Here is a 113814-nt window from a genome sequence, read left to right on the forward strand (position 1 = left end):
GCTGCGGAATCGCTAATGCGGGCGCTACGGTGAGCTATGCCAGATCGCAACGTGCTAGGCGGGGATCTCGAAGAATGCGGCACGGACCCTCTCACCGGTTTCTACCGGGACGGTTGTTGTACCTCAGGTGACGAGGACCTAGGCAGCCACACTATTTGTGCCGTCGTCACAGCTGATTTTCTGGAACATCAGCGTTCAATTGGGAACAACCTGATCACTCCTATGCCGGCGTACCGATTCCCGGGCCTGAAGCCGGGCGACAGGTGGTGCGTGACGGCCCGAAACTGGCTGCGCGCCTACCAAGATGGCGCGGCAGCCCCTGTCGTGCTCGGTTCGACGAACCAGCGGGCGCTGGAGATCGTTCCGCTCGAATTGCTCCGCGAACACGCGGTTGATGTGCCGCCCGATCTGAGCGGCCTCAAGGAGTAGGACCTCAGCGATAATTCACCTGTGACAACTGGACCTCCACCACAGGCGCGCTGGGTGCTGCATCTGGACATGGATGCATTCTTCGCGTCTGTTGAGCAACTCACCCGGCCCACACTGCGGGGCCGTCCTGTCCTCGTCGGCGGTACAGGCTCGCGAGGTGTAGTCGCGGGAGCGAGTTACGAGGCTCGTCCGTTCGGAGCGCGCTCGGCGATGCCTATGCACATGGCCCGGAGGCTGATTGGCGTCACCGCAGTGGTGGTGCCGCCCCGAGGCGTGGTCTACCGCGCGGCGAGCAAACGTGTGTTCGGGGTCGTCAGGGACATGATCCCGGTTATCGAGCAACTGTCCCTCGATGAAGCTTTCGGCGAGCCCGCTCAGTTGGCGGGAGCGCCTGGTGCGGTTGTCGAGGAGTTCTGCGCCGAGCTGCGTGCCCGCGTTCTTGACGTCACAGGTCTCGACGCGTCCGTCGGCGCCGGTTCAGGTAAACAAGTCGCGAAGATCGCGTCAGGCCTGGCGAAACCGCGCGGACAGCGCATTGTGAGCCGCAACGATCAGGAAGCGCTGCTGGCGCCGCTGCCGGTGCGCAAACTGTGGGGGATCGGACCAGTCGCGGAGCAGCGTCTTCGCAGTATGGGGGTTGAGACGATCGGCGACCTGGCCCGACTTTCCGCTTCGGAGGCGAATGCACTCCTCGGCAGTATGGGTTCTGCGCTTCGGGCTCTGGCTCAGGGTATCGACGATCGGCCAGTCAAAGAAGGCGCCGCAGCGAAGCAGGTAAGCGCGGAAACCACATTTCCGCGAGACCTTATGACCAAACCGGAAGTTCGCTCAGCGGTCCAGACGGTCGGGGAATCCGCGCACCGGCGGCTCGCGAGTGATGGCCGCGGTGCCCGGACAGTGACAGTGAAACTCCGCAAAGCTGATATGTCGATCCTGACGCGTTCTGCCACACTGCCGTTCGCCACAATGAACCGTGACGCGCTGATCGGTGCGGCACAGAAGCTGGCGATGGACCCAGTCGAGATTGGCCCGATCCGACTGGTCGGGGTGAGCTTTTCAGGGTTGTCCGCTGCTCAGCAGGAGGTTCTCTTCCCGGAAATCGGAAGTACAGGCAACGAATTGGACGAGGTCACCGAGGCACCGCCCGCACCCGCTGAGACACCGTCCGCCGAGGGCAACGAGTTCCTGCCGGGGGCCGACGTGCATCATCCGGAGTACGGGCACGGCTGGGTGCAGGGCAGCGGGCATGGTGTCGTGACGGTTCGTTTTGAAACCCGCACTTCAGGGCCTGGACCAGTCAAGACCTTCCCCATGCCAGCGGAAGATCTGACACATGCTGATCCGCTGGTGAGTCTTGACTGGCCAGACGTTTGAGGTGTTACTCGTCCGAGGTTGTCGCTTCGTCGACCGTTTCTTCCTCGTCGGGAACGTCGATCTCGGAGCGGTCAGGGCAGACCTTCCACGCTTCCTCGTCGAGAACGAGTTGCACTGTTTCAGTGGTCGGCTCGCGTTCGTCGAGCTGGGTGGTCACCGTTGCGGTCGCGTTATCGCCTTCAACGACGATGTCAGTGATATCGAGTATCTCGATTTGAGGCGCATCCTCGCCGCGTACTTCCTGTGCCCGGTCCCAGACGGCCTCGAGGTCGGCGCCGTTCATCAGCTTCCCGATGAGTTCGTTCATGAACTCAACCTCAGGCTCGCAGGTAGCAGCGACGAAGCCTTCGTAGTCGAAGGAGTTGGCGGCGTCGAGGTAGCTGCTGAGCGCTTCCGTAATTTCCTGATTGGTGGCGTCTTCCTCGGTGGTATCGGCAGCAGCTAGACCGCTGCCAGCAAGGCCGATTGATCCAGCGATCAGAGCAGAGGCCGCAACACCCGCCCCGATCTTGCGTGCGGGGGCGGAGAAACGTGAGCGCATGGTCATGCTGCCCTTCCTGTTGGCTGTCGTGACGCTCGGAGCATATGGCGGGCAGCCTGTTTCACATAAGGGAGGTAATCGAGTTGTTAGACGAGCGATACCCGATCTCAGTGCAGGTAACGGGCCTAGTGGTGTTTACTTGTCGTCCCAATTGGTGCGGCAACTGGAGCGTGTCCACAGAGGTTGTCGCTCAGAGGCGGGCGAACAGGGCAAACACCTAGCGGCATACGACAATCGGCTGGGGCTCGTAGACGACAGTGCGGGTCTGGCGGGATATCTCAGCTCCTGTCGCCGCATTGCGGATCACACGCGTATCACTCGTTGTGAATCCCGGCGCGCCACTGGAGGGCGCGCAGTTCGGGCCAGCGGGAAGCGTGAGGCGCTGCGGTTCGGTCTGGTTCCAGCGTCCGCCGTTGATGGATTCGACGTCGACAGTCTTCGTTCCCCACAGTCGCACCGTGACATTGGCTCCGTCTCCGAACGATTCGATGAGAACGCCTGTGGGGTACGGGTTGCGGAACTTGACGTCAATGGCGCCTTCCCACACAGTGGCCTCGCGACCCGCTGGATATCGCGAAATGTAGTAGCTGTGCTCCTGGTGCTCGACGTCTTCCATCCCGGCGAAATAGCCAGCGTTGTACAAGGTAGTTGCGAACTGGCTCACGCCGCCGCCAATCGCTTCGTCAGGACGGCCCTCGTAGATCACGCCAGAACGGATGTACCCCTGCGCGAGGCCACGTGGACCGGTGTGCCCATTGAGCGAGAACGTCTCGCCCGGCTTGACGACCGCACCATTTACTTGCTGTGCGGCCCGGCGAATATTGTGCCCAGAGTTGGCAGTGAAGCCACCAGTCGTGAACTCCGCAACCACTTCGTCGATGCCGAGACCGTCGGCGTCGGCGGTTGTGAACTCGGCCGGGATCTCCTCATACACTGCATCACGTGTGCGGCCCGCAGTCTCGAGCATGAGATCTGCGAAGCCATCGAGGGTTTCGTCCCAATCAATTTCGCGGCCTGCCTCGTCACGGACGACGTAAGGTCCGAGGTTCCCGAGGACGACCGTCGCATCGCGTGGACCGCGTTCAGTTTCCGCAAGCTGCGGTACGAGGATCTCCCGCGCGGCTTCCTCATCGAATTCGTGGTCGAGGCCACCCTGGCCGTCAGGCTCGAAAGTGAGTACTTCGCCGACCTGATCGCGAGCCAGTCGCGCGGTTGCCCCGTCAGCACCCTCGATGACAAGCTCTTCGGCGACAGCGGGCAGCGCGATTTTGTCCATGGCGGCGTCGACGGCTGTGCGGGTCACACTGACCGGTGCGACCGTCACGGGCAGAGTTAGCGTCGCACCGGAATACCAGCCGCTGAGCAGACTCTGGCGGGCCTGGACAACGTTGAGTTCCTGCCCTTCTTCCGGATAGATCGGCTCCGGTTCCGGCCCACGGAACTCAATGCCACCCTCGCGGGGCGCACGGTTGACGTCCTCGGTGAGTTGCGTGACCGTCGCGTTGAAAGTGTCCTCGTCGACGGCCTGTTCGGGTGGAATGGGGCGTTCACGAACCCAGGTGAGCACGCGGGTGACAGGGTTAAGGCTTTGCGCCTGCGCAGTCGCCACCGTCGCCGGCCAATCAAAGTCGAGGCCCGCATCGACCGGAACAATATCGGTGGTGACATCGCCCGCCTCCACCGTCACAGGTGCACTCGCAAGGGCGCCGAGTTCATGAGCGAGCCGTGATTCGGCACGGGCAGGGTCGAGACCGCCAATATGTACGCCAAGCACCGTCACGTCCCGGGCGACTTTGCCTTGCGCGGCGAAGAGATCAACGCCGTACACGACCCCGGCAAGCACGAAGATCGCGGCGGCGACCAGCAAGGTTGTATGGCGGCGCCGCGGGGTGCCGTCGCTTTCCTGGGAGCCGTCCGAGTCGTCAGGGGCCGGTTCCTCAGGTGCTGGCTGATCAGGTTCGTCGACTGTCACGCGCTCTCCGCCTCGGGAAGTTCTCCCCGAGATCGTAGCGAAAAGGGCGGCCGCCTATCACACAGTCGTGCTGTGCTGCTGTGCGAGCAGCGCACTGAGCACACTGCGCGTGGTCAGTGCGTCGGTGACAAACGGGATGGCGGTGCCCCGCTCAACCCTGCGCACAATGGTCGTCCATGCGTGCAGGGCGGCGGCGACCTCTTGTGGTGATTGTTCTAACAAGGTCAACTCCATCGCTTAGGTGGCTGTGTTGTCAGAATCTCCCGGTGGCACCGCGCTGACCAGGCACCCGAGGGGTGGAGTAACTGCCACCTGACTGTCTGCATCTGAGGATTCGGCCGCTTCAGGTCCGCCGCGACCCGCGCGAGATGTGGCTAACGTGGGAGGTGTGTCGCACCTAGTGTCCGGAGAGGCCGTCGAACTGGAGCTTCGTCACGCGCAGTTCGCGAGCCGCTGCGTGGCACTCCTCATTGATGTCGCGCTGCAGCTGATCGCTCTTTCAGTGCTGCTTGGTGTGCTTTTCTCCGCGATGCCGAATCTGGACGATGCGATGTACGCGGCGATCAGTTTGCTGATCATCGTCCTAGTGATGATCGGTTACCCGGTCGCGTTCGAAACGCTGACGCGGGGGAGGACTCTCGGCAAGCTCGTCATGGGTCTGCGCGTCACCAGGGACGACGGTGGCCCAGTCCGGTTCAGGCATGCTCTGATCCGTGGACTGGCAGGGTTCTTCCTGGACTTCTGGCTTCTCGGACTGTTCGGTACGGTCGCGGTCGTTGTCTCTCTCACCTCAAAGCAGAGCAAGCGCGTGGGTGACTACCTGGCGGGCACCGTGGTCATCCGGGAACGGTTGCCCAGCACGGCCACTGGGGCGAACAGTCCGGGCGCGGAGCGCATGGCGTGGACAGCCACAATGGACCTCAGTGCGCTGCCTGCTGATCTGCTGATCTCGGTCCGCCAGTACCTGACACGATACGAGACGTTCAGCCCTGAGGCGCGCGCAGAACTTGGCCGGAGTCTGGCCGAGCGCGTCGCTGAGTGCGTGCACATGCCACCGCCCGACGGCATGCCTGACTGGCAGTACCTGGATGCGATTCTGGCTGAACGCCGCGCGCGCGAGGAGATATCCACGAATGGCGGAGATTTCCCCCGCCACGTGACCAAGCCGCCCGCCGCCGTGGACGCGAGGAATCCCGACGGCGTGACGCACGACAACCCGTTCACGCCGCCGCGGTGAGTATCACCAGTGACTGCCAGCGTGACCTCAGCGCGAACCTGGCAGACTGACGGCACTTGATCAACAAGGATGAGGGGAAGATGACGAATCAGGGGGACCAGTGGCAGCGCCCAAGCAATGGGGAAGACAGTGACACGCCGCCACCCGTCGGACGAGCGTATCCTTCGGGCCAATCGGGCTCCCGTCCCGAACCCGGCCGGTGGAATGCGCCCAGACCTGGCGTCATCCCGCTGCGTCCCATCGGATTGTCGGAGATCATCGACGGTGCGATCTCGACCATCAGGCGTTATCCGGCGCTGATGCTCGGTTTGACAGCCATCATCGTGACGATTAGTGAGGTTGTCTCGCTGATCGCAACGCTGCCAATGCTCTCCTGGGATCTGGATCCCTTCGCGACGGACCCGCAAGTCATCGATGATGCTGCGTTCGCGAGCGCCATGGGCGGGCAGGCTATCGCCGGTGTGCTGACGGGGCTTGCTGGCTTGTTGCTGACCGGTGTGCTGACCGCGGTGGTCGGTAAAGCGGTGATTGGGCAGGACACCTCATTCAGCGAGGTGTGGGCGGCGGTGAAACCGTCACTGCTGCGGCTGGTTGCCTTGGCGGTCTTGTTCCTGCTAGCGCTCGCGGTGATTGTTGTCGTCGTTGTCGGCATGTTCTTCATCCACCCCGCTGCAGGCGTGCTGTCGATGCTGGCGGCGCTGTTCGCGGTGGTATGGCTGGGGGTGAAGCTCTACCTTGCCGTTCCGGCGCTCGTTCTCGAACGCGCCACGATAATGCGGTCCCTGCAGCGGTCATACATGCTGGTCACGGGCTCGTGGTGGCGGGTATTCGGCATCCTCATCGTCATCGGACTCGTCGTGCTGGTTCTCACGATGATTCTGCAGATCCCGTTCTTCCTGCTGGCAACCTTTGCCGGAGCGGTGACGGAGTCTCTCTTGCTGGCAGCGGTGATCGGCTCGGTCGGCGCGATTCTCGCCAGCCTGCTCATATACCCGTTCGGAGCCGCGACGGTAGCGCTGCTGTACACGGATCTGCGGATGCGCAAGGAAGGCCTCGACATCGAACTTGCCCGCCGTGCGGGACCCGGGTCCGGCGGCGCACCCCCGGGTGCACACTAGGTGACCGTCATGTGGCGCGGAACCATCCCCGTCGAGATCGATCGTGACTCGGCGCGGGAGGCCGCGCGTGAGGAACTGTCCCGCAGCGTCTACACCGAGGCGCAGCCGTCACTGCCCGAACGCGTGATGCTGTGGCTCCTCGACCGCGTTCAGGATGCGATCGACGCGATATTTGATGGTGCGAACGCGCTCGCGCCGGGCGGTCCCGGCAGCCTCGTCATTTTGCTCGCGATCATGATCACTGCGGCGATCATCATCCGGCTCCGCATGGGGCGTGTGGCGCGCAGTGCACGGATGCGCCGGGCCATCTTCTCCGAAACGCGCCGCTCTGCCGCTGAACATCGGCGCCTCGCTGACGCCGCAGCAGCGGTGGGCGATCTTGACGAGGCGGTTCACGAGCGTTTCCGCGCGATCGTGCGCGCTCTCGAGGAACGCGGTGTCATCAACGACGCGGCTGGGCAGACAGCTACCGAGGTCGCACTGCGCGCCGGGGAAGAATTAGCCGGGTGCGCGGAGCCGTTGCGCTCCGCGGCGCGCACGTTTGACGACGTGTACTACGGTCACCGGTCCGCTGCGCGAGGGGCGTACGACGATTTGGTGCGCACCGACGCACTCGTCCAATCAGCGGCACTCATCGAGCCGGAAAAGCAGGGCGCGGTGTGAGTACGGGAAGCACGGCGGTGGGCTCTGACGCGGGTCGAATCTGGCGCGCGGCACGCGTACCCCTTGCTATCGCGTTCGTGGTCGTCATGGTCGGTGTGGTGACTGCGCTGGTGCGCGGCGGGGAAGATGCGGATGCCCTGGATCCGCAGTCACCCGCGCCGAACGGCACGCGCGCGCTGGCCCAGATTCTGGCCGTCGAGGGCGTCAGCTCGGAACTGCTGTACGGCTTCGATGACGCGCTCGCGGCCAGCCCGGATGCCACGGTCGTTGTGTCCGCGCCCGCAACAGTGGGCGCTGAGCGCATCGCCGACCTGGCGGCGAGTGCCCAGAGGCTTGTTCTCATCGCCCCCTCCGACGAAGTCCTGACCGCGCTCGACGCCGGGGTTGTCACGTCAGGGTACGACCGCGTCGCGCCCCGAGAGCCGGGATGTGAGAACCGTGACGCGGGTGCCGCGCAGCGGGCCGTCACCGGCGGCTATCTCTTCGAACCAGATGAGCCGGAGGGTCGCGTCGACGTGTGTTACGAGGGCAGCCTCGTCGTCGTAAACGGTGACGTCGTGCTCCTTGGCGCGGGTGATCTGCTTATGAACCGTAACCTCGGCGAGCAGGGCAACGCTGCGCTGGCAATGCGGTTGCTCGGTTCCAGCGAGAGCGTCGTGTGGTATTTGCCCACCGCGGGCGATCCCGCGCTGAGCGACGGTAACCAAAGCCTTTTCGCGCTGATTCCGAACGGCTGGAAGTTCGGTGCGATACAACTGGGGATCGCGGCGCTGTTCCTCGCCCTGTGGCGCGCGCGGCGGCTGGGCCCTGTTGTTGTCGAGCCGCTGCCGGTGGTCGTCCATGCGGCGGAAACCACGGAAGGACGGGCGCGCCTGTATCGCCGGACAAGCGATCGGGCACACGCGGCAGACGCGCTGCGGGCCGCGGCGCGGGCACGGATCGCCCGGGCGCTCGCCGCACCCGGCACAGACCCCGGGGTCAACGGCGACGCGCTCGTCGATTCTGTCGCCCAGCACGCAAGAGTCGGTTCCGGGGCGGTGCGCGCAACACTGTTCGGTCCGGCGCCACAGTCCGACGGTGAACTGGTACAGCTTGCTGAGGACCTGGACGATCTGGAGAAGCGCATTATGGAGCGCCATCAGGAAGGAATTACCACATGACCGACGCGGCAGCTGACCTGCAGGTGCGCGGCGAACAAGCACGGGAAGCGCTGGTGGCACTCCGCCAGGAACTCGGCAAGGCAATCGTTGGTCAGGACGCTGCGGTCAGCGGCCTCATCGTCGCGCTGCTATGCCGCGGGCATGTGCTCATCGAGGGTGTTCCCGGAGTCGCGAAAACACTGCTGGTCCGCAGCCTTGCGGCAGCTCTGCACCTCGACACTGCGCGCATACAGTTCACACCCGATCTGATGCCCGGCGATGTCACGGGCTCGCTGGTGTATGACAACCGCACTGCGGAGTTCTCGTTCCGCGAAGGACCGCTCTTCACCAACCTTCTGCTCGCGGACGAGATCAACCGGACACCGCCGAAAACCCAGTCGTCGCTACTCGAAGCGATGGAAGAACGACAGGTTTCCGTCGACGGGTCACCGCGCCCGTTGCCGGACCCGTTCGTGGTCATCGCGACACAGAACCCCGTGGAGTATGAGGGAACGTATCCGCTCCCCGAGGCGCAACTCGACCGTTTTCTGCTGAAACTGACGATGGCGCTGCCAAGCAGGGCCGACGAGGTCGCCATTCTGACTCGCCACATGTCGGGTTTCGACCCGCGTGACCTCGCGGCGGCCGGTATCAGCGCCGTCGCCGGCCCGGAGGATCTAGCGGCAGCCCGCGCTGCGACAGCGAAGGTAAACATCAGCGAGGAGATCATCAGCTACATCGTGGACATTTGCCGGGCAACCCGGGAATCGCCTGCGGTGCAGCTAGGCGTTTCGCCGCGCGGCGCGACCGCGCTGATGCATGCGACCCGGGCGTGGGCGTGGCTTTCGGGCCGGGACTATGTGACACCGGACGATGTGAAAGCAATCGCCCGCCCTGCCTTGCGTCATCGCATCGGGTTGCGCCCCGAAGCCGAACTCGAGGGATCAACGCCCGACGGCGTGCTCGAACACGTGCTCGCGACGGTCGCTGTACCGCGCTAGGGGACGGTAGGGGACTGCGATGGTGCTGACGGGCAGGGCGGGCTTCCTCGCCGCAGTGGGCGCACTGGTGGTGGGCGTGTTCATGCCGAGCGCGGCTGGGGTGGTGCTCGTGACTGGTCTTGTTGTGCTCCTGGTGGGTGCCGATGTTGTCTTCGCGGGCAGCGTCCGGGATCTGCGGATGGAGCGCGGTGGAGACGCCGCTGTCCGTCTCGGTGAGACGGCTACTGTTCGGCTTACTGTGACCAACCGGGGATCGAGGCGGATCCGGGGGGTTCTGCGCGATGCGTGGCCACCGAGCGCCGGCGCTGTCCCGGACCGTTTCGACGCGAATCTCGCACCTGGTGGCCGATCGACGTTCACGGTCGCGGTCACGCCCACCCGGCGTGGCGACCGCGCTGCGGTGAAAGTGACAGTCCGCGCGATTGGTCCGCTCGGTTGCGCTGGCAGGCAAGGGCACCACCGTGTCCCGTGGACCGTGCGCGCGTTGCCACCGTTCCGGAGCCGCAAGCACCTGCCGTCGCGGCTCGCCCGACTGCGGGAACTCGATGGTCGTCAGGCGGTGCTGGTTCGCGGCGAAGGGACCGAGTTCGATTCACTGCGCGAATACGTGATCGGTGACGATGTCCGGTCTATCGACTGGCGTGCCACAGCGCGTGCGTCCGACGTCATGGTGCGTACGTGGCGTCCGGAACGTGACCGCAGGATCATCATCGTCCTCGATACAGGGCGCACCTCGGCAGGCCGTGTCGGTGACGCGCCCAGGCTCGATGCCGCGATGGATGCGGCGCTTCTCCTCGCAGCCCTCGCGTCGCGTGCAGGTGATCGCGTCGATTTCGCTGCGTACGATCGTCGTCTGCGCGCATCGGTCACTGGGGTGAGCGGTGCAGGGCTGCTGGCGGCGATGGTTAACGCGATGGCGCCGCTCACCGCGGAACTTGTGGAGACCGACGCGGCCGGTCTGGTTTCCGAAGTGCTTCGCCGGGCGCGCCAGCGGGCGCTCGTGGTTGTGGTGTCGCCAATGGAGCCTGCGTCCGTGGAGGCTGGTTTTCTGCCCGCATTGCGTTCGTTGACGGCGCGGCACCGCGTGATCTTCGCGTCCGTTGCAGACCCGAGCGTTCAGGTGATGTCACGTGCGCGCGGGTCCAGTGACGATGTCTATACCGCTGCAGCCGCTGAACGTACTATCGCTGACCGTCGCCGGGTTGCGGGACTACTGACGAAACTCGGCGTCACTGTGATCGATGAGCCGCCCGAGGATCTGCCACCAGCGCTCGCTGACACATATATCGCACTCAAAGCAGCAGGAAAGCTGTAGCGGCGCCGCGGACCGAAGCTGTTTGCCCACCTCTGAGCGACATTGAGACCGGGAAGGACACCTAGTCGCTCAGAGGTGGGCAAACCGAAGTTGCCTGTCAGGCTGCAACCGGTGCTACGTCACCCGCACTGCGTGCGTCGATGTCGCCGGTCTCTCCCGCCAGCGCCGCACGGCGACCTAGAACGAACACGTACACGAGGAAGGCAAGTTCGGCGGCGACACCAATTCCCACGCGCGCGGCGGTACTCATGCCACTCGGTGTGACGAACGCTTCGATGACACCGGAGATGAGGAGCACCACAGCAAGGCCGAGAGCCATGCCAGCGACAGTGCGGCCTTCCTCAGCGAGCGCCCTGGCCCGTGGGCGCGGGCCAGGATCAATCAGCGTCCACCCCAGCCGCATACCGGCTCCCGCGGCAACGAACACGGCAGTGAGTTCGAGCAGGCCATGGGGGGTGATCAACCCGAAGAAAACGTCGAGCCGGCCAGCATCAGCCATCAGGCCGGCGGCTACTCCGACGTTCATTGCGTTGACGAACAGGATGAACACGACCGGCACGATCAGAAGCCCCACGACGAGTGACGCGGCGGCGATATACGCATTGTTGGTCCACACCTGCGCGGCGAATGACGCCGCTGGTTCCGACGAGTAATACGTTTCGAAGTCACCGCCAGGGCGCGTGAGTTCGGCGATCGAGTCCGGAGCCGCGATGGCGCTCTGCACTGCGGGGCTACTGGCGACCCACGCCGCGATGACGCCCGAAACCAGCAAAAACAGGGCAGCTGTGGGCACCCACCAGTGCCGCGCGCGGTATACCGCCGCGGGGAACCGCTGCGCGAAGAACATTCCAGCATCGCGCCACCCAGGCGCTGATGTTCCAGTGGTGGCGGCCCTGGCTTGTGACACGAGCATTGTCAGCCTGTCGACCAGGACCGGATCAGGCGCCGCGGAACGGACAATCGAGAGGTGGGTCGCCGCGCGCTGGTAGAGCGTGATGAGTTCGTCGGCTTCCGCGCCGCTGAGTCGGCCGCTGCGGCGCGTCAGGACGCGCAGGCGGTCCCACTCATCACGGTACTTCTCGACGAACAGGTCGACGTCCATGCTCACCTTCCTGGATCGTTCATGTCACACTCTGTAACGAAGAGGGGACCGGTCCACGATAGCCGGGTGAGACGCAACGGTGGTCTGAGTGGCACTAGGCCGTTGTACTCACAACTCCACGCGGCGTCAGCGCCCGCACCCTCCGGCTGCACCATGTTGAAACGGCCGGTTACGGTGTATCCCGATTGGGCGCTGCCGCCGCGAAAGACTTAGTGTGCCTCCGCGAGATCGACGACGAGCAGCGAATAATTGTCACGTGTGCGGTGCGCGATCGCGGTGTCGATGAGCTTCTCAGCCACGTCTTTGCCGTCGATATGATGGCACGCCGCCTCAATGTCGCTCGCGGTGAGGACACCGTGAATCCCATCGCTGCAGACGATGTAACGGCCCGCCGCCAGCGGGATTTCCGCGAGGTGCGGTTGTGGCGTCTCGCCGGATCCTCCGAGGCACTGGGTGATTATGTGGGTGGGCTGCCCATCCTCATCAGGAACGACATCATCGGTCGAGAGTTGGTCCACACCGTCAGCGGTCACCCGATACACGCGACTGTCCCCGACGTTGAACGAGAGTATCGACGTCGAACCGAATGCGAGGCCCGCGATCGTTGTCGCCATGCCTTGCTGGCCGATTCGCTCCGCGATGGATTCGATCTGAGTGCTGATCGCGGCGAGCCCGTCAGAGATAGCTTTCGTCGACGTCCAGCCCTTGTGCGCCGCCACGAGTTCAAGAAGAGCGATGCGACTCGCGACGTCACCGGCGGCGTTTCCGCCGACACCGTCAGCCACCGCCACCAGGGTCGGCCTTTCGAGTGGAAACGCGATGCACGTCAGGGTCCCCGTCTGAGTCTGGCTGAACCAGCCATCAACGACGATCGCGTCTTGGTTCGAAGCGCGGAAAAGACCGCGATCAGTAACCGCGTGGACACTGAGAGTGAACGCCACAATTACGAGCTTAGGCGCAGCGCGCCCGGATATCTTGGAGGCTGCGAAAATCACTGCGGTTTGCGGCGGCGGGCGGCTGCCTGAGCGGAGTCGGCGATCTCTCCAATGAGGCGTTCGACCACGTCTTCGAGCATCGCGGCGCCGAGCGCGTGTCCCTCATCATCCGTCACGATAGCGACATGCGATCCCCTCGTTTGCATTCCTTCGAGAGCGTCGTCGAGCAGCGTGTTCGAGGTGAAATGGGGGAGCGTACGAATCGGCATACCGGCGATCGCATCATCCGGGGAAACTGCCTCACCGAGTAAGTCCTTCACGTGTACATACCCAGTGAAATCGCCTCCGGCCGCGACGATGGGGAAGCGCGAGAAGCCCGTTCTGATGCACGCTGCGTGCGCCTGGGCGATCGTCGCGGTGTCATCCAGGCTGACGATGCGGTCACGCGGCACCATGATCGACTGCAGCGTCTCTCGGCTCATTGTCAGCGCGCCGGTGAGGAGACGGTGTTCCTCCTCGTCGAGCAGACCCTCAGCCTTCGACTGGCGCACAAACCCGGCGACCTCATCGGCGGTGAACGCGGTCGCCACCTTTTCCTTCGGTTCGACGCGCAGAATACGCAGCACCGTGTTGGCGAGCCAGTTCACCAGGAGCAGAAGCGGTTTCAGGATCTGAACCAGGAGGTAGAGGATCGGGCCGAGGACCAGCGCGGTCCGCTCGGGGCCCGCGATCGCCAGGTTCTTCGGAACCATTTCGCCGATCGTCATATGCAGGGAGAGCACGATCGTCAGCGCAATGGCAACAGCAATGGGATGGAGCATCACAGCCGGGACACCGAGCGCCTCGAGCGGCACCTCGAGCGCGTACGCGACAGCCGGTTCGGCTACCGCTCCGAGTCCGAGCGAGCAAAGGGTGATACCGAACTGAGCTCCCGCCATCATCAGGGACACATTGTCGAGAGCACGCAAGGTGACCCGGGCCGCACCGCTGCCCTGTTCGGCGCGGGGCTCGATCTTTGTCCGCCGGGTTGAGACGAGCGCGAACTCGGCGCCGACGAAGAACGCGTTGCCGAACAGCAAGAGTATTCCGACGATCATTCCGGTGACGTTGATCATCAGGTCGCGTCCTCCCGGCCATCTGCGGTGTCATCATCCTCGTGTGACGGTGGTTCGGCGAGGCTGAGCCGCAGGCGCGCGACGCGATGGCCGTCGACCTGAGTGACCGTGAGCGCGACGAAAGTATCTGTGGGTATCCCATCGGCGTCGAGATCAGTGAGATTCTTCGCCGGCAGAACGACGGTGTCACCGGGATTGGCGAGGCGCCCGAGCTGTTCGATCACGAGCCCACCGGAAGTGTCAGAATGTTCTCCCTCGGGGAGATCGATGCCTGTGAGGTCAGCGATCTCGTCGGGCCGCATAAGCCCGGGCAGCGTCCACGTACCGTTCGCGAGCAGCCGTGGCCGGCCAGCCGGACGGTCGTGCTCGTCATCGATTTCGCCGAGAATCTCCTCGACGAGGTCCTCCAGGGTGACGACGCCGGCGGTGCCCCCGTACTCATCGATGACGACCGCGAGCTGCAACCCGCTGCGCAGCTCTCGCAACACCCCGGCGAGCGGCATGGTAGACGGGATCGCACGGACCGGGCTCATGATGTCGGCAGCCAATCGCTCGGCGCGTTCATGTTCCGGGACCGCGAGCGCGGCTTTGAAGTGCACGACACCAACCACGTCGTCAATCGATGTTCCTTCGACCGGGAAACGGGCGTGCCCTGTGGAGGCGACGAGGCTCAAGATGTCCCGGACCGGAGTATCGCTGTTGACGAACGTCACTCGGGTGCGCGGCGTCATGACATCCGCCGCGGTCTGCTCACCGAATTCGACGGCCTGGGTGAGGCGGTCCGCGATGTCCTTTTCGAGGAGCCCCTCAGTCGCGGAGCGTGTGGCGATCGCACCGAGTTCCTGCGCGGACCGGGCCGAAGCGAGTTCTTCGCGCGGTTCAACGCCAAGCGCCCGAACCATGGCATTGGAGGCGCCGTTGAGCACAACGATCAACGGTCTGCTCGCCGCAGTGAATGCCCGCTGTGGCCCCGCGACTGCCCTCGAGACCCGCAAGGGCTCCGAGATTGCCCAGTTTTTGGGGACGAGTTCGCCGAAGATCATCTGCGTTACGGTCGCTATGAGAAGACCCGCGCCGAGTGCTACCGCCAGACTCGACGCCTCGGGGAGACCCGCGGACTCCAGCGGCCCGCGCAGGAGTGTCGCAACGGACGGCTCGGCGATGAAACCGATGATGAGACTGGTGACGGTGATGCCGAGCTGCGCACCGGAAAGCTGAGTGGAAAGCCGTTTCAATGCTTTCTGCACGGAGCGGGCGCGGCGATCACCCGCCTCAGCCGCTTCAGAAATGGTGGCTCTGTCCACGGTCACCAGGGCAAACTCAGCAGCCACGAACAACGCGTTCGCGCCGATGAGTGCGAGCGCCAGCCCGAGCAGCAGCCACGCCTCTGTCACGATTCGTCCACCTCATCCGCACCTGGTCCTGCGCTGAAATCTAGCGCAGCAAAGGCCATTCCACACGGGACTGTCACAGGCGAGGGTCGACCGGTTCGGTTTCGAGCGCGAGGACTCCGAAAACGCACTCATGGATACGCCAGAGTGGCTCGCCTTCTACGAGCCGGTCGATGGCCTCGAGGCCGAGTGCGTACTCGCGCAGCGCAAGTGATCTTTTATGGCCGAGGCTGCGCTGGCGCAACCGCTCGAGGTTGTCGGCGAGTGTGTAGTCCGGTCCATAGACAAGGCGCAGATACTCGCGTCCCCGGACTTTTATCGCGGGCTGGATGCGCTTGTTGTGCGGCGTGCGATTGACTGCGGGTTTGACGACCATCCCCTCGAAACCGGATTCCGTGAGCGTGGTCCACCACGACGTGGCGTGGTGCTCAGATTCCGGGTCACTGAGATTAACCGCCATCGTGCGGGTAGCGAGGAACAAGGCCGGGTCAGCGTCGCTCAGCTTCGCAGCAGTTTCGATATGCCAGGCGTGGGGCTGGCTAGCGAATGCCGCGCCTTCCGCCGCGAGCAGTTGAAAGGGCGCTAGCTTGATGTCGGACAGGTCTCTCGTCGGCCAGCAGAACGTGCGGTACATCGCGCGGTAGGAGTTGAGGTTGCTTGCCCGCTGCACACTGCGGGCGCGCAGGTCCGCGACGTCGAGGCCACGGCTTTCCGCCTTCGCCAGAAGGTCCACCGCAGCGGGAAGCACGGCCGCACCAGCGGCCCCGACCGCTCCGTACTGGTCGCGTATGAGTCCGTCAGCCTTCGCGTTCCACGGAAGAACCTCAGTGTCGAGCAGCAACCAGTCACTCGCGATGTCATTCCAGATCGCGGCATCGTCGAACGCGGTGCGGATGCGCGAAAGAAGCGCGTCCTCACGATCGTCGTGGAAGAACGAACGCCCGGTGCGCGTGAATACCGCGCCGCTTCCACGGATGCCGAATCGCCGGTCCGCAGTGTGTTCGTCGCGGCACACCAGGATCACCGCGCGCGACCCCATGTGTTTCTCCTGGCACACGACGTTGTCCACACCCGCTTTGCGGTACTCCGCGAATGCCTCCGCTGGATGTTCGAGGTAACCGTCCCGGGTGCTCGTCGCGCACGGTGCCATCGTCGGCGGCAGATACATGAGCCACCGCGGATCAATAGCGAAACGGCTCATCACCTCGAGCGCTGCCGATGCGTTCTCCGCTGGAATCGTGACCCGACCATAGTGGCGTGTCTCGATTGCGCGCTTGCCGAGTACATCGTCAAGCTGGAGCGAGTACCGGTCACGTTCCGCAGCCGTTTTCGGTGCCGTCGCGAGTGGGCGCGGTGACGCATGCCATTCCTGGTGCGCGGGCACGGAAACAAGTTCACGCTCGGGGTATCGGAGCGCGGTCAGGCGTCCACCGAAAACACAGCCTGTGTCGAGACACATTGTGCGGTTGATCCACTCGGGTTCACTGATGGGCGTGTGACCGTAAAGCACCGTCGCGGCTCCGCGGTAGTCAGTTGCCCACGGGTAACGGACTGGGAGACCGTAATCGTCAGTCTCCCCGGTGGTTTGCCCATAGAGGGCAAATGCACGCACCCTGCCCGAAGCACGGCCATGGAACTGCGCGGGGAGGCCCGCGTGCGCGACGACAAGCCGCCCATGGTCGAGGACATAGTGGGAGACGAGACCATCGAGGAACGCACGAGCGGTGTGTGTGAATTCGTCGCCTTCCGCGGCGAGCTGTTCGAGGGATTCTGCGATGCCGTGTTTGAGCTGAACCTTCTGCCCCCGCAACGCGCGGGCGAGCTTTTGTTCGTGGTTGCCGCTCACACACAGCGCTGCACCGCTGTTCGTCATGCCCATCACGAGGCGCAGCACCCCCGGTGTGTCCGGTCCGCGGTCGACGAGATCGCCAACGAAGACGGCGGTGCGACCGTCAGGGTGGCGCGCATCAATGGCGCGACCGGCGCTGTCGAACGTGACCTTCCAGCCGAGTTCGGCGAGAAGTTCTTCAAGTTCCGCCCGGCAGCCGTGCACGTCACCGATGACATCGAACGGGCCGGTGCGGGCGCGAAGGTCGTTGAGGAGTGGTTCGATCTCGAACTCTGCACCACTGATTTCCGCAGGGGTGCGCAGATGGTGGACGCGCCGGAAGCCCTCACGGTCGAGGTTCTTCAGGGAGCGGCGGAGTTCCCGGTGCTGGCGCCGGACAACGTGCGCACCGAACTGACGGTCCGGGCGCTGCTCATTGCGCTCTATGCACACTGATTCGGGCACGTCGAGCACGATGGCGACAGGCAGAACGTCATGCTCGCGGGCGAGGCGCACGAGCTGCGCCCGCGCTGGCCGCTGCACGTTCGTTGCGTCGATCACGGTGATCCGGCCCGCTGCGAGCCGCTGCCCGGCCACGTAATGCAGCGCGCCGAACGCCGCCGCCGTGGCGGACTGATCGTTGACGTCGTCGGCGACCATGCCCCGGAAGGCATCACTGGACAAGATCTGCGTGGCAGCAAAGTGGCGGTGCGCGAAGGTCGTTTTCCCCGAGCCTGAGGTACCGATCAGCACAACGAGGGACATATCGGGAATTGCGAGTCTCATGTTCCGCTCCTTGCCGTGAAGATCGCCATCTGGGTTGGTGCACCGCGATCAGGGTGCAGCGGCCCTACCGGCAGTAGCTCCGTCGAGTAGTCGTAGGTTGCGGCGGTGGCTTCAGCCCAGTGCTGGAATTCGGTGCGCGACCATTCGAATCGATGGTCGGCATGGCGGAATTCACCTGCCGACAGGCCCGGAAAGAGCGAGTTGTATTCGGCATTCGGGGTGGTGACGATGACGGTACGGGGACGCGCGGCCCCGAAGACGCTGTGGGTGGCTGCAGGCAGCCGGTCCGGGTTGATGTGTTCAATGACCTCCATAAGGACGGCGGCGTCGAAGCCGCGAAGAGCTGGGTCCGTGTACATCAGCGACGATTGCCGCAGCCGCACTGTTGAGCGGGCAGCATCGTCCCTGTCGAGGTGCAGTTTCCGTTCCGCTTGGCGCAACGCATAGGCCGATACGTCAGTTCCGATTATTTCGCGGAACTGGGTGTCGTGTCTCAGATCATCGAGGAGCGCACCTGGGCCGCATCCCAGATCGAGGATGCGTTGTGCATCCGCGCGGCGGAGTTGTTCGAGCACTGCGCGGCGCCGTAGCTCCGCGAGTGGAATGTTGTGCTGGGGAGATGCAGTGACCTCAGCTGGCGCGTCCGCCTCGATCGCAGCTGGTCCGTCGGCGATGCGGTGAAACATGTCGAGTTGCTCGTTCGCGCTCTCGACGAGGGGCCGGGACCTCGCGAGATAGACGCTGGTGATCAGGTCACGTTCGGGATGGGTGCTGAGCCAAGTTTCACCTGAACGGAGAAGTTTGCTGACTTCCGTTTCAGTGACCCAGAAGTGGTGCCCGCCGTCCAGGACAGGCAACAAAACATAGAGGTGACTCAGGGCGTCCGCGAGGCGGAAAGTTCCCTCCAGTCGAGTGTCCACATAGGGTGCCGCGCCCCAGTGCGGCACTGTGGCGTCGAACGGCTGCGTGGCAGCAGTGACTGTCCAGCCCAGTGGGCTGAACAGGCGCGAGATGAGGTCCACACCGTCTTGGCCACTCCGGCTTTCGCGGCCGGAACGGACTGAAAGCGAAGGAACATGGATGCTCAGGGGAATTGATGTCTGCGCCAATTGGGGATGAGACTCGCAACGACCACGAAGCGCGGTGGCGAACGCCGCGCGCAGCGCTACTGCCAATTGCGATCCCGCCGCGTACGGCCGGTCATTGATGTACTGAGCTAGCGGGCCGCTGTGCCGCTGGGAGCGGCCGCGAACAAGAGCGACAGGGTCCACCTCCACGAGCAGCGCCACGGTGCAACGGTCCCGTGTCGCTTCCGGGTAGAAAACGTGGGCCACGCCGTGGGAAACGGTGAGTTGCTGCGCACGGTCCGGGTGTTTGTGCAGTAGAAAACCAAGGTCAGTCGCAGGATGATGGGTTGTTGTGATCGTGAGCAGCACGCCGCGAAGTATGCCGCAGTCCTCTCTCGCGCGCAGTCCAATTACGCTGGGCACAGGAAATCACTGGTGGCGGTGATATGGCAGATTGGGCTTGACAGGGGATGGCAATGCGTATCGCGGTTTTGAGTGCCGCAGTCATTGCGCTCGCTGGCTTTCTCGCCGGGGCTGGGCACGTAGGCAATTCCTCTGTAGCCGCGGCTGCTGATGGCGTTTTCGGAAGCCCCACACTGGTTTCACCGCATTCTCCCGCTTTCGGTATCTGGGCGGTGATCTACCTGGGCCTTTTCGGGTATGCAGTGTGGCAGGCGCTGCCAGCACAAGCTGATTCATTACGGCTGAAGCACATCCGTCCCTTGACGGTCGCGGCGATCTTGCTGAACACCACCTGGCTGACGGTCGTTCTAATGGGGCAGGTTCTGCTGAGCGTGTTCGTGGTTGCTGCGCTCTTCGCCGTTCTTGTCGCACTGGTTGTGCGGCTGGCGGACCTGTGCCCGCGGACTCGTGCCGAACAGTTGCTCGTTGATGGCACCTTTGGTCTCTATCTGGGATGGGTCTGCCTGACGGTGTTTGCGAACATCGCCGTCTGGCTGTCCTCAATGGGGGTGAGTGCGGGTGCAACGGCATGGTCGGTGATCGTGCTTGCCGCAGCGGGCGCGGCGGGCGTGGCACTGATACTCCTGACTGGACGTCGTATTGCCGTCGCCTTCGGTCTCATTTGGGCGCTCAGCTGGATCGCGTACGGGCGTGTGGCAGGGGAGTTGCCAAACACTGCCAGCGCTATTGCCGCAGCTTGTGCCGCATTTGTTGTTATCGCCGCCGTTTTCCTGCAGGTGGTTCCGGGCCGCAGCGCCCCGCGGCTTAGAATGTGGTCAGCCAGGGCGAGGAGTACATGATGTCGCATCACAGCGCTGAGCACCACAAGGGTCCGGGCGGGAGCCACCGCGAGGAGATCGCGCGTGACCTTTTGCGTGAGCATCCCGAGTTCGATGAACCGCATCTGCTCGAGGAAGACGAGAACGTTCCGCCTCGCCCCGAAGAGGAAATCGCGGACGCGGAAAGCTAGAAAGGCTCGCAATCATCATGGATTTCTCGCAGGTTCGTGTCATTCCCGTTCCTGGACAGGGGCCTGAAGACATCCTGATCGATGACCAGGAGCGGATTTACACGGGTCTGCTCGACGGCCGGATTGTGCGCATCGATGAACACGCTGGTGGCGTCGAAACGATTGCCTCATTGCCGGGACGGCCGCTCGGTATCGAATTCTTCGGCGAAGACGAACTCGTGGTGTGTGCGTCCGACAAAGGCCTTCTGAGGGTCGAAATTGAGACGGGCAACTACACCGTGCTGACGGAATCGGTTGACGGCGTGAAAGTGCGCGCGTGCAACAACGCGGCAGTCGCGAGCGACGGCACGATCTACTTCAGCGATTCCTCCACAGATTTCGACATTCCCAGCTGGCGACGGGAAATGATCCTCAAACGCGGAAGTGGGCGTCTGATTCGCCGAGACCTCGACGGTTCTGCCCAGGTCATAGCGGACGGACTACAGTTCGCCAACGGCGTCGCGCTGAGCGCCGACGAGACGACGGTGTTCGTTGCTGAAACGACGACACGCTCGCTGCGGAAGGTGAGTCTCACGGGCACAGACGCGGGCGCTGTCACCGTCGTGTGTGACGACTTGCCAGGTTATCCGGACAACTGCTCCACTGGCTCGGACGGCTTGATCTGGATCGCTCTCCCTAACCCGGAGAAGCGAGTGCTCAGCTATCTGCATCAGGCCCCTGTCCTCGCGCGCACACTGGTTTCGCGGTTACCGGAGTCGTTGATGCCGGGCCCGTCGGACACCGTCGCTGTGGTCGCCGTGAATGACTCAGGGGAAATCGTCCGGCGGTACGCGGGAGCGATCCGTGACTTCCCGATGCTGACATCTGTGCGGGAGTATGACGGCCGGCTCTGGTTCGGCTCACTCGAGGCGTATGGGGTAGCGACAGCGCCGCGCTAGGACCTGCTCACTCGGGGAGATGGAAATCGCCTGCGTTGACGCGGAACTCCGCGAGTACGGCGATGAGCTGAGCGATGTGCTCCTCGGAGATGCCCGGATCAGCGAAAACGAGTTCGTTGAGGTCCTTTGTCGCACGTTCAGCGACGTCGCGACCAGCGTCGGTGATCCGGACGAGGGTGGTCCGTCGGTCATCGGGGTGCGGGATCCGCTCCACTAGTCCTGCCGCCTCGAGGCGGTCGACAGCGTTGGTGATGCTCGTCGGGTGTACTTGGAGCCGTGTGCTCGCCTTACTCATCGGCAGCTCGCCCTGCTGGGTGAACGTGAGGAGCGTCAGGACCTCGTACCGGGAAAAAGTGAGGCTGTGCGGGCGCAGGGCGCTTTCGACTCGGGCAAGCATCAGCTGGTGGGCTCGCATCACCGAGGTCACCGCGGCCATGCCGGACGCTGCTTCTGTCCAGCCGTGCTCCTCCCAATGGCGGCGCGCTTCGGCGATGGGATCGAATGGCAGTCCTTGCTGTTGGCTCACTCCACTATCCTCGCAGGCTCTTTTGTGAGACGTCTCTCCTGGGCAAAATTACTTCTGGGTACCGCGTGACAACAAACACTTGGACGTCCTACTATAGGAGTGTCAGGTACTTCCTTGGGTGCTGCCCAGGATTTCCGGTTCTGGAGAAAGTGATCAACCAGCATGGCTCTACGTGAACTCACGCATTTCATCGGTGGCAAGAACACCCCGTCAACGTCAGGGCGGTTTGGTGATGTGTTCGACCCCAACACCGGCGATGTGCAGGCGCGCGTGCCGCTCGCTGACGATGCCGAGGTGGAGGCTGCGGTCGCAGATTCCGTCCAGGCCCAGCGGGAATGGGCCGCCTGGAACCCGCAGCGGCGTGCCCGCGTGCTGCAAAAATTCCTCCAGCTCATCGACGACGAAAAAGAAGACCTTGCACGGCTGCTGTCATCGGAGCATGGCAAGACCGTCCCAGATGCGCTCGGCGACATCCAGCGTGGCGTCGAGGTTGTCGAATTTGCCTGCGGCATTCCGCATCTGCTGAAGGGCGAGTACACCACGGGTGCAGGAGCTGGTATCGATGTCTACTCGATGCGTCAGCCGCTCGGGGTCGTCGTCGGAATCACGCCGTTCAACTTCCCGGCCATGATCCCGCTTTGGAAGGCAGCACCCGCGATCGCTTGCGGAAACGCGTTCATCCTCAAGCCTTCTGAGCGCGACCCCTCCGTTCCGCTGCGCCTCGCGGAGCTCTTCCTAGAAGCGGGCCTGCCGCCCGGCGTTTTCAACGTCGTCAATGGTGACAAGCAGGCCGTCGATGCGCTGCTCAACCACCCCCAGGTCGAAGCCGTGGGCTTCGTCGGGTCGACCCCGATCGCGCAGTACATCTACTCAACTGCCACCGCGAACGGAAAACGCGCTCAGTGTTTCGGCGGCGCCAAGAACCACGCCATCATCATGCCCGACGCTGACCTCGATCAGGTCGCTGACGCACTCGTCGGCGCAGGCTACGGCTCTGCAGGTGAGCGCTGCATGGCGATCTCCGTCGCTGTGCCAGTCGGCAAGGAAACCGGCGACGCGCTCATCGAAAAACTCAAGGACCGCATCGGCAAACTCACCGTCGGGACCTCAGACAACAGCGCAGCCGATTTCGGCCCGCTCGTCTCGTCGGACGCGGTGGGACGCGTCAACGACTACATCCAGATCGGTATCGACGATGGTGCCGAACTCGTGGTCGACGGCCGGGGCTTCGCGCTCGAAGGGCACGAAGCCGGTTTCTTCACCGGACCCACGCTCCTCGACAACGTGCCGACGACGTCACGCGCCTATCTCGAAGAGATCTTCGGCCCTGTGCTCACAGTGGTGCGAGCAGACAACTACGAGGACGCTTTGCGGCTGCCAACTGAGCACGAGTACGGCAACGGCGTCGCGATCTTTACGCGTGACGGCGACACGGCGCGTGACTTCACTGCCCGCGTCAACACGGGAATGGTGGGAGTCAACGTCCCCATCCCGGTACCGATCGCCTACCACACGTTCGGTGGCTGGAAGCGGTCGATGTTCGGTGATCTGAACCAGCATGGTCCTGACTCGGTGCGCTTCTACACCAAGACCAAAACAGTGACGCAGCGGTGGCCATCCGGCATCAAGGACAACGAAGGCCACTTCGTCATACCAACGATGAAGTGAGAGAACGACAGTGACATTCACACTTACTGTCGAGGATCGAGCGATCCTTGACACGGTCTCCGAGTTTGCGGCTGAGGAGTTCGCGCCGCACGCTGTGGAGTGGGATCAGACGAAGCACTTCCCAGTCGACGTTCTGCGCAAGGCAGCAGCGATGGGAATGGGTGCTGTGTACGTGCGGGAAGACGTCGGTGGCAGCGGCCTGCGGCGTCTCGATGCAGTGCGCATCTTCGAACGCCTCGCGGCGGGGTGTCCCTCCATGGCGGCGTACCTGTCGATTCACAACATGGTCGCCTGGATGATTGACACTTACGGTGCCGACGAGCAGCGGCACCAGTGGCTTCCGAAACTCGCGACGATGGAACACCTTGGCAGCTACTGCCTCACCGAGCCAGGAGCAGGGTCGGACGCGGCGGCGCTCACTACTCGCGCCGTCCGGGATGGTGACGACCTCGTACTCACCGGGGTCAAACAATTCATCTCCGGCGCGGGCTCCAGCGACGTCTACGTGGTGATGGCGCGTACCGGCGGGCCTGGGCCGGCGGGCATTACCGCCGTGATTGTGCCCGGAGATGCGGAAGGCCTGTCCTTCGGGGCGAACGAACAGAAAATGGGCTGGAACGCGATGCCCACCCGTCAGGTGGTTCTCGACGGTGTGCGCGTACCGGTAGCGAATGTCATCGGCGGCTTCGGGAACGGCTTCCGCATCGCGATGAATGGACTGAACGGCGGCCGCCTCAACATCGCCGCGTGCTCGCTCGGCGGGGCCCAGACGGCTCTTGATAGGTCGCTGGAATATGTGGCCGAACGCTCGGCTTTCGGAGCGCCGCTCAGCGAACGGGAAACCGTGCAGCACACGGTGGCTGAGATGCGGATTCAGATCGAGGCGGCGCGGGCGTTCCTGTGGCGTGCGGCGGAGGCTCTCGACGAAGATGCTTCTGACAAGATCATGCTGTGCGCCGCGGCGAAGCGATTCGTCACTGAAACCGGCTACCAGGTTGTAGATACGGCGCTCCAGCTGCATGGCGGGTACGGGTATCTGACTGAGTACGGGATCGAGAAAATCCTCCGGGATCTCCGCGTTCACCGCATCCTGGAGGGAACGAACGAGATCATGCGGATGGTAGTTGCACGTTCGATGATCAAGTCGGCATGACATACCAGAGAGGGGTCCCTGCGGGATGAGTACACCAGTGGTTGGTTTCATCGGTCTTGGTCACATGGGCGGGCCGATGGCCGCGAATCTCGTCAAAGCGGGATACACAGTGATTGGGTTCGACGTTGTGCCGGCAGCGATAGAGGCGGCAACAGCGAGTGGCGTGCAAATGGCAGCGTCCGCGAGCGAGGCGGTGAAGGAAGCCCCCATCGTGATCACGATGCTTCCCAGTGGCCGTCACGTACATTCAGTGCTGGACGAAGTGCTCGGCGCAGCGGCACCGAGCACGCTTTTCCTGGAGTGTTCCACCATTGACGTTGACGATGCCAAGGCGGCCCACGCGAAAGCCAAAGCTGCTGGACACCGCTGCGTGGACGCACCTGTCTCGGGTGGTGTCGGCGGGGCGACCGCAGGGACACTCACGTTCATGGTCGGTGGACCGGCAGACGATGTTGCTGCGGCGCACCCATTGCTCGACGTCATGGGCAAGCGAATCGTCCATTGCGGTGACGCGGGTGCGGGGCAGGCAGCGAAAATCTGCAACAACATGATCCTGGGTATCTCCATGATTGGTATCAGCGAGGCCTTCGTACTAGGAGAGAAGCTCGGACTTACGAACGAGGCGCTCTTCGAGGTGGCAGCAAACGCGTCAGGGCAATGCTGGGCGCTGACGTCCTATTGCCCAGTGCCAGGGCCGGTGCCCGCGTCGCCAGCGAACAACAACTATGAGCCAGGGTTCGCGGTTGAATTGATGAGCAAAGACCTTGGCCTGGCAGCGAATGCCCTGCGGAACGCAGGAGTTGCGGGTGAACTTGGCCTCCACGCGTCGGAGATCTACGAGCGCTACCTTGAAGAAGGGGGAAAGGGCCGCGATTTCTCCGCGATCGTCACGGATATTCGGCGCCGTTCTTCAGAAGGGTGACACTGGCAATACCTCAGATTCAGTGAGAACCTCGCCAGTGATGTCGAGGGCCTGAACCCGCACGAATCTCGGTTCGCCGTCAATCGTGGTTTCCGTTTCGAACCCGTCGCGCGGAACCGCCTTGATGACATCGAGTGCGTCGGGTTCGGCCCCGGCGAGGACCCGCCAGCGTACGACCTCGGTGGCGCCGTTCCAGCTCATCGCGACACTGACGGTGCCCGACTGGCGAATAGTCGCGCTGACCGCTGGTGGGTACTCTGGTTCACCCACCCAGTCACCGAGCAGCGCCCGGTACGAAAACATGTTTGATGGGAAGACCATGTGCCGCTTCACTTTTCCATCAGGCCCGAATTCCGTGAGGCTTGGGCGTGACCCCCAGCCAACGAAGCTGTGTCCATTCGGAAGAACCTGGTGGTTGGCCTGAGTCGCACTCACAACGTTGTCCGGGTTTGCCATCTCGGCGACAAGTTCCGCATGCATCGTTTCCTCGTCGAGTTGAAGGATGAGGGCACGTGAGGCGCCTTCCTCCTCCGCTTCCGAGGACACGTTGTCCAGCAGACTGATACGGCCGTCAGGCAACCAGCGAGCGTCGTGCTGGTAGCGGAACTCGACTCCCGCGCCAAGGGTGAAATCGCTGTTTTTCCCGCCAAGAGTCCACATTATGCCGCCCGTCTCGCGGTCAATCTTGTAGAGGGCGTGGGTATGACGCGCCGAGATCAGCAAATTGCCGTCCGCATCCTCATCGACGGAGTTGATGTGGAAGTAGTCCCACGCGCGCTCCTCGTCCTCGGGTACCGGATAGTCTGACTCGTCAGTGTCGACATGATCGAGTGCATCCCAGGCGAATAACACCTCACCGGTCTCGATATCTACTTCCTGCAGGGCTGACGACCGGATGGGCGGATCCCCTTCAGTACGTGGGTAAGCCATCATCAGCGCGGTGTCACGCGGCGTGATGATGAGGTCGTGGAAGTCCGCGTTCAGCCCGTCACCCATGGAAACGCGCGCGACCTCTTCGTACCGGCCATTCAGAATGATGTATTCGCCTTCGCCCCATCCTGGTTCGAACGACTCACCTTGCCAGTAGGTGAGCACGGGCTCTCCGCGGAAAGTCTGCAGGGTGAGATCGTTCGCGTAGATATCCCCATCGAAGCGGCGTGTCCACACCGGTTCACCGTCGGCGTCAATGATGAGGAGTCCGCTGTGCGGATCGTCCTCCTCTCGATCGCCGCGCACGCGGGGCACCAACAGGATGTAGCCGTCAGTCGCGCTCTCCATGGAGAACACGGTCGACACTTCCGGTGGAACAAGGCCGGGTTCCGTGACGAAACTGTGGACTCCCGGTTCTACTCTGGGAAACTCGGGTTCAGTTTCTCCGCGCATACATCCGGCAGTAAGCGCCAGGACAAGCGCTGACAGGGCACACCGTTTGAGGGCAGGACACACAACCATGATCGTTGCACGCGGCGCGACCGTACGCCACAACCGGGCGGGCTAAGCCGGGCCCGGGGTGGTTACCTTTCGTGCGAGCGTGTACCAAACGTACATTTATCGCCCCGAAGCGTACGTTTTGCCCCTGCGTGGGAAAAAGAGTCCCCGGGGGGGAGCCGGAAGGTGCGGGACGGGGGTTACTTCTGGGAAAGTAGTGGGAAGGCAGCGAGGAGGCATAATGGCCAGCGACGACCGTCCGTCCACCGGTATTCCTCATACCGTTGCTGAGCGGCGCGCCCGAATGACGGATAACGTGCGCGAGTGGTGCCGAGCCTGCCAGATTCCCAACCAGAGTGACGATCTTTCCGACCAGGCGGCTCTTCTGATCGCGACGGGGTATGTCGATGAGGAAACGCGTGAGATTGTGCTGAACCGCCGCCGTGGAGGCCGCGATTTCCCCTCAGCAGGCGGATTTTCCAGCGTACGGCGCCTCGCTGATGACCACGCGAGGCTTGTCCGGAAACTCGATGAGTCCCGCTCGGGCCCAGCGCAGCTGATTGTTCGTTTCCGGATGGGCGAGGCCGAAAGGAAACTCAGCGACGCGCGGTCGGCATTCGTATTGTCGCGGACTCATTATGCGAGCGGCGTCCTCGCCATCCGCCGGGACCGGAAAGCCGGCCTGCACCTCGACCTCGAGCAGCGCAGTGCACTGTTCCGGGCCCTCCAGAGGACTCCCGTGCCGCTGGCTAGGCGCTCAACACCCGGCGATCAATTGCGCAGCGCGGCTCGGGACGCCGCCGCCGAAGGGATGCGCCGACTGTCAGACAAATCGCGTTTCGCAGAATTAGCGCGTGCCGCGAGTGAGCGGATCGCGCTGAGCCCGACTGAATATGCTGAATTCGACGATCAGTATGAAACGCTTCTCTATCTGGCGGGAACACTGTTTGACCGGATCCACGGGTCACTCTCCTGGCATTCCGCATATTTCATGGTGCAACGGGCCCAACTTGATCTCGCAAGTGAACTCGTCCAGATTGCCGTCGACACCGTTGCGCTGCGGGGCATTTCGCGAGAACTCGAAGACGCCCTCGTCTCGGCACGGGATGCTGCCTCGCGCCAGCAGATCCGCGCGCGTCAGGGGGCTCTGGAAAGCGTATGGAGCGAGCTCGTCAACCGCGTGGCAGCGCTGATGCGCATCGACGACGCATTGTCCGAGGTTGAGGAACGCCTGCGATCGTTCGCGGCCGTCCAGCGGGCCGAGAATCTGGATCATCGTATTGACGACCTGCTGTCCCGCTCGGGCACGCGGGAAATGTCAGCTGAGAACATTCACCATGTGTCCGAGCAGGTCGCGGGTGTCGATGAGGTGATTGCCGGCTACCAGGAACTTTTATACGGCGATATCGCGGAACTCACGGGCCGAGAGACCGATAGTCGATGATCAGTTCGTCATCAGGGTAAAAGCGCCTCGCGCGAGCGACATCATCTCAGTGATACGGGCCTCGGACTCTTCCATTTCAGGTACATCCGTGTCGGGAGCGTTAGTCAGCACTACGACCACGTACTTCTCGTCCGCATCGTTCTCTGCGAGATAGCCGAGTGCGGTCACGCCGGGCTCGGAGCCGCCCTTGTACCAGACTGAAGTCCACTCCGCGCCCAGGGCGACGCCACCGTCGTTGTCGGACATCGCGGCCGTGACATTTTCGTCGCCGATTTCGTGGAGAGACCCGAACGCTGCGCACATGTCGCTCGCCGAGCCGAACCAGCCTATCGAGTCGATGTGACGTGAGGATGTCCACGGCTCGGCTGCGGCCAGTTCGGGCAGCGGTGTGTCGGCAATCGTGGTGTTCAGCAGGTTCCGTCGTTCCGCTTCTCCACCGCCGGTGAACTGGTCCGCGAGCTGCGGATAGTCCACGATCTTGAGCTTGAACATCTCTTGCGTGGTCAGCATTGGGCGGTTGGCGTCCGCGTTCGCTGAAGTCTCCGCGACTACCTCTTCGACCGCTTCGCGGCCTACAGCCTCGAGCAACATGTCGCTTGCGGTGTTATCGCTGAACGAGATCATCAGACCCGCGGCTTCCGCCACCGTGACTTCGGTGCCTGGCTCTTCATCCTGGAGGAACCCGGTCGGCCAGCTGCGGTTGTCTTCGGTGACCGCGATGGTGCTCTCCCACGTCAGGTCACCGTCGTCGATTGCACGTTGCACGGCTTCGAGCACGTACACCTTGAACATGGATGCGATAGGCATGACATCGTCAGCCCGCACGTCGTGAGCAGCTTCGCACGCACCATCATCGCCGAGGCGGGCAGCGATGAAGCTGGCCTCGGGTGCCAGCGACTCGAGGCGTTCAGTGAGGCTTTCCCACGACTCTGGTGCGTCTGGGATATTCAGCGCCGGAGCGAGATTCAGCGTGTCAATCATTCCGTCATCGTTTACCCGGAGAGTTAGCGTCAGCTGCCCGTCAGCACTGTTGATGCCGACGACGATCGCGTCGTCAGTAGCGGACTGCACTTCGGTGGGCTCAAGCGGGCCAACTGCCGTGAGGACCTCGTTGATGACCTCGGGGGAGATCTCAGCCAGGAACTCGGGGGACATGCGTTCGGTGAATTGGTCCTCAGGGATCGGCGGCTGCGCTGAGGCATCGAGGAACCACGACGCTTGTTGCCCGGCAGGGGTATCAGGCAGGCTGATTCCAGCGGGACTGACTATTTCACCGCCACCGTCCGGCGCTTCTGTATCCGATCCGCACCCCGCAACCAGCGAGCCTGCGAGCAGTGATGCGATGACGGCGGTGAGTGCTCGCTGAGTGCCCGAGCGGCGGCGCTGCATACGTGCTTACCTGCTTTCCATCTCTTCGTGGGTGAGGAGCCACGTTTTGGTGTCGAGGCCCCATCGAAATCCGCCGAGAGCGCCTCCCGTGCGCACGACGCGGTGGCAGGGCACAAAGAGTGCTGCAGCATTACGGGCGCACGCCGACGCCGCAGCGCGGGCTGCGCGAGGATTTCCGCTGCGTCGCGCAAGATCACCGTACGTGACGGGAGCGCCGGGAGCGACGTCGCGGAGCATCTTCCACGTCTCTATGAGGAAATCTCCGGATTGTTGCTCAACCGGCACAGCGCTGACCGAGTCCAGTTCCCCGTCGTAATAGGCGGTGACAGCGTCCGCTATCGGCTGCACGGCGGAAGCGGGCACTTCCTCAACTGATGAGGGGCGCAACTGGGGGTGAATAAGCCCGGTGAGCGCCGACGGATAGCCCGTCCAGCCCGATGCGAGCACCGAATCGATCTCGGAGACCACAACCGTGAACGGGCCGTTCGGTGTACTGAGGGTCGCTGACCGCCCGCTGATGACTCCAGTCATGACGCTGCCGTCTCCTTTCGGGTCGCGGTATCGCGCACATAATGCCACCACAAGTGCATCGTTGCGTAGGAACGCCACGGTGCCCAATGTTGCGCATCGGCGGCAGTTAGCGAAAGGTCGCTCAGCGATTTCGCAACAACATGGTCTCCATGCAGGAAAATGTCCGGATGCCGGGTTACGCGCATGGCGACGTAGGATGCCGTCCACGGCCCGAAACCATCACACGTGAGCAGCGTGTCATGGAGTTCAGCCGGATCAGCGCCGGGGTGGACGCGCAGCGTCCCTGCGTCGAGTGCCTGGGCGGCGGCAATGATTGAACGGATGCGGCGAACCGGGCCGGAAAGCACCGTCCGGCCGTGCTCCGCGATCGCTGCCGCTGAAGGAAACACCTTGGGTGGCGTCTCACTTCGATCGATGGGAGGCGCTTCCTCGCCGAGCTGCGCCACCAGTCGGGAGGTGAGAGTGATAGCGGCACGCCGCGAAACCTGCTGGCCGAGCAGCGCCCGGATCACCGTCTCGGTGGGGTCCGCGCACCCCGGGACGCGAATGCCTGGACTCTCGCTGACCAGAGGACGCATTGAAGAGTGCCTGCTGAGCGCGCGGTCTACTGCAACGGGATCGGCATCGAGGTCGAGCAGGTGGCGAATACGCGCGACAGCGGGCATGAGGTCGCGCAGGTCGTTCAGCGCGAGGGTCGCCCCCACATGATCTTCGGCGAGGCGCAGGCGCACGGATGCGAGACCCCGAGGAAGTCGCAGACCGCGAGTAAATGATTCGTTGCGCGCGGTTTCCATGCCAGGCACCGCGTGCCCCGATAGGAACCATTGAACCCATGAGGCGTTGAGAGGGGCACGGAAGGGCAAATGCAAAGTCAGCGCGCCGCCAGCTGACTGGCCCGCAGCATCTTCCCGCCGCAGCTGCGACGGCGTGAGGCCGTAGATCCGGGCGATGGTGTCGTTGAACTGCCGCACGCTCGAGAACCCGGACGCGAACGCGGTGTCCGCGATAGGCATAGAGGTCGACTGCAGCAAAGCACGCGCTGTGCGGGCACGGAAGGACCGCGCTAACGCGAGCGGGCCCGCACCGAGCTCCGCGACGAGGATCCGGTTGACGTGGCGGGTGGAGTAGCCGAGTTTGGCCGCGAGGCCCGCGACGCCACTACGTTCGATGACCCCCTCAGCGATCAGCGTCAGGGCGCGTGTCGCCAGTTCGGAGGTGACGTTCCAGCCTGGTGTGCCGGGCGCGGCGTCAGGGCTGCAGCGCCGGCACGCGCGGAAACCGGCCTGCTGAGCGCCGGCCGGGGTGGGGTAGAAGTCAACATTCTCCGCGTGCGGTGTCTGAGCCGGACACGAGGGACGGCAATATATGCCCGTGGTGCGCACCGCGGTCACGAACTGGCCGTCGAAGCGCTGGTCACGTGCGGAGACAGCCCGATAACACAGCTCGCGATTCTGCACCAGTGCGGACACTGGCGGCAGAGACGAGTGATCGTTGGGCACTACTCGATCGTGACACTCTGAATGAAAGTGTGCTAGCGGGAATCGGACATTGCCCTGTTTCTTGGTGGTTTTATACGAGGCGTCGGCCGCGCCGTTGACGCAACCGCATGTCCCACAAACAGAGTCGGAGCGGTAAGGTCCGGATTCCTGCGGGCGTCGCACGATGAAGCACGCCGCCGACGCGCATGCTTGCTCTGAAGAGGGCTTCTCGGCGCGGACCCCAAGGCAGCTGCATCTGTCCACGAAAATGATCAGGCAGGAAGCCTGTTGTGAAGAAGCATCGGACACGCCCGAAGAGACGCGGCAACGGTGCTGGCAGAAAGGTGCCGTAGGCGATGCCGGTGAGGTAATCGCGAACTGTGTCGTCCACAGTGGCTTTATCACGCCTTGTCTTCGTCGGTACCAAGAATCGCGACCGCGAGATAAGTAATGGTGGTGCGAGCCCGCTTAAAGGGGTGCTTGTAGAGGTTGCCGCTATCGACCTGGCTCTCAACGACTCCGTAACCCATGCCGGGTCGGCTGAGCTGCATGATGACGTTCGATCCTGCGGCGAGAAAGCCGAGATGGCTGATACCGCGCACAAGTGGCTGCTTCGCCGTCATGGGTCTTGAGCACCATCCTCTGCGTCGAAATATATGTGATCAAATCATGCGGGATCACTGGAATAATGACAACCGCGTGGCAGTCAGGGTCAGTCGATAAGAAGCGCCGCCCGCATCAGACGGCCGAGGAAGGCCCGAACTCCCGGGGACTTCTCGAAGTTCACCAGCCGTCCGATATCCAGTGCCAGTGCGAGTGACGCGTGAACCAGAAAACGTAGTTCAATAAGCTGGCGGCCGGGCAGTACCTGCTCGAGGAGCGTTGCCCACTCTTCGATATAGAGCCGCTGCGCAGTATTGAGTTCGCGGCGCTGCGCTGCTGGCAGACTCCCAACTTCGGTGAAGTACACCGACATGAGGTCCTGCTGGCCGGACGACAGGCTGACGTAAAGATCGACGAGTCGGCGCAAGCCGTCGAGCGGCGAGGCGGACTCTGCCAGCACCGCTGTCGTGTCCGCGGTCAACCGTTCGCTGGCACGAGCGAAGGCGGCAGCAAGCAGGTCGCTCTTACTTTCGAAGTAGCGGTATACCCCGGACGCGTTGAGGTCTGCGGCAGCGCCGATCTCTTCGATGCTCACGTCGTGGTAGCCACGCTCGAAAAACAACTGGATGGCGGCTTTGAGGAGTTGTTCCCGCTTGGATTGTGGCGTGAGTCCGGCCTGGCGAGGCTGCGATGAGGGCTGCGGGACGATGTGTGCATCGACCCCTAAAACGGACTGGGCGGCTTCCAGGATGATGCGCTGAATCCGCCTCTCAGAAAGTGGTGTTCGATGGGCGGTGATGCTGCCGATGACACTGAGCGCAGCGCCGCTGAGTAGCGTGTACTCGCGGTCCGAAAGCCCGGGGCGCAATCGCTTCACCTGAATGCTGACGTTCCGGTTGACAGTCTTGATGCGGTCGCTCACCGCGCGCCGGTCAGCAGGATTGAGGTAGCGATGCTCCCATCGGTACAGCCCACCGGTCTTACGGTGTTCGATCGTGACTCTGATCAGTGACAGCAGTACTGCTTGGAGGTCGCCCTCCTCATTCGCGCTTTGTGAACCGTTGTTCTGCGGACTGCTCGCCTCGACAAGGACATCAGCGAGGGACAGTGCGACATGCCGGAAGAGTGCGTACTTGTTGGGAAAATGGCGGTACAAAGCGGGACCGGAGACGCCCACTTCGCGCGCGATGTCGTCAATTCCGACCTGGTTGTAACCCTGGGTGCTGAACATCTCGGCGGCGATCCGGGCGATTTGCGCTTTGCGATCTTTCGGGCGTCTGCGCGGGGCGGATGCAGGCGGTCGCGTGCCTGCGGCGATCGTGCCCCGATGGGCTCCCGCGGATTCCGGCACCGTAACTCCCTGTGATGTGCGTGTAAACGGCTGTTGGTGAACAGCCCGTCGAGTCGTATCGGCAATTGTTGCACAAACTTCGTGGTTGCGTCGCTTGACTTTCATCGAATCTCGCGCAAAAGTTAACGCAGATTCTGTGAAGAATGCGCCAGTGGTGGCTGCCTCCAGCGGTAGCTCCAACACTTACGAAACTGCGAAGGACACCGATGGGACACTCTGAAGCGCTCATCTATGACGCGATCCGTACACCGCGAGGGAAAGGTAAAGCCTCGGGGTCCCTGCATTCCGTGAAACCAATCGACCTCGTCACTGGACTGATCGACGCACTCATCGCGCGCAATCCCGCCGCGGACCCAACGACGATCGACGATGTCGTACTGGGCATTGTGTCGCCAGTTGGCGACCAAGGAGCCGTGCTGCCCCGAACAGCCGCATTGTTATCCGGCCTTTCGGACTCTGTGGCCGGTGTACAAACCAACAGGTTCTGCGCGTCGGGGCTTGAGGCCGTCAATCTCGCTGCCCAGAAGGTGCGCTCAGGCTGGGAAGACCTCGTACTCGCCGGAGGCGTGGAATCCATGTCGCGGGTGAAGATGGGGTCAGACGGTGGTGCGTGGCCGATGGACCCTCACAGCAATTACGTCACATCGTTCGTCCCCCAGGGGATTGGTGCGGACCTCATCGCGACGATGGAGGGGTTCAGCCGTACACAGGTGGATGAATTCGCTGTGCGCTCACAGGAACGTGCTGCGAAGGCCTGGTCCGACGGCAGGTTCGCGAACTCAGTCATCCCCGTCGCGGATATGCACGGTATGCCCGTACTCGATCGGGACGAGCACATGCGCCCAGATGCGACGGTGGAATCCCTCGCGGCGCTGCAGCCCTCTTTCACCGTGATCGGTGACCAGGGCGGGTTCGATGCCGTTGCACTCCAGAAGTATCACTGGGTGGAAAAGATCGAGCACGTCCACCACGCTGGCAATTCGTCGGGAATTGTCGATGGCGCCTCGCTGGTGCTGATCGGCAGCGAAGCCGCGGGCGTGCGGAATGGTCTCACCCCGCGCGGCCGCGTCGTGTCAACAGCGGTGGTTGGTACCGAACCCACAATCATGCTGACCGGACCGGCACCTGCCGCGCAGAAAGCTCTGGACAAGGCGGGGCTCACCTTTGATGACATTGACCTGTTTGAAGTCAATGAGGCGTTCGCGTCCGTCGTCCTGAAGTTCATCGCCGATACCGGAGTCGATATCGACAAGGTCAACGTGAATGGTGGCTCGATCGCGATGGGGCACCCCCTTGGCGCCACAGGGGCAATGATTCTCGGCACATTGCTCGACGAGCTGGAACGCCGCGGTGACCGCTACGGCCTCGCCACGCTGTGCGTGGGCGCAGGCATGGGGATCGCCACCGTCATCGAACGCGTATGAACCTACATTCTTTTCCAGGGAGACCACGACAATGAGCACAATCCGTTACGAGCGTGACGAAACTGGTGTCGTCACACTGATTCTCGACGATCCTTCGCAATCCGCCAACACCATGAACGAAGCGTTCATGACGTCGATCCGCGAGGTCACCGACCGCCTGCACGAGGAACGTGACGACATTCGCGGCGTGATCATCACCTCCGCGAAAAAGACGTTCTTCGCGGGAGGTGACCTGCGCGACATCCTTCGTACCGGCCCGGCTGACATTCCCGCGGTCAGTGAAAACGTACGCGGGCTCACAAGCGCGCTGCGCCGACTCGAAACTCTCGGCAAGCCAGTCGTCGCCGCAATCGGTGGAGCCGCGCTAGGCGGTGGACTCGAGATCGCCCTCGCGTGTCACCACCGAATCGCCGTCAACCACGCATCCGTCCAGATTGGGCTCCCTGAGGTCACGCTCGGCCTATTGCCCGGCGCCGGTGGCATCACACGAACAGTCCGCATGCTCGGCGTCGTCGGCGCCCTCACTCAAGTCCTGCTAAAAGGCCAGCGGTTCCGTCCCGCACAAGCATTAGAAGCTGGCCTCATCAGCGAACTCGTTGAAACAGCGGCACAGCTCGAGCCTGCCGCCCGTGCATGGATCGAAGCGAACCCGGAAGCACAGCAGCCATGGGATCGCAAGGGCTACCGCATGCCTGGCGGGACACCGGCAACGCCATCTCTTGCGCAGATCCTGCCGAGCGTCCCGGCAAACCTCAGAAAGCAACTCAAAGGTGCGCCCTACCCGGCACCGCTCGCAATCATGAGTGCCGCGGTTGAAGGTGCACAGGTCGATTTCGACACTGCACAGAAAATCGAAACTCGTTACTTCGCAGGCCTTTCTACTGGCCAGACTGCGAAGAACATGACCCGTGCATTTTTCTTCGACATGCAATCCGCCAACGGCCTCGCGCGTGAATACGGCAGCGATAATCGTGCACCAGTGCGCAAGGTTGTCGTTCTTGGCGCAGGCATGATGGGCGCCGCGATAACCTACGTTTGCGCCAACGCAGGAATGACGGTCGTGCTGAAGGACGTTTCCCCGGACGCGGCGGAGCGCGGAAAAGCTTATTCAGCAAAGCTTCTGGAGAAGGCGGTCGCGCGCGGCCGCAAATCGCAAGCAGCAGCAGATGAAATTCTCGCGCGAATCACCCCCACTGTGTCCGCTGAAGACGCCGCAGGTGCCGAAGCGGTGATCGAGGCGGTATTTGAGGACCCTGACGTGAAGGGGAAGGTATTCGGCGAGATCGAACCGTACCTCGCTCCCGGCGCGTTGCTGTGCTCAAACACCTCGACGCTGCCGATCACGCTGCTCGGCGAGAAAGTCGCACGGCCGGAAGACTTCATCGGCCTGCACTTCTTCTCGCCGGTCGACAAGATGCCGCTGGTCGAAATCATTAAGGGCGAGAAGACCAGCGAGGACACGGTGGGCCGTGCGCTCGCCATCGTTCAGCAGATCAAGAAAACCCCCATTCTGGTGAACGACTCTCGCGGGTTCTTCACCAGCAGAGTCATCGGCACCTTCACCACCGAAGGCATGGCGATGCTCGGAGAGGGCATACCTGCCGCCAGCATCGAACAGGCTTCCACCCAGGCGGGATACCCGGCGCCGGTTCTCGCGCTCATGGATGAGCTCACCCTGACCTTGCCGCGGAAGATTCGCGACGAAACCAAAGCAGGCGTCATCGCGGAGGGCAAGCAGTGGACGCCACACCCCGCAGACGCGGTGCTCGACCGCGTTATCGACGAGTTCGGCCGCAAAGGACGCTCGTCGGGTGCAGGCTTTACGACTATGTGGACGGCAAACGAGTCGGCCTCTGGCCGGGACTGAAGACCGCATTCGGTGGGGACACGGAAATCCCGTTCGTGGATATCAAGGAACGCATGCTGTTCATCGAGGCCATCGAGACGGTGCGCTGTATGGAGGAAGGCGTGCTCGACAGTGCCACCGACGCCAACGTCGGCTCGATCCTGGGTATCGGGTATCCGGCCTGGACTGGCGGCGTAATGCGCTTCATCGACCAGTATCAGGGCGGGGCAGCGGGATTCGTCGAACGAGCACTGGTGCTGGCAGACAAATACGGAGACCGGTTCTCACCACCACAACTGCTGCTTGATACAGCCGCATCGGGTGGCAGCTTCGAGGAGGTTAACTGACGTGTTATCGACGCGATTTACCCGCGCATTCGGCGTGGAACACCCGATCGTCCAGGGTGGCATGATGTGGGTCGGCCGGGCAGAACTTGTTGCTGCAGTGGCGAACTCCGGTGCGCTCGGCTTCATCACCGCGCTTACTCAGCCGACTCCTGAAGATCTGGTCAAGGAGGTACAGCGGTGTCGCTCGCTGACTGACAAGCCATTCGGGGTGAACCTGACGATTCTCCCGTCGATCAACCCGCCGCCCTATGCCGAGTATCGGCAGGCGATCGTCGAATCTGGAGTCAAGATCGTTGAAACGGCAGGATTCAATCCTGCCGACCACCTGCCCTTCTTCAAGGATGCCGGTATCCAGGTGATCCACAAGTGCACCAGCGTTCGGCACGCGATCAAGGCCGAGCGCATCGGTGTCGACGCGGTAAGTATCGACGGATTTGAATGCGCAGGTCATCCGGGTGAGGACGATGTTCCCGCGCTCATTCTCATCCCGGCCGCGGTCAATCACCTCACGATTCCTGTCGTTGCCTCGGGCGGGATCGCGGACGCGCGGGGGCTAGTCGCAGCCCTGGCGCTTGGGGCCGACGGCGTGAACATGGGCACCCGCTTCATGTGTACGGCGGAATCACCCGTCGCGCAGCAAGTGAAGGAACAAATCGTCGCGAACACTGAACGCGACACGGAACTCATCTTCCGGTCCCTTCGAAACACGGCGCGAGTTGCCCGCAACGAGGTCAGCCGCGAAGTGGTTGCGAAAGAAAAAGAAGGCTGCGACTTCACCGAAATCGCACACCTTGTCGCAGGGGCCCGCGGCCGCAAAGTATTCGAAGACGGTGACCTTGATGCAGGAATCTGGACCACTGGACAGTGCCAGGGCCTTATCAACGATATCCCGACCGTCGATGAACTCGTCTCCCGTATGGTCAGCGAGGCTGAGGCCCTCATTTCGCGGCGTCTCGCAGAGATGGTTGCGGAACCTGTTGGCGCAGGGGTGCCGCGATGACCGCATCGGGCAGAGACGCAATTAACGTCACGCTGACTGACGGAGTCCTGCGCGTCACCATCAACCGCCCGGCGCGGCGAAATGCGGTGGATTTCGCCACGCTCGACGCACTTGGTGAAGTCTTGGCTACCGAGGCACGCGCAGACGAGGTCCGCGTGGTCGTGCTGAGCGGCGCGGACGGTTCCTTCTGTTCAGGTGCGGATCTCGCGGCCGCAGCAGAAGGCCCGTTTCACACGCCGGAAGAAACCATGGACAAGGCAAATCGGGCCGTTCGCGCCGTCGTCACCCTCGACGTGCCCGTCATAGCGGAGGTGGCGGGCGCAGCCGTCGGGTACGGGGTCGCTCTCGCCCTTGCGTCTGACTTCGTGCTCGCGTCGGATGACGCGTATTTCTTGCTGGCGTTCACGAAGAATGGGCTCATGCCGGATGGGGGAGCGACGCTAATGGTCCCCGCGATTCTGGGTCGCGCCAAGGCGAACGCTTTGCTCCTGCTGGGTGAACGCCTGCCCGCCGCGGATGCGCTGCGTGAAGGACTGGTCACTGCCGTCCATCCGCGGAATTCGCTGCAACGTCACACGGAGGAACTGGCTGAGCGGCTCGCATCGGGACCCAGGCGCGCGCAGGCACTCACCAAAAGGGCGGTGACAGTTCCGCTGGTGGTCCAACTCGACGAGGCTCTTGCACGTGAGAAGGAGGGACAGTGCGAACTGCTGGCCGGCGCCGAGTTCGCCGAGGCGCTCACCGCGCGCTTCGAGAAGCGCGCGCCAGTGTTCGGATGAACCGTGATTAACTTTCTATGCCCGATTCGGCCCCGGCGGGCGCGGTGGAGCGATTTAATGGCGACCATCGGCGTGAAGTCAATGGGAAGGGACTGAGGACTGATGACCCCAGCAGACGAAAATCAAGGACGGCAACCCGGGAAGGTGCGGCGGCTCACCCACGTGGTGCTGAGTCTCGATGAGACGATGGATCAGGCGAACGGCCTGATGAAGCAGGCAGACACCCTGCTGCCGGAGCTGGTGTATCAGCTGCAGTATCTGAATGACACGCTCACCAACATCAACACCACGCTGGAGCGTGCCAACGGGCTTTTGGACAACGCCGACTGGATGCTGAGCCCCGCGCAGAGTATCCGGAAGCGTCTAACGCCCCGGCCGAACCGGAGCACGTCGAAAGGCAGCAAGAGGACCGCTTCTCAGCAGGACGACCTGCCTGAAGAGGCCGAGCCCGTGGCTGAAGAATAGTTGGTGAATCGCAGACGTCCCGTCCAGGCCCGCTCACACGACACTGTGCAGCGGATCCTGGACGCGGCGCATGACGTCCTAGCTGAACGCGGATATCACGATTGCTCGACGAATCGCATAGCCGATGCTGCTGGCATCAGTAAAGGGTCGTTGTACCAGTACTTTTCGGACAAGGATGACGTTCTCGTCCGTCTCGCCGACCGCATCGCGGAGGACATCACCGCACAGATCAGCCAGCAGATTGACAGGAATCTAGGGCCAGACTGGCAGGTGTTAGCCGCAGCGGTTCTGGACGCTGTTTTCGACGCGGTTGACCAGCACAGCCCGGTGCTGCGCACGATGCTGGCCGATGCTCCACAACTGCGTGTGCTCGAACGCATGGAGAGCATTACCGCGAGAGCGGTCGACGTCGGCAGGACATACATCGCGCTGAACAGGGCGCAGTTCCGTGCGGAACTCGACGTCGATGCGACGCTGGCCGTCCTCGTTGCTGGGCTGACGGCAATCATGAGTGACTACTTGCAGGGGACTTCGCCCATAGAGCAGTCCAGGCTGAAAAAGGCGCTGCGGCAATTGACCTTGAACGCCCTGGTGCCTGACGGCCGTTAGCAGAGATCTGAACTCGCGGCGCCCGCCCGCACCTTATGGTGAAAGGGTTAGCCACCCGCGTGACCGGGAAGTCCCACTAGGTGACCGCAGCAGATCTAATCATCCGTCCAGCCACGGTCGACGATGTCCGTGCGACGTCGTTCGCCCACAGCGAGATGCTGCCGATGGGGCTGTTCCCTGCCCTCGGGGTGCGTTTCTTGCGGCAGTGGCACAAGACGGTGCTTGCCGCCCCGCATGGCGTTCTCCTCGTAGCGGTCGATCGTGCTGACGGCGCATATGGCGGATTTCTGCTCGGTTCGACGGACCACCTCACGCACACGGACGCGCTTTTGCGTGCCTGGCGGAGCTTCTTCGCACTGGCCCTCACGGGTGCGGTAGCGCTGCTTAGGAATCCCTCGCTTGCTGCCGAATTCGCGCGGACACGTGCCGTGCGATGGACGCGCCGCATAGCGAGGGCGTTCGTCCGTTCCTCGCGCACCGCGCATGGTGGTAGTCCGCAAACTGCAGTCCTCGCGGGGGTCGCAGTCTTTCCCGGGTTCCGCGAGCGCGGTGTAGGGGCTGCACTCGTCAACGAATTCTTGAAGCAGTGCGCAACCGACGGTGCTGAGGTAGCGGAGCTGATCACTGACCTGCAGAACGAAAATGCCGCCAGGTTCTACGAGTTGCTTGACTGGGTTCCCGCGGGCGATTCTGTCACACGTGACGGAAATCCTATTCGTCTTTACCGATACTTCTTGAATGGCGGGGGGACACTTCCTTATCGTGATCGGCAATGACATTCACTCGCCGACAAGCTCTCGGTATCCTTGCCGCTCTGCCAGCGGGCATCGTGGTGGGATGCAGCACCGCCAGCGGGTCACGCGTGGGGGAGCCAACGGACCGGATATCAACGCCACTGTCGGCGACGCCAGAATACCGGCCCGCGCCTGAACCTGAGCCTGAACCAGCCCCTCCGCATGTGGAACCGCTCTCGCCGGAATCGAGCCACTGGCTGCCAGGCCCACGGGAGATCGCGCCAGAAATCAAGCGCACCGCCGCTGCGTTTCTGGAGACTGCGGGAACCTGGTTAGCGGGCACTGGCGCTGTCGGTAGCCTCAACGCTGCCGGTGCGCGCGAATCCGCCGCACAAACTGCAACCGTGCTGGACACACCTGACGCGATCGCCAGCACCCTGCGCATGGTTTATCCGCAGTATGGCGGTCTCGCGGGGCACCGCGCCGCCGTGATCGCTCTGTTCGACCAGGACACCGAACTGGTCACCGGTGATCGTTCAACTCGTCAGATTGCGCTTGATCTCCGGCTTTCGCGTTCGGCTGAGGGCGCATGGGGTGTCGATCGAATCAACCCGCTGACCTCGCTTAGCCCACCCGTGGCGCTGAGCTACACAGCACAGTCTGTCCTGGCGGAACCTCGGATCACGCTCTCGGGTCCGGCCGCGCTCGATGTGAGCACGGGCCGCATCAGTGATGCACTACTGCATGTCCTGCTCGGTCTCGCGCGTGAGTACACGCTTGCCGTACAGGTGATGCACACCGGCCATATTCAGACCGTTTTTCCGACGGAGCGCACGTCGAATCATGCAGTAGGCCGCGCGGTCGATATCCGGGAGATCAACGGGATCAATGTGGTCAGCCGTGAGATGCCCAGTGACGTGGTCGCGGACTTCATGCAACGCGCCGCGTGGCTAGGTGCGACCGAGGTGGGCGGGCCGTTCGACCTCAACGGAGACCGGCCGGGTTTCTTCTCTGACGACGTCCATCAGGACCATATCCATGTTGGCATCACCCCCGGACTTGCCCTGGCACACCTCAGGTGACGATTTTCGCTGCGGGTTCGATATGGACGCTGGTGGAATTGAGTCCGCCGTTGCCGGTGAATGTATCGCCGACCTCAGGATCGTGGAGCAGGTTGACGTTGGCGCCTGGGTGCTGGGCGGCGACTGACCACGTTGAACCTTCATGATGTCCCCAGCCATGGGGAATCGCGACTGTGCCGCGAACGATATCGGAACTGACCTCGACGGGCACCGTGATGGTGCCAACCGCTGACGTCACGTCGACGCGCTGGCCGGAGGTCAAGCTTCGGGTCGCCGCGTCTGCCGGGTGCATTAGCACGGTGCAGCGATCGCGCCCTTTGACCATGGTGGGAACGTTGTGCAGCCAGGAGTTGTTGCTGCGCAGGTGGCGGCGGCCTATGAGGCGGAGATCGAACTTCGTGGAGCGCTGCGCAGGTGCATTGACGATGTGTCGAGCCTCGGCAATCAGATCGGGTGGCGCTAGCTGCACGCGGCGATCCTTGGTCCGGATCAGTTTCGTAAGGCGCGGCTGAAGCGGGCCAAGATCGATTCCGCCGGGAGTGTTCTTGATCTTTTTGATCGTGATGCCGCGGGTTCCGCGCCGGAGGAGTCCGTGCGGGCCCAGGGCGACGCCTACCGCTGCGATCCGAAGGGGGCTCACACGAGAGAAGACTCCGTTCAGAAGATCACCGGTGAACTGCCGTAGCGGGAGGGGCGTCACTTCGGTCACGAGCCGTGCGAGGATCTCCCAGTCTTCCAGGCCTTCGTCGGGAGTGTCGAAAACACGCGCGTTGTACCGGGCGTTGTTACGGACACTGAAAATTGGGAACAAGACATCGAACTCTTCTCGTTCGAGCGGCGATACAGGCGGGAGGATGATGTCGGCGTGCCGGGTTGTTTCTGTGACATACATGTCTACTGCCACATAGAAATCGAGCGACGCGAGTGCGTCGGCCAGCTTGCCTCGCTGCGGGGTGGACAGGACTGGATTCCCGGCGTAGGTGATCATCGCGCGGATTCGGCCAGGTCCTTCATTGAGAATGTCTTGCGCTAGCCCGCTGACGGGCAGTTCGAAGCGGAAGGCCTTGCGTGTCCCGCTGCGGTCGGTCCAGTTTCCGTAGGGGATTGGCAACCACCGCAGCCAACGCATCGCATCGACGGGCGGAGTGGTGTACATCTGCCCGCCGGGATGGTCGAAATTGCCGGTCACAGCATTGATGGCGTTAACCAGCCAGTGGGTGATTGTGCCGGTGGTGTGCTGACAGACTCCGATGCGCGCGTACACCACTGCTGAAGACGCGGCGGCGTGTTCACGGGCGAGCCGCCGGATCACCTCAGCATCGACACCGCAGCGAGCGGCGGCGAACTCCGGGGTGACTTCACTGGTCAGTCGGCACAACTCGTCCCATCCGGAAAGGTTCCGCCCCACGACCTCTGAGTCGACGAGTTTCTCTTCGTTGAGCACGTGGAGCATTGCGAGGAGCAAATATGGGTCGCCACCAGGATCGATTGCGACATGTTCGTCGGCGATGCGTGCGGTTTCAGTGCGTCGTGGATCGATGACAACGACTTTCCCGCCGCGTCGCCGTACGTCGCGTATCCGCTTCTTGGCGTCCGGCATCGTCGTCACCGAACCATTCGATACGGCGGGGTTGGCGCCAAGAATAACGAGCCTTTGTGTGCGATCGATATCGGCCACCGGCATGAGGAAACTCGAGCCGAACATGCGCCACGCTGCGAACTCTTGCGGGAACTGATCAACCGACGAAGCGGAGTAGAAATTCCGCGTTAGCAAGGCTGCCCGCAGCAGCAGTCCGTACATCACCGACGGGCTGTGCGCCGCAGGATTTCCGAGATACATGGCGATCGAACTTCGGCCGTGCTGTTTGCGGATGGCCCGCAGGCGCTGCCCGATTTCTGCGAAGGCCGCGTCCCAGGTGATCGGTTCGAATGTGTCGCCGTTTCGGCGCATCGGCGTACGGAGCCGGTCTGGATCGTGGTGCAGGCCAGCGAGCGCGGTGGCTTTAGGGCAAATGTATCCCCGGGACATCACATCTGCGGGGTCGCCCTCGATGAATGTGACGCGCTGACCTTCCGTGGTCACCTGAATGCCGCAGTGCGCTTCGCAAAGGGTGCATTGGCGGTTGACCGTTCGCTGATTGGGCACTAGCTCTCCTCGTGGTCCCACATTCCGATTTCGTCCAGATGCTGGATAAGCCGATCCGCACCGTCGCTGAATTGCGCGTGAACCAGGTGCCGGACCGCGTCTAAATCCCTTCCACGCATCGCCGCAACGAGTTGCTCATGGCTGCTGACAGCCTGTTTGCCCCAGTCCGCGCTCGATGCGTAGAGCCGGTGTGGCGTATAGCGGAGCGCGTTCTGCAGGAACCACGCAAGCTTTGTGCCGCCCGAGATGTGGTTTATCGAGCGGTGGAATTCGAAGACGCTGGTTGTCACGGCGTCGCCGTTGCCGCTTTCGACCGCTTCAGCCATTTCGGTGAGCAGTCCTTCGAGCCGTTTGAGGGAGTCCTCGCTGATGCGTTGTGCGGCGCGGACGGCGAGTTCGACGGCTATCTGTCCTTGTAGCCAGAAGATGTCCGTGATGTCTGTGCGGGTCAATGGTGACACAGCATATCCACGGTGCGGTTCGAGGTGGACGAGTCCTTCACCGCGCAACGTGAGCAGTGCTTCCCGGACTGGCGTGATGCTGACGCCAAGTGCCGCAGCTGTTTCATCAAGTCTGATGAACTCACCGGGTTTCACCTGGCCTGACATGATTGAACCGCGTACATGGTCGGCCACGTCATCGGAGAGCTGAGATCGCCGCCGTAGTGGCGGTACCTTGCCTGCCGCAGTCGCGGGGCGCTTGCTAGCCGTCGGCATTCGTCGTATCCTCCTGTGGCGCTTCCGCCTCCGCTGCGGGATTGTCTCTCTGGACCCGGCGCTACTCTGTGTCTAATCTGATCAAATATAACTCTTAGCTGCGAGTGTACGGGTGAACGGCGCAGCTTGCGAGTGATCCCGTCGTCTCGCACTGGCCTTGGGTCGATGTTTCGCGTTATATTTGATCAAATATCAACACAATGAGAGGTCTCACATGTCTTCGTCTCTTGACCTCGGTTTTACCGCCGAGCAACGCGATTTCGCTCAGGCGGTCGCCGATTTCTGCCGTCGCGAATGTGGCACGCGCGAGCAGCGAGATGCGCTAACGCATCACGGGCAGCACAACCACAACCAGGCGCTTTACGAAAAGATGGCGGAGCTTGGCTGGATCGGCGTGATGGTTCCCGAAGAATACGGGGGTGCCGCGGGAAGCATGGTCGACACATGCATCCTGCTCGAGGAAGCCAGCAGAGGCATGGCGCCAATCGGCGGCATAGGCCCGACCTTCATAACGGGTGCCGCGTATGCGAAATTCGGTACCGAGGCACAAAAGCAAGAAGTACTCGGCGGCATTGTCCGCGGCGCCTCTGAGTCGATCTCGATGTCCGAACCGGAAGCAGGGTCCGATGTCGCCAACCTGAGTTGCCGTGCCGAGAAGACCTCGGACGGCTGGTTGATCAACGGGCAAAAGACGTGGTGCTCGAACGCGCATTTCGCGGAGAACATCTTGCTCGTCGCGCGGACATCACGTACTGGTGCCAAGCATGAGGGCCTGACCATGTTCCACGTCCCAGCGGGCGTCGACGGACTCAAGATCAGCGGCATCGACACAATGGGCGGCAAAGAAGTCAACGACCTCTACTTCACGGACTGCCTGCTGCCGGAAGACGCGGTGATCGGTGAGGTCGACAACGGCTGGATGCAACTGATGACGGGTCTGAACATCGAGCGACTCATCCTCGCTGCGATGATGCTCGGCGTCGCTGAGCGCGCTTTCGCTGACACGCTGAAATTCGTCACTGAGCGTAAACAGTTCGGTCGGCCGGTGGGGACTTTCCAGGCACTGCGCCATCGGCTTGCCGACCTCGCGACTGAAATCGAGTGCTCTAGGCTGCTCGTCTACAGCGTCGCACGGCTTGTTGACGAGAACCCAACGAAGCTCTTCCCCCGCGAAGCGTCGATGGCGAAGCTGAAGCTGACTGAGACGGCAAAGAAGGTAGCCCTCGAAGGCATGCAGATGATGGGCGGTTACGGCTACGCCACCGAGTTCGACATGGAACAACATGTCCGCACCACGCTGGTGTCGTCGATCTACGGCGGCACAAATGAAATTCAGCGCGACATCATCGGCAAGTCCTACGGCCTCTGATAACCGGATCGGCAAACAAAACAGGACCCCGCTAAGCGGGGTCCTGTTTTGTAGTTCTCGAGCGCGGCGGCTAGCGGTACAGCGCCTCGATTTCGCCGCTGTACTTCTTCGCGATGGGCTTGCGCTTCAGCTTCATCGTAGGGGTGAGTTCCTCGCTCCCGGGCTCCCAGAAGGTTGGCAAGATCGTGAACTTCTTGATCTGCTCCACACGGGAAAGCCTGGCATTCGCCGCGTCGATACCAGCCTGGACTGTGGCGACAAGATCGGGGTGAACGCTGAGTTCAGCCGGGTCCACGTTCGATATCCCGTGCGCTTCGGCGAACGCAGCCGCCGCGTCCGGATCGAGGGTGATGAGTGCGACGATGTATTTCTGATTATCGCCGACCGCGACCACCGAACCCGCCAGTGGGCATGCCACCTTCACCATCCCTTCGATGTTCGAGGGGGCCATATTCTTGCCGGCCGCGTTGATGATGATTTCTTTCTTGCGGTCGATGATCGTGAGGTAGCCGTCGCTATCTAGCTGTCCGAGATCCCCGGTGTGCAGCCAGCCGTCACTATCGATGGCCTCCGCCGTCTTCTCCGGATCTCCGCGGTAGCCGCGCATGATTTGAGGTCCCTTGACCAGGACTTCACCATCATCCGCGAGCGCCACCCGCATGCCGCGGATAGTGGTGCCCACCGTTCCGATACGTGGTGCACTGAGCGGGTTGTAGGTCACGATCAAGGCGGTTTCCGACATGCCCCAGACCTCGCTCACCGGAAGACCGAGTCCGAGTACGAAGGCCATCACATCCGGGGCGATGGGCGCTGCACCTGATAGGGCGACGCGCAGATTGTCCATTCCCAAACGCTCACGGAACTTGCTGAGCACGAGCTTGTCGGCAATCCGGTGCTGTACTGCGAGCAGCGGCGGTATCGATTTGCCGTCAGATTTGAGCGTCGCCACTTTGGTGCCGGTGGCCAGCGCCCACAACGCAAGGGACTTCTTAACCCCGGTTTCGGCCGCGAGTGCAGCGTCGAGCCGCGCTTTCAGCTTGTACCAGATAGCGGGGACAGCACCGAAGATGGTCGGCCGAAGTGCGATGAGTGCCTCGATGACCTTCTTCGGATCGTCAACCGTGATGACCTGAGTCCCGGTCGCCACGCTGCGGTAGTGCGCCGCGATCCGGTTCGCGGCATGCGCGTCGGGAAGGTAGGAGATGACCGTGTCGTCGTCCTCCGGAGTAATGAGTGTTTCGACCGCGGTGATTTGCGTCATCAGGTTGGCGTGCGTGAGTTCTACGCCCTTCGGTGGACCCGTCGTGCCAGAGGTGTAGATGATCGTCGCGAGGTCCGAAGGCTGCACCGCGCGCCATGCGGCACCGAAATCGAACGTGGGATCCCCGAGTTCGTCGAGCGCGGACAGACTCATAGTTCCAGCAGGGGCAGTGTCTTCACTGTCGACGCACACGATGTGCTCGACGGCCGTTCCTTCGCTCGCTTGCCGAACCGTATCGAGGAACTGCGGTTCACAAATTACGACACGGTTATCTGCGTTCCGGAAGATGTACTGGATTTGCTCGGCAGGGGAGGAGTTGTAAACCGAGAACGCGCCCGCACCCAGGTGAAGAATCGCCGTGTCTGCAACGTGGAACTCGGGACGGTTCGTCAGCATCATTCCGACTGTGTCGCCATGCTTGACACCCAGTGCTGCGAGGCCAGCGGCCATGCGCTGTACCCGCTTCCCGTAATCCCGCCACGTCAGGCTGACTGATCCGTCAGCCGTCCGAACTGCAGTTTTGCCCGGAATGCGAGCCACCTGCGCCTGGAACGCGGCGCATAGCGTCTCTGAATTGGTTGTGCCCATCTGTTAGGTTCCTTCGATCATGGTTGCGGTGGCCGCGGTGGTAACAGGAATGCTGTGTGTGAGAACTCACGTTAACTTATTGGAAGCCTAGAAGCTAGAGATCCCGTCAATTCGGACTGCTCCGGAGTGTTGTCACATAGGGCGATGCTCGAGCATGCCGACGAGCTTCGAGCGCTCCCGCGCTGCTTTGCGTGCTTGATAAGCGATGGGGAAGTAGCGAAGGCGCTCAGGCAGTGCACTTACCCCGTAGCTGACGGCGAAACCGAATGCCCTGAGTAGGCGCTCATCGCGGGTGGTCCACTTCAGGCCGAGTTTCTCACGCGCCTTCTCGGGCATCGTGCCGACCGTGACGAAGTACAGGAGTTCGCCAGGGAGGAGCGTGAGGACGCGCCATAGAGGGTGCAGTGCCGTTGGCAACTCGATGGAGGGGGCAATCGGCGCACCGTCTCCAGGAACTCGTAGGCCGTGGGGTGCGCCACCAGCACCTCATCGATGATCTCGTCGAAGACCTCGACGTATTCCGCATACGTCTTCGGAATCTCACGCTCTTGCACGTATAGATTGCGCATGAGCTGCACTACTTCGGCGTAGACCGCTTCCTGGTGTTCTTCGGTACTCGGTTCGGTTGAAAAGTACTTGTCAGCCGTGGCGAAACCGTGCGGGGCGGTCAGCATGATCCAGGCCCATGGTCCTGCCGAGAGCGCGTGATGCGTGTTTCCGTGTTCGTCGCGGGAATTGAGAGGCTTGTGCATTTGCCGGAGGCGGTCCGCCTCCGCTAGGGCCTCTTCGCCGCCGTACACCCACGTCATTACGGAGGCGATGCTGCGTTTGGCTCGGCCCAGCGCGTCGGTGCGGAATGTTGAGTGCTCACCCACGACGATCCCGACGGTGGGATGCATGGTTTGTAGGGCGAATGCCGAACTGTTTGTCAGCGCGAAGGTAATGAGTCCTGCGCCGTCCCACAGCTTGCTTCCCTCCGTGAAGGGGACGCGCGGGACGCGGGGCGTACGCTGCGGTGCGGTAGAACGAAGCGAGGTCGTCATTGATCCTCCAATGCAGGGAATTGCTAATGCGTAACGTCAGCAAAGCCCCCCATGAAGGACAGGTTCAAGTCGCGTTCTTACATATCTTTAATGTTCGTCAATAAGGCGCTTTGGCTAGGAAGAATGGCGGGCCGCGGGGGTTGTGTCCGGGTTGTAATCGACGAGTTTTTGCGAACTGGTCAGGTTTTGCGGCCAGGTTCAGCGGTGACGCCAAGTTTCCTGGCCGCGGCGGGGAGCGTTGGGCCCTGGATCAGGGTGAAGATGACGACGAGCACGAGAACGATGTCGAAGAGGTTCTCGGTGTCTGAAATCCCCTGTCCCTGGGGGATCGTTGCGAGAACGATGGGGACGGCGCCGCGCAGCCCGGCCCATGAAAGAAAAGCCTGCTCGCGCAGGGGTAGTTGCCACTGCAGCCTGCGTGTCTTGCTGGACGATGTCTGGTCGTCCGCTTCCGGACTCCGCACGCGGATCATCGCGGCTGAAGTAACCAGCACGGACGCGGGACGGGCGAGCAGCAGAAGTGCGCCGCCAATGATCAATGCCGGTGCGACCGCTGCTGGGAGATCGTGGGGGGTGGCGAGCAGTCCGAGCATGACGAATAGCGTGATCTGTGCGATCCATGCGACACCGTGTGCGAAGTTCAGGGTGTGACGCCGGTGGGGGAGTTGCGCGTTGCACAGGAGCAGGCCAGCGACATATGCCGCGAGAAAGCCGCTCGCGCCGATCGCTCCTGCTGCCCCGAATGCGAGCAACGGCAAACCGAACATGGCTGCCGGATAGAGACCTGGTTCGGGCACGGCGATACGCCGCAGCAGCCACCCGCCAAGCGTTGCTACCACCAGAGCGATGAGCGCGCCCACAATCAGCTGGTACCCAAACATTGCCGCTGACCCCACCAGTCCGGTATCGGCCCATGTGCCGGAGACAACGATGACAACGAGAATGACCACGGGTGGATCATTCAGGCCAGATTCCGCTTCGAGCGCGGACCGAACTCGTGCCTGCAGGGGGAGACGCCGCAGGATCGAGAACACGGCAGCGGCGTCGGTCGACGAAACGATTGCACCGATGAGGACTGCGATCTGCCAATCAACTCCGAGCGCGAATCGGATCACCACGGCGACGACCGCAACGCTGACGCCAACACCCACCGTAGAGAGGAGGAGTGCGAACGGTAGTGCTGGACGAATCTCTGACCATCTGGTGGAAAGACCGCCCTCGGCCAGGATCACGGCTAGCGCGAGAAAACCGAGGACTTGGGCGAGATTCTTGTCGTCAAACTCGATGCCCAGACCGTCTTCCCCGATGATGAGTCCGAGGCCGAGGAAAGCAAGGAGCGCTGGGAGCCCGATGCGTGTCGCAAACGTCACCGCTATCGCGCCGATCAGCAGAATCAGCATTGCGCCTAGGAGGGCGATGTTGAGCTGATCGGTTGTCACCGTTTCCGTTTCCTTCCTTCGTCGTCGCTCGCGACTCGCGTCAGGCTTCTGGTGGTCCCTCGTTCATCAGTTGATCGGCTGCGGCATCGAGTCGCCGGGGCAGATCCGACGACGGGATTCTGGTGGAGTGGGGGATCCGTGAACTTAATGCTGTCCCATAGCCCGCCATCCGGATCGCATCCTCGACGATGGCATCGGGCGTATCCGGCCAGGGAAAGTCGGGTTGCGCGATGAGTAGTGACACGCAGCCGTGCAGCGCTGCCCAAAGGGACAGCGCAAGACGTTCAGAATCGCCTTGCAGGATGCCGGATTCGACGCACTGCGTGACTGTGTCGGCGTGGAACTGGTAGCAAGCCTGAGCGGCCTCCGATACTCCGGGAGTCATCGAGGGGCGCATCATCAGCACCCGGTACTGGATCGGGTGCGCTAGGGCGAACTGCGCGAATGTACGCCCTTGCTCGGCGAGGGCCGAGAACGGGTTGCTGCGTGTCTTTCCGCGTTCTCGCACCTCGGCCCCGAGTTGTGACCAGACCCGTAGGCACACGGCTTCGAGAAGTGCTTCTTTGTCCGCGAAATGGAGGTAGACCGCGGGGGTGGTCACGCCAGTCTTCGCGGCGACCGCGCGCATGGTGAGCGCTTCCTCGGTTCCACTCTCCTCTAGGAGGGCTTCGGCTGCGTCCAGAATGTCGTCACGCAGCCGGGCGCCCTCTCCTGGCCGGGCCCGGTTGCGTGTACGTGTCATAGCCCCAATCCTCCCAGGGTTAAGTTGACACTGTCAACCTGACGACGTTAACTTGATGGTGCCAAGCAATAGCGGTGACCACCGCGATACCTAGATGGAGCCCGTCATGAGCGAGTTCGCGCGAGCAACCCTTCCCAAGCGGAACGATAGGGATCGCTATGGGGTCACCCTCGACGGCCAATGGTCGATTGGGGACAAGTTGCACGGCGGATATCTCCTCGCCGTCGTGGCCCGGGCTGCCGCGGCCCGGGCCGATGAGGCGAAGCCGGACGCGCACCCTGATGTGTCAGCTATCAGCGCGACGTACGTGCAGCCACCGGAGCCTGGCGCAGCTGAAGTCGTCACCGAACTGCTTCGCAGTGGACGCAGCGCGACGCAGGTCCAGGCGCGACTTGTGCAGGGCGGGGCGACGTGTGTGTCCGCACTCATGACTTTCGGCGCGCTCGGTGCTGACGATCCGTACTGGACCTCAAGTGCCCCAGTAGATCTCCCGCCCAGGGAGCGCTGTGTCCGCATTCCCGTCGAGTCGCCCGGTGTTGATACCCGGCTTTCGCTGATGGGGATGGTCGAACAGTACATCGACCCCGCCGCACTAGGATTCGCCATCGGTGAGCCATCGCGACGCGGCTTCGTTGGAACGTGGGTGAGTCTGGCTGACGGCACTGCCTGGGACCCCTTCAGCATGCTTATCGCGCTCGACCCGTCGCCGCCCGTGTCCCTCGAGATGGGTATACCAGGGTGGGCGCCTACTCTGCAGCTGACGGCATTCGTTCGGCGTCACCCGGCCCCGGGCCCGCTGCAAGTGCACACTAGTTCGGCGGAAATCAGCGACGACCGCATGGATGAGACGACGACCGTGTGGGACAGTGAGGGGCGCGTCGTGGGGCAGGCAGTCCAGCTTGCTGGTGTGCGCATTCCCGTGCCCGCCAAGCAGCGCCGCTAGGCCGCCAGGAGCGCTTCGCCGGTGTGACACTGGCGTGTTGCACTAGCGCGGGCACCGCGGATGTGTTCTACTTGAGTCCGGTCGTAGTTTTCGGTGTTCGTTTCGTACGTGCTCGAGATCGATGTTGCGGTCGCAGGGCGCTCGAACCCGGGACACCCTGGCAGGATTGTCAGGAACCCCCTCGTGTGCCCCCGACCACAACCGGCTGGATGGGCTGGAACGTCTACCCATCATCTACCGGTAAGAGAAAGAAGTATCATGGCGCAGGGCACAGTCAAGTGGTTCAACTCGGAAAAAGGCTTCGGCTTTATCGCTCCTGAGGATGGCTCCGCTGACGTTTTCGTCCACTACTCGGAAATCCAGTCAAGCGGTTTCCGCTCGCTCGAAGAGAACCAGCGAGTTGAGTTCGAGATCGGGCAGAGCCCGAAGGGCCAGCAGGCCATCGCGGTTCGCCCCATCTGAGGTAAACCGGTCTGAGGTTTTCCCTCGACTTTAGTTCTATGCCCCCGTATCGCTTGGCGATGCGGGGGCATAGGCGTTTCCTGGCGAGGTTCTATGCGCTAGCGTAAATCCATGCCATTTGGTCATGAAGATTTGAACTCATATGCACTAGTAATTGGTGAATCGCTCATCGATATCGTCAGCCGTCCCGGCCAGGATGTTTCCGCTGCGGAACACGTCGGAGGCAGCCCCTGCAACGTCGCCGTCGGACTCTCGCGGCTCGGGCGGCAGGTTGAATTTGCCACACAATTCGCCGCTGATCGCCACGGTGAGATGATCCGCAGCCACCTCGAAGCCTCAGGGGTGGGAACAACTTTCGTCTCACCGGCCGCCCGGACTTCAACTGCGAAGGCCCTTCTCGATGAGAACGGTGCCGCGCGCTACGAATTCGATATCCATTGGGATATCGCTGCGATAGCAACACCCCACGTGCCAGTGCTCATTCACACCGGCTCGATTGCCACGTTTCTGGAGCCGGGAGCAGAGGCAGTAGCCGCGACGCTCGCGGGGGCGAGTTCGGTCATCAGTTTCGACCCCAACGTCCGGCCCGGCCTGATCACCAACCCCGCACGCGCCCGCGAGCGCATCGACCTTTTCGTGTCATCGGCTGATGTCGTGAAGGCGAGCGACGAGGATCTCGAATGGTACGCACCCGGAGTGCCGCCAGAAGACGTAGTGCGTGACTGGCTTTCCCGCGGGCCCTCTGTCGTCGTGGTGACGAAAGGCAAGGAGGGCGCACTTGGTGCGTGCCGTGACGGAGAAGTCGAAATCGCCCCGCACAAGGTCGACGTCATCGACACGGTCGGCGCGGGTGATGCATTCATGACCGGCATACTCGACTCGCTCTGGTCACGCGACATGCTCGACGGGCGGCTCGCAGCGATCACATGCGATGAACTTGCCGGAGTGCTGAACGATGCGGCGGCGGTTTCTGCACTCACGGTAGCCAGGGCTGGCGCTGATCTCCCAACGCGCGCGGCCCGCGACGCCTACGTCGCCGCACGAGCCTAACCCGAATACCTGCAGCCTGATCTTGACCCACCGCACCGCGGAGTTACGATAAACATCTGAACATCTGTACAGATGAGAGGGTGACCCGTGATTGTGAGTACGCCCGTCCGTGCCGCAGGAGCCGCAACCTGCGCACTCACAGTCGTTCTCACTGGATGCGGGACACAAGCAGCTGAATCTGCCTCCCAGACAATTGTTCTCGCCGATGGCCACGCACTTGGCGGCTACAACCCAGTTGCGGGCTATGGGCCAGCAGGGGAAGCGAAGATGTACGACGGACTGCTGCGACTCAGTGGTGGGGAAGGGTTGCCGGGCTTCGAGCCTGCGCTCGCCGCAGAACTCCCCGAACCCAACAGCGACGCCACATCGTGGACTGTCACCCTTCGCGAGGGCGTGAGTTTCCACGACGGCTCAGCTTTCGGTGCCGAGGATGTCGTCGCAACCTACACCTCGATCCTCGATCCCGCCTCAGCCTCTGAAGTGCGCTCCTCGTTCGACATGATTGAGGCGGTCGAAGCGCTGGACGAAACGACCGTACGTTTTACGCTTGCGTATTCTTATGCCGCCTTCCCGACGAAACTGCTCATCGGGATTGTGCCGTCGGAGTCGGTCGCGGAACGGGGGCTCGCCGCTGAATCATCCCTCAACAGCGATCCGATTGGAACGGGTCCTTACCGGCTGACTGGGCTGTCTCCAGATCGAGCCGTGCTCGAGGCTAACGAGGACTACTGGGGCGGTACGCCGGAGGTGGAACGGATCACGCTCCTGTACGTCCCCGACGACAACACTCGTGCTCAGCGGATGGCCACCGGCGAGTTCGACGGAACGAGCCTGCCGCCCCAACTGGCCGCGACGTTTGCGGACCGCGAGGACATGTCCGTCCAAGCCAGCAAGTCTGCTGACTGGCGGGGTGTATCGATGCCGACGGGCGACCTCGTCACCGGCGACCCAGCCTTGCGCCAGGCTCTGAACCACGCAGTCAACCGAAACATGATGATCGACAACATTTTAGCTGGTCACGGTCGTGCTGCCTATACACCGTTCCCTGAGGTGTACGGGGACGCGCACAACCCTGCGGCCACGTTTTCCCATGACCCTGAGTTGGCGGGGAGATTGCTTGATGAGGCGGGCTGGGAGCGGGGACCGGACGGGATACGGGTGAAAGACGGTCAGCGGGCCGAGTTCACAGTGATGTACAACTCTGCTGACACAGTCAGGCGGGATCTGTCCCAGGCCTTCGCATCAGATGCCCTCGCGATCGGTGTGGAGGTCAGCCTCGAAGCCCTCTCCTGGGACCGGATCACGCCCCGGATCGACACTGATGCGATTCTCATCGGCGGCGGCGATGAACCCTTCGATCCCGATACGCAGGCCTACAAGACTCTTCATTCGGCGTACCTCGAGCCTGATGTAGGGAGTGTCTACGACAACGCGAGTCGTCACGCGAACGCGGTAGTCGACGAAGAACTCGACCGGGCTCGGCGCAGCACTGATCCTGTCGAACGCGCGACCGCGTACCGCGTTGTGCAGGAGGCCTATATCGATGACCCAAGCTACGTATTCCTTGCTTTCCTCGACCACGTGTACGTTTCCAGGGACTCGGACTGGGCGAAGCCACCTCCTGTTCTCGAACCGCACTCACATGGCGTGACGTGGGGACCGTGGTGGTCGGTAAATACCTGGACGCGATCGCGATGACCACCCTTGCCGTCCGTGCGCGTGCGCCGCGGCACCCCCGGAGACGGCGGTACCGCAACCGGGGCCTGCAGACGATGATCATGTACCGGCTGCTGTTGTTCGTTCCCGTGCTCGGCGGCGTCTCCGCAGGCCTATTCGCTGCTGCGGCCGCGTCTCCGTTCGATCCACTGGCTGGCTACCTGGGTAACCGGTACATGACGACCACCGAAGCGGACAAGGCACTGATCGCGGACCAGTTGGGCCTTCATACGCCGTGGTACGAACTCTATTTCTCGTGGCTGCACGCCGTAATGACTGGTGACCTGGGAATGTCGCGAAGCTTCAGTCAGCCAGTGGCGCAGGTGCTCACTGAACGGATCCCGTGGACGATTCTTCTGGTTTCCGTGGGGATGACAGCGTCTGTTCTTATCGCGCTGGCTGTCGGTGTGTGGGCAGGGATGCACCGCGGCGGTGTCATCGATCGGGCGATCGCAGCAGCCTGCATCGTCATTCAGGGACTGCCGCCGTTCGTCCTCGCGCTCGCAGCGATCGGTATTTTCGCAGTGGGGCTGGGGTGGCTGCCTCCAGCTGGCCTCACCGACGCCGGTGCGGACCCCACGTTCGGGCAGGTCGCACGACACCTAGTCTTGCCTGCCGCTGTCCTGGCGGTCTCGCAGCTTCCCTGGGCGCTTCTTGCGGTGCGCGAATCGGTATCGGTCAACCGCGGCGAGGACTACGTTGCAGGAGCGGTCGCGCGCGGGGTGGACATGCGGACAATCACTCGTCGCCACATCCTGCCGACTTCGCTGGCTCCGTTCGTGACCATTATCGGGGTGCGATTGCCTGAGGTCGTTGTCGGTGCGGTGCTTGTTGAGGAGATTTTTTCCTGGCCGGGTGCTGCGGGGGCGCTCGTCCAGTCCGCCCGGGATCTGGACATGCCGCTACTGGCGATCCTCACAGTGGGCACGACCTGCGCGGTCCTGGTTGGCTCGTTGCTTGCCGACATCGCCTACGTCCTCCTAGATCCGAGGGTGAAGGCCGATGGCTAAACGACGCCTCTACATCTGCCTTGCCATCCTTGGGATGGTCATCGCGTACGCCGTTCTCGTGCCGTGGGTTAGTGACGTGAACGATCGGGTGACGAACTTCGCGGCCGCGAGGCGAGCACCGTCGGCGGAGTTCTGGTTCGGCACGGATTCCGCGGGCCGGGATCTTTTCGTGCGCATCGCTTCCGCGATCCGTACGTCACTGCTGGTGGCGCTCGCGTCCGCACTGCTGGCCACCCTGATCGGCGTGCTCGTCGGGACTGTGTCCGCGCTGGCCGGCGGCTGGATCGATCGCATCGTCATGCGCTTGGCAGATGTAGCAAATGCGCTGCCGCACTTGCTACTCGGTATCGTGATTGTTGCGCTCTTCCGCGGGAACATCGTCGCGATCGTGCTGTCGATCGCGCTAACTCACTGGGTGCAGGTCGCCCGCATCGTGCGTTCTGAAGCGCTGAGTCTCCGTGAGCGCGAGTACATCAGCGCGGCAATCCTGGCGGGTGCATCGAAGCTGCACGTATTGCGGACGCACATTGTGCCAGCGGTCGCTCCGCAAGCGCTGATCGCGGTTGTTCTGCTGCTCCCGCACGCGGTCTGGCACGAGTCGACGCTGTCCTTCCTGGGGTTCGGATTGCCCCCGCACGAGCCGAGCCTGGGAACTCTTCTGGAGGAGGCACGCAGTTCGCTGCTGCTGGGTGGCTGGTGGACGCTCGTGTTCCCGGCTGGAGTTCTCGTCATCACTACTGTGTCGGTCGCAGTTGCGGGGTCGGCGCTGCGCACGCTCACTGTCCCACCGAAACCGTCGAAGGTGCCGCGATGACCCTCACAGATGTTGCAGTTCAGGTCGAGAGCGGTCTGGTTGTCCAGGATCTCACCGTCCGTATTCCGCTCTCGCAGAACACCACCGTTCATGCGACAACCGGCGTGAGTCTCGATGTCCCGAGCGGCAGCATCACAGTGCTGGCTGGCGAATCAGGCTGTGGCAAATCGATCGTGGCGAGCGCGGTGATGCGAATGCTGCCGCGCAACGCTGTCGTCACGGGGAAGGTGATGGTGCGTATCGGCGGCGAGGCTGTGAACGTGCTGACAGGAGCCAGCGCTCACCGCGGCCGCCACACCGCCTTGGTGCCGCAGTCGTCGTCGACACATTTCACCCCGGTCCGAACCATAAGGTCGCAGCTCGACGAGACGATAGCGGCGCTCCAATCGCCGCACTGCACAGAGGATCTTGCCCAGCGGGTGGGGCTTCCAACTGAATCGCTGGATTCGTACCCGCACGAACTTTCGGGTGGCCTGGTGCAGCGGGCGGCAATCGCCGCAGCGCTGGCGGGTGATCCCGCCGTGATCGTTGCCGACGAACCCACCGCGAGTCTCGACCGGCGCCGAACAGACCAGGTTCTCGATCTGCTGCGCGAGTGCGCAGATGCAGGTGCCGCAGTGTTGCTGATCACACATGATCTCGGTGCGCTGCTGCGAAAAGACGTGGCGGACACGCTGGCGATCATGTACGCCTCACGCATCGTCGAGACAGGGCCAGCGCGCGACGTCCTCGTCGACCCGTGGCACGAATACACCGGCGGGCTGCTTGCGGCGCTGCCCCAACGTGGACTGAAACCCCTTCCGCGAATGACGCCGGCACTCACGGACCTGCCTGACGTCTGTGCTTACGCTGGGGCACCAACAACACTCGTCACGCGCGGTAATCGCACGGTCAGGGAGCGGAGCATCTGATGCTCGCCGCAACGGCAGTAACAGCAGGCTACAAGCGGGCGGCACCCGTCCTCAACGATGTCGACTTCACGCTCGAACGAACAGAGGTGGTGGGCCTCGCGGGCGAGTCAGGCTCGGGTAAGACGACGCTCGCGCGGGTGCTGTCAGGGTTATTGCGGCCGGCCGCGGGCACAGTGACGCTCGACCGGAAACCGTTGGGCCGGCAGCGCGGGGGAGTCGCGATGGTTTTCCAGTCCCCTCGAGTAGCGACGAACCCGCGGTTCACGCTCGCACAGATCATCGCGGAACCAGCTGTGATCGCAAGACGGCGCGTGGATGTGGCCGAGCTTGCTTTCGGCGTAGGTCTCACCCGGGACTTGCTGAGCCGCAAGCCCCACGAGGTAAGTGATGGCCAGCTGCAGCGCGCGTGTGTCGGACGGGCGCTCGCGCAGCAGCCTGCCTACCTGCTGTGTGACGAAGCAACATCCATGCTCGATGCCGCGACGACCGCGCGTATTGTGCGAACACTGGTGAGCTACGCCGCGGACAGTGCGGCAGGCGTGCTCCTCATCAGTCACGACGAGGACCTTCTAGCGGTGTGCTGCACTCGGGTCGAACGTCTCGGCGATTCACACCACGCACAGTGGTGATGTCTTACTGTCCGATGCGCTGGAACGGCTCCGTCGAGAAAACGACCTCTACGGGCACACCGAAGAAAGCAGCGATCCGGAGAGCAAGGTGCAGGCTCGGACTGTATTCGCCTCTTTCGAGGTATCCAATGGTCTGATAGTGCACACCGAGGGCCTCGGAGAGTTCACGCCGGGAGATGCCGCGCTCCACACGGAGCACGGCAATCCGGTTGTAGATGGTGTCGCTCACGGCGGTAATCGTCGGCCCCTTACTGGTACATTTGCATCGCGCGCTGCTTGCCTGCCTCTACAGCTGAACCTGATTGTCTCCGAGCCACTCGGCGCAGTACTACCGGGGTCAACAGCAGCCCGATGACAGCCCAGAGACCGAGTACGCCGATCATTTCGATAGTGCGCCACGATTCGCCGATCTCGAGGGCGACAGCGTCACCGGGGAGGAGCGCAGAACGCATACCGAGACCGAGCCAGTACATCGGCAGGAACTGGGCGACAACCTGAACCCAGCCCCATAGTGCTTGGAGCGGAAAGAAAATGCCGGAGATACCGAACATGATGATCATGGGGAGCATGCCCCACGTGCCGATCTTGTTAGGGCTCTTGATCAATGAACCGACCACAATGCCAATTGGAAGCACCGCGAGCAGCCCAAGCACGATCAGTCCGAGAACAGCCAGCCAGGACCCCACACCCTGCGCGGCGAAGCCATCGAACAGGAACAGCCCCGGAATAATGAGGATCGCGAGCATTGGTATCGCACTGACGGACTGGAACAGCACCTGTCCGCTGACGTACCCGGTCATCCCGTGTGGCGTCGCTTTCGCGCGCAGCAGCGTTCCGTCTTCACGTTCGACCGCGAGAGCGTACATCGGACCGATGTAGGCTCCGAACGCGATAAGCGCACCCAGGATGCTCGGCAGCGCAACCGCAGGGTAGAGAAGGTCGGTGCCCTCGACCGCGGAGTTGCGGTTGAAGTACAGGTAGACGAGGACGCCCGCTCCGAAGAACAGGTAATACCCCAGGTCCTGGGGGCTTCGGAGGCTGTTGAGGAACTCTATCCATCCGCGGCCCAGTCCTGCGCGGACGGCATGAAGGTGCGGGTTCACAAAGCCTCCTCGGCTATCGGCATGAAGTCGGTTTTCGCGGTTGGTGCGCCGGATTCGTAGCGCTGCACCATGGTCAGGTAGGTGTCTTCGAGGTTCGTGCGCCGGATTTCAAGATCATCGATGTCGTCGCCCCATTGGGCAAAGAGCTCGCGTGCGAAACGTGTCGGTTCCGACGTTGCGTGCAGGAAATGCTCGCCCCCACGCGTCCACCGCACTTCCGCGTCACGAGCGACCGATCGAGCGAGTTGTTCGGGTGTCCCATCCGCCACGATCCGTCCTCCGGCGAGGATGAGCACTCTGTCCGCCAGCTTCTCAGCCTCAGCAAGATCGTGTGTTGTGAGCAGAATCGTGGTGTCTTCGAAGTCCGTGAGTCGGTGGATCAAGTCGTGGAACTCGCGCCGCGCCTGCGGGTCGAAACCGGCGGTTGGTTCGTCGAGGAAGAGGACTTCGGGGCGACCGACGATTCCGATCGCAACATCGAGGCGCCGACGCTGACCGCCGGAAAGGGTGCCGATCTTTTTGTTCGCGTGCTCGGTGAGTCCGACCATCTCGAGGAGTTCGTCTACCTGGTACGGACGTGCCTTTTCGGGGGTGGAGTACGGCTCGTAAAAGCGTCCGAGATTCTCCAGCAGCGCCCGGACTCGCCACCGTGCGTGGTCGCGCCATGATTGCAGCACGACACCCGTGCGGGCGCGCCAATCTTCATCACCTGAGGCGGGGTCGATACCCAAGACAGTGGCGTCGCCGGCTGACCGGATACGGAATCCTTCGAGGATCTCGATTGTGGTTGTCTTTCCTGCCCCGTTTGGGCCCAGAAGCGCAACAACTTCTCCCCGGTAAGCGGAGAAGGTCACACCGTCAAGAACATCAACTGTCCCGTACCGCATCCGCAGATCGCGGACCTCCAGGACTGGTGCAAGCTCGGGTACCCGGTTCGGCATGGAGCCTCTCTCATAGTTGAACTGCTCAAAATGATAGTAGACATACTATCTAAAGTAGCGAGACTCGTACAGTCGAAATTTCTGGATGCTTGAGGTGGAGGGAACCGAGGTATACCGGACTAAGCGCGTCAAACATCCGAGGAAGGAAACCGGCATGGCACCTACACCCACCGGGCGGCTCGTGAGGGCATCTGACCGCACGGAACTCGTCATCAAGCGGACATTTCCCGCACCGATCAGTGACGTCTGGTCGAGCATCACGGACAGCGATCGAACTGAGCGGTGGTACGGCCCGTGGAAGACCAGCGACGGTGACGAACCGCGAGCGGGAGCATCCATCAGCGTGCAGATGCTCTTCGAGGAGGGGCAACCCTGGTGTGACGCCCGGATTGTGCGGTGCGAGCCTCCCCACAGGCTGGATCTGGCACTTCTCATGGGTGAGGATGAATCTGCCGCGTGGCAAATCAGCCTCACGCTGGGGGAGGAGACCGGCTTCACGACTCTTGCCCTAGCCCACCACATCAAGCCAGGCATTGACGTGGGGGATGTCGGAGCAGGCTGGGAGTACTACCTCGACATGCTGGTTTCAGCCCGAGAGGGGACCCCCAGCCGAAGTTTGAGGACTACTATCCCGCGCAGCGTGAGCATTTCAGCAGTCAGGAGATTGCCGAGGACTGACTGTCCACGAATTGTCGCGGTGTGAGGCCAACGGTCGCGGCGAAATCGCGTGAGAAGTGTGCGTAGTCCGCGTAGCCGAGTTCCGCGGCCAGTTCGGTGAGGTCCTTGCCGGGCAATGAGTTCAGGAGGTGCGCTGCGTCTTGCAGGCGGCGCCGGTGAAGGAGCCACTTCGGGGTGACGCCTGTGACGCGAAGTACGAGTCGTTGCAGGGTGCGTTCACTAACGTTGACCGCCACCGATAGGTCGGCGACCCTTGTGGGACCAGACGATTGCTCGGCCAGGTCGACGATCCGGTTGACGAGTCGGTGTTCTTTCGTCAGGTTGCCGGCAAACGGTGCGATCCACTCCTCGAACGCAGCCACGGCTGCGCCGATGTCCTGGTGGTGTAACTTCTCCCGCACATCTGCAACAGCGTCGGTCCCGCCACCGGGCAACGGAATCACCGCTTCGCCGAAGTCCGCTGGCGATCGCCCGGTAAGCAGATGTCCGGCCGACGGTCGTAAGAGAACTCCGAAGGCCGACGAGTTGCCCCTCAGTGTGCGCACCGAGAGACCTTGTGACGGACCGTAGAGCCCCGCTTCTCCGGCTTCGATCACGATATTGCATGCGGGGTAGGTCAGAACCTGCTGGACGGCTTCCTCCCCAGGCGGCAGCGCCCAGTGGGCAATCCAGTAGTGACGCACCAGGTCTGCCACAGCTGCTGACGGGGCATGCCGCTCGATCTGGACGCGGCGGTCGAGCTTGACCGGCCCGCGGCTTTGGGGTGCGTTCATGGGAGAAATTTACCGTGCACTGCCGCGCGAGGTCACTCACTGTTTGCCCACCTGCGCGCGACAATCACATCGTGAGACAGCCTGCCGTGTCGCTGCAAGGCGGGCAAACAGCAATCCTCGTGACCGACATCCGGTCCCGCATCTGTCGCAAATATTCAAGCGTCACTACTAAGCGCGCCAATATCGTCGCTCATATGAGCGAGCAAACGAAAGCAGCAGACGGCCGGTACACAAAGAATGGTTTACCCCGCGGATTCACGAGTCTGACACCCTTCCTGGCAATCGAAGGAGCAGCCGACGCGATCGACTTCTACACCGCGGTGTTCGGCGCGAGGGTTCTCAGCCGGCTCAATGACGGGTCAGGGAAGACCGTGCATGCGGAACTGGACTTCGGCCGAGGGCGCCTGCAACTCGGCGAACCGTCACCTGACTACGGACTAGCCGCCCAATCGGGCGCCATGGCGACCCATTCAATCGGACTGTATTGCCCGGATGCGGACGAGGTGGTGGAACGCGCGGTCCAGCACGGCGCGACAGTGCGCGAGCCACTGGCGACCTTCGTCTCGGGTGACCGGTTCGCCTCGATCCTTGACCCGTTCGGGCAGCGCTGGACGGTGATGACGCGCGTCGAGGACCTCAGTGACGAGGAAAGCGCCCGCCGAGTGGAGGAATGGGCAGCGCAGCAAGCGTTGACTGTGTGACCGCTCAGCTAGGTCACTGGAACAGACTCGTGTTTCGGCGCGCCCACTCCGCAAATGTCATCGCTGGTCTGCCCGTGAGTTCTTCGACGAGCTGATTTGCCTGCTGGGGTGCGTCGATGAGTTCCGCGTGGATATCGACGTACCACTCAGCCTGGTCGCCCATTGCGGGGATGAGGTTCGCGATTGCTTCCTCGCGGGATACTTCGATGAACGGAATCTCCCGGCCGAGTGCCTCGCCGATCTGTCGCACCATCTCGCGTCTCGTGAGTGTTTCAGGCCCGGTCAGCTCGTAGGCCTTGCCGATGTGCCCGTCTTCGGTCAGTGTGCGGGCGGCCACGGCGGCGATGTCCTCCACGGCGATCGGTGCGTTCGCGGCGTCGGGGAACGCGTCGCGAACCGCGCCGGTGGTCTTGATCTGATCAGCCCAGATCTCGGTGTTCCACATGAATTCGCCCGGACCGAGGTGCGTCCATGGCACGCCCGAATTTTCCACTGCTTCCTCGACTGGACGCCACCAGCCGCCGCCAGCTAGGTCGACGATGTGTTCCACACCTGCCTCCCGCGCCATCGCCGTAACGGCACCGGCAGTCTCGACCACTGGCGCGAGATACATCCGTTCCACACCAGCTAGCGCCCGGGTGAGTGTTTCGGGGCGGCCCACGTAACCCTTCGCGATGTCGACGCCTTCGGGCAGTAGAGCTTTCGCTGGGTTCGCGGTCAGTGCGCGGATGTCAGTCGCGCCCAGTTCAAGGAGTTCATCGACGACGAGCCGCCCGATGTTCGCTGTGGCACCCGTAACCAGAATGGTCATAAAGGTTATCGCTTTCTCGTATGACGTACGGAAGACCTTTTATCGTATGGTATACGAAAATGGAGTGAAGGAGTACCGACCGTGACCATCTACAGCGGCTCAGCGGACCCCGATCGTGTGCTTCCACTGCTCTGGCGTCATGCGGCGGGGACCGATGCCGCTGCGCCGACGGCAGGGCGCAAGCCGGGTCTCACGATTGACGCGGTGGTAGCGGCGGGGATAGGTGTGGCCGACGCCCTTGGCCTCGAAGCGCTTTCGATGAGCCGTGTGGCTGGACAGCTCGGAGTCGGCACGATGACGCTGTACACGTATGTGCCGTCGAAGGGGGAACTTCTCGACTTGATGGTGGACAGCGTGCTCGCCACGGCGGAATGGCCATCGGCGGAAGGGCCATGGCGCTGTCAGGTGACGAGATACGCAGATGTGGTGCGTGGCATGTACCGGCGGCACGTGTGGCTTGGGCAGGTGTCCACGGTGCGCCCGCCGATCGGCCCGGGAATGCTCGGCGAGAGTGAATATGTCTTGTCGGCCCTCGCTGACTTGAGTCTCCCACCTCGGGAGCGGACTGCGGCTGCGCACGCCATCACGATGCTCGCGCATGCCATCGGGCGCGAGGAAGCTGAGGCTGCATATCTGGAACGAGTCACCGGGCAAAGCAATGATGCCTGGTGGGGTGACCGGATGGAGCTGTGGGAAAAGTACTTCGAGCCTGAGCGCCACCCCGCAATGACGGCAGCTTGGGAGGGCGGTGGCTACGACGAGACAACCACAAGCCAGACGTCGCACGCCGCCGAGTTCGCACTGAAGTGCTTGTTGGACGGACTCGGCGGTGCCAGTGATGAGGCCAATCAGTCGTCGTGAGTGAGTTCAACTCCGGTGAACTCGGTTTGGGCGCCAGTCGCCAGCGCGGGCGCGCCACCCTCATCGCCATGGCGCAAGAACGTCGGCGGGTCAAGTGTCACTCGCAAGCTGTAGGTGCCCTCGTCGGGAACCGTGAAATTGTTCGCGTAGTGGAAGAACTCCGAGTAGAAGAAGTTCAGGCGTTTGCTGTCGACGACATCGCCTGACTCGGTGACGACGTCAACCGTGATCGGCACGTAAGGGACGATCCGGCCTGTTGATGCTTCACGCGGAACGATCTCGATATGGTGTGTCTCAGAACCCGTGGGCGGCCGGAACGCTTGCTGGCCATCGCGCTCCTCAAACCATGGCTCTGCGTGTTCGACGATGTAAGCAATGTCCCATTCGTCAACAGTGACCTGACCGCCATGCTCCGCGACCTCCTCCGCAAGAGTCTCATACTGCGCGACGACCCCCTCGGGAACGGTTGCGGCCTCATCACTGCTGCAGCCTGAAATTGTGAAAACCGCTGACATAGCTGTGATTCCTGTGAGCAAGGTACGACCGCGCATAAGGACGCCTCCATGAAAGTGAATCTCGCGAATGCGGTGATCATGGCAGATTTCCGTGCAGGGTGGGGAACTACCACCCCTGTGGTGGGTTCTATGGCTGGCCTTTCGCGGCGACGATCGAAGCATGCCCGGAGTTCTGGGCGCGAACGGGTGAGTGAGAGGTCGTTACATGTCGGTCGGGCTGCTTGCGGACATTCACGCTGAACTCGAAATAGAAACACAGCGTGGCAATGTCGACGAAGTCACCCTGTTCACTTTCCGTCCTTGGCGGAACGAATACCTGGAACTCGATTCCCGCCCAATCCCTTGATCAAATGTGACCTGTATCACATACAATGTTTGTATGGCTACCTAAGTAGGGTGCCATCAATTCGATTTGGGAACGGGCCGGGCGCTCGTGTCGCGTACGACGCGCGGCCCGGGAGGAGGCGTCATGAAATCCGCGATCAAGCGGGTCGCGGCGGGCCTGTTCGCTGCTGCTTTCGTCACGGCAGCCACGGTTGTCGGCGGGACAGCAACCGTGCAGGCTAATCCAGTTCCGGTGGCACATGAAACGTGCAATGCGAACCCGGTATTCGGAACTGCCGCGTACTCACAATGTTTCGGCCCCAACGTGATGCATCGCGTCAGGGTGACGTGCTGGGCATGGTGGGCACCATGGACCACGTACGACCGGCACGGCCCACATGTGTGGGGCTTCCAGCAGTCGTGGACGAGCTGTGATGTGCCATTCACGCTGCGGAGCTGGCACGTCGAAGCGCAACACAGGTGAGCGTTCTATGAGGTAGTGCGGTAGGCGACGCGGCGCAGGTCGGGGTGGCGGTCAAGATACTGCGCAAACGTCACTTCGCCTAACGCATTGCCAGGGCTCAGATGGTAACCCTCCGAGTATCCGCGGAAGATAGCGCCCGGCAGAGAAAAGGGCACTATTCGGCGTTTTCTGCCAGCGGCAGACACGTACGCATGCGCGAGGTCCGTAGCCGACTCGACGCGCGGCCCGCCGATTTCAATATCTCCCTCCTCTGGGCTCGATGCCGCGACAAACGCAAGGCGCGCAGCGACGTCACCCGCATCAATAGGCTGAAAGCGAATGTTCGGTACGAGCATTACTGGTGACTTTGCCGACGCCGCGAAAACCGCACGCAGTAGGTCATGAAACTGTGTGGCGCGAACGATTGTCACGGGCAAACCGGATTGTTTGAACACCTCCTCGGCGCGCAGCTTCTGTTTGTAGTAGGGCAGCGGAATTCGGTCCACGCCGACAATCGACACGTAGACAACGTGTGAAACCGCCGTTCGCTGAGCTGCCTCGGTGAGCGTGTGAGCAAGCTTTTCCTCGGTATGGCGACCAAAACCCGTCGCGCAATGAAGGACCGTTTTCGCGCCTGCCATCGCGCGATCCAGGCCTGCTCCGGTACGCAGATCTCCCTGAATCCACTCGAAGTGTTTCTGCTGCGAAGACCTTCGCTTCCGGCTGACGCCCCGAACGTTGTGTCCCCGGGCAAGGAGCCGGGCGACAACTTCGCGCCCGAGCGTCCCTGAAGCACCGGTGACGAGTACGTCCATTAGAGGTACACCATCTCGGCTTTGCCGTGCGTCAACGGGCGCGTCCCGTTTTCCTCGATCACGAAAGTCTGGCTCAGACCGACACCCCCCAGCCCGATGGAACGGAAAGACCCTGGCATGTGGAAAACCATTCCGGCTTCCAATGGCTCAGGGTTATCGATCGTGATGTTGAACGGGGCTCCATCCATCCAGTGGGGTGGATGAGCAAGGCCGACGGGGTAGCCGTACAGCTCGTGGAACACCACGCCGTCGGGGAGCGGGCCGAGAGCCTTCGTCACCTGCTCAGCAACGTCTCTGCACGCCACGCCTGCGCGCGCAGTCTCCAGTACAGCGGCGACGCAGGTTTCGGAGAGATTTGCCAGTGTCTTCACCAGGGCGGAAGGCTCGCCACGGCAAACCGAACGCATGATCGGGGCGTGGTACCGATGGTGAGTTCCCGCGAACTCGAGGAACGTTGAACCATCGACCAGCGGGAGGTTACGCCACGTCGAGTGCGGAATACCGGCCCGCTTGCCCGTCGCCACGACAACTTGCCATGCGGAACGCGAGGTGGCCCGCTCGACTAGACCGGCACTGATCGCTGCGGCAACCTGCGCGTCCGTGGCTCCGGGCGCCGCGGCGGCCGCAATGCCAGCCTCCACGCCACGCTGAGTGGATTCCGCTGCCTTTTCCACCGCGCTGATCTCGGCAGGTGACATCACGAGCCGTACTGTGTCGGTAATGTCCGCTCCCGTCGCCACTGAAACGGATGCGCCACGGAGGCCGTCGACGATAGCAATCGGAGTGCGAGAGTCCGTTCCTACCCGTGCGGTGGTACCGACCTGATGGGCGACGTGATCCCCGACGTTCGCGTACGCGAGATGGGCGACGGCGTACCTGAAATACCGCACCTCTGGAGCGCACGAGCTTGCGACAGCCCGGCCAACTTCGAAATCGGGAACGAACAGTACGAGGTCTGAGCCCGTCACGAGGACTGGCTGCGGAATGGTCTCAGCGGAAAAGTAGCCGCACAGGTATTCCACCGCGGCGGGCCGTGAGACAACTAATGCGTCAAGCCCCGCGCCGGCCATCGCAGCGCGTACTCGGCTGAGTCGCTGCTCGTACTCGGCCGCCGGGAAGGAAGGTTCTTCAGCACCGGACACAGCGGACAAACGGTCGGGATCGGATAGCCAAGGGGGAGTCGCACACTCACCCAGGGGCAGCAGGTTTGGAACTGGGCTCATGCCCCGACCCTACGCGCACTCAGCCCGCCTGGTTAGCTAACTCTTGACGCGTGAGAGGAGTCATTAATGTCTCAGCCTGATCAGCGCACCGTCACCGCGGCGCTCTTCGAACAATGGTCCACACTCGACGCCCTGCTCAGCGAACTCACCGAGGACCAGTGGCTCACACCGACCGCACTTCCTGGCTGGACGGTTCACGATGTTGTTTCACACATCATTGGTACGGAGTCGCTGCTACTCGGCGAACGAGCCCCGAAGACCGACACGAACGTCAAGGACCTCGAGCACGTCCACAACGACATCGGTGCGCTCAACGAAAGATGGGTTTTGCACTTGCGCGCGCATACCCCGCCCGAGATGCTGCAGATATTCCGGGAGGTCACTGGACGTCGACGCGAGTTCCTCTCGAGCCTGACTGACGCGCAATGGAACGAAGAGACGATCGGTCCGGTAGGTCCCACAACTGTGGGTGGGTTCATGCTTATTCGCTTGTTTGACTGCTGGGTGCATGAGCTCGATATTCGTGATGCAGTCGGCATTCCCGGCGACGAAGGTGGGGTGCGAGGCGACCTATCAATGCAGGTGATATCCGGGGCGATCGGCTTCGCTGTCGGGAAGAGGGCACAAGCACCTGCGGGATCCAGGATTGTGCTCGAGTTGACAGGCCCGCTCGCCCGCACGTTTAAAGTGGCGGTAGAGGGCCGAGCCCATCTCGTCGAGTCCTTTGACGCGGATCCAACAGTGCATTTGCGGCTTGCTTCTGGCTTGTTCGTTCGGCTTGCGGGCGGACGTGTGAATGCCCAGGACAATTGGGAGAACATCGAGTCCACGGGAGACTCCGAGCTCGGGCGCCGTATCGCGGAGAACCTCACCTTCACGATATGAGCCGCCCTGCGCCGAGCCTGGGTGCTTTTCTGCGGGTACGTCCAAAGGGTACGTTTTCGAAGAGATTCTGTACGTTCTGCACCTGCTCGTCTAAAAGCATGTCCGGCTGAAGAGCCGGAAGGAGCCAGAATGACTAAGCAAGCGCTGGTGCAGCGCCGGACACTGCTCGTCCTGGTCATTGCTCAGGTGCTGAGTGGGGCTGGCCTCGCTGCCGGGATCACCGTGGGTGCGCTGCTCGCGGAAGATGTTCTGGGCTCGACGAGTCTCGCGGGTGTTCCGGCTGCACTATTCACTGTCGGCGCGGCCGGGGCTGCGTACGCGGTTGGGCAGATCTCGCAGCGCCGGGGCCGGCGAGCTGGTCTCGCAAGCGGCTATGCGGCGGGTGCGATCGGCAGCGGCGGTGTCGTCATCGCAGCGGTGGCTGAATCCCTGCCACTGCTCACACTCTCCCTCCTGATTTACGGCTCAGGCCTCGCTACCAATCTGCAGGCGCGGTACGCGGGCGCTGACCTCGCTGAACCGGCACGGCGGGGGAGCGCGATCAGCATCGTGATGGTCGCTACCACGGCAGGCGCGGTGGCAGGGCCGAACACAGTTACGCTCTCGGGCGACATCGCGTCGCATTGGGGGATACCGCCGCTTGCGGGCCCGTTCATGCTGGCCACATTGGCGTACGGGCTTGCGTCGCTTGTGCTCTACGTGGGGCTGCGCCCCGACCCGCTGCTTCTCGCCCGCGAAATAGCGGCCGCTGCGCCTCAGACAGCAGAAACAGGCGCGATGCGCGCACCGCGACTGCTCGCTTCAGGCGCGGCGGTGATGACGATGACGCAACTCGTCATGATCGCCATCATGACCATGACGCCGATCCACATGCTCCATCACGGCCACAGCCTTGGCGCTGCGGGGATAGTGATCGCGGTTCATGTCGCGGCGATGTACCTGCCGTCACCTGTCTCGGGAATGCTTGTGGACCGGTTCGGTGCACGCCTTGTCGCCGTGGCTGCAGGCGTCACCTTGATCGCGGCCGGCGGGACCGCTGCCACGAGCGAGTCGGTACCGGGACTGATCGCGGCACTTGCGCTGCTCGGGCTGGGCTGGAACCTCGGACTCATCAGCGGCACCACAATGATCACAAACGCGGCGCCGATTCAGCAGCGCGCCCGCATCCAAGGTGGTGTGGATCTCGGAATTGCACTAGCAGGAGCAGGCGGGGGATTCGCTTCCGGATTCATAGTCGCATCCACGTCGTATTCAGTGCTTGCCCTCACGGGCGCGATTATCGCCGCATGCATCGTTCCACTACTGGCATTTCGTTCAGTTGCAGACAAGAATCACAGTGAACGAAAAGTGACTAATAGGCACAAGTAGGTCCGCCTGACAGGAGCTGGGAAAATGTCATTTGTACACACAGAACGCCGCGGCCGCGTCCTCACCGTCACGCTGACAAATCCACCGCTGAATTTCCTGACCGGATCGATTATGGATGAGCTCTACGAGCTTTTCCTTTCCCTAGATAAAGATCACTCCGTTGGTGCGGTGGTTCTGACCAGTGGGGTCAAGGATGTATTCATTTCGCATTACGATGTCGGGGAAATCTTGCACGGAGTTGAAGCCGCAGGCGTGGAACTACCGGCGGCAGTAGCCGGGAGTGTGCTGCGCGCGCAGTCAGCGATCGAGCACGTTCCAGGAGCACGGCAATTGATGGGCCGCACACCGGCGCAGGGCACGCAGTCGTTGCTGCGGTATCACCAGACGTGCGCGCTGATGCAGCGGCTCAACAAGGTGTTCATCGCCGCGATCAACGGCCGTGCGCTTGGCGGTGGATCCGAACTCGCACTCGCCTGCGACATCCGCATCATGGCTGACGGCCCATACCAGATCGGGCAGCCAGAAATCTGTGTCGGAATCATTCCCGGCGGCGGTGGCACTCAGCGTCTTCCGCGGGCAGTGGGGCACGCACGGGCCCTCGAAATCATGCTGGAAGGCCGTCCGCTCAGCCCCGATGAGGCCCGAGAGATCGGATATGTCCACCACCTCGTTGAGCCGGAACGGCTCCTTGAATTCGCCGCCGAGACAGCCGAACGCCTGGCCCGCCGGTCACCGGCAGCCGTGAAGGCAATCAAACATGCGGTGTACGGGGATCCCTCGCTCGCAAGCGGATTACACCGTGAGCGTGCGGAATTCGTTGCAGCCGGGTCGACGAAAGAAGCACGCGCGGCCATGCGCGCCTATCTCGAGTTCCTCGACCAACTCGAGGAACGCGGCGAAGACATAAGCGAAGAAAACTTCGCACCCTGGATTGAAGGAACCGCATTCGACTTCACGGGGTGACGGCATGACCACCCCTTGGGTGGGTATTTCGTGGCGCAGATCTCTCAGAGGATAACGGTGGGTCCAAAAAGGGCCCACCACACCGGAAGAGGGAGAACACCATGAGCATCGAAGTTATGGCGCGGTCGTTGATCGAGGCGGCAGACACGGACGTAATGGAGCGCGTGATCGTGGAGGACGCGGCCTTCGAGTCATTCGCCAGCGAGTACGCGACGATGTCGTCGCGACCGCTGTACGGCTGCAAGGGGTGCCACGGCGGCTGAGGAACCACACCGATGACGACCCCCGCTATGCCGCTTCTGCTCCGCGCGAAGCGCCCTGTCACAGAACTGCACCCACACTCCCGGGACTTCCAGGCGCGTGTGGGCCACCCACAGCGACAGTCCTCCCACGCTGGCCACCCGCCAGCATGCGTGCTCACCCTGACGCGAACAGCGGACCAGGAAATAGACGCATTGTCCCTACAGCTTGCTGCCCAGGGGATCCCACTGGTCCGCATTGACGCGGATCGGTGCACCCAGGCAGAAACGCTCTGGGATCCGGTCACGGGCACGCTGCACTGGGAGGGGAACACGTTTCGGCCTGTAGTGTGCTGGCGCAGATATTTCGACGCGCAGGCAATGAGGCTGCAGGGCACCGGCAGGCATAGCGCGGGACGTCTCGAAACGCACTACATGCGGGACCAATGGTCCGCATGGGGTCACGCGATGGCGGCGAGCGTAGTGCGGCGCATCAATCATTCAGCGGGGTCCAGCCCGCCCGATCGGATCAGTCAGCTACGGGCGGCGCGCTCAGCCGGACTGCGTATACCCGCTACCGCCGTAACATCGGTGCCGGCCAGCGCTCTCAAAGCGATTGCTGGTGAGGGTGATCTCTTAGTCAAGAGTCTGGGGCACCACGCGGTCGAGTCCGCACCGGGACAGCTGCACGGCGTATATCCGGAACGGTTGCGCCGCGACGCGATACGTACGTACACCTCGCCGGAGCTGGCGCCGGTCCTGGTTCAGGAATTCGTCGAAGCCGACAGAGAACTCCGTGTCTACATCATCGGGGCTCAGATGGTTGCGTATGCGGTCACCCGGCCAGCACCAGAGGCGCTGTGGACAACGCCAGATTCCATCTTCGTCGAGGAGTGCACTATCCCCGCCGCCATCGAAGTCGCGCTATGGAGAGTAGCTAACCAATTCGGTCTCGAAATGGCAGCGTTCGACCTGCTCGACGCTCCAGGCGGACCCGTCTTTCTGGAAGTCAACACCCATTCAGATTGGCTCTGGGCGGAGCGAAAAGCGAAGTCTGATGCGGTATCCCGCGCTGTCCACACGATGGTTAAAGACCTCTTCGAGGCACACGACACCGCACCCGAGGGGAGCACGACACATGCCTGAGATCAAAACCGCGGACCACGCCGTGATGTTCACCCAGGATGGGAAAATCGTGTGGGACGACTACGTCAACCACCGACAGTTCGCACTCACGGACGAGAGCTTGCGGATCGTCCGCTGGTTTGGGGTGTGGCGTGAACTCGAATCGATCGGTACGCGCGGCTCGCTCGATCATGCGATAGCGTCACGTCTCCTCGAGGAAGGTGTACTTGTCGAGTACGGTTCAGATCAGCACGTTCGCGAGGAGCAGCTGACCAAGGAATGGGGTCGCTGGGGCAGAGGGCCCGAGTACCAGCATTTCTCCGCGCGCACGACAACGGACGCACGCTTTTATAGCGTGATCGAAGACGAGATGATGTCTGTGGACCGCGCGCTGAGCGATCCACCGCCTTCGCCCTGGCGTACCTTCGACGATGCGCCGGTGGTCCCGGTGGCGCAGCGCCGCCCGGATGATTCAGCTTGGATGCGGCCCCGTTTGGTAGATGCTCTGTACGGTCGGCGTTCGGTGCGCCAATTCACTCAAGATGCGGCACCATTGGAGCAGCTAGGCATCGTTGCGCAATTGGCTGTGGGCGCTGTCGAGGTGATTGACCATCCCGCGTTAGGTCAAGTCGTGCTGAAAACCAGCCCATCGGCTGGCGCTCGAAGCCCTATCGAGCTTTACCTCTACAGCCGCAACGTCGATGGGCTCGACGAGGGGCTCTACCATTTCGCCGCGCACCGGGGCGGCTTCGAACGCATTGGCGCCAAAGTTGCTGCCAGCGAAATGCGGGCGGCTGTGGGAGACCAGCCATGGCTCAGCGAGTGTGCCGCTCTGTTCGTCTACACCGCTGTGCTGGAGCGGACATCATGGAGGTACGCTTCGGCGCGCGCGTACCGCGACATACTCATCGAAGTCGGTCACATCAGTCAGACGGTGCTGGTATCCGCATCCGCCCTAGGGCTCGGAGCGGTGACCGCCACCGCAGTCCGTGACGAACTGCTCGAACGGATGATCGGGGCTGATCCTGCCGCGGAACCAGTTCTCGGGGTCACCGCACTGGGAATTCCATTGGAGAGCGCTTAACCGTGGCCACACAAACCGGTGCGCGCGCGGGTTCGCGACGAGACTTCACCCTGCTGTGGACGGGGCAGGCAGTCTCCGAGCTCGGGAGCCGTGGTTACGGAATCGCGATCATGCTGTGGGTACTCGCTATGACGGGTTCGCCAGCGATCGTGGGGATGACGGCAACTGTCACGATGGCTTCGTTCGCGCTGTTCAATGTGCCCGCGGGATGGATTGTTGACCACGCGGACCGTAAACGCACGATGGTGGGAGCTGATCTGCTCGGTGCGGGGGCCGCGACAACGCTTGCCGCCACTGTTTCCGCCAACTCGTTTGTTCTCGCCCACATCCTTACTGTCGGTGCAGTGCTTGGCGCCGCCTGGTGTGTTCGCGGTTTAGCAGAAGAAGCCGCCCTCCCACACGTTGTTGGTGACGGCGAACTTACGCGCGCTGTCAGTCTGGTGGAGGGCCGCGGTTATGCGGCAGGGCTGGCCGGCCCGCCCCTCGCCACAGCGCTGTACGCGATGGCGCCGGTGCTGCCGTTCGCCGCGCATGCCGTCTCATTTGTGACTGCTGCGTCTACGGCGTCAGCGGTGAAATCTCCACTGCGAACGGCAAGCCTCGAAGACTCTCATGTTCAGGCATCGCTGGGCGACGGGTTCAGGTTCGTGTGGCGGGATCCTTTTCTCCGGCCCGCCGCTTTGATCGGCGCGCTCTCCGTATTGGTCACAAATGGCGCCGGCCTCGTCCTGATCGTCATCCTGACAAATACGGGGGCGGCGGTGGTGGCGGTGGGGTTCGCTCTTGCCGCAGCCTATGGTGCCGGGATCGGTGGCAGCCTGATGGTGCCGCGGCTGCAGCGGCACCATTCAGCTCATGTACTGCTCAGTGTCTCGCTTCTCGCTGGTGCCATCGCCCTGGCGATGATGGTGATGGGTGATCCAGTTGCAGCAACCGTGGGCTACTCGCTCCTGCTGGCCGCCCAGCCGCTATGGCAGGTGACCGTCTCCGCAACAATGCTAGAAGTAACGCCCGATGAGCTTCGCGGCCGTGCTGGCGGCGCGCTCGGCCTGGTGGCTACCGTACCTGCGGTATTCGCACCGCTTTGTGCGGGCATTCTGGCGGTATCGCTGGGCGTCGCGACTACTGTCTCGCTTCTGACTGCCGCACTGCTCGCCGGTTTCCTCTTCACCTTGCGAGCCCGAGGCTTGCGTGCCGTACCGAGCTACTTGCTGGGCCGGGATCGCAGTTCGTTCAGCACCAGACCGTAAAGGAGGTGGTCGGCAGCGAGCGCCGCCCGTTCGGGTGGCGGGCGCTTCCGGCGTAGCCGGATTCCGAAGACCGGTTCGAGTATCACCTCGAACGCTGCCCACAGCGCTAAACCGTACGCCGGACCCATCCACCGGGACTGTCGGATCGGCGGAGGCAGTGCACCGAAGAATGCGCCGCCAGCGGCTCCGTATCCCCAGTGCGCTAAGACGAGAAGCGAGTCAGCTGCCGGGTCGGGCAGCCGGTCCACTAGATGCGGAACCTCCTGGTCGGCGATCATTTCCGGTGGAGTTTCCTTGACGATGCCCGCCTTAGTGCTGAGTGCCCGCATCCCGGTCATACTCATAGCCGCGACTACCCCTCGTACGGCCGCGTGTACGGAATCGGTGCGATTGAAGGTGAGAACGCGCATGGGAATGCGGTACCCCAGCAACCTGGCGGGCAAACGTGACGGCTACGCGCTCGAAGCTGGCATCCGGGCGCGATACCTGGAAGCTTCACTCAGGCGCGCTGGTGGCTTCTCGTCTTCGGTGCGCTTGTACGGTCCGGGCTTGGGGCGGGGCTTCCCGCCCGGGAATGCGAGCCGGAAGATAGTGCGATGTACAACGCCCCATTGGTGCCCGAAGCGCCCGGTGTTGTAGGGGAGTTCGTAGCGTTCGCAGATCTCTTTGACCTTCGGCGCGATCTCGGCGTATCGCGTGCTCGGCATGTCCGGGTACAGATGGTGCTCGACCTGATATCCCAGGTTGCCACTCATGACGTGGAATAGTGGAGTGCCTTCGATGTTGGCGGCGCCCACGAGCTGGCGCAGGTACCACTCGCCGCGGCTTTCGTTCTCCGTTTCTTCCTGAGTGAAGGTGTATGTCTGGTCAGGGAAGTGACCGCAGAAGATGATCGCGTGGCTCCACACATTCCGGATCAGGTTTGCTGTCGCATTGGCAGCCAGAGTGGCAACGAACGCGCGCTTCGCCACAGGGAGGACCGCGTCGGCTGCGCCGATCAGCCTGTTGAGTGTGCGGCGCTTCGACGAACCGGGCAGCAGCTGCCGGATCGGTTCGCTCTTGGGCTTCACCATGCGGCCCTGCGAGGCGGTCTGAGCGGCGCCGACGGCCAGTGCGGACACGAGCGGCCAGCCAATATAGTCTTTGATGATCTGTGCGCGTGCTTTACCTGAGATTCCCTTGAGGTCCTCCCACACTTCGCTCAGAGGCTTCTCGCGCCGCCGAATTGCTTCGATATCCATGTCGTGAACTGCGACGCCCCACTCGAAAAGCGCCGTCAAGGCGAGGTTGTACAGCGGTTGGAGCAGGTACCCCGGATGCCAGGGCTGTTTCGGGTCTATCCGCATGATCTCGTAACCGAGATCTTTGTCCTTGCCGATGATGTTGGTATAGGTGTGGTGAATGTAGTTGTGTGAATGCTTCCAGGCGTGAGCGGTCGAGGCCGTGTCCCAGTCCCAGGTCGACGAGTGGATGTCCGGATCGTTCATCCAGTCCCACTGACCATGCATCACGTTGTGCCCGATCTCCATGTTCTCGAGGATCTTCGCCGTGCCCAGGCAAGCGGTCCCCGCGATCCAGCTGGTGCGGCTGAGCGAGGCCAGGAGGAGAACCCGCCCTGCTACAGCGAGCTGGCGCTGCGCTGAGATGACAGTCTTGATGTAGCGCCGGTCGCGCTCACCGAGGTCGTTGTAGACCTCCTCATGGATCCGGTCGAACTCTTTCTCCAGCTCCAGAATCTGATCTTCAGTCAGATGGGCGAATGGTGATTTCGTGTTCATTGTCGGAATGCTCCTTTCGAGGTGCTTCACAGACTGATGGCGATGTCACCTTCAGCGGTGTTGACGCACGTGCGGATCGTTTCGCCTTTGCTGCCGCCGACTTCGCCGCTCCGCAGGTCACGGATCTGACCGGACAGCAGTGTGCCGACGCATGTATGGCACACCCCGATGCGGCAGCCGTAGGGCATTTTCACTCCGGCTTCCTCGCCGACCTCCAGAATTGGCGTTTCGCCGTCGCATTCGGCCGTCACTTTGCTATGTGTGAGGTGAACCTTCCCGCCCGCTCCGCCCTTGCCTTGGCCGCCAATTACCGGCTGGAAACGCTCATAGTGAATGTGGTCTGATAGTCCATTTTCTTCAAAGTGATCGAGAAAGGAATCGGTCATTTCCCCTGGGCCTGAACAGAAGGTCTCCCGTTCGCGCCAGTCAGGGCAGACGTCGTCCAGCTGGTCAACGGTGAATTGCTGGTCGTGTTCAGTTATCCGGAGGTGCAGTCTGAATCCGGGATAGCGATCATCGAGATCTTTCAGCACATCCGCGAACATCACTTCGTCCGCTTTGTGCGCCGAATGAACGATCACGACGTCGTTGACCTCTTCCCGGTGGTCGAGGCTGCGCAACATGCTCATGATGGGCGTGATCCCACTGCCAGCGCTGATAAACAGCATCTTCTCCGGCAGCGGATCTGGAAGCGTGAATACGCCCTCGATCTCACCGAGGCGCACGATCGTACCGGGGGTAATCCGACGGACGAGATACGGCGACACGGTTCCGGACTCGACGACCTTGGGTGAGACGCTGACCAGGCCATCTTCTGGATCCGGATCGGATGTCAGGGAGTAGGCCCTCCAATGAAACCTGCCATTAATAAGCACACCGAGCCTGATGTACTGCCCTGGCTTGTGTCCCGGCCAGTTGAAGCCGGGCATGATCGAAACGGTAACTGCCTGACTGCCCTGCCATTCGATCTTTTCCACGCGGCCCCGCAGTTCTTTCGTCGTCCACAGGGGGTTAATTAGTTCGAGATAGTCGTCAGGCAATAATGGAGTGAAGAGGTGCCGCACTGCCTTGAGTGCGCGGCGGCGGACAGGATGCACCTCGGGTTCTGCGCCTCGCTCAGCCATTGCCACATCATAAAAGCCTTGATTGTCGCAGGCAACATATATCGAGAATCTGTAAGTAATTCTCAGGAAAGTAAAGAATGGTTACAGCTCACCTAATGATGAATAGTACCCATTTCATCAATAAATTAAACATGCAGTTTTCAAGATCTTTTTAGGGCGTCAATTCCGTAGGTTTCCACACACGCGAGGGCGAGTTCAACCTCAAGGCGGCGCTCAGCAAGTGCGTCCCCGAGTAACGCCTGCGCCTGCTCCACGCGATAGCGAACGGTGTTTTTGTGCACCTGCAACTGACGCGCTGCCCGCGCGGGACTGCTGCCCGCGAGGAAATAGGCGCGCAGAGTTTCGCGTAAACGAGCCGTAGTGTCATCATCCGAAGAGAGTTCTCCCAGCTCCCGTTGGACGAATGTACGCAGCGCATCCCGATCGAGCCCCATGAGGTACGGGATCTGAACCTCGTCGTAACGGGTGAACCGTGCACTCCCGAAACGCGCGGCCGCGACCCGGTTCGCAGCGATCGCCTCACGGTGGCTGGCAACAAACCCCGCGACGCCGCGCATTGGGGTTCCGACCGCCGCGCTAAGGTGCGCAGGCCACGCGCTGATCAGGGCGAGGGCGTCAAGGTCCGGCGACTCGACAGTTGCGATCCACGCCCACAATCCGCGAGCTCCGGACGCCACGGTGAGTGCCCGCGCTGCCCCGAGAGCACGAGCGATCGCCTGCGCTGCGGCTTCCAATTGCGGGAGGATGTCAGTTCCAGGGTCATCCTGGTCGGTCCAGAGCACCGCTGCTGTGTGGTGGCGCCGTAACGGATAGTCGAGCTGGGCGGAGGCGTCGTCGACGGGAAGCTTCTCGCCACGCAAGAGGCCGTGGACAGTTTCAGCACGGCGGGCGAGCGCGCCGCGCATCAGCGCTTCACGTTCCTTGGTGTACGTGGAGAGCAGCACGTCGGTGGACAGCTCTAGCCAGCGCATCGCGAGACCCCACAAGTCGACTATGGCGGCGAGTTTCAGCTCTGGATCGACTGGGATCTCTTGCACGATCTCGTTGAGAAGTGTGAGCGCGGTGGTGCGGCCGGTGCCATATATTTTGAGCAATATCTGCACGTCCATGCCGCGCCGGGCGACAGTGCGGGCTAAGGCAACAGCTTCGGGAGGCGGCTGATACTCGGCGCTCGGTGTTGTCGCCGTCGCCATGAATGTCCTGAGCTGGGCGACAGTGCTGGCGTGCAAATCGCGGCGAAACTCATCATCGTCAGCGAGTTCGGGCAACCGCAGCATGATCTCATCGTTGACGCGCTGCGTGAAGTACTCGAGCATGCTCGGCTGCAGGGCGTCGGCGGTCACCCGCGCGATCCACTGGTCGATTTCGCTATCACGTTCGGCCATTTCCCTCACCGTCTCGCGCCGCGACCAATTCCGTTTGTATCCAGAGTACAAAACTTGCCGGAAAGTCCGGCCTCCCAACCCGAGATTCTGGACGCTGCTAAAGCGCACACTGGAAGGCACCGCGTCTCGCGGTGCCGCAGCACGCTGTACGAACCTGGGAGAGAGTTCATGAGCACACCACTGGCAGGCCGGGTAGTTGCAATCACCGGAGGCGCGCGTGGGATCGGTTACGCCACCGCGAAACATTTGATCGCGCAGGGCGCAAAGGTCGCGATTGGCGATATCGACGAAGCCCAGCTGAAGACCGCGGCGGATGATCTCGGTACTGTCGCCCACAAGCGTCTCGACGTCACCGATGCGGAATCATTCAAAGAATTCTTCGCCTTCGTTGAAGCTCAGGCTGGCCCTGTGGACGTGCTGATCAACAACGCGGGAATAATGCCGGTTGGCTTAGTGATAGATGAGGACGAAACGATCGTCCGGCGGATGTTCGAAATCAACGTCTTCGGTGTGATCACCGGAACCAAGATCGCACTGCGAAGCATGCTTCCGCACGGAGCCGGTCAGATCATCAACATTGCATCTCTGGCGGGCGAAATGACATTCCCGGGTCTCGCCTCCTACTGCGGGACCAAACATGCAGTTCTCGGCTTCAGTGATTCCGTCCGCAAAGAGGTCCGCGGTTCTGGCGTGACAGTATCGTGCATCTTGCCGACGATCACCAACACTCAACTCGCATCGGGCGCCAAGGGGATCCGTGGCATCAGGACAGCAGAACCGGAGGAGATCGCCGCAGCGATAGCGCGCGTCATCGAGAAGCCGGTCCCGCGTACCCGAGTGACCGGGCTCGCTGGTTCGCTCGTACGCGCGCAGCACTTCTTTCCGCATGGGTTTTATGAGCGCATTGGCCGTCTCCTCGGCGCCGACACCCAATTCGTGACGGACCTCGACGTCACAGCGCGTCGCGACTATGAAGACCGCGCCCGCCACAGCTGAACGCCTCAATTTCACTACACGGCGGCAGTATCTGTCGCCAGTACTAAGGGAGTACGCCTGTAATGCCAGCACCAGCCCCACAGACATTTGAGCGCCTCGCTGATCTCGCTGCGATCCCAGCGGGCAGTGAGCGCGAGACACGTCCGGTCGTCGAAGTCTTCACCGGCCAGACAATGGCGAAAGTCGCGGTCGCAACCGCGGCTGACGCCCGCGAGGCGATTGACAACGCTCGCGCGGCGCAGTCCGCGTGGGCGCAGAGATCCGTCAAGGAACGGACCGAGATCTTCCACCGCTACTACAAGCTCGTACTCGATAACCGTGAATCACTCATGGACATGTCCCAGGCTGAGACCGGCAAAGCCAGAGTCTCAGCGCTCGAGGAAGTTCTCGACATTGCGCTCAACGCACGGTATTACGCGCGCACGGCGCGGAAGCTGCTCGAGCCGCGCGCGGCACAAGGCATGCTCCCCGGACTGACAAAGACAGTCGTCCGGCATCAGCCGAAGGGCGTCGTCGGCGTGATCTCGCCGTGGAACTATCCGATGACACTCGCAGTGTCGGACGCGATTCCCGCGCTGATCGCGGGTAACGCCGTAGTAGTCAAACCGGATAGCAACACGCCCTATTGCGCGCTGGCATGCGCCGAACTTCTCTACGAAGCGGGTCTTCCGCGTGAACTCTTCGCGGTTGTCCCAGGTCCGGGCTCCGTGGTGGGAACTGAGATCATCGAGCACACTGACTACATCATGTTCACTGGTTCAACCGCGACCGGCCAGGCGCTCGCCAAGAAGGCAGCGGCACGCCTCGTCGGTTTCTCCGCTGAACTCGGCGGCAAGAACGCCATGATTGTCGCTGAGGGTGCAGACCTGCTCAAAGTTGCGGAAGGCGCAACCCGCGCATGCTTCTCCAACTCGGGACAGTTGTGCGTGTCAATCGAGCGGATCTACGTCGAGAAGTCAATTGCGGCCGATTTCACCGCGGTTTTCCGGGACAAAGTTGCAGCCATGGATATCGGCGCGGGATACAAGTTTGGCCCGGCGATGGGAAGTCTCGTTTCGCTCGACCAGCTCGAGACCGTCAGGGCACACGTAGAAGATGCCGTCGCGAAGGGCGCGACAGTAGTTGCTGGCGGGCAGCCCCGCCCCGACCTGGGGCCGTGCTTCTTCGAGCCCACGGTCCTCACCGATGTGACACCCGATATGCGATGCGCTCAGGAAGAAACCTTCGGGCCTCTTGTGTCGATCTATGCAGTCGATTCTGTGGATGAAGCGATCGAGCGCGCTAACGACACCGAGTACGGGCTCAACGCCAGCGTGTGGGCGGCCACCACAGCCGAGGGCGAAGCGATCGCCGCTCGTGTACGTGCAGGGACCGTGAACGTGAACGAGGGGTACGGTCCGGCATTCGGCAGCACGGATGCCCCGATGGGTGGCATGGGCGCATCAGGAATGGGGCGCCGGCACGGCGCAGAAGGCCTGCTGAAGTACACCGAACCGCAGACCATTGCGACGCAGCGGGTGCTCAACCTCGGGGGGCCGTCCTTCCTGCCACTGAAGGTGTGGGCGCCGATTCTGCCCTACGGCATTAAGGCCCTGAAGTTCTTGCCGGGGCGGTAATGACTACTGCGAAACACCAGTGGCGACAGCATTCACCGTGAGCTGAGTGAAGTCGTCACTGGTGTTCTCGCATTCAGTCCACCTTGTGCAGCGCGTAGAATCCGATCTTCATGTACTTGCCGGCTACGCGGAACAGGATCTTTCCGAGGAAGACGCCGGGTGCGAGTTCAACGAGTTCATCCCGGATGCTGCGAATCAGCAGCCGCGGGTTGGTTTCGATCGACTTGTAGTCGATGACAAGCACTTTCTGATCTTCTGCATCCTTGTCGCGGCTTTCCTCAACATGTGTCTTGAACTCGAATGCGAGCGTGCCGTCCTCAGTTTGCGTCATCGAGTACAACGGCCACAGCAACCGCAATGGTGTCGACGCGCGTGAGGAAATGCGGTTGGAGCCGCCCTCGGGGGCGAAGCGTTTGCCTTCCCATGGCATCCAGAGGTCGGTGACAGCCGTGACGGTTCGGTCCAGAATCGGAAGCGTCGTGGTCATCACGAGCATGCCCTCGGTTCGACCGTGAAGCTCCGCTGGGGGACGTCCCGCCCGGAACAGCGTCTCGAGTTCGCGGGCCGCCCGATCGTAATCACGAAGGTCGCTATCGCGGAGCTGACGTAACCACGCCCACACCTCACCGCATGCCGCTGCACGGTCAGTTTTGGCGCGTTCTCGCAGGTCCGTCAGTCGCTGGACCGGGTCTCCGGAGATAGCGGCTGAGTCGGAACCATTGTCGTCAGCAGGTGACATTAAATACCCCATCCATAGGTGTCGAACGTGATGGTAAGTCTACGGCCGACAGCGGGCATCGTGGTGTAGTTCACACCGCCTGTCACCACCAGGGAATGGGCCACCGTGAGAAGCACAGTCGCGATAGCAGGACGTCTTCTTCCAGCGCGATGATCTCCATTGAATGAATGCCCGTGTGATGAAAGGCGAGTTCTTCCGGGATGCGAGGTCCGACCGTCATCGTCTTTCCGAGTAACACATGTCCGGCGAAGTTCAGCACCGCGACGTTCGCGGGGCGGCCATGGTGCGTCAGCCGGACTTTGACGTGCTGCATTGTGGAGCCGAAACGAATGTTGGTCGTTCGGCCGACGTCGAGGCCGGTGACAGTGCCTGCCGTGCGCACATGCGTCTCAGGCAGGGGCACGCCGTCGTGCGCGAGAACTTCGAGCGTGAACCCAGGGCCTGTCCGGGGATTGCGGCCGGAGTCGTCCGGTGAAAAATTGACTGTCTGGCCGCGCAGATACGAGAGGGGCCGCGTGATCGACAGGGGGGATAGGGGGGACACGGTGACTCCTCCTCATGATCTTCTCCTGCACATTGTGCTCGCCTGCGCGCAACCGTGAGGCCGGTTTGCGTGACCCGTTCAGGATTGCCTCGATGGGCCGTCACTCGTTCAGAAGAAAATCCAGCATTTGGTCTCGAGTTTCTTCGAGGCTGGTCCGGAAGAAATGATGGCCGTCGTTGATGACGTGTAAGCGGCTGTTCGGGATCATCCGCGCCATCCAGCGAGCGTTGACCAGTGGGACGATCGGATCGTCGTTGCCCGCAAGTATCAGTGTCCGCTGGCGCAGCAGCGGCATGAACCAGTGACTGTTCCATCCGGTGACGGCAAGCTGCTGAAGCAGATAGCCGCGCCGACTGACACGCCCTGCGTGCTGCTCTACAGGAATTTCACGGCTTCGCAGCGCGCCACCGTAGATGTCACCCGCGACGCGACGGAGGTAATCAGGATCGTTGAAGCGTCGCGGTGTGGACACCCTGTAAAGGGTGGCGGGGCTTCCGGGAACCATCGGCAGCCCCGGCATAGTGGCCGCGAGTATCAGTTTGCGGCAGCGAAGCGGGTTCTGCAGGGCGAACTGCTGCGCGAGCATCCCGCCCCAGGACAGCCCGAAAACGTCGACTGTGCTGTAACCGAGTTTCGTGAGCATGCGCCGCACGAGTGAGGCCAGCATCGGGAGTATGTAGGGATGCTTCGGCGGTGGTGAATCTCCGGCGCCCGGTACGTCGAATGCGATGACCTCAACCCCACGGAGCGATTCGGCGAGAGGCGTGAGCATCGAGATCCGTCCGCCGAGTCCGTTCATCATGAGAAGCGGCGTGTTTCCTTCTGCACTCTGCGGATTTCCTGGCCAGATCGCGACCCGGATCGCGTAGCCCAGCACCGTCACATCGCGAACTGAATGGGGTCTGGCTTGCGCGGTGATCATTGACCGTCCTTCGTGACGTGCGCTGTGAGGCAGAACCGATTGCCCACCTCTGAGCGACAAAATCTAGTAAGGCTGGACGTTGTCGCTCAAAGGTGGGCAGACGGACACCGGGTAAAACCTCTACCGGTGCGAGAACAGCGGTTTCCGCTTCTCGATGAACGCCGCCATCCCTTCCTTCTGATCATCAGTCGCGAAGGTCGAGTGGAACACGCGCCGTTCGAACCTCACGCCTTCACTCAGAGTCGTCTCGAATGATCGATTGACGGCTTCCTTCGCCATCATCGCGATGGGCAGAGACATGTCAGCGATCGTCTTCGCCACTTCGAGGGCGACGTCGCGCAACTGATCGACCGGAACAACCCGTGACACAAGTCCCGCGCGCTCTGCTTCGTCGACGTCCATGAATCGGCCAGTGAGGCAAAGATCCATGGCTTTCGCCTTACCGACCGCGCGGGTCAGGCGCTGCGATCCACCTATGCCGGGAATGACACCAAGTTTGATCTCGGGCTGGCCGAACTTCGCGGTATCTGACGCAATCAGGATGTCGCACAGCATCGCGAGCTCACATCCGCCGCCAAGCGCATATCCAGAAACCGCTGCGATCGTCGGTGTGCGCAGTTGTGCGAGCTGATCCCATGCGGCAAACCAGTCCTCAAGGAACACGTCAGCGAAGGTTTTCGGGGCCATCTCCTTGATGTCGGCGCCTGCTGCGAACGCCTTCTCAGAACCGGTGATGACAATCGCGCCGACACTGGGGTCACGGTCCAGTTCCCTCAAAGCTGCGACAGTTTCCTGCATCACTGCCAGGTTGAGCGCATTGAGAGCTTTGGGACGATTCAGCGTCAGAAGCGCTACGCGTCCGGATCGCTCCACCATGATCGAAGCCATTGTTTTCCTCACTTCTCGTGAACGTACGTACCAGGAGCCGCCTCACGAGGCGGATAGGTCGTGCTGCCGAGATTTGTCGGTGCGGTGATCTCGTCACCTGAGCGGGGCTGGATCCACTCTGTCCAGTGGGTCCACCATGAGCCGGACTTCTGTTCGGCCTTGCCCAGCCACATGAGTGGATCAGACTCGTCCGCTTTGGCGGTCCAGAACTTCTGGCGAGACTTGGCAACGGGACTGACGATCGTCTGGATGTGGCCTTTGTTCACCAGAACCATCTCGCTGTCACCACCTAGAGCTTGTGTCGTCATATAGCAGGGCTCCCACGTGGTGATGTGGTCGGTCTGCGCGGCGACGACGAAACTGTCGGCGGTTACCTTCGACAGATCTATCGGAGTGTTCTGGACCGTCGCCGTATTCGGCTTGATCAAGTCACCACTCGACATCAGCGCTAGGCTGTCCCTGATGAATGCTGCCGGAATGTTCACGACGTCGTCATTCCAGGCGAGCAGGTCGTAAGCGGGAAGATCCTCACCCCTGAGCCAGCTGTTGATGAGGTTTCCGAACACCAGGTCCTTTGGTCGCATCCACGCGAAGTTATGCGCGATGGTTTTCGCGTCGATCACGCAATCCTTGTCAGCCCAGCCGCCAACAAGTGATTTGATGCCGCGGGTCGCGAGTGTGGTCACCAAGTTCGGCTTGCGGGTGTCGATCATCGTGACCAGATACGTTGCCGAGTGAATCGGATTGCGGCCCTCGGCGGCGAGATGCGCCTGGGTGAGCGCACTCATGGAACCGCCCGCGCAGAAACCAACGAGGTTCAGATCGTCGGCTCCACTGATCGCACGAACCACCTCGAACGCGCGGGCCAGAGCCGCGACATATTGGTCGATACCCCAGCCATGTGGAGATGCCTTGCCTTGCTGCGGGTTTTTCCACACGAGCATGAACGTCTGCATGCCCGAATTGACGGCGTGTTCCACCATTGACTGGCCAGGCGTGAGGTCAAGGATGTAGTGACGGCCGATCTGGGGCGGAACGAAAAGGAGCGGCCGCTGGCGAACCGTTGCAGTGGTCGGGCTGTACTGGAGGATCTCGAACATTTCCTCGCGGTGCACCACCGCGCCCTTGGTGCAGCCAACGTTCTCGCCCACCTTGAAGGGCTCGGTATCGGCCATGCGCGGTAGTCCACGGTTGGTGATGGCGTCGCGAACGAAGTTGCGTGCGCCCTTAAGCAGCGACAGGCCTGCTGTGTCGATCGCCTTCTTCGTGGCGGCGGGATTCGTGAACAGGTAGTTCGCAGGTGAGATCGCGCCGGTGAGTATCCGGCTCAGGTAGCGGGCGCGTTCCCGGCGTTCCCAGTCCCAAGTCTCGTCATCAAAGAAATCATCGACGTATTCGGCCCACGCGATGTGGCTTTGCGCCAGCCGTCGATAAAAAGGGTTTTCTCGCCATTGGGCGTCGCCATACTGAGCGTCGCGCTGTGGAATCTCGATTTCGGACATTCCAAGCGCAATCTTCGACCACTCCGTCATCAGCGCGGTGGTGTGTTTCGCGGTGAGATCCGGACGGGCAAATTTGCCCAAGAGGGTGCGTACCTCTAAAGGGTCGAGGGTCTTCACGCGCAGTCCTTCCGCTAGGGGTTAGGACAAGCGTGGGCTAGATTACAAATCCAGTGAAGAGGAACTTCTGTAAGCCAGCTGTGCAGTTCTGCACATGCCTGGTCGGGAATGGGGACAGAATCGGGTGATCACATGCGTGCTGACGACCTCGTCGTGCTGCTTGAGATAGCTCGCTGCGGTTCACTTGTCGGTGCGGCCTCGGCTCTCGGACTGAATCATGCGACGGTGTCGCGGCGCATATCGGCGCTCGAGGCCGAGTTGCGCACGCCCGTACTGGTCAGAGGTACACGCGGGTGTGAGCTGACTGAGGTTGGTGAACGGCTTCTCGTGTCGTGTGAACAGATTGAGTCGGCCTTGACCGATGTTCGTGACCTTGTCAATACGATCCCGCGGGACCGCGCGCTCTCCGGTCTGGTGCGCATCGCCACGACCGAAGCGTTTGGTGCGTACTTCATTGCGCCGCTTATGGCAGATCTGCACAGGATCAATCCTGAACTGACCGTAGAGATCATCACGCAGACTCGGCTGAGCGCCTATGGAATCGGCGCTGACATCGAGATCGGCGTGGGTGAGCCCGTGGTGAGCCGGCCGGGCGCGGAGAAGCTCACTGACTACTTGTTGGGCCTTTACGCCTCCGCTGAGTATGAAGAGGAGCGGGGGCTGCCGGCTAGCACGGCGGAGTTGCGGGCACATTCGCTGATCTACTACATCGAGGGTCTGCTCCGCGTGGAGGACCTGGACGTTTTGAGCCGCCTGATCGGTAGCCATGCGGTGACGTTCGGCTCAACCAGTGTGCAGGCGCAGGCCGCCGCAACGCTGGCGGGGGCAGGGATCGGGCTGCTGCCCGCTTTTGTTGCCGAGCGAGAGCCCACGCTGCGTCGCGTTCTCCCGGAGGATGTGGCGATCACACTGGAGTTCACAGGCTGCCTTGCGCCCCGGCGGCTGCGCAGACCAGCTTCGGTGACCGTGATGCAGGCGATCAGGGAGATGGTAGCGGAGCGGCGAGCGGACCTGATGCCAGCGTAGGCTGGCCGTATGGTTGCCGTAAATTCAGCGATGATCCCGCTGGGGACCGAGGCGCCACAGTTCTCGCTTCCAGACCCCGCGGGGAAGCTATGGGCCTTCGACGATGTCGCAGGCGAAAAGGGAACGCTCGTCGCGTTTCTCTGTAATCACTGTCCGTTCGTCAAACACATCGCACAGCCATTCGGCGAAGCAGCGGCGCGATGGTCCGATGCGGGCATCGGCGTCGTCGGAATAAACAGCAACGACCCCGATGCGTATCCCGACGAAGTGCCCGAACGTATGGCCGAGCAGTCCCGGGCGTGGGGGTGGAACTTCCCCTACCTGAGTGACGCAGAGCAGTCGGCAGCGCTGGCGTATCACGCCGCGTGTACACCAGACTTGTACCTCTTCGACTCCGGTCGGCGACTCGTCTATCGTGGTCGTTTCGATGCCTCGACACCAGGAAACAATGAGGCAGTGACCGGTGAGAATCTCTCGGCCGCAGTCGATGCCGTGCTCAGCGGGCGGCCAGTGCCCGGCGATCAGATTCCGAGCATTGGGTGCAACGTCAAATGGAAACCGGGTAATGAGCCGCCCTGGTACCGCTGATCACAGAGTGCGCCCGCGAGTAATGTCGTCCGCATGATTATTCAGCTCGGCGAGCACGTACCGCAGATCGACAGTACCGCGTGGATCGCACCGAACGCCGCAGTAATCGGACGCGTGACGATCGCTGCGGACGTCAGCATCTGGTACAACGCGGTGCTGCGAGGTGACTTGGAGTCCATTTCGATCGGTGCACAGACAAACATCCAGGATGGCTGTGTGTTGCACGCTGACCCAGGCATGCCGCTGCAGGTCGGCTCAGGTGTGTCCGTCGGACACAACGCGATCCTGCACGGGTGCACTGTAGAGGACGATGTGCTGGTTGGTATGGGCGCGACCGTGCTGAACGGCGCAAAGATCGGCGCCGGCACGCTGATTGCCGCAAACGCACTGATTCCCGAGGGCGCGCAGATCCCGCCTGGGTCTCTCGTCGCGGGCGTCCCCGGCAAGGTGCGGCGTGAACTGGGGGAGCAGGAAAAGGAGCGCATCAAGCTCAATGCCGCCGTTTACTTGCACAACAAATCGCTGCACGTTGATGCGCGGGAGATCTGAGGTTCAGAACGAGGACGACGCGGCGTCGAGTACTGTCCGGTCGCGATTCTCGAGTAGATCGAACTGGGGTGCGGTTCGGGGGAGTTCCCAGTAGAAAAAGAACCGCGCCGCGTTCCGCTTCCCGTCATAGAAGTCCCCGGCCTTACCGTGCGCGGTGAGCGCCTGCTCTAGCCAGATCCACGCGAGGACGACGTGCCCGGCCGCCTCGAGGTAGACGGTCGCGTTGGCGAGGGCAACGGCGGCATCGCCGTCTGCCCACACCGTGGCGGTGACGGAGGTCAGGCGCTCCGCGGCTCGACGTAATCGTGTCGCGAAGTCGCGAAGTTCGACGTCCCCAGTCTGGTCGGCCCGGTCGGCTGTTTCGCACATCGTCTGCGCGAGCGCTGACAGCGAAGCGCCCCCACCAGCGATCGCGCGGCGGCCAAGCAGGTCAAGAGCCTGGATACCATGCGTGCCCTCGTGGATAGGGTTGAGGCGGTTGTCGCGGTAATGCTGCTCGACGTCGTAGTCGCGCGTGTACCCAGCGCCGCCATGTATCTGTATGGCCAGATCGTTTGCGACCAGGCACCACTGGCTTGGCCAGCTTTTTGCGATCGGTGTGAGCACGTCTAGAAGAATCTGCGCGCGGCTGCGTGCTTCCCCGTCGGGCGCGGTCTTGACCTCGTCCACGAGTTTGCCGCAGAAAAGTTCCAGTCCAAGCGCACCCTCTACGTACGCCTTCTGGGCCAGCAGCATGCGTCGCACGTCGGGATGTTCGATGAGCGGGACCTGGGCGCCTTCGCCGCGGTTAGTAACGGGACGGCCCTGCGGGCGGGAACGTGCATATTCGAGCGACTTCAGGTACCCCGTGTATCCGATGGCCGTCGCACCCAGTCCCACACCGATGCGTGCTTCGTTCATCATGTGAAACATGTAGGCCAGGCCGCGATGTGGTTCTCCCACAAGGTATCCGACAGCTCCCGGCGCGTTCCCTGGTGTGAACGCCCCATCACCGAACACGGGCGCAGTGTTGACCGTGCCGCGGAAGCCCATCTTGTGGTTGATGCCCGCGAGGATGACATCGTTCCGTTCGCCTAGCTGCCCATCATCGCCGACGAGAAACTTCGGGACGATGAACAGGGAGATTCCTTTAGTGCCCGAAGGGGCTCCCGGGATGCGCGCGAGGACGAGATGAATAATGTTGTCGGACAGTTCATGGTCACCTCCAGAGATCCACATTTTCCGCCCAAAGATGCGGTATGTGCCATCGCCCTGCAGAACTGCCTTCGTCGTGATGTCGGCGAGACTCGACCCGGCTTGAGGCTCGGAGAGCGCCATGGTGCCGAGGAATCGCCCGTCAACCATGGGTTTGACATAGCGGGCAACCTGTTCCGGCGAACCGTGCGCGAGGAGAAGATTCGCTGCCCCGACAGTGAGGAGCTGGTACCCCGTGGTGCTGACGTTAGCGGCGTAGAACCACGCCATGCACGCCTGGAAGACCACGTGCGGAAGCTGGGTACCGCCGAGTTCATAATCCATTGCGGCGCCAACGAGGTCAGCTTTAGCGAACGCATCGAGCGCTGTTTTCACCTCGGGGATGACATGTACGGACGTGCCGTCAAACTCAGGTTCCTCAAGGTCGCTCTTGCGGAAATGCGGGGCGAAATACTCAGCTGCGAGGTCCGCGCTCAAGCGCAGCACATCGTCAAATGACGCGCGTGAGTGGTCGGCGAACCGGCTCCTCGTGGTGAGTGTCTCCACGTCGAGCCACTCGTACAGAAGAAACTCGATATCGCGTGCTGACATGATGTGGGATCGCATGACACTCCTTCACGTGCTCGACGCAATCCTATGCGTAGTCGTTGACGTCGCTCCGCTCCAGCTGAATTGGCGCTCTGTGAGATCGAGCGATCCGTCAGCGCGAATACGCAGCACAGTGCTCGCACGCGTGCCGTAGCTGCCCATCCGGATGAATCGGCTCGAGAGAAGCTTCTCGAACAGCCGGGGTACGCCAGTGTCCGGTAGCGAGCCGCTAGGCGCTTTCGTCGTGTCGGTGAGAACGGCGAGATAGTCTTCCGGATCAGCTGAGCCGTCGTCGGTTGCCGCCACTTCGGCAAATGCGGCCTTCCCGTCGACGACCTTCGGCCAAGGGGTGTCGAGAAGTGCATTCGAAAGTCCGTGAATCCCGGGCTGGACCATGCTGGGACCAGTATCGCCGCGGTTTGACGTCCACCAGAGCTCAGAGCCGTCGCTCACGAAGAGACTGAACCCACCAAACTCACCGCCCCGGGCGGTGGCCGCATCGCAGTACTCCCTCGCAGACAGGTCGCCGAGCAGGAAGTCCTTCGGCAGATCACCGCGTGACAAGGTTCCCGCAGCTGGTGCGCCGTCGCGAAAGTTCGTCACCGCTGCGAAACGCTTACCGGCTGTAACACCCATCCATGTGCCTCCCGACAGTTCGTCACGGCCCGCGAGTACGTCGGGTTCGGTACCCCACCAGTGCACTCCCGTCGTGGGACGACGGAAGAACTCGTCGCGATTCGCGGCGACGATCAGCGGCACATCTGGATTGTCCTGCCACGCCAGGAGAATTAGGCACACGTCACGACCGTACGTGCGCGCTGGATATCGGGCTACTAAGGCGCGCATTCGGGGGTTAGCTTGCCGCCGAGCGGCGTAAAGTTCGGACCGAGCAGTCTCTCGCCGACTGCTTATGAGGGAGACTTCCATGGGGCTGATCGTCAGTCGCCGCATGGCGCTGCGACTTGGTTTCGGCGCGGTAATGGGCACGGTCTTTGGTGGTGCGGCCGTCAGTTGCGCGTCGATGCGGGATGAGGCGGACGGTGACAGGGCAGATCCGGATGAGTTTCACGTACCGGAGGTAGTTCGCAGCGCCGATGGTGTGCTCGCGGTGTCACTGACTAGTGTTGTCGCGTCAGTCGACATGGGCGCCGAGCGGCCAGTGACGACCTACACCTATGACGGCATGGTGCCCGGACGTACCTGGGAGGTTCAGGCAGGTGACACCCTCCGCATAGATCTGGTCAATGATCTGCCGGAACTCGATGTTTCGCATGAGGATATGGGCGCGTTTGACATGTCGCGTCCCCACGAGTGGACGACGACGAACCTGCACACACATGGCTTGCACGTTTCCCCGCAAGGGAATGGAGATAACGTTTTTCTCAGCGTCGCTCCGGGCGGAACGCAGCGGTATGAGATACCTATCCCTTCCCATCACCCAGGAGGAATTCACTGGTACCACCCGCACCGGCACGGAGCCGTATGTCAGCAGGTGAGGGCAGGGATGGCCGGGATGATCATCGTGCGGGGCGAGATCGACCAGGTGCCTGAGGTGCGGGCCGCGAAAGAACAGGTGATGGTGCTGCAGGCCATCGAGCTCGGCGATGACTTCCAGTTAGCCGAGCCCATCCCTTACCCCACCACTGAGCAGTCATTCTTCCCTCGCACACAAATCCTCTACACCGTGAACGGACGGTTGACGCCGAAAATCACCATGTATCCGGGTGAGGTGCAACGCTGGCGGCTCGTCAACGCTGCCGAGGGCAAATACATGTCCTTGGCGTTAGAGGGACACGCCTTGAATGTCCTCGCTTGGGACGGACTCACTCTTGCCGAACCGGAGCCGAGCGACGTCGCGCTGCTGTCAGCCGGGAACCGGGTCGAGCTACTCGTGAAAGCGGGAGCGCCGGGTACGTACAACCTCGTACTCACTCCGGGATCTAGCCAGCATCCAGATATTCCCGGCATGCCGCACAGTCCCAACGACCCTGGAGGTTCTACCGAGGAACATTCCCCGCATGAACCGCCACCAATGAGTACTGGAGAACTCGAGGTGCGGCCGATCCTCACGCTAAAGGTGGCCGGCGAGGGTCCCGAAATGAACTTGCCGTCGACGCTTCCCGCGTACGATCCGCCGATGCCGCCGATCGCGCGCACGCGCGAGGTTCGGTACACGGTTGAACGGGAGCCCGGCAACGAGTTCGAAACTTTCGGCATCAACGGGTTTCCGTACAGTCCCGAACGTGAGCCATATCAGCCGCGGCTCGGAACGGCGGAAGAGTGGACGATCGTCAACGCGACTGACCCGAAGCTAGCGCGTCACGCGCACGTTCTCCATATTCACGTCAACCCGTTCAAGATCACAAAAATAAACGGTGAAGCACTCGACAAACCCCTGTGGCGCGACACATGGGTTCTTACCGGTGGCACGGGCGATTCCTTCACCTTCGAAACTCATTTCGCGGACTTCACCGGTCAATTCGTGCAGCACTGCCACATCCTCTCCCACGAGGATCTCGGAATGATGGAAGCAGTGGAGGTAATCGAATGAGCGCACACCTCTCCCGGCGCGAGGCACTGCGCGCGGGTGCGATTCTTCTCGGCGCGGGTATGACCGCGACGTTCATCGGGTGTTCGGCGAATGGCGCCGGCCCACCAGCCGCCGCCCAGGTAGATACAAGCGCGCTCGACGAACTTGCTGCGCGGCTGCGCGGCACGCTGCTACGGCCCGGTGACGCCGAATATGAGGCACGCAGTGCTTCGGCGAACGGCCGGTACCTCAGCACCAGACCCATCGCCGTCGCGCAGGTTGCTGATGAGGAGGACGTGGCGACGTGTGTGGAGTGGTCCGTGCAGAATGGCGTGCAACCAGTGGCCCGTGGGGGCGGGCACAGCTACGCCGGATTCTCGACAACCACTGGTCTGCTGATTGACATTGCTGCACTGGATTCAGTGCAGATCAACGACAGTGACGGCACAGTGGTGCTCGGTGGCGCAGCGAGCAACAGAGCGATGCTCACCGCGAGCGCCGACGGGCCGTTTTTCCTCCCCGGCGGGACGTGCCTTGCTGTCTGCTACGGCGGACTCGCCCTCGGTGGCGGCATCGGTTTCAACACCCACTGGGCGGGGCTCGCGAGTGATCGGATGACCGCGACGCGCATCGTCACCGCGGATGGGAACATCCTCGACGTCAGCGACGCACAGCACGAGGATATGTTCTGGGCGTGTCGCGGAGGCGCAGGCGGCAGTTTCGGGATCAACACGGCTTTTACGTTCGCGCTGGCGGAAGTTCCGCGGCACCCCGTCACACACTTTGACATTAACTGGAGCGGCGCGGATGCTGCGGGCGCGATGCTGAATGCATTCAACATTCTCAGCGCTACTGCACCTGCGGAGTTCAACGCTGACGCCTACGCTCAGGCCACCGAAATCGGGAGCGGCGGACCCGAAGCGGCAATTCACGTCAATACGCACGGCCAGTACATCGGGACTGCAGACGAATTGCGTGACCTACTGGCCCCCGTCATCGCCGCAGCGGGGGAGCCGGACAGCCAGAACATCACAGAAATGGGGTTCTGGGATGCGCAGCGGATCTTCGCCACCGACGAACAACCGTCACATTCGTGGGGAGACATCTCGCGGTTCGCATCCGACCCGATTCCCGAGAGTGCCGTCGGGGAACTGGTCGACCTTCTGGTCGCGTGCCCGAGCCGATCGGATGATGCGAATGGATCAATCTGGTCGCTGGGGTGGGTCGGGGGAGATGTTGTCAACGCGTTCGGGCGAACCGAAACCGCATACGTCCATCGAGGCATGTCGACACTACTGCGGCCGACAACAGTCTGGCCCAACGACGCCCCAGCGTCGGTGGGAAACGACCTCAACCAGTGGACCGACGCTGTCATTGCTGCGATCGCACCTCACACCCCAGACGAGAGCTATCAGAACTTTCCGAATCGGGCACTCACCAACTGGGAGCAGCAGTACTACGCCGAGAACTTCGATCGTCTTGTCGATGTGAAGACGTCCTACGACCCGAATGATGTGTTCCGCAATGAACAAAGCATCCCGGTTCGAAGGTAGGGCAGATGTGAGAGTGCCGATGAATCTGCTGATTCTGGAAGGTCAGTAGTACATGAGTCCCATTGCTGACAGGTACCGCAAGCACGCCGACGCGTTCGAGGCGAAGGTCGCGGGCACTCCGCCCGATGCCTGGGAGCGGCCATCGCCTTGCGAGGGGTGGACTGCACGCGACGTGGTCCGCCACATTGTCGACATGCACGCCGTGATGGTGCGTCCACTAGGCCAACAACTCAGTCCGGCGCCCTCAGTTGACGAAGACCCACTCTCCGCTTTCAAGTCTGCCCGGGGCGACGTTGAGCGTCTCCTCAATGACGACGAGGTGGCGGCCACTGAGATCACGAGCCCCGCAGGATCAATGACTGTCGAGAATCATGTCGATCGAGTCGTTAGTGACGACATGGTGCTTCACGGCTGGGACCTCGCGCGGGCGACGAATCAGGACGACACAATGGATCAAGACGATGTCGACCGGATCTGGGCAGGCACATCCGCGTTGCCGCCACAATTGCTCGATCAGATGCGAACTCCCGGCGCGTTCGGGCCAGGCGTCGTCGTCTTCGGTCCTGAAGTGAAAGTGCCCGGCGATGCGCCCCTGCAAGCGCGCCTTCTCGGAATGATCGGGCGCGACCCTCACTGGACGCCGCCATCGTGACGAAGCGCTAACTCTCAACTTCTGGATCCACCACATGGACTGCCGCTTCTTCAGCTGACGCGGCCCCACCGTCGATGCCTACATCTTCCGCTGAAGGAACGCGCTGACCCTCGTTGTCGGGGTCTTGCTCCGGCGCGACCAGGCGACCAGAACGCGGATCTTCGACGCGCCCGTCGGCTGGATCGCCGCCCGTTTCTGGTTCTTCGCGGGCGAGTCGATCATCGAGAGTTTCATTAGGCTCGTCGTCGAGAGCGAGGGGCTTTTCCGGCGGCGAATAACCCTCATCCAGGGCGTCGTCGACTCCACGATCGATAAGCGAGTCCTCGGGCTGCAACTGATCTTCAGGTTCGGAATCAGCTTCGTGGCCGTATGGGTCAGTCATGCTCGTCTCCTTCGGCCGCGAGTAGACGTGTGCGCGTGCCTACCTCAAGTGTTCCCGTTGGGCCGGTGAGTCAAACCCGGATGGGGGGACGAGTCTGTGCGACGCAACTCGCTTGTGTGCACGATTGAGCACCAAATCAATGGCGGCAGTGCACGTTTGTGCACACGACCGACTACTGAGATTGCTGAGCGTTCGACATCATCAGTTCGTAGAGCTTGTAAACAGTGTCGTCGATGCAGAGGCCGGGGCACGCCGCCGGGTCGGAGTCTGTCTGCTCATCGACGCTGTAGCTGATGACGACACTCGGTTCTGCCTCGGGTTCCGCGAGTTCCTGATCGTCGCCCAGCGAGGATTCGGCCCCATCGCCGCCAGCCGCAATGACAATCCTGGTGTCGATGTCATCGAGGTCAGTCGCCACTTCAGCTGCGCCGCCCTCGCCCATGAGCGGCACGGAAAGGTATAGCGTTGCGGGCAAATCAGTCAGCGTAGACGTGACCGTGTCGGCGAGACTATCGGGCGCCTCTTCGTCTGATCCAGTCAGATGCGCGCCGGTCGCGCTGATTGTCATGGACTCGATTCCGTCGGGAAGGTCGAAGACGTGCTCTCCCGGGGCGTCGAACGTGCAGGTAACGGTGGAATCGGTCACTTCACATTCGGGCGATGTCGTATCGGCCGCAGCATAGGCGGGCACACCGAGAAGACTCGCGGCGGCAAGTACTGCTAGGGCGGAAGAACGCTTCGTTTTCATCGGTAGCCAAGTCCCAACGCACCCTGGGGTGCTGTCGACCAACAAGATGATCCGAACGCTAACAACAACGCTATCAGATGAGAACCGCAGTTACGCAACCGCGACGGTTTCGCAAATCACCTGTCATGCAATCAGCTTCAGCATGTTCTCGCGCACGGCGTCAGCGATCCGCTCGGACGCTGCACGCGCACCGGGGTCCACCAACATGCTGAGAAAGCCGTGCGGCATGTTCGGGAACTGCTCCACGGTCACCGACGCGCCTGCAGCCTCCAGCTCCTTCGCGAACAGCTCACCTTGGTCGCGCAGCACATCCATCCCGGCGGTAGCGATGTATGTGGGCGGCATTTGTGAAAGTTCTTCAGCTCCAACGATACTGAAACGTGGATCGGTGCGGCTGTCCTGCACTGGCACATACCAATCGAAGGCCCGGTCGACTGAGGCCCGGCTGAGTGGGGTGTGAAAGAGATCGCTCGACGGGTACCGGTCGAGGCGCGCATCCAGCGCGGGATAAACAAGCGCCGCGAGATCCGGCCGGTAGGTCTTGTCCGAGGAAACCGCGTAGGCGACGGCGGCCGCTAGGTTGCCGCCTGCACTGTCTCCAGCGATCACGATCGGGCCGCGCACACCCCAGGATTCGGCCTGCTTGATCGCGTGCTTGTACCCAGCCAGAGCGTCAAGGAATGCGGCAGGGAAGGGATGTTCCGGTGCGAGCCGGTAGTTGAGGGAGAACACGCGAGTATTGATGCGTGCAGCCAAGAAGGTGGCAACCGGGTCGTAACCGGCGGCGCTGCCCAAATGCCAGCCACCGCCGTGGATGTAGACGAGAAGCCCCCGCGGGGTCGTTGTATGTGGCTCATACAGGCGACCCGTGACCGCCCCGCCGGGCGTAGCGACAGTCGATTCTGTCACTCGCACTGACAACTTTTCTGGGGGGACACTGAGCTGGGCGAGTTTCTCCATTCGCCACCGCGCGCGCTCACTCGGCGGCGTGCGCGCAGCGAGCTGGGGCGCGAGGACCCTCGAGAACGCCTGGAGCCGCGCGCTCATCCGCTGCCCATCAATCGTTGGACGTGGACCTGCTATGGGTGTCCACAACAGGTCAGGGGTCATTCCTATGAACTTTGCTGCCGCGCGCGCTGCGTTTTGCGCAGCAGCGGCGGCAATACGACGTTGCATGGAATCTTTCTATCAGAGACTGGCCCATGGCGATCTCCCACTGGCCGCCTTCGCCGGACTTGCGTGGCCAGCGCTCTGGCTTCGCTAATCCTAACCTGCGAGACTGGATTGGAAGGAGGCCGATCACTGATGCTCGACACCGCCGCGCTTATTGTCCTCGCGCTAGCGACCTTCCTGACCGGGCTGAGCGCGGGTGTCTTCTTCGCCTACTCCTGTTCGGTAATGCTCGCACTCCGGACGGTGCCGGACCGCATCTTCATCGACGTGATGCAGCGAATCAACAACGCGATTGTCAACCCCTGGTTCCTCAGCGTGTACATCGGATCCGCGCCCTTGATTGTCGTGTCTGTTGCTTTGCTCGCATTCTCCGGGACAGCTGGACCGGCGGTGGCTGCTGGGCTGGCCTTACTCCTGTACGCCACCACGATGCTCATTACCGGGCGGGTGAACATTCCCTTAAACGTCGAACTCGAAGCGGCCGACCCGGATGACAACGCTGAACACCTGCGGTCTGCGCGAGCACATTTCGAGCCGCGGTGGATCCGCTTCAACCTCGTGCGCACCGCCACGGCCTGTGCGGCCGCAGCAGCACTGTGCCTTGCTCTCGCCCTGGCCTGACTCCAAATGAGCTGCGTGGCGGAGAGATCGGACATTGCGGACGACCTCTGGTAGCCTCCATAAAAAGTCTGTGACATCGCGCACATTATGGGGACTGCGCTACGTCCCACAAGGGGGTTTACATGGCGTCATTGTCGACGAAGTTGCGTCATATTGGGGAGGTCGCGAAAGCGGCCGTGGTTCTGAAGCAGCGGGGAATCGTTGATCTTTCGAAACTCGGTGTGAGCCTCGAGGCCGCCAAGAATTCGAAGGTTTATGGCCCGCAAGCCACCATGGCAATTCAGGGTGGACGAAAGTATGCGGATTTACCCGCAGTCGCCGATGAGCGTGGCGAGCTGTCCTATGGCGAACTCGACAAGCAGTCGACCGCGCTAGCGCGCGCGATGAAGGAGCTCGGACTGAGCGAAGGCTCGGCGGTAGGCATCCTCGCGCGGGACCATCGCGGTTTGCTCCTCTCGATGTGCGCGGCTGGCAAAGCTGGCATCCGGCTGGTCCTCATGAATACAGGCTTCGCTAAGCCGCAGTTCGCTGAAGTGTGTAAACGCGAACAGGTGAAGGCGATCCTGCACGACAGCGAATTCCTCGGCTTGCTCGACGCTCTGCCTCCCGATATGCCTCGCATCCTCACCTGGGTGGATGACGGAGACGAGGTGCCCGAGGGTGCGGCATCGATCGACGCACTTATCGCGAGCCGCTCAACTGATCCCTTACCTCCGCCGAAGAAGCCAGCAGGTTTCGTGATCCTGACAAGCGGCACGACAGGGCTTCCGAAGGGCGCACCCCGCGACAAGGTGACGCCACTCGCAACTGCTCAAGTGGTCGACCGGATCCCGTTCCCCAGAAAAGGCACTGTCGTCATTGTCTCCCCGATCTTCCACAGCACCGGGTTAGCGACCTGGCTGATCAGTGCGGCGCTCGGAAACAAGACCGTCACGATGCGCCGCTTCAACGCGGAAGCCACACTCAAAGCAGTCGCGGATCACAAGGCAGATATGCTCGTCGCGGTGCCCACAATGCTGCACCGTATGGTCGAACTCGACGAGAAAACACGGGCGAAGTACGACACATCCTCACTGAAAGCAATTGTGCTGGCAGGCTCTGCGCTCACCCCTGAGCTAGCAACGCGGGCGCAGGACACATTCGGGGACGTCCTCTACAACCTTTACGGTTCCACCGAGTGCGCGATCGCCACTGTCGCGAATCCCAGTGAACTGCGCCGTGCACCCGGCACTGTTGGCCGGTCACCAATTACCTGCGAAGTCGTACTGTTCGATGAGAACGATCGGCGCATCACAGGCAGCAACAAGCGCGGGCGGATCTTCATTCGCAGCGGAGCACCGTTCGAAGGCTATACGGACGGGCGGCATAAGCAGATCATCGACGGGTTCATGTCGAGCGGAGACATGGGTCACTTCGATGAGGATGGACTGCTCTTCGTCGATGGGCGTGACGACGATATGGTCGTTTCCGGTGGTGAGAACGTGTTTCCGCAGGAAGTTGAGAACCTGCTTGTCGAACGTGACGACATCTCCGACGCCGCCGTAGTGGGTGTCGACGATGTGGAGTTCGGTAAGCGCCTGCGGGCGTTCGTGGTCCCAGAGGCAAACTCGGCGAAGGACCCAGAGGAGATTAAGCAGTACGTCAAGAGCAACCTGGCGCGCTACAAGGTGCCTCGGGACGTAGTGTTCGTCGACGAGCTTCCCCGCAATGCGACAGGCAAGCTGCTTCGTCGCGTCCTCGTCGAGATGGAAATAGACACGTAACTGCACCCGGTATCGTGGCTGTCAAAGGCGACGGCGGGTGAAGGGGCGAATGTTCAGTGGGTACCGCGGTACGCGACGCAGCGACAGTGATCCTCGTTCGTGATGGCGATCGTCGCACAGATGGGCTGCTCGAGGTATTCCTGCAGCGCAGGACGAAGTCCATGGCATTCGCAGCGGGGATGACGGTGTTTCCTGGCGGGAGCGTCGAAGAAAGCGATTTCGACACGAGCGTGCCATGGTTCGGCGGTGATACGGCGTCATGGAGGCCGGACGACTTCGCCCGATGCCTTGACGTGCCAGTCCCCACTGCGAAGGCGCTAGTCTGTGCGGCGGTCCGCGAGACTTTCGAAGAATGCGGTGCGCTACTGGCTTGCCGCAGCGACGGCACGGAACTGTCGGCTGCTGAGGTAGCTGACGGGGCGGCGCAGCATCGCGGCGAACTTGTCGCGGGGACCATGAGCATCGCCGAGATCCTGCGGAAGTATGGTCTGGCCCTCCGGGCGGACCTGCTGCTCCCAGTGGACAACTGGATTACGCCGGAACCCAGCCCGCGGCGCTACGACACGCGCTTTTTCCTCGCTGTCCTGCCGGAAGGCCAAGACGCTGATGGGGAAACATCGGAGGCCGATGAGTGCAGGTGGATGGCCCCCTCAGCTGCGATAGCCGAGTGGCGCCGCGGCAATAGTGTGCTCATGCCGCCAACATGGTGTCAGCTGACGCGGCTACTCGATATTCAGTCGACGGAGGAGGTTGCTGCGCTACGGGATGACGCGCGTGCGGGAGAGCCACTGCCGGCGATCCAGCCGATCATGGAGCGTCACGACGGCCAGCTGCGAACCATCTTCCCCAATTGCGAGACCTATTATTTGCAGCAGGCAGACCGTCCGAACGCGACCACATAGTCGAGTCACCCCGTCGTGAAGTCTGCGGCTGGAACGGCAATCCATGTTGCCTCAGCAACGGCGAGCACCTCGCCGTTGTAGTCGAATATCGCCGTCCCCGATGTGCGCTTGCGACCTTCAACGCCGAGCGGCCAGCCAATGACACGCAGCGACGCGCTTATGTGCACCGGCTTGTCGATGCGCACCGCGAGCTCGCCGAGCACGACGGCCACTTCGGGATCGTCGGGCCACACAGCGAAACCGCCAGGACAGTCAAGAGCCGCCCAAATGAAAGCGTCCTTAACGAGACCGTGCTCACCCACACTGGGTTCCGGCACCCACGGAGCCGCAACTAGATCCCGGCCTTCGACCGGACCGGGAAAGATCCGCAGCCCGTCGCCGGGCGCGCGTTCCGGTCCACACACGAAACACCGCGGAAAACGGTGGTCGGTGTTGCCACGGAACCTCTGGGTCGCGGCGATCGCCTTAGGCATCGATGGCACGCTGGGGGGCACGACCTGCACGGTTGCCGGGGTGGCAGTGGCGACGACTTGATCGCCGTCGCGCAGGTTTGCGCCCTCAGCGGTAACGTCCACGGTGAGGGGCTTGTTCAGGGGTGGCGGCATTTTCAAGCGAACCCGTGCGGGCCCCTCCACATACGCCGCGAGCAAACCGCTGACGTATCCGCCATTGCCAGAATCGGATGGTCCGCAGAACCGCGGATCAATCCGTATGACGTCCGCTGTCATGGTGATCTCCTGGCCCGAGCCCTTGCGGGGCCCTGTCTCTGCCGCCTAGTCGTCACGCCTAGGCCTCTGTCATGGGATGCCCGCAATTTCTGTTTTAAGTCCACAGACGCGCGTACAAATAAGTGTAATCTGGATCACATAAAGATACTGGCGAGTAACAACCGTCCCTTCTGGAGGACATCCCATGACCGTTGACGAGAAAGTTCATGCGACTGAGGCGGATTCACGCGAACTCGCTGAAGAGGCGCGCGAAGCAGGGTGGGCAAAACCGTCTTTCGCGAAGGAAATCTTCCTTGGCCGGTTCCCGCTTGAGCTGATCCACCCGTTCCCGCGGCAGCCGCATGAGGTCGCAGTGCGCACAGAGGAATTCCTCACCGAGCTCGAGCGTGTGTGTGCGCAAATGGACAGTTCAGTCATCGAGCGCGACAACCGTGTTCCGGACGAGTATGTCGCCGAACTGGCGAAGCTAGGGTGCTTTGGTCTGAAGATCTCGACGCAGTACGGCGGTAAGGGGCTGTCGCAGATCGCGTACAACCGCGCGCTAATGCTCGTCGGGTCTGTGCATCCGAGCCTTGGTGCGCTGCTTTCAGCGCACCAGTCAATCGGTGTTCCAGAGCCGCTGAAACTTGCAGGCACACCCGAGCAGAAGGAACGATTCCTCCCGCGGTGCGCGAAAGGTGCTATCAGTGCTTTCTTGCTGACGGAGCCAGATGTGGGGTCCGACCCGGCACGGATGGCGTCGACCGCTACCCCTATCGAGGACGGCGAAGCCTACGAACTGAATGGCGTGAAGCTCTGGACTACAAACGGGGTAGTCGCGGAACTTTTGGTGGTGATGGCCCGCGTGCCAAAGGGTGACGGTCGGCGTGGCGGCATCTCGGCGTTCGTCGTCGAAGCCGATTCTCCTGGTATCACAGTGGAACGCCGCAACGAGTTCATGGGTTTGCGGGGCCTGGAGAATGGGGTGACCCGCCTGAACAAAGTCCGCGTGCCGAAGGAGAACTTGATCGGGCGAGAGGGCGATGGCCTGAAGATCGCTTTGACCACGCTCAATGCGGGTCGACTTGCTATCCCCGCAATGTGCACGGGAGCTGCGAAATGGTCACTGAAGATCGCTCGGGAGTGGTCGGCGGAGCGCGTCCAGTGGGGCAGGCCCGTCGGTAAGCATGGCGCGGTCGCCTCGAAGATTTCCTTCATTGCCGCGACCGGGTTCGCGCTCGAGTCAGTGGTCGAACTTACTTCGCAGATGGCGGATGAAGGCCGCAACGATATCCGCATCGAAGCCGCGCTCGCCAAACTGTGGTCCAGCGAGATGGCCTGCGTGATCGCCGATGAGCTCATTCAGATTCGCGGTGGGCGCGGTTACGAAACAGCGGCGTCACTGAAAGCGCGCGGTGAGCGGGCAGTGGCTGCTGAACAGCTTTTCCGTGATCTGCGGATCAACCGGATCTTTGAGGGTTCGAGCGAGATCATGCGCCTCATCGTTGCTCGTGAAGCGTCCGACGCTCACCTGACAGCCGCCGGTGACCTCGTCAATCCGAAGGCTGACATGAAAACTAAGGCGAAGTCAGCGATGAGCGCCGGTGGCTTCTATGCTCGGTGGATGCCCCACCTGGTCGCTGGTAAAGGGCAAGTTCCGACGTCGTATGCCGAGTTCGGTGAACTAGCTCAGCACATGCGCTTCGTGGAGCGGCGGTCACGCAAGCTCGCGCGTGCCATGGTGTACGGCATGGCACGCTGGCAAGCGAAACTCGAATACCGGCAGGGCTTCCTTGGCCGGATCGTGGACATCGGTGCGGAACTGTTCGCAATGGCTGCCTCGTGCGTCCGGGCGGAACAGGAGAGGGCTGACGATCCGGAACGCGGCGCCACTGCGCACGAACTTGCCGACGCGTACTGCCAGCAGGCGCGTCTGCGGGTAAACCGCTTGTTCGACGCCCTCTGGGATAACACCGACGACACCGACCACGACATCGCGAATGGGGTGCTCGACGGCCGGTACACCTGGCTCGAAGCAGGCGTCCTCGACGCGAGCGAGGGTACCGGCCCCTGGATCTCTGACTGGAAAGCGGAGGCGAGTACTGAGGAAAACCTGCGGCGGCCCTACCTGCCGTCCACCCGGGAGTAGCGGCACACTGGAAGAGTGAGGGTCGCACTTCTCGGCGACACAATGCTGGGCCGTGGCGTTGCGGACCGTCTGCGGCAAGACGGTCCGTACGCGCTGTTTTCGCCTGCGCTCCGGGAAGTGGTGGCCGACGCTGACTGCGTCATCGCCAACCTCGAATGCTGCATTTCTGATCGGGGTGAAAAGTGGGATCCGGCGTTCAAGCCCTTCCACTTCCGTGCGCCACCCTCCGCGGTCGAGGTGCTGAACTGGCTGAACGTTGACTGCGTAAATCTCGCGAACAACCATGTCCTCGACTACGGGTACGGAGCATTTCACGACACGCTGCGTTACCTCCGCGAAGCGGGAATCGGAGCGGTCGGTGCAGGTGGCTCTGTTGCGGAAGCACGGCGTGGGGCTGTGCTTGTCAAGCACGGATTCCGCCTTGCGGTTCTGGGTTTCGCTGATCATCCTCCGGATTTCGCTGCGACGAATGTCCGCGCTGGCACCGCGTACGCGGATGTGCGCAACGGAACTCCGGGGTGGCTCACCAGCAGCGTTCACGACCTTGCGCGCGTGGCGGACGCGGTACTGGTCACTCCGCACTGGGGTCCGAACATGACCACCGAACCACTGCCGGAATTCAAGCGGTGTGCGCGTTCGCTCGTCGAATCCGGAGCCACCCTGATTGCGGGTCATTCGGCGCATGTTTTCCACGGCTGCGCACCCCATGTCTTCTACGATCTCGGGGACGTCATCGACGACTACATGCGGTATCGCGATGTGCGGAACGAACTCGGCATCATCGGTTTCGCGGAGATTGGCAGACCACGTTTCGAGGTACTGCCGATCCATCTGTCGTTCGCCTACACCGAGATTGCAACTGGACGCGATCGCGAGTGGATCGCAGCACGACTTTCCGCCGCCTGCGCCGAACTCGGTACAGAGGTGCGGCAGACTGAGGGCGCCGACGGGATGCTGATTGTGCGCTGGTGAGTCGGTGGTTAGCCGCGTTCGGTGGCGTCGACGAATGTTTCTTCGGCATTGCTGGCTCGGTAGGCATCTACGCCGAGCACCGCCATGGCAGGGGCTGTCTGTGTGTGCATCGCCGCGAGCGCGGTGATCTTCTGATCGAGACGTTCCCCGTCCAGGGTGAGATGAAGAGCAAGTTTCTCAACGGGCACTCCCACTGGGCGATCTGCCGTCATGAATACGCCCCACCGCTCGTACGCATCACCCCACTCTGCAAGGTGAGTGTCGGTGAGGCACGCGTGGAGGAGACGGCCCGGGCGCCCGGCTCTGTTCCACGCCTTGCCAACCCACTGAGAGATGGTTCGATGATCAGGATGGAAGGTGCCGCCGTCTGGGCCGAACGTCAGGATCGTGTCGGGCCGGACTTCGTCGAGTATTTCCGCGATTCGTGCGACAGGCTCTTCGGAGTCGATTCCAGCAAGTCCACCGTCGGGATAGTCAAGCCAGCGATGGTCCTTAACGCCGAGCACGGCCATTGCTGCGGACGCTTCCCATCGGCGAACACGTCCAAGTCGGTCTGGTGGCCACCCCACCGGATCCTCCGTGCCCAGTTCGCCGCACGTCGCGGATACGCAGGTAACTCGCTGTCCGTTCGCCGCAGCTGCAGCCATGATGCCGCCGCACACATATGTCTCGTCGTCCGGATGAGCCCAGAGGGAAGCAATTGTTCCGAGTTCGGCTATCGCCGGATAGGTCATCACCAGTTGCCCTTCAGCGTATGCAGTCTCTACGGCAGTTTCCGGGACGCGCTTGGCGACCGCTTCGTGCCTCCGACGGTTCAGCTTATCCCGGACGGTTTACGCGACGGAGCCGTCCGTCGCCCGTCCGAAGAGAGCGGCAGTGTCGCGGAGGTAGTGGACGAGCGCTGTGGGGGCCTTGACGCGGAACTCCGCACCCGCGGCGGCGAGAATGAGCGCTGGCCATCCGAGGTCGTCGACGGTCATCGTCATCACGCACGTAGTTTCGCCTGAGGGCGTGATTGTTGCCCAATGACCTGCGATACGCCGGATCTGCTCTGCTGGTGCCTGAATCTCCACGTCAATGCGGTGCTGCTGTGACAGCGTGGAAAGCCCGCGCTGAACAAACTCCGCGGCGTCGGCGGCGGGGAGTTCACGCGACCGGAAGCGCACGCCAGTCGGCGCGGGGCCAGTAACGCGGTCTACGCGGAAGCTGCGCCAGTCACATCGGTCCAAGTCCCATGCCACGAGGTACCAGCGCTGGCCCAGTGACACCAGGCGGTGCGGTTCGACGCGACGCTCAGCTGATTCACCGCCAGTCTTGGTGTGTGTGAAGGTGAGTCGCTCGCTGTCACGGCAGCACTGCGCGATGATCGTCAGGGTCACCGCATCGACAGCGGCGACGTGTCTCGCTGCGACCGGAACCGTGTAATCCTGCAGAGCAGCCACGCGTTTGCGGAGCCGGGGCGGCATGACCTGGATGATTTTCGTAAGGGCGCGGATTGTCACCTGATCGCCCGTCTCTCCGATGCTTCCGGCAGCAGCACTTCGAAGCCCTACTGCGATGGCGACCGCCTCATCGTCGTCGAGAAGCAGTGGCGGAAGCGCGGACCCTGACCGCAATTGGTAGCCTCCCGCCACACCGCGGGTGGCGTCGACCGGGTAGCCGAGTTCGCGCAGACGGTCAATGTCACGGCGCAGCGTCCGCGGACTCACCTCTAGTCGCCCTGACAGCTCTTCTCCAGGCCAGAAGCGGTGATTTTGCAGCAGGGACAGTAGCCGCAGCATTCGTCCACTCGTATTCGCCATGCCAGTATCGTGCCACTGAATCCGGACAGAATACGTCCTAATTCAGCGTGGATGGCCTGCGAGGACGAGAGCGGGCGTACCGGCGGCGGTGCACTGGTCAAGCGTAGCGAGAGGGAAACTCCCGATCATTGTCACGGCCGCCTTCCGGATCCGGCGGCGTCGTGGTGTCCTGGGACGTGATCGTGTCCTCGAGGCGGACCGCTGGGGGCAGGTGGCGGAACCGGTCGGAATCTTGGCGTTCAGGCATGCGAACCCTTCCCGAGGTTGGTGACTCGATAGTACCCGTCGGTCGTGTGCACAAACTCACAGATCGCCCTGCGCACTGGTGCGAGAATGTGCACACGATGAGTTCTGATCACAGGGCGGGTCAGTATGGGGAAGCCACATTGACGAAGGATGATGACATGAGTGCTCCGCCCGCTCCAGCCCGTCCAGAATCGCACCTCGATCCTCGATACAGTGAGCCTGCCGCAACGCCAGCTGACTGGGACGACGTGCAGACCGCCCTCGAACGCGCTGAGCTGTACTGGTTGTCGACTGTGCGCACCTCGGGTCAGCCGCACGTCACCCCGCTTATCGGCGTCTGGTCGAGCGGGGCGTTCTGGTTCTGCACAGGCGCTCGCGAGCAGAAGGCGCACAACTTGGCGGCGAACCCGCGCGCGACTGCGGTGACGGGCACGAACTCGCTCCGGAACGGCATCGATATAGCAGTTGAAGGCAGCGCTCAGTCAGTCCACGAGGAGCTGCAGCTGCGCACCGTTGCTGCAGCGTACGTAGCTAAGTATGGCGAAGACTGGGCGTTCGAGGTCCGCGACGGACACTTTGACCACCCAGACGGGGGGCGAGCTGTCGTGTACCGATTGACGCCGACGACGGCTTACGCCTACACAAAAGGCACCTACAGCCAAACGCGATTTACGTTCGAGGGCTAGTTCACGCGTGACCGCGCCATCACCGCACTCAGTGCGATCAGGGCCAGTACCGACCCGCTCGTCATGGTGATTGCCATCGCGCGTGCGTCGTTCCCGAGGACGCCGACGACCGGTGCCACGAGGGCGCCAAGACCGAACTGGGCCGCGCCGAGCAACGCGGCCGCAGTACCCGCGGCTTCACCATGCCGGGAGAGCGCGAGTGCTGGAGCGTTCGGAAGGACGAATCCCACGGCCGCGAGCACGAACAGCAAGGGGACGATGAAGCCGAGCAGCCCGCCGGTTTGCGTGACTGCGAGCGCAAGCATCACAGCGCCGGAAAACGAGGCGCCAGTAAGCCCGGCGAGTACGATTTGCCGCGGCGAGAACCGGCTCAGCAAAGGCACATTCATCTGTGAGGCCCCGATGAGTGCAACTGCACCGACAGCGAAGACGAGCGCGAACTGCTGTTCGTTGAGTCCGTAGCCCTCCTGGAGCACGAACGATGCGCCGGCGATATACGAGAACAATGCCGACATTCCGGCGGCGGCGACGAATGCGAGGACGAGGAATTGTTTGTCGCGCAGAATTGTCTTGTAGGTCTGCAAGACGGGAACAATGCGTGCCGGCCGACGCCGCTCGGGCGGAAGTGTTTCTTTGAGCGCAACTATGGCCAGGATGAGAAGCAGGAAGCCGAGACCTGCGAGTGCGGCGAAGACCCAGCGCCAAGACCCCGCGACGAGCACGGCACTGCCAAGCGCGGGCGCGAAGATCGGTGCGGCACCCATCACTAGCATCAGCCTCGAGAGCACGGTGGCTGCTGCGGTCCCGGTGAATAGGTCACGCACGATTGCCAGTGCGACGACCATCGTCGCGGCTGCACCGAAGCCCTGCACGGTGCGCAGGGCACCCAGCACCGCGATGTTCGGCGCGATGATGCACAGCAACGAGGCCGCGACATGAACGATGGTGCCTGCGATCAGGGGCGCACGCCGTCCGAGCGCATCCGACAGCGGACCGATGACGAGTTGCCCGGCGCCGAGCCCGATCAGCGTTCCCGTCAGGGTCAGCTGCACCATTGCCGACGAGGTGAGCAGATCTGCGGTGATCGCCGGAAAGGCGGGCAGATACATGTCGATTGTCAGCGGTCCAAGCGCAACCAGTGCGCCAAGGACAAGGATCAGACGAAGCCGGTCGCGGCGCGCGGGCTCGCCGGCCTCGACGTGAGCGGAATCGCTCAGGACAGCAGAGGTAGTCATGGCGCCTTCTCAAGAAGAATTAATAGCGGAGATACGTGAGGCCATTGGCCACCTAATACACGACATTGTTATCCAGGCAATTATTCCTATGTGAGTGATGGTGTGACGGCGGACACCTTTCTGGCGCCGGATGTGCCCGATTTGACGGTCATACTGGGCAATGTCGGCGTGAGGGCGCTACCCTTGCCGTCGAACCGATTGAAGGATCTTGACTGTGAGTTCTGACAGTGCGAAAGCGTCAAAGAGGACCAGGGGCAGCGCCGTAGCGCCCCCGGCCCGGAAGAAGCGTTCCGGGTGGCGGCACGTCCGGCGTGGATTCGTCCTCATTGTCCTGCTTTTGGTTCTTGTGCCGGCGGGTATGTTCGCCTACGGGTACTACAAGGCGGAGGTGCCACACCCTGTTGACCTGCGAAACAACCAGATCGCGACAATCTACGCGGCGGATGAGAGCAGTGTCCTAGCACGCGTAGCGCCGCCTGAAGGCAATCGGACGAACGTCACGCTCGATCAGGTTCCAGATCATGTGCGCGATGCGGTGCTCGCTGCTGAGGATCGCAGTTTTTACCAGAACCCGGGATTCTCAGTCCGTGGGTTCATGCGCGCCGCCCGAGATAATATTCGCGGCGATGAGGACGCTGGCGGTGGGTCCACGATCACCCAGCAGTTTGTGAAAAGCACCGTTGTGGGGCCTGAGCGCAGTATTGAACGCAAATGGCGTGAACTCGTACTGTCGGCCCGAATGGCACGCGAATGGAGCAAAGACGACGTCCTGACCGCGTATCTGAATACCATTTACTTCGGTCGCGGCGCCTACGGAATAGCGACGGCGGCACAAGTGTATTTCGGAAAGCCGCTTGCCGATCTGTCCGTCGCTGAAGCTGCCGTACTGGCAGCAGTGATCAACCGTCCGTCGAGCCTGGATTTCCAGACCTCCACCGATCCGCTCCAGGCCCGCTGGCGCTACGTGCTCGACGGCATGGTGGAGATGAACGTGCTGACTCCGAGCGAGCGGAGTTCGATCGAGTTCCCCGAAGTCATCCCGATCGAGCAAGTGCCCGACCCTAATGAGGCCCGCGGCCCTGAGGGCCTGATCCGCGCCCAAGTGCTCCGCGAACTCGAACGCATTGGCGTGCGTCAGGAAGATCTCGACACGCGTGGTGTGCAGATCATCACGACGATTGATCCGAAGACCCAGGAAGCGGCCGTGAATGCTGCGCGTGGTGTGCTCGACGGTGAGCCCGCGGACCTTCGTACCGCTGTCGTATCGATCGATCCCCGGAGCGGTGCGGTCAAGGGCTATTACGGCGGTGAGCAAGGCCAGGGGTACGACTACGCACAGGCTCCGCTGCAAACGGGTTCGTCTTTCAAGGTTTTCGCTTTGGTGGCCGCGTTGACGCAAGGAATACCGCTCTCCGCGACATATGACAGTTCACCGGTGACGATAGGGAACCTGCAGATCTCGAACGTCGGTGGCGAGTCTTGCGGCCGGTGCAACATCGCTGAAGCTCTCAAACGATCGCTGAACACCAGCTACTACCGGCTGACGTTGTCGATGTCGAATGGGGCGCAGAAGGTCGCTGACGCTGCGCACGCCGCGGGCATTCCCGAGGAGATTCCGAACCTCCCGGGCAAGAGCCTGAGCCAGGATGGAGGGCCGCCTGAAACGGGCATCGTCCTTGGCCAGTATCAGGTACGCCCGATCGATATGGCGTCGTCCTATGCGACGCTAGGGGCGTCGGGCGTGTTCCACGAGCCTCATTTCGTGCAAAAAGTCATCGCGGCGGACGGCGAGGTCCTCTACGAACGGCAGCCATCCGAGGGCGAACAACGGATAGAAAAGCCGGTCGCGGACAACGCGACGCAGGCCATGATGCCGATTGCGGCGTATTCACGCGGGAACTCGCTTGCTGGCGGCCGTCCTTCGGCTGCCAAGACCGGGACCACTCAGCTCGGAAACACTGGCATGAACAAGGACGCTTGGATGGTCGGTTATACGCCGTCTCTGTCAACGGCTGTGTGGGTGGGGACGGAGCAAGCGCAGGCTCTGACAGACCGCTGGGGTGCGAGCGTCTACGGTTCGACGCTTCCGTCAAGGATCTGGAAGCAAACAATGGACTCCGCGCTGGATGGCACTCCCGTTGAGTCGTTCCCGTGGCCCGCCCCGATTGGCGGCCAGGCGGGTGTCCCTGTGTACACGCCGCCAGCTGCGCCGCAAGCGGTCACGCGGTCGCCTGGGCCCGCGCCTGCGCCGCCGCCACAAGTTGAGCTGCCACCCCTGCCGCAGATACCGCAGTTGCGTGAGGTGGAGATCTTCCCCGGGATCCGGATCCCGCTGCCGGGGTAGGCGTGACACGTCACCGATTTGGGCAACTCACCCACGCGCGGCGTGCACCTCGTCGACACTTGGAGCATGGCGAAGCGCGAAGACCAGGATGAGCTGCCACCTCCGCTTGGGTTTGATCCCGAGTCAGTCGAGGACATTGCCGAGGCCCCGGAAGACGTCAGTCTTCCGAGCCGAAATCCGATCCTCGCGCTGCAGCACATGGAAGGCGCGCTGACTCGCGCTGATCTGGAACACCCCGACGTGCTCACCCGCAGTGAATTCCGCAGGCTGCGCTACCTGATCAGTTTCGCTCGACTCACCGTATTCGAACCCGGTGCGGCGGGCCCCTATGGCAGGCGCGGCCGCGGCGACATTGACGTCACTGACGAAGTGGCGAACTTCCGTTCCCTCGTTATCGACAGACTGCATGACCCGCTTCGCGCGGAGCTCAATACCGAGAAGCGGCTCACCGCAGCGAAGGCGCTTCTCCCGGAGCTTGGCGAGGAACTGCAGAGCTATCGGGCAGCCGTCGCTGAGCGTCATGCCAACGATTTCTCACTCGCCGAACTCGATCGCGAAGTCGGGTACAAGGCCCTCGTATGCATTCTCGGTGGGGGAGGTGGCGCGGGATACGTGTACCTCGGCGGTATGCAACGCCTCATCGCTGGTGGCATCACCCCGTCATATTTGCTGACAACGTCGTTCGGCGCGATCGTCGGAAGCGTGATGTCACGGAGTTTGCCTGTTCCCATGAGTGAATACGTGGACTGGGCGAAGACGGTGACGTATCGCGGCATCCTGGGCCCCTCACGCGTGCGCCGCCGGCACGGGCTGACGGGACTGTTCTCGCTGAACTTCGATGCCTTCGCCGACGATCTGTTCCGCCGGGAAGACGGCGAGCCGATGCAGCTGCGGGATCTGTCGATTCCGTTTGAGACTGTCGTCGCGGGTGTGCGCCGACAATCGTTTGACCGACTGCCCGCGCGCTTTCGGCGCACCGAGTTGGAGGCATTGCGGACCCGCACGCTGCCCCGCACGCGTATCGGAGTCCGGAACTCTGTGGCGGCCCGGATGTGGCAGGCCGCGGCTTTTATCGACACCCGTGTCGTGAAGCCCATCGTGCTCGGTGGGGACGACCTGACCGCCGAACTCAACGTCGTCGACGCCGCGAGTTTTTCGTCCGCGATACCAGGGGTGCTCCACCATGAGACGCGAGATCCCCGGATGGTGCCGATTCTTGACGAGGTGCTGCAGCAGAAAGATGTGGGCGCACTGATCGACGGGTTCGCGGCGAGCAATGTGCCTGTGGAACTTGCGTGGAAACGGATTCAGGACGGTCGCCTGGGGACGCGGAATGCTTGTTACTACGCATGGGATTGTTTTCACCCGCAGTGGAATCCGAGACACCTGTGGCTGCAGCCCATCACCCAGGCTGTTCAGGTACAAATGGTTCGCAACGCCCCCTATGCGGACAGGATTATCCGTTTCCGTCCCACTCTTTCTGCGCTGACGCTCGCTGCTCCCACGGAGGCGATGGACCGCGCAATTCAGTGGGGCACCGCCTCGGTGGAGCAGTCGCTGCCAGTGATTCAGCACATGCTCGACCCAGTGTGGTGGGACGGTAAACAACCCCCGGTACCTGAGGGAACGGTAGAAGTCACCGAACCGGGGCGGCCGAAAGCGAAACCGATGAGCGTGATCCTTGACGCCGCACGCGCGGCGGCAGCCGCCCTCGGTGACAAGGCCCGGCGGAACCGCACTGATCTCCTCGCCAAGAGGCCGAAGAGCGCACCGGCACCGTTACCCTAGCCACATGGCCAGCATTGTCACTCTGACACTGAATCCGGCACTTGACGTCGACACGACAACGAAGGAAGTGCGCCCGACCAGCAAGCTGCGCTGCGGGCCCGCAAGGTATGACGCCGGCGGGGGCGGAATCAACGTCGCCCGTGTCGCACACACTCTCGGTGAAACGGCGTGCGCTGTTTACCCAGCTGGCGGACCCGTAGGCAACGCGCTTCAAGAGATCCTCGCCGGGGCGGGCATTGGAACGAGGTGCATCAACATTGAGGGCGCGACGAGGGAAGGCATCACGGTCAACGAGACATCAACCGGCAAGCAGTACCGTTTCGTCCTGCCAGGCCCCGAGCTGGCGACCACGGAACAGGAAGAGTGTCTGGCCGCTGTCGCCGAGGAATGCGTGAGGGCCGAGTTCGTAGTCGCGAGTGGCAGTCTGCCGCCAGGTGTGGAGACGGGGTTCTACTCGCGGGTGGTAGCAGTTGCGCGCGATGCGGGCGCCCGCGTCATCCTCGACACGTCTGGTGATGCCCTGCGTGACGCCTCGGGGGTCTTTCTGGTGAAGCCCAACCTTGGTGAACTGGCGCGACTCACGGGCCGTTCCCTGGAAGACGAGAAGGGCCGCGCCGCCGCCGCCCGTAGCCTGATTGAGAGCGGACGAGCCGAGAATGTCGTGATTTCGCTCGGCGCCGAGGGTGCGATGCTTGTCACCGCTGACGACGTGGCGGTGCTGCCACCGATTGATGTCCCGATCCGGAGCGCGGTTGGTGCCGGAGACACGATGGTCGCGGGTATCACTGTGGGGCTGTCGCGCGGATGGGAGATGGTGCGTGCCGTTCAGCTCGGAGTTGCCGCGGCGTCGGCCACTTTGATCACCGAAGGCACCGGCCTCTG

At 62.3% G+C, this 113814-nt stretch carries 110 protein-coding genes and 2 pseudogenes (1 of these 112 cut by a window edge); 61 read left to right on the top strand and 51 right to left on the bottom strand.

Translation table 11 applies throughout. The annotated features are described in order from the left end of the window. The first annotated feature begins 36 nt into the window (after nucleotides 1-36). Entirely contained in the window at nucleotides 37-429 is a 393-nt protein-coding gene (locus FHU29_RS05255; protein ID WP_064440954.1) for a DUF2237 family protein, read from the top strand. Between the two features lie 69 nt (nucleotides 430-498). Then, nucleotides 499-1803, top strand: a complete 1305-nt coding sequence (locus tag FHU29_RS05260) for a DNA polymerase IV (protein ID WP_064440985.1) — start codon at nucleotides 499-501, stop codon at nucleotides 1801-1803. A 4-nt stretch (nucleotides 1804-1807) separates the two neighbouring features. Here the strand turns inward: FHU29_RS05260 and FHU29_RS05265 are convergent, their stop codons facing one another. The 3 genes from FHU29_RS05265 to FHU29_RS05275 all read right to left on the bottom strand — a co-directional run bounded on the left by FHU29_RS05265 (nucleotide 1808) and on the right by FHU29_RS05275 (nucleotide 4538). Continuing rightward, a complete protein-coding gene (locus FHU29_RS05265; protein ID WP_064440953.1) occupies nucleotides 1808-2350 on the bottom strand; it encodes an Rv0361 family membrane protein in 543 nt (180 codons plus the stop codon). A 211-nt stretch (nucleotides 2351-2561) separates the two neighbouring features. Next, nucleotides 2562-4316 (bottom strand): VanW family protein, encoded by a 1755-nt coding sequence (locus FHU29_RS23635; protein WP_064440952.1) that lies wholly within the window; start codon nucleotides 4314-4316, stop codon nucleotides 2562-2564. A gap of 57 nt (nucleotides 4317-4373) precedes the next feature. Next, the gene (locus FHU29_RS05275; protein WP_157095190.1) at nucleotides 4374-4538 is read right to left on the bottom strand and encodes a hypothetical protein; all 165 of its coding nucleotides are present in this window, start codon (nucleotides 4536-4538) and stop codon (nucleotides 4374-4376) included. 166 nt (nucleotides 4539-4704) lie between these two features. Between FHU29_RS05275 and FHU29_RS05280 the strand changes: the two genes are divergently transcribed. The 6 genes from FHU29_RS05280 (at nucleotide 4705) to FHU29_RS05305 (ending at nucleotide 10789) form a co-directional block, all read left to right on the top strand. Next, on the top strand, nucleotides 4705-5553 hold the full coding sequence (locus FHU29_RS05280; protein WP_232322995.1) for an RDD family protein: 849 nt from the start codon (nucleotides 4705-4707) through the stop codon (nucleotides 5551-5553). 80 nt (nucleotides 5554-5633) lie between these two features. Further along, nucleotides 5634-6671: a DUF7847 domain-containing protein gene (locus tag FHU29_RS05285; RefSeq protein ID WP_083962377.1), complete on the top strand. Its 1038-nt coding sequence runs from the start codon at nucleotides 5634-5636 to the stop codon at nucleotides 6669-6671. A 9-nt stretch (nucleotides 6672-6680) separates the two neighbouring features. Further along, nucleotides 6681-7334 (top strand): DUF4129 domain-containing protein, encoded by a 654-nt coding sequence (locus FHU29_RS05290; RefSeq protein ID WP_064440983.1) that lies wholly within the window; start codon nucleotides 6681-6683, stop codon nucleotides 7332-7334. Then, nucleotides 7331-8494: a DUF4350 domain-containing protein gene (locus tag FHU29_RS05295; protein WP_064440950.1), complete on the top strand. Its 1164-nt coding sequence runs from the start codon at nucleotides 7331-7333 to the stop codon at nucleotides 8492-8494. The genes FHU29_RS05290 and FHU29_RS05295 overlap by 4 nt, the downstream gene beginning before the upstream one ends. Then, nucleotides 8491-9474 carry an AAA family ATPase gene (locus FHU29_RS05300; RefSeq protein ID WP_064440949.1) on the top strand — a complete coding sequence of 328 codons (984 nt, stop codon included), beginning with the start codon at nucleotides 8491-8493 and terminating at the stop codon, nucleotides 9472-9474. Before FHU29_RS05295 ends, FHU29_RS05300 begins: the two co-directional genes overlap by 4 nt. A 19-nt stretch (nucleotides 9475-9493) precedes the next feature. Then, entirely contained in the window at nucleotides 9494-10789 is a 1296-nt protein-coding gene (locus FHU29_RS05305) for a DUF58 domain-containing protein (protein ID WP_064440948.1), read from the top strand. 97 nt (nucleotides 10790-10886) lie between these two features. Here the strand turns inward: FHU29_RS05305 and FHU29_RS05310 are convergent, their stop codons facing one another. From FHU29_RS05310 to FHU29_RS05335, 6 genes are all read right to left on the bottom strand, one after another. After that, entirely contained in the window at nucleotides 10887-11891 is a 1005-nt protein-coding gene (locus FHU29_RS05310; RefSeq protein WP_064440947.1) for a stage II sporulation protein M, read from the bottom strand. 209 nt (nucleotides 11892-12100) lie between these two features. Next, nucleotides 12101-12832, bottom strand: coding sequence for a PP2C family protein-serine/threonine phosphatase (locus FHU29_RS05315; RefSeq protein ID WP_064440982.1), 732 nt, complete (start codon nucleotides 12830-12832; stop codon nucleotides 12101-12103). 50 nt (nucleotides 12833-12882) lie between these two features. Continuing rightward, nucleotides 12883-13941: a hemolysin family protein gene (locus FHU29_RS05320; RefSeq protein ID WP_064440946.1), complete on the bottom strand. Its 1059-nt coding sequence runs from the start codon at nucleotides 13939-13941 to the stop codon at nucleotides 12883-12885. Then, nucleotides 13941-15335, bottom strand: a complete 1395-nt coding sequence (locus tag FHU29_RS05325) for a hemolysin family protein (RefSeq protein WP_064440945.1) — start codon at nucleotides 15333-15335, stop codon at nucleotides 13941-13943. Before FHU29_RS05325 ends, FHU29_RS05320 begins: the two co-directional genes overlap by 1 nt. Nucleotides 15336-15408: 73 nt before the next feature. Continuing rightward, nucleotides 15409-17946 carry a polynucleotide kinase-phosphatase gene (locus FHU29_RS05330; protein WP_064440944.1) on the bottom strand — a complete coding sequence of 846 codons (2538 nt, stop codon included), beginning with the start codon at nucleotides 17944-17946 and terminating at the stop codon, nucleotides 15409-15411. Further along, nucleotides 17943-19382: a 3' terminal RNA ribose 2'-O-methyltransferase Hen1 gene (locus FHU29_RS05335; RefSeq protein ID WP_064440943.1), complete on the bottom strand. Its 1440-nt coding sequence runs from the start codon at nucleotides 19380-19382 to the stop codon at nucleotides 17943-17945. The genes FHU29_RS05330 and FHU29_RS05335 overlap by 4 nt, the downstream gene beginning before the upstream one ends. A 107-nt stretch (nucleotides 19383-19489) precedes the next feature. On the opposite strand from FHU29_RS05335, the gene FHU29_RS05340 reads away from it, so the two are divergent. Genes FHU29_RS05340 through FHU29_RS05350 form a run of 3 tightly spaced genes read left to right on the top strand, consistent with a single transcriptional unit; the run spans nucleotide 19490 to nucleotide 21383 of the window. Next, complete coding sequence (locus FHU29_RS05340; protein ID WP_083962373.1) at nucleotides 19490-20275, top strand: hypothetical protein; 786 nt, start codon at nucleotides 19490-19492, stop codon at nucleotides 20273-20275. Beyond that, nucleotides 20275-20445 carry a hypothetical protein gene (locus tag FHU29_RS05345; RefSeq protein ID WP_157095188.1) on the top strand — a complete coding sequence of 57 codons (171 nt, stop codon included), beginning with the start codon at nucleotides 20275-20277 and terminating at the stop codon, nucleotides 20443-20445. The genes FHU29_RS05340 and FHU29_RS05345 overlap by 1 nt, the downstream gene beginning before the upstream one ends. A gap of 17 nt (nucleotides 20446-20462) precedes the next feature. Beyond that, nucleotides 20463-21383 carry an SMP-30/gluconolactonase/LRE family protein gene (locus tag FHU29_RS05350; RefSeq protein WP_064440941.1) on the top strand — a complete coding sequence of 307 codons (921 nt, stop codon included), beginning with the start codon at nucleotides 20463-20465 and terminating at the stop codon, nucleotides 21381-21383. A 7-nt stretch (nucleotides 21384-21390) separates the two neighbouring features. On the opposite strand, the gene FHU29_RS05355 is transcribed toward FHU29_RS05350, so the two are convergent. Beyond that, on the bottom strand, nucleotides 21391-21909 hold the full coding sequence (locus tag FHU29_RS05355; RefSeq protein WP_064440940.1) for a MarR family winged helix-turn-helix transcriptional regulator: 519 nt from the start codon (nucleotides 21907-21909) through the stop codon (nucleotides 21391-21393). Nucleotides 21910-22071: 162 nt separating this feature from the next. On the opposite strand from FHU29_RS05355, the gene FHU29_RS05360 reads away from it, so the two are divergent. From FHU29_RS05360 to mmsB, 3 genes are read left to right on the top strand one after another with little or no spacing between them, the layout of a single operon-like run. Continuing rightward, a complete protein-coding gene (locus FHU29_RS05360) occupies nucleotides 22072-23577 on the top strand; it encodes a CoA-acylating methylmalonate-semialdehyde dehydrogenase (RefSeq protein ID WP_064440939.1) in 1506 nt (501 codons plus the stop codon). Between the two features lie 10 nt (nucleotides 23578-23587). Continuing rightward, a complete protein-coding gene (locus FHU29_RS05365) occupies nucleotides 23588-24730 on the top strand; it encodes an acyl-CoA dehydrogenase family protein (RefSeq protein WP_064440938.1) in 1143 nt (380 codons plus the stop codon). A gap of 25 nt (nucleotides 24731-24755) precedes the next feature. Beyond that, a complete protein-coding gene (gene mmsB / locus FHU29_RS05370) occupies nucleotides 24756-25652 on the top strand; it encodes a 3-hydroxyisobutyrate dehydrogenase (protein WP_064440937.1) in 897 nt (298 codons plus the stop codon). Here the strand turns inward: mmsB and FHU29_RS05375 are convergent. Beyond that, nucleotides 25641-26930: an arylsulfotransferase family protein gene (locus FHU29_RS05375; protein ID WP_183377475.1), complete on the bottom strand. Its 1290-nt coding sequence runs from the start codon at nucleotides 26928-26930 to the stop codon at nucleotides 25641-25643. The two genes, mmsB and FHU29_RS05375, sit on opposite strands and share 12 nt — an antisense overlap. 391 nt (nucleotides 26931-27321) lie before the next feature. Here FHU29_RS05375 and FHU29_RS05380 point away from each other — a divergent pair, with 391 nt between their 5' ends. Further along, nucleotides 27322-28524 (top strand): hypothetical protein, encoded by a 1203-nt coding sequence (locus FHU29_RS05380; protein WP_064440936.1) that lies wholly within the window; start codon nucleotides 27322-27324, stop codon nucleotides 28522-28524. Here the strand turns inward: FHU29_RS05380 and FHU29_RS05385 are convergent, their stop codons facing one another. The 6 genes and pseudogenes from FHU29_RS05385 to FHU29_RS05405 all read right to left on the bottom strand — a co-directional run bounded on the left by FHU29_RS05385 (nucleotide 28525) and on the right by FHU29_RS05405 (nucleotide 33876). Then, the gene (locus FHU29_RS05385) at nucleotides 28525-29913 is read right to left on the bottom strand and encodes a serine hydrolase (protein ID WP_064440935.1); all 1389 of its coding nucleotides are present in this window, start codon (nucleotides 29911-29913) and stop codon (nucleotides 28525-28527) included. 6 nt (nucleotides 29914-29919) lie between these two features. Continuing rightward, nucleotides 29920-30444, bottom strand: coding sequence for a methylated-DNA--[protein]-cysteine S-methyltransferase (locus FHU29_RS05390; protein WP_064440932.1), 525 nt, complete (start codon nucleotides 30442-30444; stop codon nucleotides 29920-29922). Beyond that, entirely contained in the window at nucleotides 30441-31943 is a 1503-nt protein-coding gene (locus tag FHU29_RS05395; protein WP_232322994.1) for an AlkA N-terminal domain-containing protein, read from the bottom strand. Before FHU29_RS05395 ends, FHU29_RS05390 begins: the two co-directional genes overlap by 4 nt. 70 nt (nucleotides 31944-32013) lie before the next feature. Next, nucleotides 32014-32313 (bottom strand): oxygenase MpaB family protein, encoded by a 300-nt coding sequence (locus tag FHU29_RS23065; RefSeq protein WP_232322993.1) that lies wholly within the window; start codon nucleotides 32311-32313, stop codon nucleotides 32014-32016. A gap of 13 nt (nucleotides 32314-32326) precedes the next feature. Next, nucleotides 32327-32545, bottom strand: a pseudogene (locus FHU29_RS23070) (oxygenase MpaB family protein); the annotation flags it as partial. An 89-nt stretch (nucleotides 32546-32634) separates the two neighbouring features. Beyond that, nucleotides 32635-33876: a TetR/AcrR family transcriptional regulator gene (locus FHU29_RS05405; protein ID WP_064440924.1), complete on the bottom strand. Its 1242-nt coding sequence runs from the start codon at nucleotides 33874-33876 to the stop codon at nucleotides 32635-32637. 206 nt (nucleotides 33877-34082) lie between these two features. On the opposite strand from FHU29_RS05405, the gene FHU29_RS05410 reads away from it, so the two are divergent. The 8 genes and pseudogenes from FHU29_RS05410 to FHU29_RS05445 all read left to right on the top strand — a co-directional run bounded on the left by FHU29_RS05410 (nucleotide 34083) and on the right by FHU29_RS05445 (nucleotide 42162). Further along, on the top strand, nucleotides 34083-35300 hold the full coding sequence (locus FHU29_RS05410) for an acetyl-CoA C-acetyltransferase (RefSeq protein ID WP_064440923.1): 1218 nt from the start codon (nucleotides 34083-34085) through the stop codon (nucleotides 35298-35300). 31 nt (nucleotides 35301-35331) lie between these two features. Beyond that, nucleotides 35332-37493 (top strand): annotated as a pseudogene (locus FHU29_RS05415) (3-hydroxyacyl-CoA dehydrogenase NAD-binding domain-containing protein). A 1-nt stretch (nucleotide 37494) separates the two neighbouring features. Then, entirely contained in the window at nucleotides 37495-38493 is a 999-nt protein-coding gene (locus FHU29_RS05420; protein WP_064440922.1) for an NAD(P)H-dependent flavin oxidoreductase, read from the top strand. Next, the gene (locus FHU29_RS05425) at nucleotides 38490-39272 is read left to right on the top strand and encodes an enoyl-CoA hydratase (RefSeq protein ID WP_064440921.1); all 783 of its coding nucleotides are present in this window, start codon (nucleotides 38490-38492) and stop codon (nucleotides 39270-39272) included. Before FHU29_RS05420 ends, FHU29_RS05425 begins: the two co-directional genes overlap by 4 nt. A 102-nt stretch (nucleotides 39273-39374) precedes the next feature. After that, nucleotides 39375-39737, top strand: coding sequence for a hypothetical protein (locus FHU29_RS05430; protein ID WP_064440920.1), 363 nt, complete (start codon nucleotides 39375-39377; stop codon nucleotides 39735-39737). A 3-nt stretch (nucleotides 39738-39740) separates the two neighbouring features. Continuing rightward, entirely contained in the window at nucleotides 39741-40346 is a 606-nt protein-coding gene (locus FHU29_RS05435) for a TetR/AcrR family transcriptional regulator (RefSeq protein WP_232322992.1), read from the top strand. Nucleotides 40347-40426: 80 nt separating this feature from the next. Then, nucleotides 40427-41122 (top strand): GNAT family N-acetyltransferase, encoded by a 696-nt coding sequence (locus FHU29_RS05440; protein WP_064440918.1) that lies wholly within the window; start codon nucleotides 40427-40429, stop codon nucleotides 41120-41122. Continuing rightward, on the top strand, nucleotides 41119-42162 hold the full coding sequence (locus tag FHU29_RS05445; RefSeq protein ID WP_232322991.1) for a hypothetical protein: 1044 nt from the start codon (nucleotides 41119-41121) through the stop codon (nucleotides 42160-42162). Before FHU29_RS05440 ends, FHU29_RS05445 begins: the two co-directional genes overlap by 4 nt. On the opposite strand, the gene FHU29_RS05450 is transcribed toward FHU29_RS05445, so the two are convergent. After that, a complete protein-coding gene (locus tag FHU29_RS05450) occupies nucleotides 42155-44308 on the bottom strand; it encodes a molybdopterin-dependent oxidoreductase (protein WP_064440917.1) in 2154 nt (717 codons plus the stop codon). The two genes, FHU29_RS05445 and FHU29_RS05450, sit on opposite strands and share 8 nt — an antisense overlap. Continuing rightward, nucleotides 44308-45024 carry a GntR family transcriptional regulator gene (locus FHU29_RS05455; RefSeq protein ID WP_064440916.1) on the bottom strand — a complete coding sequence of 239 codons (717 nt, stop codon included), beginning with the start codon at nucleotides 45022-45024 and terminating at the stop codon, nucleotides 44308-44310. Before FHU29_RS05455 ends, FHU29_RS05450 begins: the two co-directional genes overlap by 1 nt. Nucleotides 45025-45238: 214 nt before the next feature. On the opposite strand from FHU29_RS05455, the gene FHU29_RS05460 reads away from it, so the two are divergent. After that, nucleotides 45239-46393: an acyl-CoA dehydrogenase family protein gene (locus FHU29_RS05460; RefSeq protein ID WP_064440915.1), complete on the top strand. Its 1155-nt coding sequence runs from the start codon at nucleotides 45239-45241 to the stop codon at nucleotides 46391-46393. A gap of 70 nt (nucleotides 46394-46463) precedes the next feature. On the opposite strand, the gene FHU29_RS05465 is transcribed toward FHU29_RS05460, so the two are convergent. The 5 genes from FHU29_RS05465 to FHU29_RS05480 form a co-directional block, all read right to left on the bottom strand. Then, on the bottom strand, nucleotides 46464-48242 hold the full coding sequence (locus FHU29_RS05465; protein ID WP_064440914.1) for an AMP-dependent synthetase/ligase: 1779 nt from the start codon (nucleotides 48240-48242) through the stop codon (nucleotides 46464-46466). Between the two features lie 132 nt (nucleotides 48243-48374). Then, nucleotides 48375-48659: an oxygenase MpaB family protein gene (locus FHU29_RS23075; protein ID WP_260152064.1), complete on the bottom strand. Its 285-nt coding sequence runs from the start codon at nucleotides 48657-48659 to the stop codon at nucleotides 48375-48377. Beyond that, nucleotides 48545-49285, bottom strand: a complete 741-nt coding sequence (locus FHU29_RS05470; RefSeq protein WP_260152066.1) for an oxygenase MpaB family protein — start codon at nucleotides 49283-49285, stop codon at nucleotides 48545-48547. Before FHU29_RS05470 ends, FHU29_RS23075 begins: the two co-directional genes overlap by 115 nt. Nucleotides 49286-49464: 179 nt before the next feature. Next, complete coding sequence (locus FHU29_RS05475; protein WP_064440913.1) at nucleotides 49465-50724, bottom strand: potassium/proton antiporter; 1260 nt, start codon at nucleotides 50722-50724, stop codon at nucleotides 49465-49467. 40 nt (nucleotides 50725-50764) lie between these two features. Then, nucleotides 50765-51466, bottom strand: a complete 702-nt coding sequence (locus tag FHU29_RS05480; RefSeq protein WP_064440912.1) for a TetR/AcrR family transcriptional regulator — start codon at nucleotides 51464-51466, stop codon at nucleotides 50765-50767. Nucleotides 51467-51572: 106 nt separating this feature from the next. On the opposite strand from FHU29_RS05480, the gene FHU29_RS05485 reads away from it, so the two are divergent. The 8 genes from FHU29_RS05485 (at nucleotide 51573) to FHU29_RS05520 (ending at nucleotide 59001) form a co-directional block, all read left to right on the top strand. Further along, entirely contained in the window at nucleotides 51573-52409 is an 837-nt protein-coding gene (locus FHU29_RS05485; protein ID WP_064440911.1) for a thioesterase family protein, read from the top strand. A gap of 258 nt (nucleotides 52410-52667) precedes the next feature. Beyond that, entirely contained in the window at nucleotides 52668-52871 is a 204-nt protein-coding gene (locus FHU29_RS05490) for a cold-shock protein (RefSeq protein WP_013807433.1), read from the top strand. A 111-nt stretch (nucleotides 52872-52982) separates the two neighbouring features. Beyond that, nucleotides 52983-53921, top strand: coding sequence for a carbohydrate kinase family protein (locus FHU29_RS05495; RefSeq protein WP_183377476.1), 939 nt, complete (start codon nucleotides 52983-52985; stop codon nucleotides 53919-53921). Between the two features lie 87 nt (nucleotides 53922-54008). After that, complete coding sequence (locus FHU29_RS05500; protein WP_064440910.1) at nucleotides 54009-55619, top strand: ABC transporter substrate-binding protein; 1611 nt, start codon at nucleotides 54009-54011, stop codon at nucleotides 55617-55619. 74 nt (nucleotides 55620-55693) lie between these two features. Further along, complete coding sequence (locus tag FHU29_RS05505) at nucleotides 55694-56647, top strand: ABC transporter permease (RefSeq protein ID WP_183377513.1); 954 nt, start codon at nucleotides 55694-55696, stop codon at nucleotides 56645-56647. Continuing rightward, nucleotides 56640-57461, top strand: coding sequence for an ABC transporter permease (locus tag FHU29_RS05510; protein ID WP_064440908.1), 822 nt, complete (start codon nucleotides 56640-56642; stop codon nucleotides 57459-57461). Before FHU29_RS05505 ends, FHU29_RS05510 begins: the two co-directional genes overlap by 8 nt. Continuing rightward, nucleotides 57458-58372 (top strand): ATP-binding cassette domain-containing protein, encoded by a 915-nt coding sequence (locus tag FHU29_RS05515; protein WP_064440907.1) that lies wholly within the window; start codon nucleotides 57458-57460, stop codon nucleotides 58370-58372. Before FHU29_RS05510 ends, FHU29_RS05515 begins: the two co-directional genes overlap by 4 nt. After that, nucleotides 58372-59001 carry an ABC transporter ATP-binding protein gene (locus FHU29_RS05520; RefSeq protein ID WP_157095186.1) on the top strand — a complete coding sequence of 210 codons (630 nt, stop codon included), beginning with the start codon at nucleotides 58372-58374 and terminating at the stop codon, nucleotides 58999-59001. Before FHU29_RS05515 ends, FHU29_RS05520 begins: the two co-directional genes overlap by 1 nt. A gap of 4 nt (nucleotides 59002-59005) precedes the next feature. Here the strand turns inward: FHU29_RS05520 and FHU29_RS05525 are convergent, their stop codons facing one another. The 3 genes from FHU29_RS05525 to FHU29_RS05535 are packed head-to-tail and all read right to left on the bottom strand — an operon-like array spanning nucleotide 59006 to nucleotide 61045. Beyond that, nucleotides 59006-59230, bottom strand: a complete 225-nt coding sequence (locus tag FHU29_RS05525; protein ID WP_013807426.1) for a helix-turn-helix transcriptional regulator — start codon at nucleotides 59228-59230, stop codon at nucleotides 59006-59008. Nucleotides 59231-59249: 19 nt separating this feature from the next. After that, nucleotides 59250-60104 (bottom strand): ABC transporter permease, encoded by an 855-nt coding sequence (locus FHU29_RS05530; RefSeq protein WP_064440905.1) that lies wholly within the window; start codon nucleotides 60102-60104, stop codon nucleotides 59250-59252. Next, the gene (locus FHU29_RS05535) at nucleotides 60101-61045 is read right to left on the bottom strand and encodes an ABC transporter ATP-binding protein (protein WP_064440904.1); all 945 of its coding nucleotides are present in this window, start codon (nucleotides 61043-61045) and stop codon (nucleotides 60101-60103) included. The genes FHU29_RS05530 and FHU29_RS05535 overlap by 4 nt, the downstream gene beginning before the upstream one ends. 154 nt (nucleotides 61046-61199) lie before the next feature. Between FHU29_RS05535 and FHU29_RS05540 the strand changes: the two genes are divergently transcribed. Then, complete coding sequence (locus FHU29_RS05540; protein ID WP_232322990.1) at nucleotides 61200-61748, top strand: SRPBCC domain-containing protein; 549 nt, start codon at nucleotides 61200-61202, stop codon at nucleotides 61746-61748. Here FHU29_RS05540 and FHU29_RS05545 read toward each other — a convergent pair. After that, nucleotides 61702-62496 carry a helix-turn-helix domain-containing protein gene (locus FHU29_RS05545; RefSeq protein WP_064440903.1) on the bottom strand — a complete coding sequence of 265 codons (795 nt, stop codon included), beginning with the start codon at nucleotides 62494-62496 and terminating at the stop codon, nucleotides 61702-61704. The genes FHU29_RS05540 and FHU29_RS05545 overlap by 47 nt on opposite strands. Before the next feature lie 194 nt (nucleotides 62497-62690). On the opposite strand from FHU29_RS05545, the gene FHU29_RS05550 reads away from it, so the two are divergent. Then, nucleotides 62691-63197: a VOC family protein gene (locus FHU29_RS05550; protein WP_064440977.1), complete on the top strand. Its 507-nt coding sequence runs from the start codon at nucleotides 62691-62693 to the stop codon at nucleotides 63195-63197. A gap of 13 nt (nucleotides 63198-63210) precedes the next feature. Here FHU29_RS05550 and FHU29_RS05555 read toward each other — a convergent pair whose 3' ends face one another. Next, complete coding sequence (locus FHU29_RS05555; protein WP_064440902.1) at nucleotides 63211-64008, bottom strand: NAD(P)H-binding protein; 798 nt, start codon at nucleotides 64006-64008, stop codon at nucleotides 63211-63213. Nucleotides 64009-64089: 81 nt separating this feature from the next. Here FHU29_RS05555 and FHU29_RS05560 point away from each other — a divergent pair, with 81 nt between their 5' ends. Then, on the top strand, nucleotides 64090-64869 hold the full coding sequence (locus FHU29_RS05560) for a TetR/AcrR family transcriptional regulator (RefSeq protein ID WP_064440901.1): 780 nt from the start codon (nucleotides 64090-64092) through the stop codon (nucleotides 64867-64869). On the opposite strand, the gene FHU29_RS05565 is transcribed toward FHU29_RS05560, so the two are convergent. Next, nucleotides 64857-65384 (bottom strand): iron transporter, encoded by a 528-nt coding sequence (locus FHU29_RS05565; RefSeq protein WP_232322989.1) that lies wholly within the window; start codon nucleotides 65382-65384, stop codon nucleotides 64857-64859. The two genes, FHU29_RS05560 and FHU29_RS05565, sit on opposite strands and share 13 nt — an antisense overlap. Nucleotides 65385-65589: 205 nt before the next feature. Here FHU29_RS05565 and FHU29_RS05570 point away from each other — a divergent pair, with 205 nt between their 5' ends. Both FHU29_RS05570 and FHU29_RS05575 read left to right on the top strand, forming a co-directional pair. Next, nucleotides 65590-65730 carry a hypothetical protein gene (locus tag FHU29_RS05570; protein ID WP_157095184.1) on the top strand — a complete coding sequence of 47 codons (141 nt, stop codon included), beginning with the start codon at nucleotides 65590-65592 and terminating at the stop codon, nucleotides 65728-65730. Nucleotides 65731-65853: 123 nt separating this feature from the next. Then, nucleotides 65854-66192 (top strand): hypothetical protein, encoded by a 339-nt coding sequence (locus tag FHU29_RS05575; protein ID WP_064440899.1) that lies wholly within the window; start codon nucleotides 65854-65856, stop codon nucleotides 66190-66192. Between the two features lie 5 nt (nucleotides 66193-66197). On the opposite strand, the gene FHU29_RS05580 is transcribed toward FHU29_RS05575, so the two are convergent. Continuing rightward, a complete protein-coding gene (locus FHU29_RS05580; protein ID WP_064440898.1) occupies nucleotides 66198-66986 on the bottom strand; it encodes an SDR family oxidoreductase in 789 nt (262 codons plus the stop codon). Then, nucleotides 66986-68209: a M24 family metallopeptidase gene (locus FHU29_RS05585; RefSeq protein WP_232322988.1), complete on the bottom strand. Its 1224-nt coding sequence runs from the start codon at nucleotides 68207-68209 to the stop codon at nucleotides 66986-66988. Before FHU29_RS05585 ends, FHU29_RS05580 begins: the two co-directional genes overlap by 1 nt. Nucleotides 68210-68275: 66 nt before the next feature. Here FHU29_RS05585 and FHU29_RS05590 point away from each other — a divergent pair, with 66 nt between their 5' ends. From FHU29_RS05590 to FHU29_RS05620, 7 genes are all read left to right on the top strand, one after another. Then, nucleotides 68276-69094, top strand: a complete 819-nt coding sequence (locus FHU29_RS05590) for a maleylpyruvate isomerase family mycothiol-dependent enzyme (protein ID WP_064440897.1) — start codon at nucleotides 68276-68278, stop codon at nucleotides 69092-69094. 129 nt (nucleotides 69095-69223) lie between these two features. After that, nucleotides 69224-70462 (top strand): MFS transporter, encoded by a 1239-nt coding sequence (locus FHU29_RS05595; protein WP_064440896.1) that lies wholly within the window; start codon nucleotides 69224-69226, stop codon nucleotides 70460-70462. 24 nt (nucleotides 70463-70486) lie between these two features. Continuing rightward, a complete protein-coding gene (locus tag FHU29_RS05600; protein WP_064440895.1) occupies nucleotides 70487-71425 on the top strand; it encodes an enoyl-CoA hydratase/isomerase family protein in 939 nt (312 codons plus the stop codon). Between the two features lie 101 nt (nucleotides 71426-71526). After that, a complete protein-coding gene (locus FHU29_RS05605) occupies nucleotides 71527-71688 on the top strand; it encodes a hypothetical protein (RefSeq protein ID WP_157095182.1) in 162 nt (53 codons plus the stop codon). A gap of 12 nt (nucleotides 71689-71700) precedes the next feature. After that, nucleotides 71701-72810 carry an ATP-grasp domain-containing protein gene (locus FHU29_RS05610; RefSeq protein ID WP_064440894.1) on the top strand — a complete coding sequence of 370 codons (1110 nt, stop codon included), beginning with the start codon at nucleotides 71701-71703 and terminating at the stop codon, nucleotides 72808-72810. Then, complete coding sequence (locus FHU29_RS05615) at nucleotides 72803-73873, top strand: SagB/ThcOx family dehydrogenase (protein WP_064440893.1); 1071 nt, start codon at nucleotides 72803-72805, stop codon at nucleotides 73871-73873. The genes FHU29_RS05610 and FHU29_RS05615 overlap by 8 nt, the downstream gene beginning before the upstream one ends. 2 nt (nucleotides 73874-73875) lie before the next feature. After that, a complete protein-coding gene (locus FHU29_RS05620; protein WP_064440892.1) occupies nucleotides 73876-75123 on the top strand; it encodes an MFS transporter in 1248 nt (415 codons plus the stop codon). Here FHU29_RS05620 and FHU29_RS05625 read toward each other — a convergent pair. From FHU29_RS05625 to FHU29_RS05640, 4 genes are all read right to left on the bottom strand, one after another. Then, nucleotides 75078-75533: a hypothetical protein gene (locus FHU29_RS05625; protein ID WP_064440891.1), complete on the bottom strand. Its 456-nt coding sequence runs from the start codon at nucleotides 75531-75533 to the stop codon at nucleotides 75078-75080. The two genes, FHU29_RS05620 and FHU29_RS05625, sit on opposite strands and share 46 nt — an antisense overlap. Before the next feature lie 42 nt (nucleotides 75534-75575). Then, nucleotides 75576-76901 (bottom strand): fatty acid desaturase family protein, encoded by a 1326-nt coding sequence (locus FHU29_RS05630; RefSeq protein WP_064440890.1) that lies wholly within the window; start codon nucleotides 76899-76901, stop codon nucleotides 75576-75578. 26 nt (nucleotides 76902-76927) lie between these two features. Further along, entirely contained in the window at nucleotides 76928-78025 is a 1098-nt protein-coding gene (locus FHU29_RS05635) for a ferredoxin reductase (protein WP_064440889.1), read from the bottom strand. A gap of 140 nt (nucleotides 78026-78165) precedes the next feature. Continuing rightward, a complete protein-coding gene (locus FHU29_RS05640; RefSeq protein ID WP_064440888.1) occupies nucleotides 78166-79410 on the bottom strand; it encodes a PucR family transcriptional regulator in 1245 nt (414 codons plus the stop codon). A gap of 168 nt (nucleotides 79411-79578) precedes the next feature. On the opposite strand from FHU29_RS05640, the gene FHU29_RS05645 reads away from it, so the two are divergent. Both FHU29_RS05645 and FHU29_RS05650 read left to right on the top strand, forming a co-directional pair. Then, nucleotides 79579-80406, top strand: a complete 828-nt coding sequence (locus tag FHU29_RS05645; protein ID WP_064440887.1) for an SDR family oxidoreductase — start codon at nucleotides 79579-79581, stop codon at nucleotides 80404-80406. Nucleotides 80407-80468: 62 nt separating this feature from the next. Next, complete coding sequence (locus FHU29_RS05650) at nucleotides 80469-82022, top strand: succinic semialdehyde dehydrogenase (protein WP_064440886.1); 1554 nt, start codon at nucleotides 80469-80471, stop codon at nucleotides 82020-82022. A 73-nt stretch (nucleotides 82023-82095) separates the two neighbouring features. On the opposite strand, the gene FHU29_RS05655 is transcribed toward FHU29_RS05650, so the two are convergent. The 5 genes from FHU29_RS05655 to FHU29_RS05675 form a co-directional block, all read right to left on the bottom strand. Next, nucleotides 82096-82761 carry a hypothetical protein gene (locus tag FHU29_RS05655; RefSeq protein ID WP_064440885.1) on the bottom strand — a complete coding sequence of 222 codons (666 nt, stop codon included), beginning with the start codon at nucleotides 82759-82761 and terminating at the stop codon, nucleotides 82096-82098. Between the two features lie 82 nt (nucleotides 82762-82843). Continuing rightward, entirely contained in the window at nucleotides 82844-83305 is a 462-nt protein-coding gene (locus FHU29_RS05660) for a hypothetical protein (protein WP_064440884.1), read from the bottom strand. Between the two features lie 100 nt (nucleotides 83306-83405). Then, nucleotides 83406-84227 carry an alpha/beta fold hydrolase gene (locus FHU29_RS05665; protein WP_064440883.1) on the bottom strand — a complete coding sequence of 274 codons (822 nt, stop codon included), beginning with the start codon at nucleotides 84225-84227 and terminating at the stop codon, nucleotides 83406-83408. 120 nt (nucleotides 84228-84347) lie between these two features. Next, entirely contained in the window at nucleotides 84348-85115 is a 768-nt protein-coding gene (locus FHU29_RS05670; protein WP_064440882.1) for an enoyl-CoA hydratase, read from the bottom strand. An 8-nt stretch (nucleotides 85116-85123) separates the two neighbouring features. Beyond that, nucleotides 85124-86734, bottom strand: a complete 1611-nt coding sequence (locus FHU29_RS05675) for a PHA/PHB synthase family protein (RefSeq protein ID WP_064440881.1) — start codon at nucleotides 86732-86734, stop codon at nucleotides 85124-85126. Between the two features lie 132 nt (nucleotides 86735-86866). On the opposite strand from FHU29_RS05675, the gene FHU29_RS05680 reads away from it, so the two are divergent. From FHU29_RS05680 to FHU29_RS05690, 3 genes are read left to right on the top strand one after another with little or no spacing between them, the layout of a single operon-like run. Further along, nucleotides 86867-87760, top strand: coding sequence for a LysR family transcriptional regulator (locus FHU29_RS05680; protein ID WP_064440880.1), 894 nt, complete (start codon nucleotides 86867-86869; stop codon nucleotides 87758-87760). 9 nt (nucleotides 87761-87769) lie between these two features. Further along, nucleotides 87770-88348 carry a thioredoxin family protein gene (locus tag FHU29_RS05685; RefSeq protein WP_064440879.1) on the top strand — a complete coding sequence of 193 codons (579 nt, stop codon included), beginning with the start codon at nucleotides 87770-87772 and terminating at the stop codon, nucleotides 88346-88348. 33 nt (nucleotides 88349-88381) lie between these two features. Then, nucleotides 88382-88897, top strand: a complete 516-nt coding sequence (locus FHU29_RS05690) for a gamma carbonic anhydrase family protein (protein ID WP_064440878.1) — start codon at nucleotides 88382-88384, stop codon at nucleotides 88895-88897. 3 nt (nucleotides 88898-88900) lie between these two features. On the opposite strand, the gene FHU29_RS05695 is transcribed toward FHU29_RS05690, so the two are convergent. Then, on the bottom strand, nucleotides 88901-90697 hold the full coding sequence (locus FHU29_RS05695; protein ID WP_064440877.1) for an acyl-CoA dehydrogenase: 1797 nt from the start codon (nucleotides 90695-90697) through the stop codon (nucleotides 88901-88903). Between the two features lie 9 nt (nucleotides 90698-90706). Further along, complete coding sequence (locus FHU29_RS05700; RefSeq protein ID WP_064440876.1) at nucleotides 90707-91477, bottom strand: NRDE family protein; 771 nt, start codon at nucleotides 91475-91477, stop codon at nucleotides 90707-90709. 127 nt (nucleotides 91478-91604) lie between these two features. Between FHU29_RS05700 and FHU29_RS05705 the strand changes: the two genes are divergently transcribed. Genes FHU29_RS05705 through FHU29_RS05715 form a run of 3 tightly spaced genes read left to right on the top strand, consistent with a single transcriptional unit; the run spans nucleotide 91605 to nucleotide 95414 of the window. Further along, on the top strand, nucleotides 91605-93230 hold the full coding sequence (locus FHU29_RS05705; protein ID WP_064440875.1) for a multicopper oxidase family protein: 1626 nt from the start codon (nucleotides 91605-91607) through the stop codon (nucleotides 93228-93230). Then, entirely contained in the window at nucleotides 93227-94762 is a 1536-nt protein-coding gene (locus tag FHU29_RS05710) for an FAD-binding oxidoreductase (protein WP_064440874.1), read from the top strand. The genes FHU29_RS05705 and FHU29_RS05710 overlap by 4 nt, the downstream gene beginning before the upstream one ends. Before the next feature lie 52 nt (nucleotides 94763-94814). Beyond that, nucleotides 94815-95414, top strand: coding sequence for a TIGR03086 family metal-binding protein (locus tag FHU29_RS05715; protein WP_064440873.1), 600 nt, complete (start codon nucleotides 94815-94817; stop codon nucleotides 95412-95414). A 7-nt stretch (nucleotides 95415-95421) separates the two neighbouring features. Here the strand turns inward: FHU29_RS05715 and FHU29_RS05720 are convergent, their stop codons facing one another. The 3 genes from FHU29_RS05720 to FHU29_RS05730 all read right to left on the bottom strand — a co-directional run bounded on the left by FHU29_RS05720 (nucleotide 95422) and on the right by FHU29_RS05730 (nucleotide 97720). After that, nucleotides 95422-95796, bottom strand: coding sequence for a DUF5709 domain-containing protein (locus tag FHU29_RS05720; protein ID WP_064440872.1), 375 nt, complete (start codon nucleotides 95794-95796; stop codon nucleotides 95422-95424). Nucleotides 95797-95968: 172 nt separating this feature from the next. Then, entirely contained in the window at nucleotides 95969-96544 is a 576-nt protein-coding gene (locus FHU29_RS05725) for a hypothetical protein (RefSeq protein ID WP_064440871.1), read from the bottom strand. Between the two features lie 123 nt (nucleotides 96545-96667). Continuing rightward, nucleotides 96668-97720, bottom strand: coding sequence for an alpha/beta hydrolase (locus FHU29_RS05730; protein ID WP_064440870.1), 1053 nt, complete (start codon nucleotides 97718-97720; stop codon nucleotides 96668-96670). Nucleotides 97721-97849: 129 nt separating this feature from the next. On the opposite strand from FHU29_RS05730, the gene FHU29_RS05735 reads away from it, so the two are divergent. The 3 genes from FHU29_RS05735 (at nucleotide 97850) to FHU29_RS05745 (ending at nucleotide 101003) form a co-directional block, all read left to right on the top strand. Beyond that, a complete protein-coding gene (locus tag FHU29_RS05735) occupies nucleotides 97850-98338 on the top strand; it encodes an anthrone oxygenase family protein (RefSeq protein WP_064440869.1) in 489 nt (162 codons plus the stop codon). A gap of 122 nt (nucleotides 98339-98460) precedes the next feature. Beyond that, nucleotides 98461-100101 (top strand): acyl-CoA synthetase, encoded by a 1641-nt coding sequence (locus FHU29_RS05740; RefSeq protein WP_064440868.1) that lies wholly within the window; start codon nucleotides 98461-98463, stop codon nucleotides 100099-100101. 56 nt (nucleotides 100102-100157) lie between these two features. Then, the gene (locus FHU29_RS05745) at nucleotides 100158-101003 is read left to right on the top strand and encodes an NUDIX hydrolase (RefSeq protein WP_064440867.1); all 846 of its coding nucleotides are present in this window, start codon (nucleotides 100158-100160) and stop codon (nucleotides 101001-101003) included. Nucleotides 101004-101008: 5 nt separating this feature from the next. Here the strand turns inward: FHU29_RS05745 and FHU29_RS05750 are convergent, their stop codons facing one another. Next, nucleotides 101009-101731, bottom strand: a complete 723-nt coding sequence (locus FHU29_RS05750) for a hotdog family protein (RefSeq protein ID WP_064440866.1) — start codon at nucleotides 101729-101731, stop codon at nucleotides 101009-101011. Nucleotides 101732-101915: 184 nt separating this feature from the next. On the opposite strand from FHU29_RS05750, the gene FHU29_RS05755 reads away from it, so the two are divergent. Together FHU29_RS05755 and FHU29_RS05760 are read left to right on the top strand one after the other, a co-directional pair. Then, a complete protein-coding gene (locus FHU29_RS05755; RefSeq protein ID WP_064440865.1) occupies nucleotides 101916-103859 on the top strand; it encodes an acyl-CoA dehydrogenase family protein in 1944 nt (647 codons plus the stop codon). A 15-nt stretch (nucleotides 103860-103874) separates the two neighbouring features. Next, on the top strand, nucleotides 103875-104831 hold the full coding sequence (locus FHU29_RS05760) for a CapA family protein (RefSeq protein ID WP_074390881.1): 957 nt from the start codon (nucleotides 103875-103877) through the stop codon (nucleotides 104829-104831). Nucleotides 104832-104839: 8 nt separating this feature from the next. On the opposite strand, the gene FHU29_RS05765 is transcribed toward FHU29_RS05760, so the two are convergent. From FHU29_RS05765 to FHU29_RS05775, 3 genes are all read right to left on the bottom strand, one after another. After that, entirely contained in the window at nucleotides 104840-105565 is a 726-nt protein-coding gene (locus tag FHU29_RS05765) for a PIG-L deacetylase family protein (protein ID WP_064440864.1), read from the bottom strand. Between the two features lie 99 nt (nucleotides 105566-105664). Further along, nucleotides 105665-106633, bottom strand: a complete 969-nt coding sequence (locus tag FHU29_RS05770) for a helix-turn-helix transcriptional regulator (RefSeq protein ID WP_183377477.1) — start codon at nucleotides 106631-106633, stop codon at nucleotides 105665-105667. A gap of 97 nt (nucleotides 106634-106730) precedes the next feature. Continuing rightward, entirely contained in the window at nucleotides 106731-106880 is a 150-nt protein-coding gene (locus FHU29_RS05775; protein WP_183377478.1) for a hypothetical protein, read from the bottom strand. Between the two features lie 157 nt (nucleotides 106881-107037). Between FHU29_RS05775 and FHU29_RS05780 the strand changes: the two genes are divergently transcribed. Next, nucleotides 107038-107565 (top strand): pyridoxamine 5'-phosphate oxidase family protein, encoded by a 528-nt coding sequence (locus FHU29_RS05780; RefSeq protein WP_064440974.1) that lies wholly within the window; start codon nucleotides 107038-107040, stop codon nucleotides 107563-107565. Here FHU29_RS05780 and FHU29_RS05785 read toward each other — a convergent pair. Beyond that, nucleotides 107562-108800, bottom strand: a complete 1239-nt coding sequence (locus FHU29_RS05785) for a multidrug effflux MFS transporter (protein WP_064440862.1) — start codon at nucleotides 108798-108800, stop codon at nucleotides 107562-107564. The genes FHU29_RS05780 and FHU29_RS05785 overlap by 4 nt on opposite strands. Nucleotides 108801-109008: 208 nt before the next feature. Here FHU29_RS05785 and FHU29_RS05790 point away from each other — a divergent pair, with 208 nt between their 5' ends. The 3 genes from FHU29_RS05790 to FHU29_RS05800 form a co-directional block, all read left to right on the top strand. Beyond that, complete coding sequence (locus FHU29_RS05790) at nucleotides 109009-111144, top strand: transglycosylase domain-containing protein (protein ID WP_423785862.1); 2136 nt, start codon at nucleotides 109009-109011, stop codon at nucleotides 111142-111144. Between the two features lie 66 nt (nucleotides 111145-111210). Beyond that, entirely contained in the window at nucleotides 111211-112932 is a 1722-nt protein-coding gene (locus FHU29_RS05795; RefSeq protein WP_064440860.1) for a patatin-like phospholipase family protein, read from the top strand. A 4-nt stretch (nucleotides 112933-112936) separates the two neighbouring features. Beyond that, nucleotides 112937-113814: the 5' portion of a 1-phosphofructokinase family hexose kinase gene (locus FHU29_RS05800; RefSeq protein ID WP_064440859.1), read on the top strand. It continues 46 nt past the right edge of the window; the window shows 878 of its 924 coding nt (coding positions 1-878); its start codon is at nucleotides 112937-112939; its stop codon lies off the right edge, out of view.

Source organism: Hoyosella altamirensis, assembly GCF_014191505.1.
Classification (GTDB): domain Bacteria; phylum Actinomycetota; class Actinomycetes; order Mycobacteriales; family Mycobacteriaceae; genus Hoyosella; species Hoyosella altamirensis.

What these genes read in the sequence shown, in the direction of transcription:
- FHU29_RS05550 (WP_064440977.1), top strand. Translation starts at nt 62,691, where the DNA reads ATGAGCGAGCAAACGAAAGCAGCAGACGGCCGGTACACAAAGAATGGT.
- FHU29_RS05640 (WP_064440888.1), bottom strand. Translation starts at nt 79,410, where the DNA reads ATGGCCGAACGTGATAGCGAAATCGACCAGTGGATCGCGCGGGTGACC.
- FHU29_RS05665 (WP_064440883.1), bottom strand. Translation starts at nt 84,227, where the DNA reads ATGATCACCGCGCAAGCCAGACCCCATTCAGTTCGCGATGTGACGGTG.
- FHU29_RS05795 (WP_064440860.1), top strand. Translation starts at nt 111,211, where the DNA reads ATGGCGAAGCGCGAAGACCAGGATGAGCTGCCACCTCCGCTTGGGTTT.
- FHU29_RS05260 (WP_064440985.1), top strand. Translation starts at nt 499, where the DNA reads ATGGATGCATTCTTCGCGTCTGTTGAGCAACTCACCCGGCCCACACTG.
- FHU29_RS05730 (WP_064440870.1), bottom strand. Translation starts at nt 97,720, where the DNA reads ATGCAACGTCGTATTGCCGCCGCTGCTGCGCAAAACGCAGCGCGCGCG.
- FHU29_RS05630 (WP_064440890.1), bottom strand. Translation starts at nt 76,901, where the DNA reads ATGAACACGAAATCACCATTCGCCCATCTGACTGAAGATCAGATTCTG.
- FHU29_RS05305 (WP_064440948.1), top strand. Translation starts at nt 9,494, where the DNA reads ATGGTGCTGACGGGCAGGGCGGGCTTCCTCGCCGCAGTGGGCGCACTG.
- FHU29_RS05595 (WP_064440896.1), top strand. Translation starts at nt 69,224, where the DNA reads ATGACTAAGCAAGCGCTGGTGCAGCGCCGGACACTGCTCGTCCTGGTC.
- FHU29_RS05485 (WP_064440911.1), top strand. Translation starts at nt 51,573, where the DNA reads ATGAGCGAGTTCGCGCGAGCAACCCTTCCCAAGCGGAACGATAGGGAT.
- FHU29_RS05650 (WP_064440886.1), top strand. Translation starts at nt 80,469, where the DNA reads ATGCCAGCACCAGCCCCACAGACATTTGAGCGCCTCGCTGATCTCGCT.
- FHU29_RS05680 (WP_064440880.1), top strand. Translation starts at nt 86,867, where the DNA reads ATGCGTGCTGACGACCTCGTCGTGCTGCTTGAGATAGCTCGCTGCGGT.
- FHU29_RS05490 (WP_013807433.1), top strand. Translation starts at nt 52,668, where the DNA reads ATGGCGCAGGGCACAGTCAAGTGGTTCAACTCGGAAAAAGGCTTCGGC.
- FHU29_RS05350 (WP_064440941.1), top strand. Translation starts at nt 20,463, where the DNA reads ATGGATTTCTCGCAGGTTCGTGTCATTCCCGTTCCTGGACAGGGGCCT.
- FHU29_RS05360 (WP_064440939.1), top strand. Translation starts at nt 22,072, where the DNA reads ATGGCTCTACGTGAACTCACGCATTTCATCGGTGGCAAGAACACCCCG.
- FHU29_RS05580 (WP_064440898.1), bottom strand. Translation starts at nt 66,986, where the DNA reads ATGGACGTACTCGTCACCGGTGCTTCAGGGACGCTCGGGCGCGAAGTT.
- FHU29_RS05290 (WP_064440983.1), top strand. Translation starts at nt 6,681, where the DNA reads ATGTGGCGCGGAACCATCCCCGTCGAGATCGATCGTGACTCGGCGCGG.
- FHU29_RS05320 (WP_064440946.1), bottom strand. Translation starts at nt 13,941, where the DNA reads ATGATCAACGTCACCGGAATGATCGTCGGAATACTCTTGCTGTTCGGC.
- mmsB (WP_064440937.1), top strand. Translation starts at nt 24,756, where the DNA reads ATGAGTACACCAGTGGTTGGTTTCATCGGTCTTGGTCACATGGGCGGG.
- FHU29_RS05385 (WP_064440935.1), bottom strand. Translation starts at nt 29,913, where the DNA reads ATGCAGCGCCGCCGCTCGGGCACTCAGCGAGCACTCACCGCCGTCATC.
- FHU29_RS05625 (WP_064440891.1), bottom strand. Translation starts at nt 75,533, where the DNA reads ATGCGCGTTCTCACCTTCAATCGCACCGATTCCGTACACGCGGCCGTA.
- FHU29_RS05695 (WP_064440877.1), bottom strand. Translation starts at nt 90,697, where the DNA reads ATGCGATCCCACATCATGTCAGCACGCGATATCGAGTTTCTTCTGTAC.
- FHU29_RS05480 (WP_064440912.1), bottom strand. Translation starts at nt 51,466, where the DNA reads ATGACACGTACACGCAACCGGGCCCGGCCAGGAGAGGGCGCCCGGCTG.
- FHU29_RS05765 (WP_064440864.1), bottom strand. Translation starts at nt 105,565, where the DNA reads ATGACCTATCCGGCGATAGCCGAACTCGGAACAATTGCTTCCCTCTGG.
- FHU29_RS05495 (WP_183377476.1), top strand. Translation starts at nt 52,983, where the DNA reads ATGCCATTTGGTCATGAAGATTTGAACTCATATGCACTAGTAATTGGT.
- FHU29_RS05585 (WP_232322988.1), bottom strand. Translation starts at nt 68,209, where the DNA reads ATGAGCCCAGTTCCAAACCTGCTGCCCCTGGGTGAGTGTGCGACTCCC.
- FHU29_RS05455 (WP_064440916.1), bottom strand. Translation starts at nt 45,024, where the DNA reads ATGCCGACGGCTAGCAAGCGCCCCGCGACTGCGGCAGGCAAGGTACCG.
- FHU29_RS05735 (WP_064440869.1), top strand. Translation starts at nt 97,850, where the DNA reads ATGCTCGACACCGCCGCGCTTATTGTCCTCGCGCTAGCGACCTTCCTG.
- FHU29_RS05470 (WP_260152066.1), bottom strand. Translation starts at nt 49,285, where the DNA reads ATGACGACCTCGCTTCGTTCTACCGCACCGCAGCGTACGCCCCGCGTC.
- FHU29_RS05710 (WP_064440874.1), top strand. Translation starts at nt 93,227, where the DNA reads ATGAGCGCACACCTCTCCCGGCGCGAGGCACTGCGCGCGGGTGCGATT.
- FHU29_RS05345 (WP_157095188.1), top strand. Translation starts at nt 20,275, where the DNA reads ATGTCGCATCACAGCGCTGAGCACCACAAGGGTCCGGGCGGGAGCCAC.
- FHU29_RS05610 (WP_064440894.1), top strand. Translation starts at nt 71,701, where the DNA reads ATGACGACCCCCGCTATGCCGCTTCTGCTCCGCGCGAAGCGCCCTGTC.
- FHU29_RS05565 (WP_232322989.1), bottom strand. Translation starts at nt 65,384, where the DNA reads ATGTCAGCGGTTTTCACAATTTCAGGCTGCAGCAGTGATGAGGCCGCA.
- FHU29_RS05520 (WP_157095186.1), top strand. Translation starts at nt 58,372, where the DNA reads ATGCTCGCCGCAACGGCAGTAACAGCAGGCTACAAGCGGGCGGCACCC.
- FHU29_RS05460 (WP_064440915.1), top strand. Translation starts at nt 45,239, where the DNA reads ATGTCTTCGTCTCTTGACCTCGGTTTTACCGCCGAGCAACGCGATTTC.
- FHU29_RS05775 (WP_183377478.1), bottom strand. Translation starts at nt 106,880, where the DNA reads ATGCCTGAACGCCAAGATTCCGACCGGTTCCGCCACCTGCCCCCAGCG.
- FHU29_RS05605 (WP_157095182.1), top strand. Translation starts at nt 71,527, where the DNA reads ATGAGCATCGAAGTTATGGCGCGGTCGTTGATCGAGGCGGCAGACACG.
- FHU29_RS05535 (WP_064440904.1), bottom strand. Translation starts at nt 61,045, where the DNA reads ATGCCGAACCGGGTACCCGAGCTTGCACCAGTCCTGGAGGTCCGCGAT.
- FHU29_RS05725 (WP_064440871.1), bottom strand. Translation starts at nt 96,544, where the DNA reads ATGAAAACGAAGCGTTCTTCCGCCCTAGCAGTACTTGCCGCCGCGAGT.
- FHU29_RS05615 (WP_064440893.1), top strand. Translation starts at nt 72,803, where the DNA reads ATGCCTGAGATCAAAACCGCGGACCACGCCGTGATGTTCACCCAGGAT.
- FHU29_RS05670 (WP_064440882.1), bottom strand. Translation starts at nt 85,115, where the DNA reads ATGGCTTCGATCATGGTGGAGCGATCCGGACGCGTAGCGCTTCTGACG.
- FHU29_RS05340 (WP_083962373.1), top strand. Translation starts at nt 19,490, where the DNA reads ATGCGTATCGCGGTTTTGAGTGCCGCAGTCATTGCGCTCGCTGGCTTT.
- FHU29_RS05655 (WP_064440885.1), bottom strand. Translation starts at nt 82,761, where the DNA reads ATGTCACCTGCTGACGACAATGGTTCCGACTCAGCCGCTATCTCCGGA.
- FHU29_RS05555 (WP_064440902.1), bottom strand. Translation starts at nt 64,008, where the DNA reads ATGACCATTCTGGTTACGGGTGCCACAGCGAACATCGGGCGGCTCGTC.
- FHU29_RS05690 (WP_064440878.1), top strand. Translation starts at nt 88,382, where the DNA reads ATGATTATTCAGCTCGGCGAGCACGTACCGCAGATCGACAGTACCGCG.
- FHU29_RS05510 (WP_064440908.1), top strand. Translation starts at nt 56,640, where the DNA reads ATGGCTAAACGACGCCTCTACATCTGCCTTGCCATCCTTGGGATGGTC.
- FHU29_RS05780 (WP_064440974.1), top strand. Translation starts at nt 107,038, where the DNA reads ATGAGTGCTCCGCCCGCTCCAGCCCGTCCAGAATCGCACCTCGATCCT.
- FHU29_RS05330 (WP_064440944.1), bottom strand. Translation starts at nt 17,946, where the DNA reads ATGAGACTCGCAATTCCCGATATGTCCCTCGTTGTGCTGATCGGTACC.
- FHU29_RS05390 (WP_064440932.1), bottom strand. Translation starts at nt 30,444, where the DNA reads ATGACTGGAGTCATCAGCGGGCGGTCAGCGACCCTCAGTACACCGAAC.
- FHU29_RS05590 (WP_064440897.1), top strand. Translation starts at nt 68,276, where the DNA reads ATGTCTCAGCCTGATCAGCGCACCGTCACCGCGGCGCTCTTCGAACAA.
- FHU29_RS05740 (WP_064440868.1), top strand. Translation starts at nt 98,461, where the DNA reads ATGGCGTCATTGTCGACGAAGTTGCGTCATATTGGGGAGGTCGCGAAA.
- FHU29_RS05310 (WP_064440947.1), bottom strand. Translation starts at nt 11,891, where the DNA reads ATGGACGTCGACCTGTTCGTCGAGAAGTACCGTGATGAGTGGGACCGC.
- FHU29_RS05300 (WP_064440949.1), top strand. Translation starts at nt 8,491, where the DNA reads ATGACCGACGCGGCAGCTGACCTGCAGGTGCGCGGCGAACAAGCACGG.
- FHU29_RS05430 (WP_064440920.1), top strand. Translation starts at nt 39,375, where the DNA reads ATGACCCCAGCAGACGAAAATCAAGGACGGCAACCCGGGAAGGTGCGG.
- FHU29_RS05755 (WP_064440865.1), top strand. Translation starts at nt 101,916, where the DNA reads ATGACCGTTGACGAGAAAGTTCATGCGACTGAGGCGGATTCACGCGAA.
- FHU29_RS05285 (WP_083962377.1), top strand. Translation starts at nt 5,634, where the DNA reads ATGACGAATCAGGGGGACCAGTGGCAGCGCCCAAGCAATGGGGAAGAC.
- FHU29_RS05720 (WP_064440872.1), bottom strand. Translation starts at nt 95,796, where the DNA reads ATGACTGACCCATACGGCCACGAAGCTGATTCCGAACCTGAAGATCAG.
- FHU29_RS05685 (WP_064440879.1), top strand. Translation starts at nt 87,770, where the DNA reads ATGGTTGCCGTAAATTCAGCGATGATCCCGCTGGGGACCGAGGCGCCA.
- FHU29_RS05645 (WP_064440887.1), top strand. Translation starts at nt 79,579, where the DNA reads ATGAGCACACCACTGGCAGGCCGGGTAGTTGCAATCACCGGAGGCGCG.
- FHU29_RS05375 (WP_183377475.1), bottom strand. Translation starts at nt 26,930, where the DNA reads ATGGAGAGCGCGACTGACGGCTACATCCTGTTGGTGCCCCGCGTGCGC.
- FHU29_RS05410 (WP_064440923.1), top strand. Translation starts at nt 34,083, where the DNA reads ATGGGACACTCTGAAGCGCTCATCTATGACGCGATCCGTACACCGCGA.
- FHU29_RS05545 (WP_064440903.1), bottom strand. Translation starts at nt 62,496, where the DNA reads ATGAACGCACCCCAAAGCCGCGGGCCGGTCAAGCTCGACCGCCGCGTC.
- FHU29_RS05505 (WP_183377513.1), top strand. Translation starts at nt 55,694, where the DNA reads ATGATCATGTACCGGCTGCTGTTGTTCGTTCCCGTGCTCGGCGGCGTC.
- FHU29_RS05705 (WP_064440875.1), top strand. Translation starts at nt 91,605, where the DNA reads ATGGGGCTGATCGTCAGTCGCCGCATGGCGCTGCGACTTGGTTTCGGC.
- FHU29_RS05540 (WP_232322990.1), top strand. Translation starts at nt 61,200, where the DNA reads ATGGCACCTACACCCACCGGGCGGCTCGTGAGGGCATCTGACCGCACG.
- FHU29_RS05380 (WP_064440936.1), top strand. Translation starts at nt 27,322, where the DNA reads ATGGCCAGCGACGACCGTCCGTCCACCGGTATTCCTCATACCGTTGCT.
- FHU29_RS05255 (WP_064440954.1), top strand. Translation starts at nt 37, where the DNA reads ATGCCAGATCGCAACGTGCTAGGCGGGGATCTCGAAGAATGCGGCACG.
- FHU29_RS05770 (WP_183377477.1), bottom strand. Translation starts at nt 106,633, where the DNA reads ATGGCGAATACGAGTGGACGAATGCTGCGGCTACTGTCCCTGCTGCAA.
- FHU29_RS05465 (WP_064440914.1), bottom strand. Translation starts at nt 48,242, where the DNA reads ATGGGCACAACCAATTCAGAGACGCTATGCGCCGCGTTCCAGGCGCAG.
- FHU29_RS05750 (WP_064440866.1), bottom strand. Translation starts at nt 101,731, where the DNA reads ATGACAGCGGACGTCATACGGATTGATCCGCGGTTCTGCGGACCATCC.
- FHU29_RS05715 (WP_064440873.1), top strand. Translation starts at nt 94,815, where the DNA reads ATGAGTCCCATTGCTGACAGGTACCGCAAGCACGCCGACGCGTTCGAG.
- FHU29_RS05600 (WP_064440895.1), top strand. Translation starts at nt 70,487, where the DNA reads ATGTCATTTGTACACACAGAACGCCGCGGCCGCGTCCTCACCGTCACG.
- FHU29_RS05575 (WP_064440899.1), top strand. Translation starts at nt 65,854, where the DNA reads ATGAAATCCGCGATCAAGCGGGTCGCGGCGGGCCTGTTCGCTGCTGCT.
- FHU29_RS05515 (WP_064440907.1), top strand. Translation starts at nt 57,458, where the DNA reads ATGACCCTCACAGATGTTGCAGTTCAGGTCGAGAGCGGTCTGGTTGTC.
- FHU29_RS05425 (WP_064440921.1), top strand. Translation starts at nt 38,490, where the DNA reads ATGACCGCATCGGGCAGAGACGCAATTAACGTCACGCTGACTGACGGA.
- FHU29_RS05265 (WP_064440953.1), bottom strand. Translation starts at nt 2,350, where the DNA reads ATGACCATGCGCTCACGTTTCTCCGCCCCCGCACGCAAGATCGGGGCG.
- FHU29_RS05785 (WP_064440862.1), bottom strand. Translation starts at nt 108,800, where the DNA reads ATGACTACCTCTGCTGTCCTGAGCGATTCCGCTCACGTCGAGGCCGGC.
- FHU29_RS05445 (WP_232322991.1), top strand. Translation starts at nt 41,119, where the DNA reads ATGACATTCACTCGCCGACAAGCTCTCGGTATCCTTGCCGCTCTGCCA.
- FHU29_RS05570 (WP_157095184.1), top strand. Translation starts at nt 65,590, where the DNA reads ATGTCGGTCGGGCTGCTTGCGGACATTCACGCTGAACTCGAAATAGAA.
- FHU29_RS05635 (WP_064440889.1), bottom strand. Translation starts at nt 78,025, where the DNA reads ATGGCTGAGCGAGGCGCAGAACCCGAGGTGCATCCTGTCCGCCGCCGC.